Source organism: Achromobacter mucicolens (genome assembly GCF_902859725.1).
GTDB classification, from domain to species: Bacteria; Pseudomonadota; Gammaproteobacteria; order Burkholderiales; family Burkholderiaceae_B; genus Achromobacter; species Achromobacter mucicolens.
The window spans coordinates 57,196-169,467 of record NZ_CADIJP010000002.1; the positions used below are offsets into that span (position 1 = coordinate 57,196).

The following is a 112,272-nucleotide window of genomic DNA, read 5'->3' on the forward strand; positions in this document are numbered from 1 at the left end:
TGTCGGACACCCTTTGCTTCGTAGGTGTCTGACACCCTTTGAGACGCCGTGCCAAGTTGCCGGCTGTCTCCCCAGGGTGTCAGACACCGGGTTCTTCTGCTGCGTAGGTGTCTGACACCGCGTGATCCAGCGGTCAGCCGGCGCCCAGCTCCCGTTCCAGTCCCTTCGGGTTCTCAGCCAGCCGCGCCCGGAATTCCTGCGCGACGTCGCCCACGTACACGTCTTCGATGCCATCCTTCAGCGCGCGCACGATGGCGGCGGCGATGGCCGCTGGCGCAACTCGCGGGGGCGGGGTGCGTTGTTCCCATTCGTGGTCGACGGGGCCGGGAAACACGTTCACCACCCGCACGCCCGCGCCGCGCATTTCCGCGCGCAGGCATTGCGCCAGCGACAGCGCGGCGGCCTTGGATGCCGACCACATGCCGCGCGCCGGCAGGTTCATGTGCGCGTAGATCGACAGCACGTTGACCCACGCGGCGGCGCTGTTCACGCCGTCGGCGGCGCGGCCGCACAGCGCCGGGCCGAAGCTCTGCGCCAGCCGCATCAGCCCCAGCACATTGACGTCCATGGCATCGCGCGCGGTGTTCACGTCCTTGCGGCTCAGCAGCCCGCCCTCGCGTTCCAGGTCGGCCGTGTTGACCAGGATCTCGACCTTGCCGCCGATGGACGCGGCCACGCGCTCCACGGAATCGGTGTCGGTCACGTCCAGCGTCACGGCCTGCACGCGCGGATCCGCCGCCAGGGCGTCGAACGCGGCATCGCGCCGCCACGCCTGCGGATCGCCCAGGAAGACGAGCGGGCTGCCCGCATCGAGCAGCGCGCGCGCCACGGCCTGGCCCACGGCCGACTTGCCGTCGGTGACCAGCGCGCGGCGGAATTTCGGATCGCACGAGGTCTCGCGCAGTGTCTTGTCGTCTTCCATGTTCGGCGTATTCCTTTCGGGCAGGGCGATCATCACGGCCTGGCCGCTGCGGTCCAGCTTCAGGGCCAGGCGCACGCGCGCGCCGTCGGTGCAGTCCTGGTGGACGTGCGCCACGACGGAGGGACCGGCGTCCATCCGCACCGTGCCCACGCGCCACGGCAGGCGTTCGCGGAAGTACAGGTCGTTGCTGTGATGCAGCGTCGTGCTGACGAGCAGCACGCCGTTCGGGTCGGCGGGCCGCCAGGGCAGGTGCTCGGACAGGCAATGGCCGCAGACTTCGCGCGGCGGGTACTGCACCGTGCCGCAGTCGGCGCAGGTCTGCAGATCGAAGCGTCCCTCGGCGGCGGCGGCGGTCAGGCCCAGCGCGGCGCGGCTGCGCGAGCCGGGCGGCAGCGTGGGCTGCCGCGTCCGGGCGACGGGATTCTTGCGAGGCGGCTTGGCCAGCGGCTCGGTCATGCGTCGCTCCTTGCCAGGATGGCCGCGGCGGTGCACAGCCCGCGGTCGTAATTGATCATGCCAAAGCCGCTGACCAGCCCCATGCGCGCCTCGCGCACCTGCGTGCCGCCGGCCGTGCCCGTCAACTGGCGCAAGGCCTCGACCATGCCCAGGTAGCCGCCGGCCGCGCCGGCCTGGCCCACCGACAGCTGGCCGCCGTTGGTGTTGAACGGAAAGCTGCCGTCCACGGTGAAGGTGTTGTCCCGCACGAACTGCGGCGCGGCGCCCTTCTCGCAGAACCCCAGGTCTTCCATCTGCATCAGGTTGATGACGGGATAGTCGTCATAGGCCTGCAGGAAGTCCATGTCCGAGGGGCCAGCATTGGCCTGCCCATACAGTTCATCGATGTCCAGCGTCCAGCCGCCCCGGGTCTGGATGGGATCGTCGATCCACGCGTTGTGGCGCTCGATGGTGGACAGGATGCGCGCATAAGGCAGGTTCAGCGCGCGTGCCCGGTCCTCTCGCATGACCAGGAACGCGTCGGCGCCCGCGCACGGCATGACGCAATCGAACAGGTGGATCGGTTCGGTGATGACGCGCGCGTCCAGGTATTGGGCGAGCGTCAGCGGCTTTTTCATCAGCGCGTGCGGATAGCGCAGGGCGTTGTCGCGTTGCGCCACGCAAAGCTTGCCGAAGTCCTCGCGCGTGGCGCCGGTCTGGCGCATGTAGTTGGCGGTCAGCAGCGCAAAGCTCGCGTTCGGGCCGCCGGCGCCATACGGGTAGACGGCGTCCTGCGCAAAGCGCGAGAACTGGCTGACCGTGTTGCGAAACGAGTCCACGTGGTTGGTGTCGCCGGCCAGGCAGGCCACGACGTCGGCATCGCCCGCCTGCACGGCGCGCGCGGCGCGGCGCAGCGCGGCCACGCCGCTCGCCCCGCCCATCGGAATGTGATCGAGCCAGCGCGGCGTCATGCCCAGGTGCTGGACCAGGCCGACCGCCGTATCCGGCGCCAGCGTGAAGCTGGACACGCACAGGCCGTCGACGTCGGTCTTGGCCAGCCCGGATTGCCGGATCAACGCGCCCAGCGCGCGTCCCAGCCACCAATGCGCGGCGTGCGTGGAATAGCGTTCATAGGGAATGGTGACGGGCAGGGCCGCCACGACGCCGTCGTAGCCCAGGCGGGTCATGGGCGAGTCCCCTCGGGCGGGCGCTTCTTCATGTGGCACGTGTCCACGCAGCGCGCCGTGCCCGGCAGGGTGGGCGCCAGGGCCTTCATCTCGCCGCGCTGGATCTTGTTGGTGGTCGTGAGCGGCAGGCTGTCCACGAACGCGACATACCCGGGCGCCTTGTAATACGCCAACTGCGACAGCGACCATTGCACGATGCTGCGCGCGGCCTCGGCCATCGCGTCCGCGTCGGCGGGCAGCGTTTCCGGCACGACGCACGCCAGCACCTCATCGCCGCGCACGGCGTCCGGCACGGCGGCCACCGCCACGGCCTTCACCAGCGGATGCTGCATCAGCACGCTTTCCACTTCCACGGCCGAGATGTTCTCGCCGCTGCGGCGGATGACGTTCTTCTTGCGGTCGACAAAGCGCAGGGCGCCGTCGGCCTCGCGGCGCACGATGTCGCCCGTGTGGAACCAGCCGCCTTCCCAGGCTTCGTTGGTGGCCGCCTCGTCCTTCAGGTAGCCGGCAAAAAAGCCATAGCGCGGATCCTCCCCGGCATGGCGCACCAGCAGCTCGCCCGGTTCGCCAATGGCGGCCGGTTCGCCCGCGTCGGTCACGATGCGCACCTCTACGTCAGCTTCCTCGCTGCCGAAGCTGCTGGTGCCGACGTGGCGCGGTTCCTGGTTGGCGATTACGACGGCGCCCGCGCCGGTCTCGGTCATGGCCCAGGCCTCCAGCAGCGGAAAGCCGAAGCGCGCCTCGAAAGGCGCATGCAGCTTGCGGTCCACGCCCGCGCCGAAGCCGAAGCGGATGGCCGGCTGCAGGTCCTGCGGGGAAGGCTCGGCCTTCATCAGGATGGCGGGCATGACGCCCAGGTAGTGCAGCACCGTGGCGCGCGATTCGCGCACGCTGTCCCACCACGAGCGCGGGTGAAAGCGGTCCAGCGGGATCAGGCAGCCGCCCGTCAGCACCATCGCCATCGCGGAATAGGCCATGGCGTTCATGTGCACCAGCGGCAGCGGCGTCAGCATGCGTTCCTGGCCGGGCTGCAGCGCGGCCAGGCCGCCGATGCGGGCGTACCAGCCGCCCGCGTGCAGGAAATAACGGTTGGGCAGGATGCAGCCCTTGGGTCGGCCGGTGGTGCCGGACGTATAGAGCAGCGCGCACTCGGTCAGTTCGGAAGGCGGCGTGCCTTGCTGGGGCGCGGGGAAGGGCGCGGCGGGCGGCGCGTCGTCCGGACCCATCACGCGCAGTTCCCGGCCCGCGCGGGCCGCTGCCGCCAGCAGGTCCGCGTGGCGTCCCGGCAGCGCGACCGCCAGCGCGATCTCGGAATGGCCGGCCAGATACTCCAGTTCGGCGGCGCGCAGGTCCGGATTGATCGGCACGACGGACACGCCCAGCGCATTGAGCGCAAACCAGTGCAGGAAGAACGCGGGCCGGTTTTCCAGCAGCAGGCCTGCGCGGTGGCCGTGGCCATAGCCCGCCTTTTCATACGCGGCGCGCAGCGTCTCGATGGCGTCGGCCGCCTTGCCGTAGGTCAGTTCGCCGGCCTCGATGCCATAGGCATCCGCCGTTTCGGGCAGGATGCACAGGAACGGCTGGCCGCCGTGGCGGGATGCGGTGTCGGCAAAGGCCTGGTGGACGGTGGCGGTCACGGTCCGCTCCTACATGAACAGTTGGATGTTGCCGAAGGCCGCGTCACAGTTGACGAGGTCCACGCGTTTCAGGCGGATGCGCAGCGCGCCGTCCTGTTCCACCAGGTGATGCGTTGCCCAGCCCGCAAAAAGAGTCTGCGTGTCCTGCCGCGTTTCGACGTAATGGAAGGCGGTGCGCACCACGTGTCGCCCTTCGGCAGGCGCGGATTCGGGATGGCCATGTTCGACCGTGGGCGCCTGCAGCAGATGATGGCAGCGGCTCTTGGGCTGCTGCGAGAACGTGCGCTGGCCCGCCAGCCGCTCGACGCGCACGCGCAGCAGCAGCTTGTCCTCGTACATCAGCGAGGCGTGCAGCTTCGCATCGGTCTGGCCGTGCGCCAGCGGCATCCAGTAATAGCCGTCGTCCGTGTACAGGTTCAGCCAGTCCTCGAAGCGCAGTTCGTCCAGCATGCGCGCCTCGGCGTAGACAAAATCGATCAACTCGCGGTCGCTTGCGCTCATACCGACTCCGGTCCGGTCATGTAGCGGCCCCATGCGCGGTACTGGTTGCGCATCTGCCATTCGTTGGTGCCATTGGTGACGACGTTCTTCTGGTCGGCTTCGCCGGGCGCGTAGAGCCGTCCCACGTTGACCCAGTCGCGTGCGCGCGAGTGCAGGCCGTCCTGCGCGCGTTCGTACATTTCCAGGTCGTCGTGGCCCACCACCGAGGTCGGCGCGTTGATGAGCCGGTTGTACATCAGCGTGCGCTCCAGCAGCAGGTCCGGCGCGCCCACCAGGCGGAACGTCCAGGACTCGACCAGCGTGCGGTCGGCGGCGATCGGCTTGAAGATCCGAAGCGTCTGGATCGGCCCCTTGACCATGATGTTGGGGAAGTACACCGTGTTGTGGCGCACGTCGCCCAGGATCGCCTTGGCGCGGTCTTCGCCGTACGCCTGCACCATCGAATCCCAATAGCCCGGGACGCCCGAGTACGACGCGTGGATGGAGTCGGAAACCCCGGTGTGACCGTGCCCGTTTTCCCAGACGCGGATGCCCATGTTCTCGAAGAACTCGTAGGGCGAGATGAACGGCGCGAACAGCTCGACCGCCATCGGCTTGGGCGTGCCTTCGGGCGCCTGTTCCCAGACCTTGACCGCCGTGCCCGCCGAGGATTCGTGCGCGACCATCGGATGGCAGGTGTCGGTCTGGTTGTCGACCAGCATCTTCCAGTTGCAGCGGTGCATGTAGCGCAGCACGCCGCCGGCGACTTCAAGGCGGCCTTCGGGCGAGCGGTCGACCATGTTGTCCAGCGTCGATAGCGAATCGCCGAAGAATTCCTCGAACGACTGGCCCTCGGGGTTCAGGCGGCAGAAGACGAAGCCGCGATGGTTGCGCACATCTTTCACGGCGGCCATGCCCTGGCTGGCTTCGCAGTTTTCCAGGCCGGTGTTCTCGTAGCCTTTTTTCAGCGGGATCGACAGCAGGCTGCCGTCCGTCTTGAACGTCCAGGCGTGATAAGGGCAGCGAAAGAACTTGCCCGTGTTGCCGCAGGCCTCGCCCGCGACCATGGTGCCCTTGTGCGGGCAGCGGTTGTGCAGCACGCGCACGCTTTTGTCGCTGTGGCGGACCATCACCACGGGCTGGTTGCCGACGGTGGTGGTGATGTAGTCGCCCGGGTTGGGCACCTGGCTGTCATGGCCGACATAGACCCAGGTGTTGGCGTACAGGCGTTCCATTTCCAGGTCGAACAGTTCCTGGTCGATGAAAAGGTCCTTGTGCACCTCGGTGTCGCGGAGCAGCGCGCGGATGGCGTCGGGATTGTCGCGGTATTTGCCCATGGTCGCTTCCTTGTCGGGGACTACAGGTCCAGCACCAGGCGCGCGGACTTGGCGCGCGAGATGCAGATCTGGATGATCTTGCCGCTCGCCTTCTCGGTGTCGGAAAGGTAATAGTCGCGGTGGTCGGGCTCGCCTTCCAGCACGGTGGCCTGGCACACGCCGCATTCGCCGCGCTTGCAGTCGACCATCGGGTCGCAGCCTTCTTCCTCCATGACCTCGACGATGGTCTTGTCGGCGGGAATCGTCAGCACGCGGCCGGACTGGCGCAGTTCGACCTCGAAGGCCTGGTCGCCGGCCTGCGGCGCGGCCGTCGCAAAAAGCTCGAAATGGATGTGGGCGTCTGGCCAGTGGCGCGCGTGCGCGCCCTGGATGACGGCGTCGATCAGCCCCTTGGGTCCGCAGACGTAGAGGTGCTGGCGCGGGGTGGCCGACGCCAGCAGCGCCTGCAGGTCGAACCGGCTCGCGGGATCGTCGTCGGCGTGCAGCGTCAGGTCGTCGCCAGCCAGCGCCTGCAGCTCGGGCAGGAAGGCAAGCTGGTCCTTGCTGCGGCCGCAGTAATGCAGATGGAACGCGCGGCCGGCGGACTTGAGCGCGGCGGCCATGGACGCAATCGGCGTGATGCCGATGCCGCCCGCAATCAGAATGACCGGCTCGTCGCCGGCGGGCGATTCGTGCAGCGGAAAGTCGTTCTTCGGGCCTTCCACGGTCAGCACGTCGCCCGCCGACAGCGCGTGCATGTGGCGCGATCCGCCCTGGCTGGTTTCTTCCAGCCGCACGCCCAGGCGGTACTCGGCTGGTTCGGCAAAGCGTCCGGCCTCGGGCGCCAGCTGCACCAGCGAATAGCAGCGCGGATCGCGCAGGCTGGGGATCGTCACCTTCAGGTGCGCGCCGGGGCCGAAGGCGGGCAGCGCGCCGCCGTCTTCGCGCGCCAGCCGGAACGAGCGGATCAGCGGCGATTCCTGCCGGACTTCCCGGACGATCAGTTTGAGTGTCTGCACGATGTCTGTCTCTTTCTGTTGGCGGCCTCAGGCGGCCAGTTTTTCCGCAATCTGGCGTTCCATGGGCTCGCACTTCACGTTGGCAAGCGCCGTGTCGCGCAGCGCGCGCAGCGCGTCGGCGGCATCGGGACGGCCGGCCAGCTGGTCCGCCGCCGCGATGAGCTGCCGGTATTTGCCGCCGCCACGCACATGGGTATCGCTGTAGCCCTTGACCAGGCGGCGGCAGTTGATGGTCTCGACCGCCAGCGCGTAGTCGCGAGGCGCCAGCCGGGCCACCAGCGCCAGCCACGTTTCCAGTGATTCGGCTTCGATCTGGTGGCGCAGCGTGCCGCGCCGGAAGCGCCGCATGCCGGCCAGCGTGTACAGCATCAGGAATCCGCCCAGCGTGCCGCTGCGCAGGCGGCGGCCCTTGCCGAGCCGGCGCTCCACGAAACCGCCGAAGGCCTTGGAGCCCTCCAGCCAGCGGCCCAGCCGCGCCGGCAGCGTGCCGCAGATCTCTTCCAGCCGGGGGTGCATGAATTCGGTCGTGTCCACGAGCTGGCCGGGACGCGCGCCGACTTCCGAACGCACGCGGTCAAAGCGCGCGCCGCGGGTCTTCAGGTCCGCCACGCGGATCACGTCGTCGTACGCCATGGCCGTGGCCACGTAGCGCGCGGCGGCACAAGTCAACGCCCATTGGCGGGCGTCGCCGCCGTGCTGTGCGTCCAGGTCGCGGATCGCCTTCATCCGGCGCAGGTAGTCTTCGGCGTAGGCCAGGTCCTGGAACTCGATCTGGCGGCGCACGCCCGCGGTCAGCATGGGCTGCGCACAGGCCGGAAAGTCGCGGCGGATGGCGTCCAGCAAGGCCTGCGCGCGCGGACTGGCGGCGCGCTCGGGCACGGGCGGAACGGGACGCGCGAGGTCGATGGCGGCGGGCGCATCCGGCGCCTTGTCGGCCGACTCGAAGCCCAGCGCGAAGGCGCGCAGGCTGGCGTCCACGCCCAGACCCGCGCGCCGCACGGTGGCCTCGAAGTCGTCACGGGTAAAGGGCAGGGCGCCGCTGCCGGCCACCGCGCCAAAAAGGCTGGCGCTGATGACGCTGCCGGCGCGGTCGGCCAGATCCTGCAGATCGAAGCACAGGAAGCGGCGCGATGCGGCGCGTCCCGCTTCCAGCACCTTGTTCGGGTCCGCGATCCCGTTGCCGGGCGCGGACTTTTCGCTGACCGCAAAGCTGCGGTGCGAAGACGCGATCAGGACCGTGCGTTCGGGCGTCACGAGACCGCGCTGGATGGCGCGGCCGCCTTCCATCAGTTCGGCGGCAACCACCAGGTCCACGTCGCCCGGCGTGGGCATCAGCGCCAGCGCCGGCTGGCGGCCCGCGCGCTGCACGTCGGCCTCGGGCAGCAGCTCCAGGTAGTAGATCGTGGCGCCGGTGCGCTGCGCCACGCCCGGCACCGAGGTAGTCTGCGCCCACCAGCCCGCGTGCTCGGCCATGTCGACGATCCAGTCGGCCAGCACGCCGCCGCCCTGGCCGCCCATGGCCAGGATGGCGATCTTGATGGGGTTGCCTGGTTGCATCACCGCCGCGTTCATGGTGCTGGGTTCCTCAAAGGGCGTCGTGCGCCAGGCGCGCCGCGCGGCGCCGTTGCAGAAAGCCGATCACCGCGCCGCGCAGGCGCGCCACGAAGCGGTCGGCGCCGGTCGGGTTGTGGATGATGTCGGCGCGGTAGAACGACGGGCACAGCACGGCCGCATGCGCGACCTCGCCACAGTTGCCGCAGCCCACGCAGCTGCTTTCCACGTGCGCGACCGGATCTTCCTTGAGCGGGTCGCCGCTGTCCTTGACCGTCAGCGACGGGCAGCCGGACAGCCGGATACAGGCGTGGTCGCCCGTGCAGACATCCGGGTCCACGCCAAAGCGTTCCTTCACGACCCGCTTGCCCTCCTTGACCGCCTTGTTGAAGAGCGGCTTCACGCGCCGCTGCTTGTTCAGCATGCATTCGGACTGCGCGATGATGACCTTGGGACCCTTGATGTCGGTGGTCAGCGCCTCTTCGATGGTGGCGCGCACCTTGGCGACGTCGTAGGTCCTGTCCAGCGTGCGCACCCACTTCACGCCCACGCCGCGCACGGCCTGATCGATCGGGTTGTTGGTCGAGCGGTCTGGGTTGTCGGCGCGCGAGGACAGGATGTCCTGCCCGCCGGTGGCCGAAGCGTAGAAGTTGTCGACGATGACGATGACGCCGTCGTATTTGTTGAACACGGCGTTGCCGATGCCGGACGCCAGCCCGTTATGCCAGAAGCCGCCGTCGCCCATGATGGATATGGGCCGCTTGGCGGCCGGCACGTTGAACGCGGCCGCGCTGGAGGCGCCCAGGCCGTAGCCCATCGTCGTGGCGCCCAGGTTGAAGGGCGGCAGGATGGAAAACAGGTGGCAGCCGATGTCGCACGAGATATGGTGCTGGCCCAGCGTTTCCTGCGCCAGCGTCAGCGCCGAAAAGATCGGCCGCTCCGGACAGCCCGTACAGAAGCCAGCAGGCCGCGGCGGCACCACGGCCGCCAGGCCTTCGACGTGCTTGTGGAAGGTGATGGGCTGCTCGGCGGGGCGTGCGGGTTTGGGCCGCGATACTTCGGTGATCGTGAGCTGCGGTTCAGCCGGGGCTTGCGCCTGGTCATCCGCCGCCGCCGCCGGATGCGTCTGCAGCGATTCCGGCCGGTTGCGCTTGAGGAATTCGCGCAGGCCGTCGCGCATGACCTGCGTCGTGTATTCCCCGGCCATCGGCAAGACGTCCTTGCCGGACAAGCGTGTGTCCACCCCCGCGCGGCGCAGCACCGCGTGCAGGTTCTGCTCGATGTAGTCGGGCTGGCCTTCCTCTAGCAGCAGCACGGCGCGCTTGCCGCGGCAGAAGTCGATGACCTCATCCTCGATGACGGGGTAGGTCACATTCATGACGTACAGCGGGATGCGGCTGTTGCCGAAGTTGTCCGCCAGGCCCAGGAGCTGCAGCGCGCGAATCACGCCGTTGTACAGGCCGCCCTGCAGGATCAGTCCGATATCGTCCTGCTCGCCGTCGAAGTGTTCGTTGAGCCGGTGTTCCTTGATGTAGCGGATGGCCGCGGGCCAGCGCTCCTTGATCTTTTCCTGTTCGTGCAGGAACGACGCCGGCGGCAGCACGATACGGCTTGTGTCGCGCGCCGGGTTTTCCAGCGCCTCGGCCAGGCTGAAGGCCGGGCGCTTGTTTTCCTTGGCGATGAAGCGCCCGTGCACATGGCAGCCGCGAATGCGCAGTTGCAGCATCACGGGCGTCTTGCTGGCCTCGGACAGCGCAAAGCCGTCTTCCACCGCCTTGACCATGCTTTCCAGATTTGGACGCGGGTCCAGCAGCCAGATCTGCGACTTCATGGCGAATGCGTGCGACCGTTCCTGCATGATCGACGAGCCTTCACCGTAGTCTTCGCCCACGATGACCAGCGCGCCGCCCGTGACGCCGCCCGAGGCCAGGTTGGCCAGCGCGTCGGACGCGACGTTGGTGCCCACCGTGGATTTCCAGGTGACGGCGCCGCGGATAGGGTACATGACGGAGGCCGACAGCGTGGCCGCGGCCGTGGCTTCCGAGGCGCTGGCCTCGAAGTGCACACCCAGTTCCTGCAGGATGTCGTTGGCGTCGGCCAGCACGTCCATCAGATGCGAGATCGGCGACCCCTGATAGCCGGCCACGTAGCCCACGCCCGATTGCAGCAGCGCCTTCGTGACGGCAAGAATCCCTTCGCCGCGAAATTCCTCGCCCGCGCCGATGCGCAGCTGCTGGACTTCTTTCTTGAAAGATCTTTCCGCCATCTGGATCCCTTACGCGGACCCGGTCGGGTCCTTAATCCGTGCTGCCGTGCAGCATCGTCCTGCCACGAAAACATCGCCTGAAAAATACTTTAGGAGTCAACGTTTTAGCTGTCAATAAAAAAGATGAAATTTCATGGAAATCAAAAAATATCACGCTAAAACAAGGGTGTATATACTGGTTGTTCTCTAGGTTTTTGACGGATTCGGAGCGCTGTAATGGTGCAAAAACGGGTTGCGATTTGGGGTATACCCTGTGCTGCGCAACAGCATTGCGGTACATCATGGCGCGCGGCTGCGCCGTCGTGGTGCAATGCGCCTTTCGGTGAAGGGGCGGGTCTTGGAAACCGGTGCGTGGGAGCAAACCAACATGCGGCCAGATAATCCACGCGGGGCGCGCGCGGCAGCGGCGGGCCCGCGGTTCGTCGACGGCTACCTGGCCTACTTGCTCGCGCAGGCCAGCCAGCGCATCTCGGCGGAATTCCATCAACAGGTCAAGGCCGCCGGATTGTCCGTGACCGAATGGCGCGTGCTGGCCAGTCTTCAGGGCAGCGCCGGCGAAACCATCGGCAGCCTGGCGGTGCTGGCCATCACCAAGCAGCCCACGCTCAGCAAGGTCGTGCAGCGCATGGAAGCCGACGGGCTGGTGGCCCGCACCGGCGTTCGCGCCGACCGACGCCAGACGCGCGTCTGCATCACGGCCAAGGGTTCAAACCTCATCGGCGGGCTGTGCGAACAGGCCTTGCAGCATCAAAAGGCCGTGCTCGCGCCCTTCGGCGAAGCCAAGGCCGCGATGCTGATCGAAATGCTCGATGTCCTGATGACCGAGCACGTGCCGCTGGAACTGCCCATCGACACGGACGAATGACTCCTTCCGTTGCAAGCACGCACTCGAACATCGTTCGGTCCGATTATTTCGTTACATGCTTATGCGTCCCTGATTGCCCGCTCCCTCTGAAAACCCCCTCCGGTACGCACAAACCCTGAATTGACGCGGGTCTCGCCGGTAGGCACACTCGCGCCGGTATTCAGACTACTGTCAGGAGTTGACACTTATGCGCCGCACTTTGATTGCTATCGCGATCGCCGCCGCCGTGGCAGTGCCCTCGATCGGGCAAGCCAAGACCTTCCGTTGGGCCGCTCAGGGCGACATCCTCACGTTCGATCCGCACTCGCAAAACGAGGGCATGACGATCGCCGCCAACAGCTACATCTACGAGCCGCTGGTCGACTACGACAAGTCCTTCAAGGTGTCGCCGCGTCTGGCCACGGAATGGGAGCAGGTGTCGCCCACGCTGTATCGCTTCAAGCTGCGCCCCAACGTCAAGTTCCATGACGGCGCCGCGTTCACCGCCGACGACGTGGTGTTCTCGATTCACCGCGCCATGGCGCCCACGTCCAACTACAAGGCCTACACCACCGGCATCAAGGAAGCGCGCAAGATCGACGACCTGACGGTCGAGATCGAAACCTCTGCGCCCAACCCCGTGCTGCTGCGCCAGCTGACCAACGTGTTCATCATGAACAAGGCCTGGTCCGAAAAGAACAACATCGCCAAGCCGCAGGATTTCGTCAACAAGGAAGAAACCTACGGCGCGCGCAACACCAACGGCACCGGTCCCTACAAGCTCAAGAGCCGCGAAGTCGACGTGCGCACGGTCTTCGAGGAAAACAAGGACTGGTGGAACAAGGCCGGCAAGGTCGGCAACGTGACCGAAGTCGTCTTCACGCCGATCAAGCAGAACGCCACGCGCACCGCCGCGCTGTTGTCCGGCGAGATCGACTTCGTGCTGGATCCGGCCGCGCAAGACCTGGACCGCCTGCGCCAGTCGCAGAAGGTCGTCGAGGGCAACGAATACCGCACCATCTACCTGGGCCTGGACCAGAAGCGTCCGGAGCTGCAGTACTCCAACATCAAGGGCAAGAACCCGTTCCAGGACGTCCGCGTGCGCGAAGCGCTGTACCGCGCCATCGACGTCGACGCCATCAAGCGCGCCGTGATGCGCGGCCTGTCGGCGCCCACCGGCACGATGATCGCGCCGCAGGTGCATGGCTGGACCGAATCGCTGCACAAGCGCGTGCCTTACGATCCCGAAAAGGCCCGCGCCCTGCTGAAGGAGGCCGGCTACGACGGCACGCTGAATTTCACGCTGGACTGCCCGAACAACCGCTACATCAACGATGAAGCCATCTGTCAGGCCGTCGTCGGCATGTGGGCCAAGGTCGGCGTCAAGGCCACCATGAACGCCATGCCGCGGTCCACCTACTTCCCGAAGGTGCAGTCGTTCGACACCAGTGCCTACCTGTTCGGCTGGGGCGTGCCCACGTTCGACGCCATGTACACGCTGCAGAACCTGATCCGCACCAAGGGCGAGGGCGCGGACGGCATGTACAACCTGGGCAACTACAGCAACAAGGAACTGGACGTCATCATCGACCGGATCAAGACCGAGACCGATCCGAAGAAGCGCGACGCCGACATCATCACCGTGCTGGAAGGGCACGCCAAGGACTTCGGGCACATCCCGCTGCATGACCAGGTCATCCCCTGGGCCATGCGCAAGAACGTCACGGTCATCCACCGTGCCGACAACCGCCTCGTTGCCGATTGGGTCAAGGTTGACTGATCCAGGCTAACCAGACGGCGGGACCTACCCGGTTCCGCCGTCTTGCTTTTCTCCGCCTATGTTCGCTTTCATACTGCGTCGCCTGTTGCAGGCCGTAGCGGTGATGCTCACCGTCGCGCTACTGGCCTTCGTGCTTTTTCAATACGTCGGCGACCCTGTCACCATCATGCTGGGACAGGACGCCACCGATGCCGAGCGCATCGAACTGCGTGAACGCCTGGGCCTGAACGAGCCCGCCATCGTTCAATTCGGCCATTTCGTGGCCAATGCGGTGCAGGGCAATTTCGGCATCTCCCTGCGCCAGAGCGAACCCGTTTCCACCCTGCTCAAATCCCGCCTGCCCGCCACGCTTGAGCTGTCCATGGTGGCTGCCTTGCTGGCGCTGGTCGTGGGCGTGCCGCTGGGCGTGTATACCGCGCTCAAGCGCAACAGCCTGGTCTCGCAGATGCTGCTGGCCGGGTCGCTGCTGGGCGTGTCGCTGCCGACCTTCCTGATCGGCATCCTGCTGATCCTGGTGTTCTCGGTGCAACTGGGCTGGCTGCCCAGCTATGGGCGCGGCGATACCGTCAGCCTGGGCTGGTGGACCTCGGGCCTGTTCACCGCCACGGGCTGGAAGCATCTCATCCTGCCGTCCATCACGCTGTCGCTCTTCCAGATGACGCTGGTGCTGCGGCTGGTGCGCTCCGAAATGCTGGAGGTCCTGCGCTCGGACTACATCAAGTTCGCGCGCGCCCGGGGCCTGAAGCGCCGCGCCATCCACTTCGGCCACGCGCTCAAGAACACGATGGTGCCCGTCATCACCATCACCGGCCTGCAGCTGGGCGGCATCATCGCCTTCGCCATCGTGACCGAGACCGTGTTCCAGTGGCCGGGCATGGGCCTGCTCTTCATCCAGGCCGTCCAATTCGCCGACGTGCCGGTGATGGCCGCGTACCTGTGCCTGATCGCGCTGGTGTTCGTGGTCATCAACCTGATCGTCGATCTTCTGTATTTCGTCGTGGACCCGCGGCTGCGTTCCGGGCTGACCCGCGGCGGGGGGGCTCACTGATGCGCGCCGTACTCAAACGCTGGTGGGACAGCGACATTGCCTGGGCCTGGCGCCGGGCGCCCGTGGCGATCGTGGCCACCCTGTTGCTCGCGGCCCTCCTGATCGGTTCCTTCGGGGCCGGCTGGGTCGCGCCGCACAATCCGTTCGACCTGACCAAGGTCGAACTGCTGGACGCGCTGCTGCCGCCGGCCTGGGAACCCAACGGGCAGGCCACTTACCTGCTGGGCACCGACAGCCAGGGCCGCGACCTGTACTCGGCCATCCTGTACGGCACGCGCGTGTCGCTGCTGATCGGCCTGGCCTCGGTGCTGCTGTCCATGCTGATCGGCATCGTGCTCGGGCTGGTGTCGGGTTATGCCGGCGGCCGCATCGACGCCTTCATCATGCGTGTCGCCGACGTGCAGCTCTCGTTCCCTGCCATTCTGATCGCGCTCCTGATCGACGGCGTGGCGCGGGCGGCGGTGCCGCGCGAGATGCACGAGATCATCGCCTTCCCGGTGCTGATCGGCGCCATCGCGCTGGCCGGCTGGCCGCAGTACGCCCGCACGGTGCGTGGTTCGACGCTGGTCGAAAAGAACCGCGAATACGTGCAGGCCGCACGCGTGATCGGCGTGGCCTCGCCCGTCATCATGTTCCGCCACGTGCTGCCCAACGTGCTGGGTCCCGTGCTGGTGCTGGCCACGGTGCACCTGGCCACCGCCATCATCACCGAGGCGACGCTGTCGTTTCTGGGGGTGGGGGTGCCGCCGACCGCGCCGTCGCTGGGCACGCTGATCCGGATCGGCAACGATTTCCTGTTTTCCGGAGAGTGGTGGATCACCATTTTCCCGGGCGCGGCGCTGGTGCTGCTGGTGCTGTCGGTCAACCTGCTGGGTGACTGGCTGCGCGACGCACTCAACCCGCGTCTGAATTGAGGGTAACCATGAGCGCATTACTCGAAGTCCGCAACCTGCGCGTGGAATTTCCCACGCGCCGCGGCACGCTACGCGCCCTGGACGATGTGTCCTTTTCCATCCAGGCCGGCGAAGTCCTGGGCGTGGTGGGTGAATCCGGCGCCGGCAAATCGCTGACCGGCGCTTCCATCATCGGCCTGCTCGAACCGCCGGGCCGCATCGCCGCCGGCGAGATCCTGCTGGCGGGCCGGCGCATCGACAACCTGCCCGACGAACAGATGCGCCGCGTGCGCGGCCGCGAGATCGGCGCGGTATTCCAGGACCCGCTGACCTCCCTGAACCCGCTGTACACGGTGGGCAGGCAGTTGGCCGAAACCATCGTCACGCATCTGGACATGACGTGGTCGCAGGCGCGCAACCGCGCGGTGGAACTGCTGGCGTCCACCGGCATTCCCGCCGCGCGCGAGCGCATCGACCACTACCCGCACCAGTTTTCCGGCGGCATGCGCCAGCGCGTGGTGATCGCGCTGGCCCTGGCCGCCGAGCCCAAGCTGGTTGTGGCCGACGAACCCACCACCGCGCTGGACGTGTCGATCCAGGCGCAGATCATCGAACTGCTCAAGCGCCTTTGCCGCGAGCACGGCACGGCCGTCATGCTGATCACGCACGACATGGGCGTGATCGCCGAGACCGCCGACCGCGTGGCGGTGATGTACGCCGGCCGCGTGGCCGAGATCGGGCCGGTGGCCGACGTGATCCACAAGCCGCGCCACCCCTACACGGCGGGGCTGATGGGGTCCATTCCCACGCTCGAAGGCCACACCGAGCGGCTGGTGCAGATCGACGGCAGCATGCCGCGGCTGAACGCCATTCCGCCGGGCTGTGCGTTCAACCCGCGCTGCGGCCAGCGCCTGCCGCGCTGCGCGCACGACCGCCCCGAGCTGATGCCCGCAGGCACGTCGCGCGCGGCCTGTTGGCTGCATGACAAAGGCAATACGTTGGAGGTGGCCGCATGAGCACGCCCTTGGTTCAAGTAAAGGATGCGGCGCGCTGGTTCGACGTGTCGCCGCCCTGGCTGGAGCGCACGCTGGCGCGCAAGCCCAAAGTGATGCTGCGCGCGGTGGACGGGGTGTCGTTCGACATCGCCCGCGGCGAGACGCTCGCATTGGTGGGCGAATCCGGCTGCGGAAAATCGACGGTCGCGCGCATGCTGGTGGGGCTGTACGGGCTGACCCGCGGCGACATCCAGTTCGATGGCCAGCCGCTGTCGCGCATGTCCGAGTCGGGCGGCCGCGCCTTGCGCAAGCGTCTGCAGATGATCTTCCAGGATCCCTATGCCAGCCTGAATCCGCGCTGGCGCGTGGGCCGCATCATCGCCGAGCCGATGCTGACCCACACGCAGATGACGCAAGACGAGCGCGTCGCGCGCGTGGGCGATCTGCTCCGGCAGGTGGGGCTGGACCCGGCGGACCAGGGCCGCTATCCGCACCAGTTTTCGGGCGGCCAGCGCCAGCGCATCTCGATTGCGCGGGCGCTGGCGGTCAATCCGGAGTTCCTGGTCTGCGACGAGCCCACCTCGGCGCTGGACGTGTCGGTGCAAGCGCAGGTGCTGAACCTGATGAAGGACCTGCAACGCAAGCTGGGGCTGACGTACCTGTTCATTTCCCACAACCTGGCGGTCGTGCACCACGTGGCCGACCGCGTGGGGGTTATGTACCTGGGGCGCATGGTGGAAGTGGCGCCGCGCGACGAACTTTTTGCGCGGCCGCGGCATCCCTACACGCGGATGCTGCTCGAGGCGATTCCGGACATCAACGGCGCAGGCAAGCCGCGCACGGCGGTGGCGGGCGAGGTGCCCAATCCCCTGAATCCGCCGTCCGGCTGCACCTTCCATCCGCGCTGCCCGCACGCCAATGACCGATGCAAGGCCGAGGCGCCGGCCGCGAAGCTGGCGGGGGTGTCGATCGTGGCCTGCCATGCCGTCGAGGAAGGCAGGATCACCGTGTGATCCTGCCGCCGCCGCGGACCGGGCGCCAGCCCGGGCTGCGGCGCGCGGCATTCAATGGCGGTGGTTGTGGACGTCGTCGTAGGGCGTGTCGTCGTCCTCGTCGTCCGCGTCGTCGTCCTCTTCCTCGTCTTCTTCGTCCGGATCGGGCTGCGGTTCCTCGGTCAGCGCGAAAGGCAGCACTTCCTCAAGGTTGTCGGACCAGGCGGACTCTTCGCCGTCGTGGTCCAGCTTGATGAACCGCTCGCCGTCGTTCAGCGAGATCTGGATCGCCCACAGGTACAGGCAGTCGTAGGTGTCGTCATCGGACTGCGGCAGGCCGCCGCGGTTGCCGAGCAGGCGCGCGCCCGGCCCGCCCATCTGCACGTGCGTCTGTTCCTCGTCGGCCTCGGCTTTCTCGTCCATTGGGACGCCGTAGGTCACCCATTCGGTGCCTTCGTCGCCAAGCACCACTTCCGCCAGCACGGGCTTGCCCAGATAGGCGCTGAGGGCGTCCGCGGTCTTGGCCAGCATGTCCAGTTCGGGCGCACTGAAATGGGTCAAGGAAGCGGGTGGAGTGGCAGAGGCGGACATGTTGGTTCCTGGGCGCGATGAAGCCGCGACGGCACGGCAGATACGTCAGGCGCTATTGTCGCGCGAACGGCGCTGCGTTGCATCGGGCGCTTGGATTACGAAGAAACGTGTGTGGTATCCGGATGGCGTGCTGGGGCGGCGGCATATCCGTGACATATACATCAAGTCGGACGAGGCCTACACTGGCCAACTTTCGTCTTCCTGCCTTGCCGTTTCAAACATGCGCTCCGACGCCCCGCAGCTTCCCCTCCGCTTTTTCCTGTTTCCCCTGCTGGCCGCCTTGATCTGGTCGGTCAACATGATCGTGACCAAGATGGCCGCCGGCGTGATCGCGCCTGCCGCCATCGGCTTTTACCGCTGGGCGCTGGCGGGCATCGTGCTGACCCCCTTTGCGTTGCCTGGCGTCTGGGCGCAGCGACGCCAGGTGCTGGCGCATCTGCCGAAGTTCGCGGTGCTGGGCGGACTGGGCATGGCGCTGTACCAGGGCCTCGCGTACGTGGCGGCCGCCTCGACCACCGCCACCAACATGGGTTTCATCACCGCGATGATTCCGCTCATGACCATCGCCGTCATGGCGGTCATCATGCGTGAGCGGCCCTCGACGATGGCCGTGCTGGGCAGCCTGGTCTCGCTGGCCGGGCTGGCGCTGCTGATCGGCGAGGGCGATCCGGCCCGGCTGCTGTCGGTGGGCGCCAACCATGGCGACGTGCTGATGGGGCTGGGCGCGCTGGCCTATGCGCTGTACGGCGTGCTGCTGCGGCGCTGGGCGCTGCCGGTGGGGCCGTGGCAGTCGCTGTACGTGCAGGTTGCGTTCGGCATCCTGTTCCAGCTTCCCGCCTTCCTGATGGCCGCGCCGTCGCCGCTCAATGCCGCCAACGTGCCCCTTGTGCTGTATGCCGCGGTATTCCCGTCGCTGTTCGCGCCCTATCTGTGGATGCAGGGCGTGCGCCATCTGGGGCCCAACCGCGCCAGCATCTTCCTGAACGTCATGCCCGTGTTCACGGTGGCCATCGCGGCGCTGTTCCTTGATGAAAAGCCGCACCTCTTTCACATCGCCGGCGGCGCGCTGGCGCTGGCCGGCGTGATGCTGGCGCAGATGCGCACGCCGGGCATGCCGGGGCGCGCGGCGAAAACCAGCTGAGGCGGCACGGGGCCGGATCACGGCTGCCGCACGCCGGTCAGGGTTCCGGCCTACAATCAACGGTTTCTCAGCTATATCTCACCTACGAGCCCATGGCCCAATACGTCTACACCATGAACCGCGTCGGCAAGATCGTGCCGCCCAAGCGGCAGATCCTGCGCGATATCTCGCTTTCGTTTTTTCCTGGCGCCAAGATCGGCGTGCTGGGCCTGAACGGCTCGGGCAAGTCGACGCTGCTGAAGATCATGGCGGGCGTCGACCGCGAGATCGAAGGCGAAGCCGTGCCCATGCCCGGCCTGAACATCGGTTACCTGCCGCAGGAACCGCAGCTCAATCCCGAGCACACCGTCCGCCAGGCGGTCGAGGAAGGCCTGGGCGCTGTCGTCACCGCCAAGAAGCGCCTGGACGAGGTCTACGCCGCGTACGCGGAACCCGACGCCGACTTCGATGCGCTGGCCGCTGAACAGGCCGAACTCGAAGCCATCATCGCCGCCGCCGCTTCCAGCGGCGCTGACGACATCGAACACCAGATGGAAATCGCCGCCGACGCGCTGCGCCTGCCGCCCTGGGACGCCATCGTCGGCAAGCTGTCCGGCGGTGAAAAGCGCCGCGTGGCCCTGTGCCGCCTGCTGCTGTCCAAGCCCGACATGCTGCTGCTGGACGAGCCCACCAACCACTTGGACGCCGAGAGCGTGGAGTGGCTGGAGCAATTCCTGCACAAGTTCCCCGGCACCGTCGTGGGCGTGACCCACGATCGCTACTTCCTGGACAACGCGGCCGAATGGATCCTGGAACTGGACCGCGGCTACGGCATCCCCTGGAAGGGCAACTACAGCTCGTGGCTAGAACAGAAGGAAGACCGCCTCAAGCAGGAAGAGTCCTCCGAGTCCGCGCGCCAGAAGACCATCAAGAAGGAACTGGAGTGGGTGCGCCAGAACCCGAAGGGCCGCCAGGCCAAGGCCAAGGCGCGTCTGGCGCGTTTCGAGGAACTGTCTTCCTACGAATACCAGAAGCGCAACGAAACCCAGGAAATCTTCATTCCCGTGGGCGAGCGCCTGGGCAACGAGGTCATCGAGTTCAACAACGTCAGCAAGGCCTACGGCGACCGCCTGCTGATCGACAACCTCAGCTTCAAGGTGCCGCCGGGCGCCATCGTGGGCATCATCGGCGCGAACGGCGCCGGTAAGTCCACGCTGTTCCGCATGATCGCCGGCCGCGAGCAGCCGGATTCGGGCGAAGTGAAGATCGGCCAGACCGTCAAGCTGGCGTACGTCGACCAGTCGCGCGACGCGCTGGAAGACAAGAAGACGGTATTCGACGCGGTGGCTGACGGCGCCGACCTCTTGACCGTGGGCAAGTTCGAAATGTCGTCGCGCGCCTATCTGGGCCGCTTCAACTTCAAGGGCGGCGACCAGAACAAGGTCGTGGGCCAGCTCTCGGGCGGCGAACGCGGCCGCCTGCACATGGCCAAGACGCTGATCGCCGGCGGCAACGTCCTCTTGCTTGACGAACCGTCCAACGACCTCGACGTCGAAACGCTGCGCGCCCTGGAAGACGCGTTGCTCGAGTTCCCCGGCAGCGTCATGGTCATCAGCCACGATCGCTGGTTCCTGGACCGTATCGCCACGCACATCCTCGCGTTCGAAGGCGATTCGCAAGTCGTGTTCTTTGACGGCAACTACCAGGAATACGAAGCCGACAAGAAGCGCCGCCTGGGCGAAGAGGGCGCCAAGCCCAAGCGCCTGCGCTACAAGGCGCTGAAGTAAAAAGACGATTCCTCTGGTGACTGACACCCAGGTGGCACAGCCGTCAATTCGAGACGCTGCCGCGAGGGTGTCAGACACCAGCCAGTAGGAACACCCCGCCAAGCATCCCGGCCAAGCGCCGGGATTTTTTTCGGCCAGGCGTTATCCTGACAGCTTGTCCTGGGAGTCTTTCACCATGCTGCTGTCCGCCACCGATTCCACCCTGCTGATCGTCGACATGCAGGGCCGCCTGATGCCTGTCATCCACGACGGCGAGGCCGTGCTCAACGCCGCGCACAAGCTGGCCCAGGCGGCTCGGCTGCTCGACGTGCCCGTGGTGGCCACGGAGCATCACAGCAAGATGCTCGGGGTCACGGTCGACCCGTTGCGCGAACTAATCCAGGCCACCTTCCAGAAGATGCACTTTTCCTCGGCCCGAGAACCGGGTTTCGACGGCTGGCTGCCGGCCTCGCGCCGCACGGTGCTGGTGGCCGGCTGCGAGGCGCACATCTGCGTGCTGCAAACCGTCATCGGCCTCGTGGAGTTGGGCTACAAGGCCGTGCTGGTCGCGGACGCGGCTGGCTCGCGCAAGCCGTCGGACCATCATGCCGCGTTGCGCCGCGCCCGCGCGCACGGCGCGGAAATCGTCACGTCGGAAATGGCGATTTTCGAGTGGATGGAGACCTGCGAGCACCCGCGCTTTCGCGACGTGTTACGTCTGGTCAAATAGCGGCCCGCTCCTGCAACATCGTCCCCAGGAGAGCGCAACGATTTGCTCTCCCTTTGACACAATTCCTGGGCAAACCTAACACCATGTCCCCGGATATTTTGCGATCCTGAAGGCTCCTAACCCCAAAAAGGTCCGCGCGCTCGCGTTTGGGTTCACCGGTGCGGCCCCGGGTAAAAGAACAGGAGCTTCATCATGAAAATCGCATCGCTTTCCAAGATCTGTGCCGCCGTGGCGCTGGCTGCCACCATGGCGGGTTGTTCATCGTGGGATGGCATGAGCCATCGCCAGAAGAGTACCGTGGGCGGCGCCGCACTGGGCGGCGTGGCGGGCGCCGTCATCACCAACGGCGGCGTGCTCGGCACGGTCGGCGGCGCGGCGATCGGCGGTGTGATCGGCGACCAGGTGGGCAAGCGCTAAGCCTTCGTCGTCCCAAAAGCAACGCCCGGCAATGCCGGGCGTTTTTTTTTATGCGCAACGTGCGCCGGCAAGACCGGCGCACAGCAGAGACGTCAGGTCTCGTTTTGCGGCATTTCGATCTTCACTTCCAACACCTCGAGCGTGTCCTGGCGTTCCAGGTGCACCTTGATGTCTTCGGGATTGATCTTCACGTACTTGGAAATGACCGCGATCAGTTCCTGCTGGAGTTGCGGCAGGTAATCGGGGGAATCCCCGCGGCCACGCTCGTGGGCAAGGATGATCTGCAACCGTTCTTTGGCGACGGACGCGGAGGTCTTCTTTTGACCGAGCAGAAACGACAGGAAGGACATCGCTTACTTGCCTCCGAACAGGCGTTTCAGGAAACCCGGCTTTTCGTAGTCGGTAAAGCGCAGGGCCTTGTCTTCGCCAAGGTAACGGCTGACGACGTCCTTGTAGGCTTCCGAGACGTCGGTGTCTTTCAGGTGGATGGCCGGCAAGCCCTGGTTCGAGGCCTGCAGCACGGCTTCCGATTCGGGAATCACACCGATGAGCTTGATGCGCAGGATGTCTTCGATGTCGGTCAGCGACAGCATTTCGCCGTCGGACACGCGCTTGGGGTTGTAGCGCGTGAGCAGCAGGTATTCCTTGACCGGCTCGTCACCCTCGACGGCGCGCTTGGACTTGGCGGCCAGGATGCCCAGGATGCGGTCGGAGTCGCGCACCGACGAGACTTCGGGGTTGGTGACCACCAGCGCGTCGTCTGCGAAGTAGGCCGCCATCAGCGCGCCGGTCTCGATGCCCGCGGGGGAGTCGCAGACGATGTAGTCGAAACCCATTTCCTTCAGGTCGTTGATGACCTTTTCCACGCCTTCCTGCGTCAGCGCATCCTTGTCGCGCGTTTGCGAAGCCGGCAGGATGAAAAGGTTTTCGAGCTGCTTGTCCTTGATGAGCGCTTGCTTGAGGGTCGCCTCGCCCTGGATCACATTGACGAAGTCATACACCACGCGACGCTCGCAACCCATGATGAGGTCGAGGTTGCGCAGGCCGACGTCGAAGTCGATGACAGCGGTCTTGTGGCCCCGCATCGCGAGGCCCGCGGAAAAACTGGCGCTCGTCGTGGTTTTGCCCACGCCGCCTTTGCCGGAAGTCACCACAACAATGCGTGTCATGACGATCAAACCCTTATGTTCGAATAAATCGCGTTATCGTAAAGCAAAAAGCCCGTGTAAGGCTTCTTACAGGATGTGTTGAGATTTGAGCGGGCCGCTGCCGGGCCGCCGTCTCGCAAGATGCCGCACACAGCGCGCGGCATCAGGCCTTCAGCGCTTCGATGCGCAGCGTGTCGCCATCCAGCCGGACCAGCGCGGGCTGGTTCTGCAGCGTGCGGTCGAGCTTGTCCTCGACCACGCGATACACGCCCGCCACTGCCAGCAGTTCCGCATCCAGATGCGTCGTGAAGATGCGCGCCGACGTATCGCCGCGCGCGCCGGCCATGGCCTTGCCGCGCAGCGGACCGTAGACGTGCACGTTGCCGTCGGCGATGACCTCGGCGCCCTGGCTGACCATGCCGATCACCACCAGGTCCGTGTGGCGGGCATAGACGCGTTGCCCCGAACGCAGCGGGCGCGTGATCACCAGCGCCGAAGACGAGTGCGGCGCTGCGGCCGTCGGGCTGGGCGCGGACGTGGTGCTGCTGGCCGCGCGGGCGGGCAGGGGATCCGCATCGGGCGCCGCGGCGGGGGCGGCAGCCTGCGCATCGGCGGCTTCATCGGCCGCGGGCTTGTCTTGCGCGGTCGCATCGGACGCAGGCGCCGGCGCGGCCTGGGCCGAGGTGTCGGTGGGCGCGGGCGCGATTTCGACCGCGGCCGCGGGCACGGACGGCACCGGCGTGGCGACATCGTTGGGCGGTGCGGTGTCCACCACGGGGGCGGGGCGCGCTGCCGGCGTGGACAGTTCGACGGGCGTCAGGCCGGCCTCGCGCGCGGCCTGCAGGTTGGCGCCTTCGGCCACCACGCCGATCGGGGGCAGGTTGTGGCCGCGCAGCGCCGCCACCAATGCCGTCCAATCGATCTTTTCTTCGACGCGGCTGGCGTCGATGACGACGGGCTCGTTTTCAAAGAAGCTGCCGGCATCGGCCATGCGTTTGGCGAGCGCAGCGTTCAGGCGTTCGGGATCGGCACTATGCAAAACCACCCGGATGGCATAAAGGGTGGCGCTCTTGAAGTCCAGGGCTAGCGATTCAGTGTTCATCTTGATTTTGGCTGGCGGTCTGGACGCCGGAAAACGGCGTCCTCGACCGGCTGCGGGATGTCGGGGATGATAACCCGCCCGGGACGGCCTGCGCCGGGCGCACGGCGAAAGAAAAAGGCGCCGCAAGGCGCCTTTTCCCGGTATTGCGCGCGTGGGCGCGTCAACCCTGGGCCCAGGAATCGCGCAGGGTCACGATGCGGTTGAGCACCGGCGCGTCAGGCGTCGAATCCTTCAGGTCGGCCGTGAAATAGCCCAGGCGCTCGAATTGCCAGGTGGCGCCGGGCGTGGCCACGGTGCCGGGCTCCAGCCAGGCCGTGACGGTCTGCTTGGAGTTGGGGTTCAGGCAGGCCAGGAAGTCCTTGTCGCCGCCGTCCGGACGCGGATCGGCAAAGAGGCGGTCGTACAGGTGAATCTGGGCAGGCACCGCGTGCGCCGCGCTCACCCACGTGATGTTGCCCTTGACCTTGACGCTGTCCGCGCCCGGCGTGCCGCTCTTGGTGTCGGGCAGGTATTCGGCCTGCACTTCGACGACCTCGCCGGCTTCATTCTTGGTAAAGCCGGTGCAGCGCACGACGTAGCCGTATTTCAGGCGCACAGTATTGCCGGGGAACAGGCGGAAATACTTCTTGGGCGCTTCCTCGCGGAAGTCGTCGCGTTCGATCCACAGTTCGCGCGAAAGCGGGAATTCGCGCACACCGGCCTCGGGGTCGTGCGGATTACGCGGCGCGGTGCAGGTCTCGGTCTGGCCTTCCGGGTAGTTGGTGATGACCAGCTTGATCGGGTCCAGCACGGCGACCGAACGCGGGGCGATGGGGTCCAGGTCGTCGCGCACGGCCTGCTCCAGCAGGCTGTAGTCGATGCGCGAGTCGGACTTGGACACCGCGGTGCGGTCGCAGAACAGGCGGATCGACGCGGGCGTGTAGCCGCGGCGGCGCAGGCCGAAGATGGTGGGCATGCGCGGATCGTCCCAGCCGTCCACGTGGCCTTCCTTCACCAGTTGCAGCAGCTTGCGCTTGCTGGTGACCACGTAGCTCAGGTTCAGGCGGGCGAATTCGTATTGGTGCGGCAGCGGCTGGGCCAGCTTGCCCAGTTCGGCCAGGCGCGCCAGGATCCAGTCGTAGAACGGACGCTGGTCTTCGAATTCCAGCGTGCACACGCTGTGCGTGATGCCTTCCAGCGCGTCTTCCACCGGGTGCGCCCAGCTGTACATCGGGTAGATGCACCACTGGTCGCCGGTGCGGTGGTGCGTGGCGTGGCGCACGCGGTACATGACCGGGTCGCGCAGGTTGATGTTGGGCGAAGCCATGTTGATCTTCGCGCGCAGCACCAGGCTGCCGTCCGGATGCTTGCCGTCGCGCATCTCGCGCAACAGCGCGATGGACTCGGCGGCCGGGCGGTTGCGCCAGGGCGAATCCGTGCCGGGTTCGGTCAGGGTGCCGCGATTGGCGCGGATCTCGTCGGCGCTTTGCTCGTCGACGTAGGCATGGCCGGCTTCGACCAGGGCTTCGGCGAACTCATACATATAGCCGAAGTAATCGCTGGCGAAATACAGGTTCTCGCGGCCGTCGGCCTTCCAGTCGAAGCCCAGCCAGTGGACGGCCTCGATGATGGCGTCGACGTATTCCTGGTCTTCCTTCTCGGGGTTGGTGTCATCAAAGCGCAGGTGGCAGACACCGCCGAAGTCGCGCGCCAGGCCGAAGTTCACGCAGATGCTCTTGGCGTGGCCGATGTGCAGGTAGCCGTTGGGCTCCGGCGGAAAGCGCGTGCGGATGCGGGCCGGGTCCGCTTCCCCCTGCTGCTGCAAGGCCGCCGGGCCAGGCTTGCCCGCCCAGCGCTTGCCCTGGAAGCGGTTGGCTTCGAGGTCGTCTTGGACGATGTTGAGCAGGAAGTTTGATGCGGCGGGGGTCGGCGTCGTGGCGGAGGTCATTCTTGAAAGAATAGGAAAAAGCAGCGACAAAGCGTCAATTTTGCCACGTTCCGCACCGCGCCCCTTTTCGTCACGCCTGCAACCGGTTTCAATCCGCCCCCATAGTCGTGTAACTGGCTCTACACTACGGGCCATTATGGATATCTCGACCCTATCCCTGGCCCGGGCGCAGTTCGTGGCCAGTCTTAGCTTCCTGGCGCTGTTTCTCGCCGTCTCCCTGGCCCTGGCCTGGGTGCTGCTGTTCTTCAAGATCCGCGCGCGGTGGTCCAGCCATGGCGGCTGGACGGGGGCCTACCGCTTCTGGGTCCGCATCTTCGCCCTGTCCTTCGTGCTGACGCTGGCCGCCAGCGTGCCCGTCCTGATCCAGATCGGCAGCCTGTGGGCGGGGCTGATGGACAAGATCGGCAACGTGGCCGGTCCGCTGCTGGGCTACGGCATCCTGTCGGTCTTCATTCTCAAATCCTGTTTCCTGGGCGTCATGCTGTTCGGCCAGCGCCGCGTGTCCGATGGCGCGCACACGCTGGCCGTCCTGATGGTGGCGGTGGGGCAGGTCGTTGCCGTGTTCTGGGTGCTGGCCCTGCAATCCTGGATGCAGACGCCCGATGGCGCGCTGCTGGTCGATGGCCGCTATCAGGTCTACGACTGGATGAAAGTGGTGCTCAATCCCTCGGTCGGCTGGCGCATGGCCGTGGTGATGGTCGGCGCGGCGCTCGCCGCCTCGTTCCTGATGATGGGCGTGACCGCGCTGCAGGCGTTGCGCCGGCCGCTGGGCGAGGGCGAGCGCAGCGCGTTCAAGACGGCGCTGGTGGTGGCCGTCGTGGCCGCCTTCCTGCAAGTGCCGGTCGCGACCGGCGCGGGCCAGATGATGGCCAAGCTGCAGCCGGCCAAGGCCGCCGCTGCGGCGGGCTTCTGGCAGAGCGGTCCCGTGCCGCAGCTGGTGCTGTTCGGCTGGCCGGACGCCCGGGCGCACGTCAACGTCGGCGACCTTACCTTCAACAACGCGGGCGGCATGTGGCTGCACCGTAATGCGGACGGCACCTATCAGGGTCTGGACAAGTACTCGGGCATGCTGCCGCCGGTGGCCCTGACTTTCTGGTCGGTGCGCGTGGCCGTGGGCCTGGGCCTGCTGATGCTGGCCGTGGCTTGCGTGACTTTCCTGTGGACGTTTCGCCGCGGCATGGACCCGTCGGTCTTGCCGCCGTGGTGGCAGCGGGTCCTGTGCGGCATGATGTTTTCCGGCGGCATTGCCGTCGTGGCGGGCTGGTGGGTGTCCATCATCGGACTGCAACCCTTCGTCGTGAACGGCACGGTCACGCAATCCGAAGTCCTGGGCTCCATGCCGTCCAGCACCGTGCTGTATGGGCTGGCCGGCTACGGGGTGCTTTACACGCTGCTGCTCGCCGCGTTCGCCGGCATGCTGTTCCATGCCGCGCGCTACGGCGTCGTGCCCGTGCGCAAGCTGAGCGGAGGTGCGCCATGATCGCCATGCTGGCGGCCTCCCAGGGCCTGAGCCCCGACGATCCTTCTTTCTGGATGCCGCTCGCCTTCATGGCGCTGCTGTTCGTCGTGATTGCCGCGGGCATGGTCCTGGACGGCTTCGACCTCGGCGTGGGCATCCTGCTGCAGATCGCGCCGGAGCACGAGCGCGGCCGCATGATGAGCTTGCTCAGCCCGTGGCGCGACGCCAATGAATTCTGGCTGCTGCTGGGCATGGGATTGTTCGCGGCGGCGTTTCCATTTGCCTGGGGCGCCGTCCTGGGCAAACTCTACGGACCGCTGACGCTCATGGTGCTGGGGGTGGTGCTGCGCAGCGTTGCGTTCGAATTCCGCATCCGCGCCCGCAACGAAATGAAGCCGCGCTGGATCTTCGCTTTCTGGGCGGGCTCGCTCATCACCGCCTTTGGCCAGGGGGTACTGCTTGGCCGCATTGCCACGGGCTACCAGTCCGATGCGGGCTATGGCTGGTTCGCGATGTTCGTGGGCCTGTGCGCGGTGGCGGCCTACGTGCTGCTGGGCGCCGCGTGGCTGGTCATGCGCGTCGATGGCGACCTGCAGCGCCGCGCGGCCAACTGGGCGCGCCACGCGATCCGCTGGACCGCCGTGGGCATGGTGTCGATCGCGGTCACGCTGGGCCTGGCCAATGCCGGCATCTTCTACAAATGGAGCAACATCGCGCACCTGAGCCTCGCGGCGTCGGTGTGGGTGCTGATGCTGGCCGGGTTCGTGGCCGCGGAAATGCTGCTGGCGCGGCTGCCCGGCCGCGCCGACCGCTTCAGCTGGCTGCCGTTCGTGCTGACGGTCGCGCTGTTCCTGCTGATGCTGAGCGGACTGGCCTACAGCCTGTTCCCGTACCTGATCCTGGACGACATGACGCTGTGGGACGGTGCGGGCGCGCTGGGCTCGATGCGGCTCGTGATGGCCGGCGCCGTGGTGGGGATACCGGTGGTGCTGGTGTTCAACATCCTGGCGTACCGGTCCGTGTTCGGCAAGGAACGTCGCCGCGTGCCGCTGCTGCCGCCGCCGTCTTACTAAGTAAGGGTCTTGCGGGCCGGGCGCCATGCCGCAAAGGCGTGACGCCCGGGCCGGCGCTACAGCACCGGCCGCGCCACCCGCTGCAGGATTTCTTCGCCGTAGGCTTCCAGCTTGCGGGCCCCCACGCCGTTGATGTGGCTCAGGTCGTCCATGGACTCGGGCTGCGCCAGCGCGATCTCGCGAAGCGTGGCGTCGTGAAAGATCACGTAGGCGGGCACGCCGTGGCTCTTGGCGACTTCGCCGCGCCACGCGCGCAGGGCTTCGAACACGGGCTGCAATTCGGCCGGCAGGTCGATCGCCGCCGCCTTGGGCCGTCCGCTACCCGTCTTGCCGGACCGCGGTTTCTTTTCGGACTCGCGCCGCAGCATGAGCTGGCGTTCGCCCTTGAGCACGGCGCGGCTGCCTTCGGTCAGGGCCAGCGTGCCGAAGCCTTCGTTGTCCACCGTCAAGAGGCCCTGCGCCAATAGCTGGCGCAACACGCCGCGCCAGGCGGTGTCGGACAGGTCGGCGCCCACGCCGAATACGCTGAGCGTCTCGTGGCCATGCTGCTGGGTGCGGTCGGTGACCTTGCCGCGCAGGATGTCGATGATGTGGCCAGCGCCGTAGCGCTGGCCGCGTTCCTTCCAGAGCCGGTACACCGCCGACAGCACCTTCTGCGCCGCGACGGTGCCGTCCCACGCCTGCGGCGGGTCCAGGCAGACGTCGCAGTTGCCGCACGCGGTGATCTGCTGGCCAAAGTACGCCAGCAGGCGCACGCGCCGGCATTCCACGGTTTCGCACAGGCCCAGCATGGCGTCGAGCTGCTGGCCCAGGCGCCGGCGATAGGACTCGTCGCCAGGCGATTCGTCGATCATGCGGCGCTGCTGCACGACGTCCTGCAAGCCGTAGGCCAGCCATGCGGTGGCGGGCAGACCGTCGCGGCCGGCGCGGCCGGTTTCCTGGTAGTAGCCTTCGACCGACTTGGGCAGGTCGATGTGCGCCACGAAGCGCACGTCCGGCTTGTCGATGCCCATGCCGAACGCAATGGTGGCGACCATCACCACGCCGTCCTCGCGCAGGAAGCGCGACTGGTTGGCCGCCCGCACCTGGGCGCTCAGGCCCGCGTGGTACGGCATCGCATCGATGCCCTGGTTGCACAGGAATTCGGCGGTCTCTTCCACCCGGGCGCGCGACAGGCAGTACACCACGCCGGACTCGCCTTCGTGCTCGGTGCGGATCATGTCCAGCAGCTGCTTGCGCACCTCGTTTTTCTCGACGATGCGGTAGCGGATGTTGGGGCGGTCGAAGCTCGAGACGAAATGGCGCGCTTCGTCCAGCGACAGGCGCTGCGCGATCTCGGTACGGGTGACGGCGGTGGCGGTGGCCGTGAGCGCGATGCGCGGCACGTCCGGCCAGCGCTCGTGCAGCATGGACAGGCCCAGGTATTCGGGGCGGAAATCGTGACCCCATTGGGACACGCAATGCGCTTCGTCGATGGCGAACAGCGCGATGCGGCCGCGGTCGAGCAACTGCAGGCAGCGGTCGGTCAGGAGGCGTTCGGGCGCGACATACAGCAGGTCGAGCTCGCCATCCAGGAACGCCTGCTCCACGTCGCGGGCCACCCGCCATTCCTGCGTCGAATTCAGGAACGCCGCGCGCACGCCCAGTTCCGTCAGGGCGTCGACCTGGTCCTGCATCAGCGCGATCAGGGGCGACACGACAATGCCCGTGCCTTCGCGCACCAGCGAGGGAATCTGGTAACACAGCGACTTGCCGCCGCCGGTGGGCATGAGGACGAGCGCGTCGCCACCGCCGATCACTTGATCGACAATGGCTTGCTGGTCGCCGCGGAAGGATTCGTAACCGAAAACGCGCTGCAACACGCCGAGGGCGCGCGCGTCAGACATGGGGGTAGGCCGGAAGCATCATGGCAGGGATTTTAAGCCCCAATTCCGGCCGGTCCCACCCTAGGGGGATTTTTTGGTCCGCGTTGCCGGCGCCTACCAGCTGAGCCAGGTACCGCGCATGAAGGTGTCCACGGGCATGCTCAGGTTGGCGCGCCAGCCATAGTCGCCCGTCACGATGTCGCGGTCCGCGCCCACGGCCAGCTTGACCTTTGGGGCGACGAACATGCTGTGGGACAGGCCCACGCGCTGCTCGGCCAGCACCGACCCTTCGCGCAGGCCCGAATACGTGCCGCTCAACGTGCCCCAGCCCGACAGCGGCACGCCCGCAGAGACCGTATTACGGGTCTGCGGGGCGGACGCGACGCCGTCGGAATAGGTCGACAGGTCGCCATAGCCCGCGCCGATCTGTTCGTTGGTGTAGCCCAGCGTCACGGTGTCGGCCACATCGACGCTGTAGCCGAAGCGGTAGCGGTAGCCGCTGGCCGCGTCGAACGAACTTTGCGTGGCGCCTGCCCGGAAGGTGCCGAATTCGCCGGCGTTGTACGTGGTGCCCACGCCGCGCGTGGTGAGCGACGGCGCGCTCTGCATCTGGCCTTCCACCGTCAGCACCGGCGTGAGCCCGTAGCGCACGCTGCCGCTGCCGACCGACGCGCCGTAGTCCACGGCCCCGGACTGGGCGGCCGGGTCCATGAGGTTGAGCTTGCCCAACGACGACGAATAACCGAAGCTGCCTTCCGGCAACGTGGCGCCGCTGCCGCCCCAGTTGGCGATCTGCAGCCCGCCCACCGGTGCGCCGCTGCCCCAGGCGGGCGCATTGGGGTTGACGTTGCCCACCGTGAGCGACGGGCCCGAGGTATTGCGGTACACCCAGTTGCGGCTCCCGCCATAGCGCAGGCCATCCTGTCCGCTCACGGACGAAAACCAGGGGCGCGAGGGGCGGGAGACGCCGGAGATCACCACGACCGGCACGCTCGGCAGGTCGCCGTCTTCAAGCGCAAAGGAATAATCCGGCGGGATGTCCGCCGCGGACGCGGGCGCCGCCAGCGGATCGCACGTCAGCGGAACCGGCGGCGCGCTGCCGGTCAGGTCCAGGCCCGTGCCGGGGATGAACCCATCGGCCGTATCCGGGCCGCCGTCGCGCACCGAGGTGTCCATGCCGGGTTCGGTCGCGTGCAGGTCGCAGGGCGTGGGGTCCAGCGGCACGGCCCGGTCGTCGAGCGACGGGGCGGGGCGCACCGGCAGGGATTGAACCGGCGAGAGCACGCCAATGCCGCGCGCCACGCGCGTGACCTCGCCCGCCGGGGGCGGCGTCAAGGTAAACGGGGACACGTCGGGCTCGTCGCCAAACGCAGGCGCCATCGGCCAGGCAAGGCCCGCCGTCAATGCCGCGTGCAACAGCCCTCTGCGCCAGATGTTAGCTGTGGCGACCATGGGGACAGTGTAGAGAGCGCGCTGCCGCGCATCTGTAAACGATCTTTAGCAAAGTCCACGGGGGGCGGCAGGCGAAGCGCCATTCTAGGGCAGTCGCGGGCCCGGGGCACGTCCAATCGCGAAAAGCCCGAAACATCCGGCCAACATCGTGCAACGGGTATATTTCAGATGATTTCCCGCCCCTTGCGGGCGAGCGCGCCGCGCCGCACTATCACGCCCATGGACAATTCCCACACCAAGCTGCTGGTCGTCGACGATGATCCGGCGCTGCGCCAGCTGCTGGCCGACTACCTGAACCGGCATGGCTACGACACGCTGCTGGCCCCGGACGCGACCGACCTCTCCTCGCGCATCACCCGTTACGCGCCCGATCTGCTGGTGCTGGACCGCATGCTGCCGGGCGGCGACGGCGCCGATGCCTGCCGCCGCCTGCGCGAGCAGGGCGAGGACATCCCCGTCATCCTGCTGACCGCGCGTGACGAAGCCGTGGACCGCATCATCGGCCTGGAGGCCGGCGCCGACGATTACGTCGGCAAGCCCTTCGACCCCCGCGAACTGCTGGCCCGCATCGAGGCCGTGCTGCGCCGCAAGCGCGGCCCGTCCGCGCTCACCAAGGACGCGCCGGTCGCTTTCGGCCCGTTTGTTTTTGACCCCTCCACGCGTCAGCTCTCCCGCGAGGGCACCGTGGTCAAGCTGACCGGCGGCGAAATCAACCTGCTTGAAGCCCTGGTGCGCAACGCGGGCAAGCCGCTGTCGCGCGAACGCCTGCTGGCGCTGGCCCGCGACGACGACGCCGGCGAGCGCAACGACCGCGCCATCGACATCGCGATCCTGCGCCTGCGCCGCGTGATCGAGGACGATCCCAAGCAGCCGCGCTGGATCCAGACCGTCTGGGGCATCGGTTACCGGTTCTCTCCCTGATGCGCTTTTCCCCCGGCATTCTCGTGCCCCGCTCGCTGCGGGCGCGGCTGATCCTGCTGATCCTCGGATCGGTCCTGCTGACGCAGGCCGCCACGCTGGTGACGGTGTCGTACTTCCGGCACAAGTTCATGGAAGACGTGGCCATCGGCTATATCGTCACCACCATCCGCACGCTGCGCGCCGCCGTGTCCCAGGTGCCGGCCGAGGACCGCGCCGACTTCGTGCGCGCCGCATCGCAGAACCAGTGGCGGTTGTGGTCACGCGTGTTGCCCGCCGAAGCCAAGCTGCAGCGCTTCAATGGCCGCCGTCCGCCGCCGCGTGCCGCGCCGCGCCCGCCGCCTCCCGCACCCCCGCCCGCCCCGGATTCGCAATTGCACGGTCCGCCTCCGCCGCCCCCGCCCGAGGTGCACGTCGACGAGCGCGAAACCGACGCGGCGCAAGCAGACGCTCGCAGCGATGCCCAGCGCGAGGGCGACCGTGCCCGCGAGGAGCACGCGCGCCGGCACAAGTCCGAGCCCGAGCCCGACGATATTCGCCGCGACCTGCGCGTGCTGGTCCAGCAGCTCAACGAACGCCTGAACGACGGCACGCGCGTGGCGCTGTCGCGCGGCCCCACGCCGGAAATCTTCATTTCGCTGGCGCCCAACCCGGCCACCGAAGACGCGCCGAGGCTGCGCGAGTGGCTGGTCATTCCGCTGGACCGGCTGGATCCGCCCGTCGCCACGCCCTTCATCGCCGCCTGGCTGGGCGGGTTGGGATTGCTGCTGCTGTTGGCCGTGGGTTTTTCGTGGCACATCACGCGCCCGATTACGCGGCTGGCCGACGCCGCGGACCAGCTTGCCGCGGGCCAGCCCCAGCGCGTGGAACCCTCGGGTCCGCACGAAACCCGCGTGCTGGGCGAACGCTTCAATGCCATGCTGGACGCCTTGTCCGAGTCCGATTCCGTGCGGCGCACGCTGCTTTCCGGACTGCCGCACGACCTGAAAGGGCCGTTGTCGCGCATGTGGCTGCGCGTCGAGATGGCCGACGATTCGACGCTGAAGGAAGGGCTGCGCACCGACCTGCGCGACATGCAGCACATGGTGGACCAGTTCATCGGTTTCGTGCGCGGCACCGATCCGGCGGCCTACCGCTATGCGCCCATCGTGCTGTCCGAATGGCTGACCGAGCGCGTGGGCGCCTGGCAGGGCGCCGGCACCGCGATCGGCCTGAACACCGATGCCCAGGCCAGCGGCGCCGTGGTACAGGCCGACGCCGTGGCGTTGGGGCGCCTGCTGGACAACCTGATCGGCAACGCGCTGAACCACGGCGCGCCGCCGGTGGACGTCGCGCTGCGGCGCGAGGAAGGCTACGCGGTGCTGGATGTGGCCGATCACGGGCCGGGCATCGTGCCGGAACGCCGCCAGGAGGCCTTGCGGCCCTTCAGCCGGCTTGACGACGCGCGCACCCGCACCGGCAGCGTGGGCCTGGGCCTGGCGCTGGCCGAGGCCATTGCGCGGGCGCATGGCGGATCGCTCGAATTGCGCGAGGCCCCGTCCGGCGGGTTGTGCGTGCGCGTGCGGCTGCCGCTTTCCCAGGCCGCCTGACCGACCTGGCCCCGGGGACGGCCCCGGGGCAGCCCGCGCTACGGTACGATTCATCCTGCTTCGTCCTTTGCCCGTTCCCCGCACCATGGCCATCCAGTCCGATTCGCTTTCCTCCCGTCCCGACGCCCCCCGCATCGTGACGCCGCAGCCGGTGTCGCCCAACGAGGAGTCGATCGAACGCGCGTTGCGGCCCAAGGCGCTGGAAGAATATGTCGGGCAGCAGCGCGCCCGCGAACAGCTCGAGATCTTCATCGCCGCGGCCAGAAAGCGGGGCGAGGCGCTGGACCACGTCCTGCTGTTCGGCCCCCCGGGCCTGGGCAAGACCACGCTGGCGCACATCATTGCGCACGAAATGGGCGTGCAATTGCGTCAGACGTCCGGCCCCGTTCTCGAACGCCCGGGCGACCTGGCCGCGCTGCTGACCAACCTGGAAAAGAACGACGTCCTCTTCATCGACGAGATCCACCGCCTGTCGCCCGTGGTCGAGGAAATCCTTTACCCCGCGCTCGAAGACTTCCAGATCGACATCCTGATCGGCGAGGGGCCGGCCGCGCGCAGCGTGAAGCTGGACCTGCAGCCCTTCACGCTGGTCGGCGCCACGACCCGCGCGGGCATGCTGACCAATCCGCTGCGCGACCGCTTCGGCATCGTGTCGCGGCTCGAGTTCTACAACGCCGCGGATCTGGGCCGCATCGTGACGCGCAGCGCGGGCCTGCTCAATGCCGTCATCACGCCGGACGGCGCGGCCGAGGTGGCGCGCCGCGCCCGCGGCACGCCGCGTATCGCCAACCGCCTGCTGCGCCGCGTGCGCGACTACGCCGAAGTGAAGGCGGGGGGCACCATCGACGCCGACGTGGCGGGCCGTGCGCTCGCCATGCTGGAAGTCGATCCGCAGGGCCTGGACCTGATGGACCGCAAGCTGCTCGAAGCCATCGTCCACAAGTTCGATGGCGGTCCGGTCGGCGTGGACAGCCTGGCCGCGGCCATCGGCGAAGAGCGCGACACGATCGAGGACGTCATCGAGCCGTATCTGATCCAGCACGGTTATCTGCAACGCACGCCGCGCGGCCGCACGGCCACGCTGACCACGTGGCGCCACCTGGGTCTTGCGCCGCCCGCAGGCACCACGGGCGGCAGCGGCGACCTTTTCGGCAAATAGTCCTCCCTCGCGCCGTCATGCCTTCGGGCGGCGCGCAAATCGCGCCGGCGGGTTTATGATCCGAGGGTTTCGTTTCCCCCTCGCGATCTAAGGACCTCATTCCATGCAGCCCGAATTGCCCTCCTATGATGATGTCGCGCGCGCCAGCGAGCGCCTGGCCGGCAACGCACACCGCACGCCCGTCCTGACCTCGGCCACCGCCGACGCCATCGCCGGCGCGTCGCTGTTCTTCAAGTGCGAGAACTTCCAGCGCATGGGCGCCTTCAAGTTCCGGGGCGGCTACAACGCGATCGCGCGCCTCACGCCCGAGCAACGGGCCGCAGGCGTCGTGACCTTCTCGTCGGGCAATCACGCGCAGGCCATCGCGCTGGCCTCCCGGCTGCAAGGGGTCCAGGCCACCATCATCATGCCGCTGGACGCGCCCGCGGCCAAACGCGCGGCAACAGAAGGCTACGGCGGCAAGATCGTCACGTACGACCGCTACACCGAAGACCGCGAGACCATCGCCCGGCGCATCCAGGCCGAAACCGGCGCCACGCTGATCCCGCCGTACGACCACGAGGACGTGATCGCGGGGCAGGGCACGGCCGCCAAGGAATTGTTCGAGGAAGTCGGCGAGCTCGATTACCTTTTCGTGTGCCTGGGCGGCGGCGGCCTGCTGTCGGGCTCGGCCCTGTCCGCCTTCGCGCTCAGCCCGCGCTGCCTGGTTTATGGCGTGGAGCCCGAAGCCGGCAATGACGGGCAGCAGTCCTTGCGCAAGGGTGAAATCGTCCGAATCCCCGCGCCCAAGACCTTGGCGGACGGCGCCGCCACCACGCATCTGGGCAATATCACCTTCCCCCTCATTCAAAAGTACGTGCGCGACATCGTCACGGTGACGGATGAACAGCTCGTGACGACCATGAAGTTCTTCGCCGAACGCATGAAGATGGTCGTGGAACCCACGGGCTGCCTGGCGGCGGCGGCCGTCATGCAGAACGTGGTGCCGGTGCGCGGGGCCCGGGTAGGCGTCATCATCAGCGGCGGCAACGTCGATCTTCCGGCCTACGCAAAGCTGCTGGCCGGCTGACGCGCATCAAGCGGCGCGCGCGGCGCCCCGCTCGCGCGCGCTTGCGCATGCCGACCTTGCAGGGCAGAATCGAACCTCGATCCTGACGAACCGGAGGCTACGCCATGCGTATCCTTGTCATTGGCGGCACGGGCTTCATCGGCCGCCACTTGGTAGCACGGCTTTGCGCGGACCCGCATCAGATCGTCGTGCCCACGCGGCTCCTTGCCCGCGGACGCGACCTGCAATTACTTCCCACCGTCACGCTGCTTCAGGCTGACATCCACGACGACGCCGCGCTCGATGGCATGGTGCAAGGGTGCGATGCCGTCGTGAACCTGGTGGGCATCCTGCACGGCAACGTGGGCCGGCCGTATGGGTCTGATTTCGCGCGCGCTCACGTGCATCTGCCGCAGCGCATCGCGCAGGCCTGTGTGCGCCATGGCGTGCGGCGCCTGCTTCACGTCAGCGCGCTGGGCGCCGACTCCAGCGGCGACAGCATGTACCAGCGTTCCAAGGGCGACGGCGAGGCCGCCATCAAAGCGGCCTACCAGGACCGGCGCGACATCTGCTGGACCATCTTCCGCCCGTCGGTGCTTTTCGGACCCGACGACAACTTCACCAATATGTTCGCGTCCCTGGCGCGTTGGCTGCCGGTGCTGCCGCTGGCGGGCGCCGATGCGCGCATGCAGCCCATCTATGTGGGCGATGTGGTGACCGCCATGGTCAACGCGCTGGCCGACACCCACACCTGCGGCAAGACCTACGAACTGGGCGGGCCGCAGGTCTACACGCTGGGCGAGATCGCGCGGCTGTGCGCCGCCTGGAGCGGGCATCCGCGCCCCGTCATCAGCATGCCGATGGGGGTGGGGCGCATGCAGGCCCGGTTGTTCGAATGCATGCCGGGCACGCCGCTGATGTCGCGCGACAACCTGGACTCCCTGCGCCGCGACAACGTCTGCGGCGGGCCCATCGCCCCCGAGTTGCACGTGGTGCCCACGGGCCTGGAGGCCGTGGCGCCGCGCTACCTGCAGCACGGCAAGGCGGTCTAGCGCCAGTTAGCGCACCAGCGCCTTCAGCGCCTGTTTGATGCCGTCGGACACGCCCACGCCTTCGGGCAGCGTCTTCAGCGCCGACAGCGATTCCTTCTCGGAGTAACCCAGCGCCAGCAGGGCATTCAGGATGTCGGACTGGTTGTCGTGCGTGACGTGCGCCGCTGCGCCGATGTCCGCGCCCAGCTTGCCGCGCATCTCCAGCAGCAGCCGTTCCGCGGTCTTCTTGCCGATGCCGGGCACGCGGGTCAGGCGGCCGGACTCCTGCAGCGTGATGGCCTGCGCCAGGTCCGCGACCGACAGGCCGGACAGCACAGACAGCGCCGTGCGCGCGCCGATGCCGCTGACCTTGATGAGTTCACGGAACGCGCTGCGCTCGCCGGCCGAGGCAAAGCCATACAGGATGTGGGCGTCTTCACGCACGGTCAGGTGCGTGTAGAGCGTGACGCGCGCGCCCGTCTCGGGCAGCGAATACAGCGTGCTCATGGGCACGTCGATGTCATACCCGATTCCGCCCACATCCACGCAGATCGTGGGGGGCAGTTTTTCGATCAGGGTTCCGGTGATTCTTCCGATCATGGTGAGAGGCCTGCAATGGTGGCGGCCGCGGAACGCGCGGCGAATGCGGGGATTCTATACGGGAGGGCCTGGCAGCGGGTCGGGCCGCCCGGGGAGGGCCACCCAGGTTGTGGCTGCCCGGGCTGCGCTCAGCCGATCAGCCGGCCATTGCGGATGCGGGTCTTGCCGCCCATCCGCAGCGCGCTGCCCAGACGTTCCAGCTTGTCCTGCAGCGGTCCCACGTGCGCGTGGCAGATCGCGCAGGCCAGCGCGTCGGCCGAGTCGGGGGCCGGCATGCCATCCAGCGCCAGCAGGTGCTGCACCATCATCTGCACCTGCTCTTTCGCGGCGCGGCCAGTGCCGACCACGGCCTTCTTGATCTGCAGCGCGGTGTACTCGTGCACGTCCAGCGAACTGTCGGCCAGCGCGCAAAGCGCCGCGCCGCGGGCCTGGCCCAGCAGCAGGGTGGAAGCGGGATTGGTGTTCAGAAAGACGATTTCCAGCGCGGCCACGTCAGGTTGCGTGTCGCGGGCCACCTGGCGCAGGTTGTCCAGGATGACCTTCAGGCGTTCGGACAGCGTCAGCGCCGGCGGGACCACGATGGTCCCGCTGGCCACGTAACGCAGCCGCGAGCCTTCGGCATCGATCACACCGAAGCCGGTGCGGCGCAGGCCGGGATCGATGCCGAGGACGCGCATCAGTGGCGGAAGTGGCGGGTGCCGGTCAGCACCATGGCGATGCCGTGCTCGTCGGCGGCGGCGATGACTTCGTCATCGCGCACGCTGCCGCCGGGCTGGATCACGCAGGTTGCGCCCGCCGCCACCACCACGTCCAGGCCGTCACGGAACGGGAAGAACGCGTCGGATGCCACGGCCGAGCCCTTCAGGGTCAGGCCGGCGTTTTCCGCCTTGATGGACGCGATGCGCGCCGAATCGATGCGGCTCATCTGGCCCGCGCCCACGCCCAGCGTCATGCCGCCGCCCACGAACACGATGGCGTTGGACTTGACGTACTTGGCGACCTTCCAGGCGAACGACAGGTCGTTCATTTCCTGCTCGGTGGGTTGGCGCTTGGTGACGACCTTCAGGGCGTCGCGCGGCACGTTGTAGGCGTCCGGCGTCTGCACCAGCCAGCCACCGCCCACGCGCTTGATGTCGAAGGCGTTCTGGCCGGTGCCCATCGGCACTTCCAGCACGCGCACGTTCTTCTTGGCGGCCAGGATGGCCAGCGCGGCGCCGTCGTAGGCGGGGGCGAGCAGCACTTCCAGGAACTGCGCGCTCACAGCCTCGGCCGTCGCGGCGTCGACCGGACGGTTGAAGGCGATGATGCCGCCGAAGGCCGACGTCGGGTCGGTCTTGAAGGCCTGCTGGTACGCGCCCAGCGTGTCGGCCGCAACGGCCACGCCGCAGGGGTTGGCATGCTTGACGATGACGCAGGCGGGCGCTTCGAAGCTGCGCGCGCATTCCCACGCCGCGTCGGCGTCGGCGATGTTGTTGTAGGACAGTTCCTTGCCCTGCAGCTGGCGGTAGTTGCCCAGCAAGCCGGCCGGACGCTGCGCGTCCACGTAGAAGGCGGCGCTCTGGTGGGGGTTCTCGCCGTAGCGCAGCGCCTGCTCCTGCTTGACCTGCAGGGTCAGCGTGCCGGGCCATTCGTTACGGGCGGGCACGGCGTCCTGCTCGGGCTCGGCCGCGGTCAGGCTGGTCAGGTAGGCGGCGATGGCGCCGTCGTAGGCGGCCGTGTGCGCGTAGACCTTGGCGGCCAGGGCGAGGCGCAGGCCGTAGGAGGTGGCGCCGCCCTTGTCCATTTCGGCCAGGACGCGCGAATAGTCGACCGGGTCGATCACGACCGTGACGCCGCCGGCTTCGGTGCCGTGGTTCTTGGCGGCGGCGCGCAGCATGGCGGGCCCGCCGATGTCGATGTTCTCGACGGCGTCGGCAAACGTGCAATCGGGCTTGGCGACGGTCTCACGGAACGGATACAGGTTGACCACCAGCATGTCGATGCGATCGATGCCAGCCGCCTTGATGGTGTCCATGTGCTCGGCGCTGTCGCGGCGGGCCAGCAGGCCGCCGTGGATCTTGGGGTGCAGCGTCTTCACGCGGCCGTCCAGGATCTCGGGCGAACCGGTGTGAGCGGCCACTTCGGTGACGGTCAGGCCGGAGTCGGCGAGCAGCTTGGCGGTGCCGCCGGTCGAGAGCAGGCGCACGCCACGCGCGGCCAGGGCGCGGGCAAATTCAACGATGCCGGTCTTGTCGGACACCGAAAGCAGGGCGGTTTCGATTTTCATGATGGGACGGAGTGGGGCGGGAGCGCCTTTCTCGTTCTGGTCGGATGGGAAATCTGGAAGCGGCGGCGGCGCGACGCATGCGCCGCCCGCGCGAGGGAAATCTATACCTGGATATTGTGCGCCAGCAACTTCTTGCGCAGGGTGTTGCGGGTGATGCCCAGCATTTCGGACGCCCGGGACTGATTGCCGCCCGACCGCTCCAACGCTACTTCAAGCACCGGGCGCTCCACGCAGCGCATGACCATGTCCCACATATCGTGGGGCTCGGACTCGCCCAAGTCTTCGAAATAGCGCTCCAGGCTGGCGCGCACGCATTCTTCCAGGACATCTTTCTTGCTCATTTGAGTACAGATATTTTTATGTTGGTGTTGAGGCGGTCATGCCGCCAGCAGGGCTTGCGCGGCCGGCGCCGGGGTACAGCTGCCGTCGCTTGAGAGGGTGTCGAACCAGTCCGCCACCGCCCGCCATTGGTCGCGGGTGTTGTCGATCAGGTTCATGCGGGCGCAAAACGAATCCGCGCCCGGCAGGCCGTCCACATACCAGCCTATGTGCTTGCGCGCGGTACGTACGCCGGTGTGCTCGCCATAGAAACGGTAGTGGTCGTCGAGATGTTCGAGCAGCAGCTCGCGCATTTCCCCGTAAGAGGGAGGGGCCAGTGTTTCGCCCGTGCGCAGGTAGTGGTCGATTTCGCGGAAGATCCACGGGCGGCCCTGGGCCGCCCGGCCAATCATGACCGCATCGGCGCCAGTGTAATCCAGGACGTGCCTGGCTTTGGCGGGCGAGTCGATATCTCCGTTCGCGATCACGGGGATGCCGATTTCAGCCTTGACGGCGCGGATGGTGTCATATTCCGCCTCGCCCGTATAGAGGTCGGCCCGCGTGCGGCCGTGCAGGGTCAGGGCGGCGATGCCCGCGTTTTCGGCCAGCTTGGCCACGCGCAGCGCATTGCGGCTGCTGCGGTCCCAGCCGGTCCGGGTCTTCAGGGTGACGGGCACGCCAAGCGGTGCGCAGGCGGCCACCACGGCGTCCAGGATGCGGACGATCAGGTCTTCGTGGCGCAACAGCGCCGACCCGGACGCCACGTTGCACACTTTCTTGACCGGACAGCCCATGTTGATGTCGATGATCCGGGCGCCCTTGTTGGCGTTGAACGCCGCGGCCTCAGCCATCATGGCCGGATCCGCCCCCGCAATCTGCACGGAAATGGGGGCGATCTCGCCGTCGTGGTTCAGGCGGCGCGATGTCTTGACGCTATCCCACAGTTTGGGGTTGCTGGCGGCCATCTCGGACACCGCGTAACCCGCCCCCAGCTTCTTGCAAAGCTGGCGGAAAGGACGGTCCGTCACGCCCGCCATGGGCGCGACAAGAACGTTGTTGGGAAGGGTCCACTGGCCTATGCGCATGCTCACATTTTAACCGGCTCGATCGAACCCCCATTTTTGGAGGGACGATGGCCTGGTAACAGATGGGGGGGAACGAGGGGAAGCCGGCCCCTGAACGGGGCCGGAGCCGACGGGGATTTACGCCCGGAATCCTTGGAGCAGGTGCTGGGCGAGCGGGGCGCGCATGGGGGAGGCCAGATCCATCCCCAGCAGGGCGGCGCCGCAGGCGTGTTCCACGGGCGCCAGCCCCGTGGCGAAGATGCGCGGCATGAAATCGGTAAGTCCGGCCGTGATGAAGCGGTCGAGGTGGCGCGCGCTGGCGAACTCGGCCAGGGCCGGTCCGGGATTGGCGCCGGGACGGGCCAGCCAGCCGGTCAGCGTCTGAGCAAGGCGCGCCGCATCGCGCAGGCCGAGGTTCAATCCTTGGCCCGCCACCGGGTGCAGGGTCTGCGCGGCGTTGCCGATGGCCGCGACCCGGCCGTGCACCTGGGCGCGCCGGGCGGACAGGGCCAGCGGAAAGACATGGCGCGGCGCATGGCTGGTCAGTCGGCCCAGGCGGTCGCCAAAGGCCTGCGTCAGCGCATGCGAGAACGCGACGTTGTCCAGGGCAGCGAGTTCGGCCGCGCGGTCCGGCGCGCTGCACCAGACGACGGAATAGGCATCCGGGGTCTGCGGGTGCGGCAGCAGCGCCAGCGGACCTTCGGAGGTGAAGCGCTCCCAGGCCCAGCCGCGCCGCGGCAGGGTGGCGTGGGCGGTGGTCAGCACGGCGTGCTGGTCGTAATCGCGCCGCACATCCGTGGCGCCGGCGCCGTCGGACTGCACGGCGACGCCGCAAAGGATTTCCGTGTCGCCCTGCTGGATGCGCACGCCGTCGGCGTCCTGCATGCCGATCTGCGCCGGGGGGCCGGCCAGCACGGAGACGCCGCAAGCGGCCACGCATTCGTCCAGCTTGGCGTACAGGCCGGAATAGGCCACCACGCTGCCCAGCTGGGGCACGCCAAAATCGGTGTTCTGGATGAGCGTTCGGCCCAGCCGGCCGCGCTGCGACACGTGGATGTTGCGAATGTCGGCCGAGCGTTCAGGCCAGGCATGCAGCGACTCCAGCAGCACCCGGCTGCCGTGGTTCATGGCCAGCACGCGCGGATCGGCGGCGGGCACGGCCGCGGCCGGGGTGACGGGCGCCGGTGCGCTGCCCGCGAGCAGGGCGATGCGCGCCGGGTCCGGCGCCACGCGCGCCAGCATCAGGGCCAATACGCGGCCCACGGGGCCGGCGCCAAGAATCGCAATGTCGAAGGCGGAGGAAGTCATGCCCGGATTTTAACCGTCCACTACAATCGCGGCAGCCGCCGCCGCTTGGCGCCTACGCCCCTTTTCCGGTTGATTGACATGACGCAGGCTCAGGCTTCCTCTTCGCTATCCGCCGTCTCCGCGCGCCGCCCCCTCAGCAAGGTCGCGGTGGGACTCTTGGCCTGCCTGTTCGGCGCGTTTGGCGCGCACTGGTGGTATCTGGGCCGGCGCCACGCCTGGCTGGTGACCGTGTTCGCCGCCGTGTGCCTGTTCTGCGCCATGCGCTTCTACCCGGTCTGGTACGACAACCCCGCGTTCTTCCTGCTGTTCATTCCCATGATCGACGGGTTCATCGAAAGCGCGGTCTATTCCCTGATGCCCGACGAGAAGTTCGACCGGATCTGCAATCCGGGCCTGGGCAAGGTGTCTTCGACAGGCTGGGGGCCGGTGCTGGTCGCCATTCTGGCGTGCCTGGTCGGCGCCATCGTCACCATGTTCGCCATCGCGATGGTGGTGGTCTACGTCTGGGTGGCCATGGGCTGGCTGGACGGCTACGTGCTGTAGGCCGCCGGCCGCGTCATTCGCGCATCAGCGCCTCGATCTCGCTGGCCTGCACCGGCACGCCGCGGGTGATCAGTTCGCATCCTTCGTCCGTGACCAGCGCATCGTCTTCCGTGCGGATGCCGATGTTCCAGTAGGCCTCGGGCACATCGTCCGCGGGGCGCACGTAGATGCCCGGCTCGATGGTCAGCATCATCCCGGTTTGCAGCGTGCGCCACGGCCGATCGGTGCCGGGCGCGCCGGGCTGGCGGTAGTCGCCGACATCATGCACGTCCAGGCCCAGCCAGTGCCCGGTGCGGTGCATGTAGAAGCGGCTGTAGTCGCCCGATTCCAGCACGCCGTCCAGCGATCCCTTCAGCAGTTTCAGGTCCAGCATGCCTTGCGCCAGGACGCGCAGGGCGGCTTCGTGCGCATCGTTGAAGCTGCGGCCGGGCGCGGTGGCCTGGGCGGCCGCGTCCTGCGCCGCGACGGTCAGGTCATAAAGCGCGCGCTGCGGGCCGCTGTAGCGGCCGTTCGCCGGAAAGGTGCGGGTGATGTCGCTGGCGTAGCTGTCCACTTCGCAGCCCGCATCGACCAGCACCAGATCGCCGTCGCGCAGCACTGCCTCGCCCGCCGGGTAGTGCAGGACACAGGCGTTGGCCCCGGCCGCGACGATGCTGTTGTAGGCCACGGACTGGGCGCCGTGGCGGCGGAATTCATAAAGCAGCTCGGCCTCGATCTCGTACTCGCGCATGCCGGGCCGCGCCACGCGCATGGCGCGCGCGTGGGCGCCGGCCGAAATCTTGGCCGCGCGCCGCATGGCGGCGATTTCCGAGGCGTCCTTGATGAGCCGCATGTCGGCCAGCAGCGGCCGCACGTCCTGCTGCCGGCTGGGCGGCTGGCGCCCGCCGCGGCTTTTCTCGCGCGCCGCCGCCAGCCAGCGGTGCAGGCGGCCGTCCGTGCGCTTGTCCCCGGCCAGCGGGGCGTACAGGGTGGGGTGGTCCAGCATCAGCGCGGGCACCAGTTCGTCCAGCGCGTCGATGGGATGGGCGTCGTCGAATCCGAAATGGGCGGCCGCGGCCTCGGGGCCGAAGCGCTTGCCCTCCCACAATTCATGCTCCACGTGACGTGGCCGGCAGAACAGTACGGCGCGGTCGGTCGAACCCGCCACCAGCACCACCCAGGCGTCGGGTTCGGTAAAGCCCGTCAGGTAGAAGAAATCGCTGTCGTGCCGGTAAGGAAATTCCGCATCGCGGTTGCGGATGGCTTCCGTTGCGGTCGCCAGGATGGCGATGCCGCCGCCTTCCGCGCGCATGCGATCCATCAGGCGCTGGCGCCGCGCGGCGAAAGGGGCGAGGTCGTCGGGAGGCAGGCTCATGTCGGGCGGGCCGGGCGCGCAGCCCCGGCAAGGGCGGAAGATGGGGCTACTTTACCTGCCATCCCGCGAATGCAACACCCCGTGGCGTATCCGCGTTGGCCGTGCGGTGATGACTGGACAACGTGCCGGCCGCTGCTACAATCGCCGCTCTGTCATTGGGGAGTAGCCATCCTTTGTCCCCAAAGGAGTCAGCGTCAACAGACTTGGTGGTTCAGTGCTGCGGAGCAGCCGCTAGAACCCCATGGCGCTGACGGCACCCACGTCCGGCTTGCAGCCGCGTGGATCAGCCAGGCGAGACCTTTGGCCGCGTAGCGTTCACCCTTGGCCGGGCGAGCCGCTGCGTCGCGCCAATGGTATCCGCTCGTCCGGCCGCATTCCCATGTTGCTCACCCTTTTTCTGTTCTTCCTGTCCGCGGCAGTGATCTACTTCGCGTGCGAGTTCTTCGTCAATGGCGTCGAATGGGTCGGTCACCGCTTCCAGCTGGGCGCCACCGCCACCGGCACCGTACTCGCCGCCTTCGGCACCGCGCTGCCGGAAAGCGCCGTCACCTTCATGGCCGTGGTCTTCGGCGATACCCCCGAACAAAAGGACATCGGCGTCGGCGCCGCGATGGGCGGTCCCCTGGTGCTTGCCACGCTGGCCTATGCGGTCGTCGGCCTGGCTCTGTGGCGCGCCCGCCGCGGCAAGCCCACGCAGGCGAACTGTATCAACGCGGACCAGCGCCGGCTGGCCCGCGACCAGGCCTGGTTCATGGGCATCTTCATCTTCAAGGTGGGCCTGGGCCTGCTGGCCTTTGCCTGGAAGCCCTGGCTGGGCTTCGTGTTCCTGGTCACCTATGCGCTCTACATCAAGCGTGAACTCAGCAACGACGAGGCATCCCTGGACAGCGATGACCTCGAACCCCTGAAGCTGCGGCCGCGCGACGAGGACCCCTCCATGTTCTGGGCCGTCACGCAGACCGTCATGGCGCTGGTCGTGATCGCCGGCGCCTCGCACGTGTTCGTGAACCAGATCGAACTGCTGGGCATCGCCATGGGAGCCTCGCCCCACGTGGCAGCGCTGCTGCTGGCCCCGGTGGCCACCGAGCTGCCGGAGATCATGAATGCGCTGATCTGGGTGCGCCAGGGCAAGGAGCGCCTGGCGCTGGCCAACATTTCGGGCGCCATGATGATCCAGGCGACGATCCCCAGCGCGCTTGGCATCTTCATGACGCCGTGGCTGCTGGATGAGCCGCTGCTGGCGGCGGGCTGTTTCACGATGCTGTCCATTGGGCTGCTGTGGCTGCGTTTCCGCCGGTCGGCCATGAGCGTGCCGGCGCTGTCGGCGGTGGGCGGGCTGTACGCGATTTTCGCGGGCTACCTGGGCTGGCACTTCTACGGGTAACGACGGGCAGGCCGGGCAGGCGTGCGCACCTGTCCGGCTTTGGCGCTTTTCTGCGTCAAAAATGCACCCAACCCTTGTCCATCAGTACAAACCCGCGTAAAATTTCGCTGTTTTCCATCCCAGGAGCAGTCTTCGTGAATACCGATTCCGGCGAAAGTTGTCGATCTTGCATCGACGTCGCTGTCTGACAGGATCCACGCAGAACTCCGTCTGCCGCATCCTGTCATTCAGCAGGTTGCGGTGTATCCCAGGCGCCAGGCTTCAGCCCGGCCAGTAACGCAGGCCCTCGGCCTGCCGGGACCCTCCCCAACGTAAACCGCCAGAACCGCCGCTAGTCGCAGCGCCAGCGTTCGTGCACGTTCGTCGTGTCCGCCGCCAGGGCGCTGTCCGGCTGCGCACGTGTTCGCGATCACGCTCCGCCTTCTTGTCATGGAGGTCGTTATGCGTTTCTTCGACTTGTTCCTGCGCCGTGCCGGCGTGGACCGCGCCACCGCCCTGGGCCGCCGCCGCGGCACTTCCCGGCTGACGGTGATCTGTCCGCGTGGCGAGCTCGGCGCACTGCGCAAGCAGATCTGCCTGGACTTCAGCGCCGCTGGCCTGGATGTCGCCCAAGTGCAGGTCGACCAAGGCCAAGATCCCGATCTCGCGTCGGCTTGCATCACGATCAATTGCCCGCCCGAACTGCGGGCTGAATTGATGACGCAAGCGCGCCGTTTGAGCGCCAATCCCGCTGTGCGCCACGTGCATTTCGGCGCGCAGGCCGCGATGGCCTGATCCCCCCAAACATTTCCTTCCCCCGGAGAAATCATGCCTAGCGCCTTAGACCCAGAGCCTCGATTGCGCCCTGTGCGCGGCTCCGGCATGCCTATCTGACCCGTCACTCACTGCGAGCCGACTGGCCGGATAGACATCCCGGTCCGTACGGAACCCGCAGCCTGGAATCCCCGGCCCCGCCCGCGTCCTGCGAGCATCGGCGTCCGGTCCCGGTTCCACAGCCCGCTTCCCTTCCGTTTTTCGCACCCGGCGCGCCATAGACGCGATCCGGACACCGGCAACATTGCTCCGGCGCCTTCGCACGCCCGTCACCGGCGGCCTCACGGCATTTCCCAGGAAACGCCGCGGTCCGCTGCTGCCTGCGCGCGGCCGCCACCGGCAGGGTCGTCCGTGTCTCCCGCAACAACACCAATAAATGCGGAGCACTCCCATGTTTGCTTTCCTGAAATCCTTTTTTTCTTCCGCTGCGCGTCTGCGCCGCACCGGCCGGCACTTTCGCCGCGCCCCCATCCTTGAACAAGGCGCGGACAACGCCGCGGTTTCCTCCGAAGCCGCCCGCCGCGCCAGCCAGCGCATGGTCGAGACCTCCCGGCTCGGCTTCGATTCCCTGTTCGAGCGGTTCGGCAGCGGCTGGGGCGGACTGTCCGACGCCCAGGCGCAGGCCGCCCGCGAACGGCATGGCGCCAATGAAGTCGACCACGAGAAGCCGCTTTCCTGGCCGCATCACCTGTGGCTGTCCTATCGCAATCCGTTCAACCTGCTGCTGACCGCGCTGGCGGTCCTGTCATGGCTGACCGACGTGCGCATGGCGGCGCCCGAGGACCAGTCGTGGACGGCCGTTGCGATCATCGGCTCGATGGTGCTGATCTCGACCGTGCTGCGCTTTGTGCAGGAGCAGCGTTCGAACCGCGCCGCCGAAGCCCTGAAGGCGATGGTGCGTAACACCGCGACGGTTCTGCGCAGCGATGCCGGATCGCCCGACGCGGACAATGGCCGGCGCTTCTTCGGCGCAGCCTTGCACGCCACCGGGTCGCAACAGCGCGAAGTGCCGCTGGCCGATCTGGTGCCCGGCGACGTCGTGCTGCTCTCCGCCGGCGACATGGTCCCCGCCGACTGCCGCATTCTGAACGCCAAGGACCTCTTCGTGGCGCAGGCCGCGCTGACGGGTGAATCGCTGCCTGTTGAAAAGCACATGTCCCCGCGCGTGCAGTCGGCCAACCCGCTCGAACTGGAGAACATGGCCTTCATGGGCACCAACGTGGTCAGCGGCGCGGGCAGCGCACTGGTGGTGGCGACCGGCTCGGACACGTACTTCGGCCAGTTGGCGGGCCGCGTCACGCAGACCTCGCGCGCGCCCACGCAATTCCAGCAAGGCATCAACCGCGTGAGCTGGATCCTGATCCGCTTCATGCTGGTGATGGCGCCGGTGGTGATGCTGATCAACGGCTTCACCAAGGGCGACTGGCTGGAGGCGCTACTGTTCGCGCTGGCCATCGCCGTGGGTCTGACGCCCGAAATGCTGCCCATGATCGTAACGGCCACGCTTGCCAAGGGAGCCGTGCGCATGTCCCGCCGCAAGGTCGTCGTCAAGCGTCTGGACGCGATCCAGAATCTGGGCGCCATGAACGTGCTGTGCACCGACAAGACCGGCACGCTGACGCAGGACCGCATCGTGCTCGAGCGCCACACCGACGTCTATGGCGCGGCCAGCGACGACGTGCTGGCCTATGCCTACCTGAACAGCTACTACCAGACGGGACTGAAGAACCTGCTGGACGTGGCCGTGCTGGAGCATGCGGAAGTGGCGCGCAGCCTGGACCTGGCGGGCCGCTACCGCAAGATCGACGAGATTCCGTTCGACTTCTCGCGCCGCCGCATGTCCGTCGTGGTGAACGAGACCGAAAACGGCCGCGACCACCACGAACTGATCTGCAAGGGAGCGCTGGAGGAAATGCTGGAAGCCTGCACGCGGCTGCGCGTGGGCAGCGAAGTGCATCCGCTGACCGACACGCGCCGCGCCGACATCCGTCACGTGACGGCTGGTCTGAACCGGGAAGGCCTGCGCGTCATTGCGGTCGCCGTGAAGGAATTGCCGCCCACGCAGCAGGCCTACGGCGTGGCGGACGAATCCGACCTGGTGCTGGTGGGATACATCGCGTTCCTGGATCCGCCCAAGGAATCGACGGGGCCCGCGCTGGCCGCGTTGAAGGACTCGGGCATCGAGGTCAAGGTGCTGACCGGCGACGTCGAACTCGTCACGCGCAAGGTCTGCCGCGAGGTGGGACTGGACGTGCGCAAGGTGTACCTGGGCGCCGAGATCGAGGCGATGGACGACGCCGAGCTGGCGGTCGCCGTGCGCGAGGCCAACGTGTTTGCCCGGCTGGCGCCGATTCACAAGGAACGCATCGTTCGCAGCCTGCGCGCGCAGGGCGACACGGTGGGCTTCATGGGAGACGGCATCAACGATGCCCCGGCGCTGCGCGCGGCGGACGTGGGTATTTCGGTGGATTCCGCGGTGGATATCTCGAAGGAGGCCGCCGACATCATCCTGCTGGAGAAGAGCCTGATGGTACTGGAGGACGGCGTGATCGAAGGCCGCAAGACCTTCTGCAACATGCTCAAGTACTTGAAGATGACGGCCAGCTCGAATTTCGGCAACGTGTTTTCGGTGCTGGTCGCCAGCGCCTTCCTGCCCTTTCTGCCGATGCTGCCCATCCATCTGCTGCTGCAGAACCTGATGTACGACATCTCGCAGACGGCAATTCCGTTTGACAATGTCGACGAAGAATTGCTGAAGCAGCCGCAGCGCTGGGATCCGGAAGGCCTGGGCCGCTTCATGGTGTTCTTCGGCCCGATCAGCTCGATCTTCGATATCGCGATGTACGCCGTCATGTGGTTCGTGTTCCAGGCCAATTCGCCCGAGCATCAGACGCTGTTCCAGTCCGGCTGGTTTGTCGAGGGCCTGTTGTCGCAGACGCTGATCGTGCATATGATCCGCACTCGCCGGATTCCTTTCCTGCAAAGCCGCGCGTCCTGGCCCCTGATGGGAATGACGCTGATGGTGATCACGTTGGGGCTGGTGCTGCCGTTCTCGCCGCTGGCGGAGTACTTCCAGTTGCAGGCGCTGCCCTGGAGCTACTTCCCCTGGCTCGTCGGCATCCTCCTGGGATATTGCGTGCTGACGCAGACGCTCAAGCATTTCTGGGTCCGCCGCTACGGCTGGCAGTAGGCTGATGCAACCGGCGGCGGGCTCCGCGCCCGCCGCCAACGCAAGGAAAGATCATGAGAATTGCATTTTTCGCCGCCTTGACGGCGGCCGGCCTGATGCCTTCCTGCGCGGCGGTGGCCGCGGATGGCGGCACCAGCGTGCAGCTGTACGGCATTGTGGACGCCGGCGTTGCCGTGACCCGGGTGTCGGGGCAGGGCAGCCAAAGCGGCCTGCTGAACGGCGGCCTGACGGACTCGCTGTGGGGCCTGCAGGGGACGGAAGACCTGGGCTCCGGGTGGGCCGCCAGCTTCCAGCTTGAAAGCGGCTTTGACCCGTCCAGCGGCACCGCGGCCGACAGCAGCCGGCTCTTCAATTATGGCGCCTGGGTAGGCTTGGCCCATGCCAGCTACGGCGACCTGCGCCTTGGCCGCCAGTACACGGTCGGCCAGACCTATGGCAACGCGCTTGAAATCGCCTCATGGAAAGACATGGGCATGGGTGCGACCTTCAAGGCGTCCGACAATTACCAATTCAGCAACATGGTGAACTGGTATTCCCCGCAATGGCAGGGGTTCCAGGCCGGGGTCGGCTATGCCTTCGACGCGGATGGACAGGACCAATTTCGCGCCAACCAGAACACTCGTGCGATCAGTCTCGGCCTGAAGTATGAGGACGGGCCGCTCCTGGCCGTGGCCACCTGGGAACAATTGCGGCTGGCCACCCCGCCCGCGCAGGCGGGCGGGCGTCCGCAGGCATTCCAGGTGGGCGCCTCGTATGACTTCGAGGTGGTCAAGGTGTCGCTTGCCTGGTCGCGCCAGCGCAACGGATATGTGGGGCTGGACGGCGGCGACCCCGACGGACTGGGCCTCGGGCTGGGACCCGCGGCCTTCGTGCAGGGCGGCACGGTCGACGCCTGGCTGGTCGGGGTCAGTGTTCCGGCCGGACCGGGCGCCGTCCTGGTGCAATGGTCGCTGGCCCGGCCCGACTGGCGTTGGGACAACGGCATGACGGCGCGCAATGCGCAGGTTGCGACGCTGGGCTATACCTACGACCTGTCCCCGCGCACGACGCTCTACGCCTTCGCCGGCTACGCGTCGAACTACACGCTGGATAACCAGTTCGACCCCGGCAACGCCCACACCACGCGCATCGGCACGGGCGTGTCACACCGTTTCTGACACGTTCCAGCCCGGGCCGGCGCCCGGCAGCGCGCGATGGCGGGGTCTACTACAATCGCCGAAAGACGGCGCCGGGCGCCGGCCCTTGTCTTCGCGTCGTTTCTCGGATGGCACGCATGGATAGTCTCGAATGGCTCGTACCCTGGGAGTTCTCTCCCACGCTGGTGGCTTCCTTCCTGGTGGCCATCGTGCTGTTCGTACGCGGCCAGCGGGTCCACCACGTCACGCGCGCGCGTCAGATCCTTTTCTGGACGGGGATGGTCCTCCTGTACCTGTCCCTGCACACCCGGCTCGACTATTACGCCGAGCGCATGTTCTTCATCCATCGCATCCAGCATCTGGTGCTGCACCATCTTGGGCCGCTGCTCGTCATGGCGGCCTTCCCGGGGCAGGTGATGCGGGCGGGATTGCCGATGCGGTGGCGCGTGCGGCTGCGTGATTTCCTGCGCACCGGCACGGGCCGGGCCACGGTGGCGGTGCTGACCCACAAGATCTTCGTGCCGGCGCTTTTCGTGTTCCTGGTGCTGATCTGGCTGATTCCGTCGGTGCAGTTCTACTCGATGCTCGACTGGCGTCTTTACCGTCTCATGAACTGGTCGGTCGTGATCAGCGGGTTCATGTACTGGAACCTGATCCTGGACCGCCGTCCCGCGCCCCCCGCGGCCATGTCGCCCGGCGGGCGCGTCATTTCGCCGGTGGCGACCATGCTGCCGCAAATGGTGGCGGGCGCCGTCATCGCTTTCACGGAAAGCGACATCTATCCGCTCTTTGAGCTATGCGGGCGGGCGATCGCGATGTCGGCGCAGACCGATCAGACGATCGGCGGCCTGACGATGTGGATTCCTGCCGCGCTCGTTGAGGTGATCGGGCTGATGGTGGCGTTGGGCACGCTGATGCGCCTGTCGGCCAAGGGGCGGCTGCGTAAGGCGGACCGCGATGCGCGCGCGCGCGCCAAGTCGGGCGCGGCGCTGTCTTCCTGAACCCGGCGGTGAACGCGGCACTGATGTGCCCATTCCCGCCAAGCCGCGCCGGTCATTCCGGCAGCAGGCCGTGATACTTCCTGCCCAGCGCCACGGTGGCCTGGAACATCCCCGCCTTGTTGCCGCAGTCGTAGCGCACGCCATCGAAGCGGTGCGCATAGACCTCGCGCTCGCGCATCAGCGAGGCGATGCCGTCGGTCAACTGGATTTCATTGCCCGCGCCCATCTTGGTCGAGCGCAGATGGTCGAAGATCGCCGCTTCCAGCACATAGCGGCCCACCACGGCCAGCGTCGACGGCGCGGCTTCGGGATCCGGCTTTTCAACGATGTGCGTGACGCGTTCGGTGCGGCCATCCGCCTGCGTGTCGCCCGTATGCGTGGCCACGATGCCGTACTTGCGGGTGTCGGCACGCGGCACGTCCTGCACACCCAGCACGCTGGCGTTGCGCGCCACGGCGACGTCCACCAGCTGCTTCATCGCGGGCGTATCGGCGTCGATCAGGTCGTCGGCCAGCAGCACCGCAAAGGGCTCGTCGCCCACGGCGGGGGCGGCCGACAGCACGGCATGGCCCAGGCCCAGCGGGGCCGATTGACGAATATAGAGGCAATTGACGTGCGCGGGTAGAATGCCCCGCACCATCGCCAGCAGTTCATGCTTGCCCTTGCTTTCCAGGTCGGATTCCAGCTCGGGCGCGGAGTCGAAATGATCTTCGATGGCGCGCTTGTTTCGGCCAGTCACGAATATGAGATCGGTAATCCCCGCGGCGACGGCTTCTTCCACCGCGTACTGAATGAGGGGCTTGTCGACCACGGGCAGCATTTCCTTGGGCATCGCCTTGGTGGCGGGCAGGAAGCGGGTGCCCATGCCGGCGACAGGGAAAACGGCTTTACGGACGGGACGCATTGAGACCTCGTTGAGGATTCGATGAAACATTTTAAGCTCATCGCTATCATAGGCTTATGAACCGCAGGAAAATGCCATCCATTTGCTCGATTGCGAAACGGGGCGCGATCGCGAGCCTATGCGCGGCGCTCGCCATGCCCGTTGCTCCCGTCACCGCATGGGCGCAGCCGGTCGGGCTGCCTTCCATGGGCGCCGCCTCGTCGTCCGACCTGTCGCCCATGCTGGAGCGCACGCTGGGCGAAGCGATCATGGCGCAGGGCCGCCGCGACCCTTCCTATATCGACGATTCCGAACTTAGCCAATACCTCACGACGATGGGGCGCAAGCTTGCGGCGTTTGCGCCGGGCGGCGTGCCCGAGGTCGAGATGTTCGGCGTGCGGGATCCCGAGATCAACGCATTCGCGATGCCGGGCGGCTTCATCGGGATCAATACGGGCCTGATCGTGTCGTCGGCCAGCGAATCCGAGCTGGCCGCCGTGGTGGCCCACGAAATCGGACACGTCGTGCAGCGCCACATTGCGCGTGGCATGACCCAGCAGAACCAGAACGGCATGCTGATGCTGGCCAGCCTTGCGGGCGCGCTGCTGGCGGCTTTGGCGGGCGGGGGCGGCAACCTGTCGATGGGCGTGGCCGCCTTCGGGCAGGCGGCGGCCATCAATCGCCAGTTGGGATTCTCGCGCGACGCGGAACGCGAGGCCGACCGCGCGGGCTTGCAGATGCTGACGAAGGCTGGCTACGACGCCGACGGCATGTCTCAGATGTTCGCGCGCCTGATGAACGCATCGCGCCTGAACGAAGGCGCGGGCGGCGGCTCGTGGGCCAGCACTCACCCGCTGTCGATCGAGCGTATGTCGGACGTGCAGAACCGCGCCCGCGCGCTGCCGGCCTCGCGGCACCTGGATAGCGACGACTTCTGGTACATCCGCGCCAAGATGCGCGTGGTGCAGGGCCGCGACACGGTCGGCCTGCGCACGGCCGGGCAGCAGTTGCAGGACGAGGCCCAGGCCCTTTCGGGCGTGCGGCAGTCCGCCGCGTATTACGGGCTGGCCCTGCAGAACTTTCAGCGCAATAACCTTCCGGAAGCGGAACGCTACTGGAACCTGGCTTCCGCCAATGGACGCAGTTCGCCGCAGCTGGCAAAGCTTGCCGTGGATATCGCGCTGGCGCGCAAGGATTATCCGCAGGCGATGTCGCTTGCCCAGGCGGGCACCAAGCGCTATCCCGATCATCGCGCGCTGGGCATCGCCTACGCCCAGGCGCTGCAGGCCAACGGCCGGCATGCCGAGGCGCAGGATTACCTGCGCGAGAAGATCAAGCAGTGGGGCAGCGACGAACCGAGCCTTTATCAAATGCTGGCGCAAAGCGAAGAGCGCAACGGCAAGCCGGTGCAGGCGCGCCGCGACCTGGCCCGCTACTACGTCATGACGGGTGCGTACGCCGCCGCGGAGTCGCAGCTGCAACAGGCGCGCGGCCTGTCCAACGACTTCTACGAGCAGTCGCAGATCGACGTGCAGATCAAGGAAGTCAAGGACAAGCTGGCCGAAGAGCGCCGGCTGCTCGAGCGCTTCAAGTCAGGTTGATACAAGGTGTCTGACACCCTTGAGGCAGCGTCGCAAGCCGCGGTTGACTCTCGCGGGTGTCAGACACTTTCTGAGCTGGCCGCGCCTTTACAGCCCGGTTTCGAAGAACCGTCCCAGGCGCTGGGGCAGCCAGTTCAGGTGCCCCGGAAAGCTGCCCGTGGGAAAGCCCGCGTGCCCGCCATCGGAAGGTTGATGCAGCAGGATGCCCGGCGCGCAGTCTTCTGGCTTGGGCAGCGAGGCGGCCGGGATGAACGGGTCGTTGCGCGCATTGAGCACCAGCGTCGGCACGGCGATCTTCGGCAGCCACGGCTTGCTGGACGCGCGCGTCCAGTAATCCAGCGCATTGCGAAAGCCGTGCATCGGCGCGGTGTAGGTGTCGTCGAACTCGCGCAGGTCGTGTGCGTGCGCGATCCGCATGACATCGATGGAACCGGGAAAACGATGCGCCTTTTCCAGCACCTTGTGCTTGAGCGTCTTCAGGAAGTGCGCCGTGTACACGCGCCGGTTGAAGATGCCGGTCGACAGCGTCTTGCCGCAGGCAACCAGATCCATCGGCGCCGACACGCCGGCGCAGGCGGTCAGCCAGGTGGTGTCTTCCTGGTGTTCTCCCAGATACTTCAGGAGCGCATTGCCGCCCAATGACACGCCGACGGCGTGCCAGCGCGCGTGCGGAATGCGCTGGCGCACGGTGTTCAGCAGGAAGCCGACCTCGGCCGAGTCGCCGGAGTAATACGCGCGGGCCAGGCGGTTGGGCACGCCCGAGCAACCCCGAAAGTGCGCGATCACCACGATCCAGCCGCGTGCCCGGAAGTAATGCGCGATGGACTGCGCATAGCGGCTGTTGCTGCCGCCTTCCAGGCCGTGGAACAGGATCAGGGCAGGGGTGTCGGGGGTTTGCGGCAGCGACTTCCAGTCGGCGTCCGTCATCCAGCGTGCCGCGGCGGTCTTGCCGTTGCCGACCGGGCGTTGCCCGCTTACCGGCGCGCCGTCGGCGGCCTTGTGCGGAAACAGCCCAGGGCCGGTCCAGTCGAAATCGACGAAGTCTGTGTCCGGCGTGTCGACGCGGTCGCGCACGAACGCGATGCGGTGATACTGCGCGAACAGGGCGGCGTAGACCGTCTGGCTGTCGCCCCCGGGAAGCCAGGGCGGGACGGGGCAGGGCGTTGTATCAAGACGAGCAGGGGCCAACTGGGAATCCACCCGGGTCAATGAAGCATGTCGGGCACGTCGTGCAGGTCGAGCACCCCGGCTTCCGAGGGCGCCTGCGAGGCATGGTGCATGACCATGCGCCAGCCGGTGGGGCCCTTGTGGTAGATGTTGGTGGCGTAGCAGTTGGCGAACTGCGTGCCCTCACGCGTGCGCACCGCCACCTGTTCGACCAGGACGTGCACCGCGCACATCATGCTGAGCATGACGAGCGGGCGCAGCGGACGCACATGCAGCGGACCGTTGGACAGCACCTGTTGCCAGGACTCGTGCACCGCGGAATGACCGACGACGCGCAGGCCCCCCGGATGGATGCATACGACTTCCTCGTCGTCGGCCCAGACCTGCATCAGGCGGACGGCGTCCGCCTGCTCAAGGGCTTCGTAGAACGCGTGTTCTGCTTCTTCGGGCGTGGCGAACATGGCTGCTGAAACGGTTAAGCGTGTTGTGGGGCGGCGAGGTCAGTGGTGGCCGTGCAGCACCGTGCCCGCCTTCAGGCGGTACTCGGCGCCACAGTAGGCGCAGCTTGCGGAACCCGTGCGGGCCACATCCAGGAAGACGCGGGGGTGCATGCTCCAGAGCGGGGCCTTGGGGCCGGGACAGAACACGGGCAGGTCTTCAGCGCCGACCTCGATGACTTCGTGAGCGCGGGAGACGGCGGCCGGGGCAGCAGCGGTCATGAATATTCCTGAAAAAAGAACCGATGAACGGCAGGTTGAAACAATGATGCGGTCTTGCTGGGCAAAAGCGCGCCAATCAGAATTGAAAATCAGACTTTACTTAGCCAGTGATGGTACTTCGGGTTGCGGCCATTCACCACGTCAAAAAACGCGTTCTGCAATTGTTCGGTGACGGGACCGCGCCGGCCCGAGCCGATTCGGCGGTTGTCGACTTCGCGGATGGGCGTGACTTCGGCGGCCGTGCCGGTGAAGAAGGCCTCGTCCGCGATGTACACGTCGTCGCGCGTCAGGCGCTTGGTCAACACGCGCAGGCCCAGGTCGGCCGCCAGGGCGTGGATGGTCGAACGCGTGATGCCCGTCAGCGCCGAGGCGATCTCGGGCTCGCAGAGCACTCCGTCCTTGACGATGAACAGGTTCTCGCCGGAGCCTTCGGCGACAAAGCCGTCGGTGTCCAGCAGCAAGGCCTCGTCGTAGCCGTCCTGCAGGGCTTCGGTGTTGGCCAGGATGGAATTGGCGTACGTGGTGGCGACCTTGGCGCGCGGCATGGTGACATTCACATGCTGGCGTGCAAACGACGACACCTTCACGCGGATACCGTTGGACAGCGCCTCTTCGCCCAGATAGGCGCCCCACGGCCAGGCTGCGATGGCCACGTGCACCCGCGCGCCCTTGGGCGACACGCCCATCTTTTCGGGACCGTAGAACACGATGGGACGCAGGTAGCCGGATTCCAGCTGGTTTTCTCGCACGACCATCCGTTGGGCTTCGTTGATCGTGTCGCGATCGAACGGCATGGGTATCTGGTAGATGTGCGCCGAATTGAAGAGCCGGTTGGTGTGGTCTTCGAGGCGGAAGATGGCGGTGCCGAGCGTGGAGCGATAGGCGCGCACGCCTTCGAACACGGACAGCCCATAGTGCAGCGAATGCGTCAGGACATGCGTGGTCGCGTCTCGCCATGGAACGAGCTTGCCGTCATACCAGATGAAACCGTCGCGGTCAGCCATCGACATGGTCTTCTCCACACAGTGCGCGCCAGACCTGCCGCCGCGCGCCAGGCCCCAAGGGGTCAAGAATCTTGAGGGCGTTATTGTATCAAGCAGCGAGGTTACAATACGCGCCTATTCGCGCACCGGTCTGGGGCCAACGCCCCTGCAGCATGATGCCGGCGGGCGAACGGGCCGTCGCGTGTTCATTCCATAGAGTTTCCATGTCGTCCTGTCTGCATCGCCAGGGGCCAGCCGTTGTCCTCTGAATCCGCGCTTCCTGAATCCGAAGACCCAGGCCTGGTTCGCCAGGAACGCCTGACCGCCTTTCGCGCCGGCGTCCACGCCATCGTGCCCGCCCTCATCGCCACCGCGACCTGGGGCCTGGTGACCGGCGTGGCCATGGTCAAGTCCGGATTGACCGAATCCATGGCGCTCGCCATGACGCTGCTGCTGTACGCCGGCTCGGCCCAGCTCACCTCGTTGCCCCTGATCGCGGCGGGCGCGCCGCTGTGGCTGATTTTTGCCGCCGGCTGCGTCGTGAATCTGCGGTTCATCATCTTCGGCGCGGCGTTGCAGCCGTACTTCCGCCATCTGTCCTGGCCCAAGCGCCTGGGACTCGGCTATTTCACAACCGACATGGGCTTCGTGCTCTTCATGCCGCGCTTTGGCGACTCGGTCGAGCGCGGCACGCGTGAGCAGCTCTGGTTCTTCCTGGGCTCCATCGTGCCGGGCTGGCTGGTCTGGCAGTCCTCGTCGATCATCGGGATTTATCTGGGCGCCCAGGTGCCGACCAATTGGTCCCTGGATTTCGCCGCCGTGCTGGCGTTGCTGGCCATCACGGTACCGCTGGCCAGCTCCAAGCCCATGCTGGTGTCCATGCTGGCGGCCGGCGTCGTCGCCTGGGTGGGGCAAGCCATGCCTTTGCGCCTCGGACTGGCCGCGGCGGTCATCTCCGGCGTCATCGCCGGCATGTGGGCCGAACGCTTCTTCAAGGCGCGTGCATGACGAATTGGTCCTGGGAACTCTACGTCTATTCCGCCATTCTGCTGCTCGCGCTGTGCAGCGTCCTGACGCGGGCCGGCTTCATGCTGTTTGGCGACTACATTCCGTTGTCCGACAATGTTCGGCGCGCCTTGCGCTATGCGCCCGCCGCCGCGCTCACCGCCATCGTGGTTCCGGATCTGCTGCCCTGGAAAGCCGGACTCGGCCCCGTGTTCGATTACAAACTGGTCGCCGGTCTGGTCGCCATTCTGGTCTTTCTGCGCACGCGCAGTGCCGTATTGGTCATCGTGGTTGGCATGCTGGTGCTCTGGGGTTTGCGCTGGCTGGCCGGCTGACTGCCACGACTTCCCCGCCGATATGTCCACCTGATGGACGCTCGCAGTGCCTTTTTCACCTCGGCGGACGCTTCGAACGCGCGGCCAACCGGCTCTTGAAGGGACGGTTTGACCGTGTGGTAAGGCGGCTGCGCTAAAATTCATCAATCCACAGCAATCCGGGCCTGGTACTGCCCACATAAGTATCGACTCCAGCATGGTTGCCCCGATGCTTATGTAGTGCAGTGCATGCAGCACTCTCGTTTTGTTCTTTTTCACTGGTCCCGGTACTTGCCTAACCCTGATGACTGAATCCACTCAAACCGTAGCACCCACCGCTGACGCGCCCGCGCCGACGTTCGACGATTTCGGGTTGCACCCCCTGTTGTTGCAGTCCATCGCCGAAACCGGCTACACCACCCCGACGCCCATCCAGGCGCAAGCCATTCCCGTGGTGGTGTCGGGCCGCGACGTCATGGGCGCCGCCCAGACCGGCACCGGCAAGACGGCGGCGTTCACGGTCCCGATCCTGCATCGCCTCATGCCGCTGGCCAACACCAGCGCCTCGCCCGCCCGGCATCCGGTGCGCGCGCTGATCCTGGCCCCTACGCGCGAACTCGCGGACCAGGTCTTCGAGAGCGTCAAGCGCTACAGCAAGAAGACGCCGCTGCGCTCGGCCGTGGTGTTCGGCGGCGTGGATATCGGTCCGCAAAAAGAAGCGCTGCGCCGCGGCTGCGAAGTGCTGGTCGCCACGCCGGGCCGTCTGCTCGATCACGTTGAACAGAAGAACGTGAACCTCAGCCAGGTCGGCATCCTGGTGCTGGACGAAGCGGACCGCATGCTCGACATGGGCTTCCTGCCCGATCTGGAACGCATCATCCGCCTGCTGCCCGCGCAGCGTCAGGGCCTCCTGTTCTCGGCCACGTTCAGCAACGAAATCCGCAAGCTCGGCCGGTCGTACCTGAACCACCCCGTCGAAATCGAAGTGGCGGCGCGCAATGCCACCGCCACGACCATCACGCAGATCGCCTACAAGATGACCAGCGACGCCAAGCGCGCCGCCGTCGTGCATCTGGTGAAGTCGCGCGGCCTCAATCAGGTCATCGTCTTCTCGAACACCAAGATCGGCACCGCACGTCTGGCGCGCGACCTGGAACGTGATGGCGTCAAGGCCGAATCGATCCACGGCGACAAGACCCAGGCCGACCGCATGAAGGCCCTCGAGGCCTTCAAGGCCGGTGAACTCGAAGTGCTGGTCGCCACCGACGTGGCCGCGCGCGGCCTGGACGTGGCGGGCGTGCCCTGCGTCATCAACTACGACCTGCCGTACAACGCCGAAGACTACGTGCACCGCATCGGCCGTACCGGCCGCGCGGGCGCATCGGGCGAAGCCATTGCGCTATTTACCGCCGACGAAGAGCGTTTCTTGCTCGACATCGAAAAGCTCATCAAGCGCGAAGTGCCGCGCGGCACGCTCGACGTGCCGGCCGACCTGATCGCGCGCAGCCATCGCCGCAGCGACAGCAGCTCACATTCGCGCGAAGGGCGCGATGGCGGCCGCGAAAGCCGCGGCGACCGGGGCCGTTCTTCCGAGCGCCGTTCCAGCCATCATTCCGGCGGCTCGCGCCAGCCCGTGGATGACTTCTTCTTCAAGCCCTACGAGCCCTCGGCGCCCGTCTCGCCGGCCGAAGAACAGGAATCGCGCAGCAACGCCGCGCCGTCGTCCGCGCCCAAGCGCCAACTGGCCGTTCTGCTTGGCGGCAGCCGCAAGCCCTGATCGCAATAATCGGGTTCCGGCCCATGAAAAAACCCGCAAGGCCAGCCGGCGTTGCGGGTTTTTTGTTGGGCGCGACGCGCGTCAGGCGGCCAGCATCCGGGGCAGATCGGGCAGGGCGGTGTTCACAGCCGCGCTCTCTGCGTTCAGGCTTGCCAGAAGACGCTCCAGATGGCCGATGTGCGGCAGCATGGGGCCGTAGAACACGACGCGATCGCCGATCTGCACCATGAGCGTCGGGAAGTTCTCGACGTCCACGTCGCCCAGCAGTTCGGCGTGGTCCTCGATGTCGATCCACGCAAAGACATGCTGCGGCAATGCGTCGGCCAAGGCTTGCAGCTTGGGCTTGTATTCTTCGCAGGTGTCGCACCAGGCGGCGCAGAAGCAGGCGATGAGCCAGGCGCCGGGCGTGGCAACCAGCCGCGCGCGCAGCGGCGCAAGATCGGTACCGGGGGTGAGCAGTGACATGTGAGCGGATCGGAGCGGGTTTGACTATGATACCCGGGTTGTTCACCCCTCACTTCGACTGCCATGACCGCTCTGCGTACTGATCCTCCCACCCCCGGGAACGGCCGCCTGTCCGGCGCCGGCGCGGGCGCGGTAAGCGTGGGCCAGGCTTTCAAGCGCGCGCTCGTGTCGCAGTGCCACCCAACCATGCTGTTCGCGGTGTTGCTGCCCTTTCTGATCGCGCTGGTTGGCGCGATCCTGCTGCTCTGGTTTTTCTGGACGCCCCTGACCGACTGGCTGCGCGCCGAGGTCTCGCACTGGGATGTCGTCAATCGCGTTGACGAATGGCTGGTCGCGGTGGGCCTGTTCTCGCTCAAGATCTGGCTGATTCCCGTCATCGCCGCAGCCATCCTGCTGCCGGTGTCCGGCATCCTGGGGTTGGCCATCGCTGCCGTGTTCGTCATGCCGCTGGTGCTGCGCCACGTCGGCCAGCGTGAATATTCCACTGTCGCCCGCCGCGGCAAGTATTCGACGGCGGTCAGCGTGTGGAACGCGGTGTGGGTGTCCGCCGCCTTTGCTGCCGGCTGGGTGTTGACGCTGCCCCTCTGGCTGGTGCCGCCCATGGCCGTGGTGCTGTCGATCTTCTGGTGGGCCTTCGCGTTCTCGCGCATGATGCGCGTGGACGCCATCGTCGAACACGCCAGCCCGGAGGAACGCAAGCTGATCCTGGAACGGAACAACGGCGGCTTCTGGAGCATCGGCCTGATTTGCTCGCTCTTGAACCTGCTGCCGCCCGCGTGGATTATCCTGCCGGTGTTTTCCGCCCTGGTCTATGCGCATTACGGCCTGGAAGCTCTGAAGCGCCTGCGGCAGGACCGCGTCATCGACGTCTGACCGGCGTCATTTCTCACCTTTGGAATTGGACATGGCTGCAGAATCCACCGCCCGCCGTATCGGTCTCATCATCGTCGGCGATGAAATCCTGTCGGGACGACGTCAGGACAAGCATTTTTCCAAGATCGTCGAGATGCTGGGCGCGCGCGGCATGCACCTGAGCTGGGCCGAATTCCTGCCTGACGAGCGCGACCGCCTGGTGGACGCCTACAAGCGCAGCTTTGCCAGCGGCGATGTCGTGTTTTCGTGCGGCGGCATCGGCGGCACGCCGGACGACCATACCCGCCAGGCCGCGGCCGCCGCGCTGGGCCTGCCGCTGGCGCTGCACCCGGAAGCCGAAGCCGCCATCGCGCTGCGCACCCGGGAAATGGCCGAGAAAGGCCAAGGCACCGCCGACATGAGCGCGCCCGAAAATCAGCAGCGCCTGCAGATGGGCATGTTCCCCGAGGGCTGCGAGATCGTTCCCAACCCTTACAACCGGATCCCCGGCTTTTTCATCAAGGACCACACCTTCGTGCCGGGCTTTCCCGTCATGGCGTGGCCGATGCTGGAATGGACCCTGGACACGCGCTATCGTGCGCTGCAGCATGTGCGCGTTCACGCCGAACACTCGTTCCTGGTTTTCAGCATGCCTGAATCACGCATCACGCCGTCCATGGTCAGCGTGGAATCCCGTTGGCCGGGCGTGCGCGCGTTCAGCCTGCCCAGCGTCGGCGAGGCGGGCGGAATGCCCCACATCGAACTCGGCGTGAAGGGCGATCCCGAGGCAGCGGCCGAGGCACTGGAGTTTTTGCGGGCGGAAGTGCTGCGCCTGGGCGGTAAGCTGGCGCCGCCGGCGGCCGCCTGACCGGGGTGCCGGCGGGACACCGCCGGTTGCACTGCCCGATCAAATTCTGATTGCAAAACCGGCTCGTAAATTTCACAATACGGGAAAGAACCGCTTGCTGCAGTGCCGCAACGCACCCCCGTGCGCGGCGGCGCCAGCCCAAATCTTCCATGGCCCGTCTTCCAACGCCCCGCAATCCCCTGGACGCCGAAACAGAAGGCGCGTCCCCCCATCCGATCGCCATCCAGGTCATCGAACGCGCCATGCGGCTGCTCGACGCCCTGGCCGCGCAGCCCGATCCGGTCACGCTCAAAGAGCTGTCGGCGACCACGGGCCTGCACGCGTCCACCGCGCACCGCATCCTGAATGACCTCGTGGTGGGCCGCTACGTCGAGCGGGTCGACAACGGCCTGTACCAGCTCGGCATGCGCCTCCTGGAGCTGGGCTCGTTGGTGAAGGGACGCCTGAACGTGCGCGAGGCCGCCATTCCCGCCATGCGGTCGCTTCACAAGCTGACGGGGCAGACCATCAATCTTTCCGTCCAGCAGGGCGACGAGATCGTCTATATCGACCGTGCCTGGAGCGAACGGTCCGGCATGCAGGTGGTGCGGGCCATCGGCGGCCGCGCGCCGCTGCACCTGACGTCCACCGGCAAGCTGTTCCTGTCCACGGGCGACACGCGCCAGGTGCGGGCCTATGCGCTGCGCACGGGGCTTGCCGGCCACACGCGCAACAGCCTGACCGATCTGGACAAGCTCGAACGCGAACTCGCCCTGGTGCGCCGCCATGGCTATGCGCGCGACAACGAAGAACTCGAACTCGGGGTGCGCTGCATCGCCGCGGGCATCTTCGATGACACCGGCAAACTGGTGGCGGGGCTGTCCATTTCCGCGCCGGCCGAACGCTTGCAGGACGACTGGATCAAGGCGCTGGTCGATACGGCTGCCAGCATTTCCGAGGCCTTGGGCTACGAGCCCTCGGTTTCCACCGGCTTCAACGGCCTGGGCATGGCGGCCGAAGCAATGCGCCCGTAGCGTTGTAGTGCCTGGCCTGAAAAACAAAAGCCCCCGCGAGGGGGCTTTTGTTTTTCAGGCGTTGCCGCCCAAGGCCGCCACGGACGTGGACGACCCCTTGGGCTGCGCTTATTGCTTTTCGATGCCGGCCTTCTTGAACAGCTCGGCCCATTGCGGGACTTGCTGCTTGACCTTGGCGGTCAGGGCGTCGGGGTTGGCTTCCGAAGTCAGCACGGTGGCGCCGAGCTGCTTCATGCGCTCCTGGAACTTGGGATCGGCCAGGCCTGCCTGCAGGCTCTTGACCAGCTTGTCCACGACGGGCTTGGGCGTGCCCTTCGGCACCCACATGCCATGCCAGATGCCCACTTCGAAGCCCTTGTAGCCGGATTCGTCCATGGTCGGCAGCTTGGGCAGGGTGGGAACGCGCTTCAGGCTGGTCACGGCGTAGGCCTTCACCTTGCCGCCCTCGATCTGTTGCGTCGTGTTGGTGGTCTGGTCGCACATCAGGTCGACCTGCTTGCCCAGCAGGTCGTTCATGGCGGGCGCGGTGCCCTTGTACGGGATCGTCAGCAGTTGAACGCCAAGCGCTTCCACCAGCATGGTGCCGCACAGGTGGCTGGCGGCGCCGATGCCCGCGTTGGCCAGCGACACCTTGTCCTTGTTCTTTTTGACGTAGTCCGCCAGCTCGGCGATGTTGTTGGGCGGGAAGTCCGAGCGCGCGACGATCGTCATCGGCACGTCGACCACCAGGCCGATAGGCTCGAAGCTGGTGAAGGGGTCGTACCCCGGATTCTTGTAGAGCGAAGGCGCGGTCGAGAAGCCGGCGTGCATCAACAGGATGGAATAGCCGTCCGGCTGCGCGCGGGCGACCTGGGTGGTGCCGATGGTGCCGCCGGCGCCGCCCTTGTTTTCGACCACGACCGTCTGGCCCAGGCTGGTGCGCATGGCTTCCGCGAGAGAGCGGGCGACGTTGTCGGTCGGGCCGCCTGCAGCGAACGGCACCACCATGTTGATGGGGCGTTCCGGGTATTCCGCGTGCGCGGCGCCGGCCGCGAACAGGGCACCGGCCGCGAGCAGGGCCGAAAGCGTGCGGGGGATCAGGGTCATGAGGTCTCCGATTGCAGGGTTTTGCTTGCTGCGATTTAGTTATCAACCGCTGACATGTATTTGGTATTTGTCTGTCATCAGCGTGAAAGCAGTGTAGAAAAGAATTGATACCGCGTCATGTCCGGTATTTCCCGAGTTCTGGGAAATCATTGAGCGCAATCAAGCCGGGCAGAGCGCCGCACCGATAAAGTGCAAACACTTGTTGCGCCGCACAAAAAGCGCTTGACAAGTTTTTTACCGAGTCTAGAATGGCAATTGTGCAGTGCATCAAACGGGCCGGCGGTAGCTTGTAGTACCAGTTTCCGCGCACGTTTCTTATTTCGTCGCAGACAACCATCCTTATTGCCGGACAGCCTCCGGCTACCCTTAGAGGAGCATTCTATGAGCGCAATCCCGCAACAAGTCCTGGACCGCCAGAAGGCCAGCATCAACACCATCGTGGCTGCCCAGTCCGCCGTTTTCGCCGGCTTTGAAAAGCTGGTCGAACTGAACCTGAAGGTCGTGAAGGCCACGCTGGACGAAGTCGCCCAGAAGTCGCAGCAAGCTTCCGAAGTGAAGGATCCGCAGGAAGCCGCCGCGTTTGCCACCGGCCTGCTGCAACCGGGCGCCGAAAAGGCCCTGGCCTACACCAAGCACGTGTATGACATCGTTGCCGGCGTGCAAGGCAGCCTGGTCAAGCTGACCGAAGAACAGATCGCCGAAAGCCAGCAGCAGCTGAGCGAAGCCGTCGACCAGTTCTCCAAGAACGCGCCGACCGGTTCCGAAAGCGCCGTTGCCCTGATCAAGTCCTCGCTGGCCACCGCGACCAGCGCCTACGATTCGATGACCAAGGCCGCCAAGCAGGCCGCCGAAGTCGCCGAGTCGAACCTGAATGCCGCCGCCAACGCGACCTTCAAGGCTGCCACGGACGCTGCCGATGCCGCCACCAAGGTCGCCAGCCGCAGCCGCCGCAGCGCTTAAGTATTTGGCGCACGGTGCTGCGCGAATCGCAGTAATGTAGTACTGTTGAGTGACAGAGCAGAGCTGGAATTAGGGCCACCCACAGGGTGGCCCCTTTTTTTGCCTGCGTTTTGTGAGGCCGGTTTGTCGGGCAGGTTCCGCGGTCAGCGGCGCGCCACGGCGCGCACGCATTCGCCGACCAGCCCCGGGCCGCGGTAGATCAGGCCCGTGTAGAGCTGCACCGCATCGGCGCCGGCGTCCATCTTTTCGCGGGCTTGCCGGCCAGACAGCACGCCGCCCACGCCGATGATGGCAAGGCTATTGCCCAGCCGCTCCTTCAGGCGGCGGATCACCGCCAGCGACAATTCATGCACGGGCGCGCCGGACAGGCCGCCTGCCTCTTGCGCGTGGGCCTGGCCTTGCACCGCGTCGCGCGACAGCGTGGTGTTGGTGGCAATGACGCCATCGATGCCGTGGCGCGGCAGGATCTCGGCGATGGCGTCGATCTGCTCCTGCGTCAGGTCCGGCGCAATTTTCACGGCCATCGGCACACGACGCTGGTGCCGGTCCTCCAACGCGCGGCGCTTGTCGGCCAACTGCCCGAGCAAGGCAGAGAGCTCGTCGCCGCTTTGCAGGGCGCGCAGGTTCTTGGTATTGGGCGACGAGATGTTCACGGTGACGTAGTCGGCATGGGGGTACACCCCGTCCAGTCCGATCAGGTAGTCGTCCGCCGCGCGTTCGATGGGGGTATCCGCGTTCTTGCCGATGTTCAGGCCCAGGATCCCGCCCTGCTTGCGCCACGAGCTGCGTTGCACGTTGGCCAGGAACGCTTCCAGTCCCTGGTTGTTGAAGCCCAGCCGGTTGATCAGCGCATTGGCGCGCGGCAGGCGGAACATGCGGGGCTTGGGGTTGCCGGGCTGCGCGCGCGGCGTGACCGTGCCGACCTCGATGAAGCCGAAGCCCAGGTTGCCCAGCGCGTCGATATAGGCGCCGTTCTTGTCCAGGCCGGCGGCCAGCCCGATCGGGTTGGCCAGCTGCATCCCCATCAGCGTGCAGGGCGCCTTGGGCTGCGCGTGCATGAGCTTGCGCGTGGCGCCGCACTCATAGGCGCGCTGCAGGCCCGACAAGGTGACTTCGTGGGCGGTTTCCGCGTCCATGGCGAACAGCGCCGGGCGGGCCAGGGGGTAGGCGTGAAAGAGGATAGACATGGGGCGGAATTGTAGAGCGATTTTATGTGTCCCCGCCGCTCATGGACCCAACCGGAAGGTCTATTCAGACGGGCGGCCGCTCGGGCGTGTCGCGCCATTGCCCATCGACCAGGAACTGCGCCGGACGGAAGGCCGATTTATAGGACATTTTCCGGCTGTCCGCGATCCAGTACCCCAGATAGAGCCAGGGCAGGTTCAGCGCGCGGCACTGTTCGACCTGCCAGAGGATGCTGTAGGTGCCCAGGCCGTCGGCAATGTCCGGGTCATAGAACGTGTAGACCGAGGACAGGCCGTCGTCCAGCACGTCGATGATGGACACCATCACCAGCACCCCTTCGGCGCTCCGGAACTCGACCAGCCGGGTGTTGACGCGGCTGGTGAGCAGGAACTGCGCGTACTGGGTGCGGCTGTCTTCGTCCATGCCGCCGCCCGGGTGCCGGCCCTGCTGGTACCGCGTATAGAGCCGGTAGTGCTCGGGCGACCATGCAAGTTCGGCCACGAACGACTGCAGATGCTGATGATTGCGCCACGCGCGGCGCTGGCTGCGATTGGGGGCGAAGGCGGCCGCGTCCACGCGCACGGGGACACAGGCCTGGCAGTTGTCGCAATGGGGACGATAGGTAAAGAGTCCGCTGCGGCGAAAGCCCTGTTCCACCAGTTGCGAATACGTGCCCGCGTTGATCAGATGACCGGGCGCGGCAACCTGCGACCGGGCCTGGCGACCCGGCAGATAACTGCACGGGTAGGGAGCGGTTGCATAGAACTGCAGCGTGGAGAAGGGAAGTTCTTTCAGCTGGCTCATGGGAGCTGGCTCATTGGCGCTGTCGCATGGTATATCCCTTGACGGCGGCGGGCCCGGGACAGGAATCGCTCCATATTAACGCTTAACTCGGGCGGCAATCCGTCCCCTCGGGTGTGTCCGGATGCAGCGTTCCCTGCGTATCCAGCCTGCCGCGGGACCACGCGATGCCGGGTTGCATCGTGGCCTGGCGGACATGCCGCAGAAAGCGTTCGCGCGGCAGGGGGCGTGCGCCCATGCTGGCCAGGTGGCGCGTCTGCTGCTGGCAGTCGATCCACTCGACGCCCTGCGCCTCCAGGTAGCGAACCAGATGCGCCAGCGCGATCTTGGAGGCGTTCGGGACACGGGTGAACATGGATTCGCCAAAGAACATGCGACCCAGGCTGATGCCGTACAGTCCGCCCGCCAACTCGCCGTCGATCCAGGTTTCGATACTGTGCACGACCCCGGCCTCATGCCATTGCCGGTAAGCCTCTTGCATGGCCGCCGTGATCCAGGTGCCCGGCTGTCCGTCGCGCGGCGCGGCGCAGGCCGCCATGACCTGCGCAAACACGGTGTCGACCCGCACCTGCACCCTCGGCACCGGGTCTTGCTCGCGCGCGGCGATCTGCCGCAGCAGCTTGCGCAGCGAGTGCGACGGCGCGAAATCCTTCACGCGCAGCACCATCCGCGGATCCGGGCTCCACCACAGGACGGGTTCGCCTTCCGAGTACCACGGAAAGATGCCGTTGGAATACGCCTGGGTAAGCCGTTCCGGGGACAGATCCGCGCCTGCGGCCAGCAGGCCATCCGGATCCGTCAGCGCGAATTCCGCAGGGGGAAACGGGGTGTCGGCGGCCAGCCAGGGCAGTTTCAACGGTGAGATTCGAGGGTGTAGTGATGAGGACCGAACGTGCCGCGTTTGCGGTCCTCGAAAAACAGGCGCAGGGTGCTTGCCACGGTGCGAAACGCCAAATCGTCCCAGGGGATCTCGGCTTCGTCGTACCATCGGGCTTCAAGGCTCTCCGGGCCGGGGTCCAGTTCGGGACCCACCGCCTGCGCCAGATAGAACACGTGCACCTGCTCGATCTGCGGCACGTCGATGATGGTGTAGATGTCGCCCAGCTGGATCTTGGCGCCGGATTCTTCCAGCGTTTCGCGCGCGGCGCCCTGCGCGGTGCTCTCGCCCAGCTCCATGAAGCCGGCGGGCAGCGTCCACGTGTTGTAGCGCGGCTCGATCGCGCGCAGGCAGAGCAGCACGCGGTTTTCCCAGACGGGCACGGTGCCGACCACCAGCCGAGGATTCTGGTAATGGATCGCCCCGCAGTGATCGCAGATGTCGCGCTCGCGGTTGTCGCCTTCCGGCACGCGGCGGTTTACCGGCGTGCCGCATTGGCTGCAAAAGAGGGAACGGCGCGGGGCGGGAAAGTATACGAGGGGCGATTTGGCGGTCATGGGTACGATTCTAACGGCTGCGGCGGGTCGTGGCGCGCCGTCCCGGCGGCGTGGGCGCGGGGCTGCCGAAACGGGCTTCCAGGTGTTCCACGAACGACCGCACCTTGGGCGACAGGAAGCGGCGGTGCGGGTAGACGGCGACCATGGAGATTGGGGTGTGCGCGTAGCCGGTCAGCAAGGCGGTAAGGCGGCCGGCGCGAATGTCGTCGCCCACCAGGAATTCCGGTTGCAGGATGATCCCGTGGCCGGCCAGCGCGGCGGTGCGCAGCACGTCGCCATTATTGGCCCGCAGCGCCGCATTCACGCGCACCAGGTGCGTCACGCCATCCTTTTCGAAATGCCATTCGTTGCCTGTGCTTGCGTAGGCGTAGTGCAGGCAGCGATGCTGCTTCAGGTCTTCAGGCACGGCAGGGGCGCCGTGGCGTTGCAGGTACGAGGGCGCCGCGCACACCAGCAGTTGCTGCGGGGCCAGCGGCCGGGCCACCAGCGATGAATCCACCAGCGGGCCGATGCGCACCGCGACGTCGTAGCCGTCCTCGACCAGATCCACCACGCGATCGTTCAGGTCCAGGTCGATCACCACATCCGGATAGCGCTGCAGATACTCGGCAATCGCCGGTCCCAGATGCAGGATGCCGAAGGATACGGGGGCGCTGACCCGCAACCGCCCGCTGGGCCGCTGGCCTTCCGCCTGCAGCGACAGTTCCAGGTCGGCGACCTCGGCCAGGATGGGCCGCACCCGCTCGTAGAAGGCGCGCCCGGCATCGGTCATGCTCAGCTTGCGGGTGGTGCGGTTGAGCAGGCGGACCCCATACTTCTGCTCCAGATAGGCAATCTGCCGCGTGACCACGGAGCGCGCCTGGCCCATTTTGTCGGCGGCCGCCGCGAATGAACCTAGTTCAACGACCTTGGCGTAGGTCTGCATGGCGGTGTGGGTGTCCAAGATTGTTTCCTATCGAGGAACAATAATTTGCAATTCTGCATGTTTATCTTTGTTTTTGGAATCGCAAGAATACGGCTTCATGAAGGTTCGCCCCGTTTTGAGCGATCCGTTTCTGCACAAGGATGACTGCAATGATTGATTCCCGTACCGCGCCGTATGCGGCACTGCTCCTGCGCGTGGCGCTGGGCGTGATGTTCCTGGCCCACGGCCTGACCAAGCTGCTGGTCTTCACTCTGCCCGGCACGGCGCAGTTTTTCACGAAGATCGGCTTTGCCGGCTGGCTGGCCTATCCCGTGACGTTCTTTGAGGTGGCGGGCGGCATTCTGCTGATCCTGGGCGTGGTGCCGCGCTGGGTGGCTGCCATTGCCGTTGTGCAGCTCTTCGCTGCGTCGACGGTCCACTTTGGCAACGGCTGGGGATTCGGCAACCCGGGCGGCGGCTGGGAATATCCCATCTTCCTGACCGTCGCAGCTGCCGTGCTGGCGCTGCTGGGCGACGGCAAGTTCGCTCTGGTCAAGAGCGGCCGGCGCTGAACGCGCCTTTTCAGCCCGCGCCGGCGTGCGGCGCGGGGTCGAATGCCAGGCGATCGGCAATGTCCCCCTGCGCAATCGAATGCAGCGGCGCGTCCACATAAACGTCTGGCCACGCCACGCTGATCGACTGGCCGGGCGTCAAGCCCGCCAGCGCGTCCATCAGGGGCGCGCCCGCAGCCGTCTGCATGGTTTCGAGCAGCGGCTGCAGATCGCGGTCCAGCACGATGCCGGCGCCCAGGGGCGTCGATGCGAAGAGCCGGCCTTCGTCATCCAGCCACCACCCGCTGACTGCGCCGACGGCCGCATCGGTATGCGTGATGAGGCCGCGATTGTCATCGGCCAGGCGCAACACATAAGGCGCCGCGTCCAACCGCACAAACACGCGTTGCGGCCCGTTCTGGAAAAACCAGCGGCCCACATCGTCATGGTCGTAATTGCGGCCGATGAATTCCAGGATCTGCGTGTTGGAGATCGGCTCGCCCGGCCCGCCTTCATTGGCCTGACCTTGCGGATGAAGGCGCCAGCGCCCGCGCACATCGAGCGACAGCCAGCCGTAGACCGCCGGCACATTCGGCCAGCGGGCGAGGGCGTCTTTCACCGATTGATCCATGGTGTTATGGGCGGATGACGATGGTGGGCGAGATGACGATGCCGGGCTGAACAGGCATCACAGGCACGGCCACGGGCTGCGGCGCGTAGCCATACGCATAGTCGTCGCGGCATTTGCGCTTTTCGCTGTAGTCGCCATTGCGCTTCCACTTGCGCTCGACCTTACAGGCGCCATCCCAATACTTTTCCTTGTACTCGCCGCCCTTGTGGCGGTGGTGATGGTGCTTGTCGCCAGCCTCCGCGGCAAGGGGCGCAAATGCGATCAACGCGGCGGCGGACAGGCTCAGGAAAGCGGGGCGGGTAGCAAAGCGGCGCGGGTGCGATTCCGGGATGTTGTGCATGGACTCATCGTTCAAATGAAAACGGGGTCACCATAACAATCATCCGGCTAACCGGGCGTAGGGATGGGTAACGAGATGCAGGGGGGAGGGAAAAAGATGCTGGAGGCGCAAGCCGGAATCGAACCGACGTACACGGATTTGCAATCCGCTGCATAACCACTCTGCCATTGCGCCAGCACTTGCAAGAAAAAAGGAAGCGCGGTGTGTGCCGTTGCTTCCTCTTTGTATTTGGAGCGGGAGACGAGTCTCGAACTCGCGACCTCAACCTTGGCAAGGTTGCGCTCTACCAACTGAGCTACTCCCGCTTGGGGTACTGCTTTGCCGTACTGCTTTGCGGTACAGCTTTACTACTGCTTTATTTGCTTTTAGTGAAAGCCTGTATTGGTATCAGGGCTGTTCAGCAAAGAAAGCGATTGTACATGCTTTTAAGGGTCTTTGCACTGCAGACCGAAATCTGGAGCGGGAGACGAGTCTCGAACTCGCGACCTCAACCTTGGCAAGGTTGCGCTCTACCAACTGAGCTACTCCCGCATTTGCACACTGACCGCAACGCTGAGGGTCCGTTTGAATCTTGAGAATTCTGGCGGCTGGCCGATCAGCGAGGCGAGAGTATACATTAATTTTTTCATCCATCAAGCCGATGCGCCTGCGTTGGCGAACCCGGTGCTTCAGGCATGAAAAAAGGGCCTTTCGGCCCTTGCTTCAACGGTCTGCAGCGATTTGAAAAAGCGCTGCAGATCAAAATCTGGAGCGGGAGACGAGTCTCGAACTCGCGACCTCAACCTTGGCAAGGTTGCGCTCTACCAACTGAGCTACTCCCGCATTGGTTCCGTAAACTGCCCAGAACCGCTTTTCTTATTCACTCTGATCAACTTGGTTATCGATCAGAAGGCGCGCAGTCTAGCACGATTTTTTGAGCTTGTCCTGAGCCGGTCTGGCTGGCTGCGATTTACGCTGTAAATCGGGTCAAGCACTCAATCAAGTAAACTGAGCGAAGACAGAAACTATAGCATACCTCGTAGCACTCATGTCAAATTCCTTCGCGGGATCCGCGCCCGATTCCTTGTCTCCGTCCGAGCATGACCTCACTGGTCTGAATACGTTGGGACTGGCATCCCGGGCCGATGCGTTCGTCGCGCTGCACGAGCCCGCGCAATTGCCCGCCTTGTCCGCCCTGGCGCAAACGGCGCCGTCGTTGCTCGTGCTGGGCGGCGGCAGCAACGTGGTGCTGCCCGAGCGCGTGCCCGGCCTGGTTGCGCGCGTTGCCTTCGAAGGTGTGCGGCTGCTGGAGTCGCGGCCGGACGCGTGGATCGTTGAAGCGGCAGGCGGCGAGAGCTGGCATGGATTCGTGTCGGCCTGCGTCGCGCAGGGATGGGATGGCCTGGAAAATCTGGCGTTGATCCCCGGCACCGTGGGGGCGGCGCCCGTGCAGAACATCGGTGCCTATGGCGTCGAGCTGCAGGAACGCCTTCACAGCCTGACGGCCTGGGATGTGCGCGAGGCGCGCTTTGTGGAAATGCAGGCCGCCGATTGCCGGTTCTCGTACCGCGACAGCGTGTTCAAGCATGATGCGCCCGGGCGGTGGATCATCGTGAGCGTGCGCTTTGCCTTGCCGCGGCCGTGGCGGCCGGTGCTGGCGTATCCCGATCTGCAACGCCATCCGCGGCTGTCGGGCGCATCGCCCAGCGCGCGCGATGTCTTCGATGCGGTGTGCGAGATCCGGCGCGCCAAGCTGCCCGATCCCGCGGTCACGGGCAATGCCGGCAGCTTCTTCAAGAATCCCATCGTGCCGGCCGCGCAGCGTGACGCGTTGGCGCAGCGCTTTCCTGGCCTGGTGTCGTACGCGCAGGCTGACGGCCGCTTCAAGCTGGCCGCAGGCTGGCTGATCGATCAGTGCGGCTGGAAGGGAAGGGCGCTGGGGGCGGCGGGCGTGCATGACCGCCAGGCGCTCGTGCTCGTCAATCGCGGCGGCGCCACCGCCGCGGACATCATGGGATTGGCGCGCGCGGTGCAGGATGCTGTGGCCGATCGCTATGGCGTGCGCCTGGAGCCCGAGCCGGTCGTGGTGTGACCGGGCAGGCTTGCAGGCATGAAAAAAGGACCCCGCGGGGTCCTTAGCTTTTGGCGCCGGAAATCACAGCCCCAGCACGGACTGCATGTCGTAAAGTCCGTTGGTCTTGTCATCGAGGAAGCGCGCAGCGCGCAGCGCGCCTTCGGCGTAAGTGGCCCGGCTGGACGAGCGGTGCGTGATCTCGATGCGCTCGCCGATGCCGCAGAACGACACCGTGTGATCGCCAACGATATCGCCGCCGCGCAGCACCGAAAAACCGATGGTGCCGGGCTTGCGCACGCCGGTGTCGCCGTGGCGGCTCCAGGTGGCAACGTCGGGCAGCGCGACGTCCCAGGCCGACGCGATGGTCTCGCCCATCTTCAGCGCCGTGCCGGAAGGCGCATCGACCTTGTTGCGGTGATGGGCTTCGAACACTTCGACGTCGTAGCCGGCGTTCAGGATGCGGGCCGCCATGTCCAGCAGCTTGAGCGTTGCGTTGACGCCCACGCTCATGTTGGGTGCGAACACGATGGCGGTCTTTTGCGCGGCAACTTCGATCGCGGCGCGGCCATTATCGTCAAAGCCGGTGGTGCCGATGACGGCCTTCACGCCGTGCTTCACGCAAGCCTGCAGATGCTTGAGCGTGCCTTCCGGACGGGTGAAATCGATGAGGCAGTCAGCGCCCGCAAGCGCGTCCAGGTCGTCGGTGAGGGCAACCCCGGTCTGCTTGCCCAGCGTGGCGCCGGCATCGCGGCCCAGCGCGGCCGAGCCCGGCACGTCCAGCGCAACGGCCAGTTTCAGGCCGTCGGCCTTCAGGATGGCCTCGATCAACATCTGGCCCATGCGGCCGTTTGCGCCGGCGATAGCAATACGCATAAAAAAATCCTTGGAGTTAACGCAGCGGCTCGGGTGCGATGCCGGGCTGGCCCGGGTACTGGTTGAGCGGGCTGGCGGGTGCATCGGCGTCGCGCTTCTGTTCGTCCTGCTCTTGCCCGACGCGGGCTTCGTCCCGGGCCAGGCGCTCGTCGGCCTTTTCGTCGGCAACGGCGTCCGGCGTGTTGATCTGGTAAGGCTGCAGATCGGGCTGCTTATCGCCTTCCCAGCGCGTGAGACGGTCGTTTTCGAACCAGACGGTGAACTTGCGCTCTTGCGGGTTGCCGTAGCCCGGCTTGAAGTAGTACGGGTAGTCCCAGCGATTGGCGTGCAGCACGCTGGTGAGCGTGGGGCTGCCGAGCGCGAAGCGGACTTGTTCACGGGTCATGCCGGGCTGGAGCAGCGCAACCTGTTCCTGCGTGATCCAGTTACCCTGCTGGACCGGCGCCTTGTACGGGAAGCCCCATTTGTTCGAGGTGCAGCCCGCCAAGGCAACGGCCAGGGCGGCAACGGCCAAACCGGTCTTCAGAGAGCGGGAGGGAATACGTGCAAACATGGACACTACGCGCCCCTATTATTTGGAAGCAAGCAAAACCGTTATCATAAAGGTTTCATAAGGATAGTTCCGCGAGGCGGCATGAATTCGGCGAGCCGGCTTGCGGTGACCCCAGTCCTTGCCCATGCCAACGCGGACGGAGAGCGATTACACCATGAGCGACCAAAGCGAACTGAAAAACATGGGTTTGAAGGCGACTTTCCCGCGCCTGAAGATTCTTGATATTTTCCGCAAATCGGGTGAACGGCACCTGAGCGCCGAAGACGTCTACCGCGCCCTGATCGGCGAAAACGTCGAAATCGGCCTGGCTACCGTCTACCGGGTGCTGACGCAGTTCGAGCAGGCCGGCATCCTGGCGCGCAGCCAATTCGACAGCGGCAAGGCCGTTTTCGAGCTCAACGACGGCGACCACCACGACCACCTGATCTGCACCAACTGCGGAAAGGTCGTCGAGTTCTCGGATCCCGAGATCGAAAAGCGCCAGCAAAAGATCGCCAAGGACAACGCCTTCGCGCTGGAAAGCCACGCGATGGTGCTGTACGGCATCTGCGGCAGCTGCCTCAAAGGCCGCTAAGCCTGGGCGGGCAGCCGTGAGGCCGGTACATCCGGCTGCGTAGCCAAAAACAAAAGCCCCTTCTGAATGAAGGGGCTTTTTGCATGCTGGGGCCAGTGGCGCCGGCAGGCCGCAGACTCAAGGCGTCGTCTGGCCGAACCCTTCCAGCATTTCGCGCGCGTGTTCGCGCGTGGTGGCCGTGAGCTTCATGCCGCCCAGCATCCGCGCGATTTCCTCGACGCGGGCCGGGGCGTCCAGCGGTTCGATGCTGGACCGGGTGGTGCCTCGGGACTCGGCCTTGCTGACCAGAAACTGGTTGTTGGCGCACGCGGCCACCTGGGGCAAGTGGGTGACGCACAGCACCTGATGGCGTTCGCCCAGTTCGCGCAGCAGCTTGCCGACGGATTCGGCCACCGCGCCGCCCACGCCGCTGTCCACTTCGTCGAAGATCAGCGTGGGCACACGCGCCGCGCGGCTGGCGATGACCGACAGCGCGAGCGAGATACGCGACAGTTCGCCGCCCGAGGCGACCTTGGCCAGCGGACGCGGCGTGGTGCCGGCGTGGCCGGCCACCAGGAATTCGACCTGTTCGTTGCCGTGCGCGGACGGCGCGGACGGGGCGAGCGCCGGTTCAAAGCGGCCACCCTGCATCGCGAGCGTCTGCATCGCCTGGGTGACCTGCTTGCCCAGATCCTTGGCGACCTTGCGCCGGGCGGTGGTCAGCTTGGCGGCGGCCGTGTCGTATTGCGCCTGCGCCGAGGCTGCTTGGGCGCGCAGCGCGTCGATGTCGCCGGCGGCCTGCAAGGCTGCAAGCTCCGAATGCAGCGATTCGCGCAGCTCGCACAGGGCATCGGGGTCGGTGCGGAATTTGCGGGCGGTCTCGAACACCAGCCCCAGCCGCGCTTCCACGTCGGCGAGTCGCTTGGGGTCCAGGTCGACCCGGCTGACATAGTTGTTCAGGTCGGACACGGCTTCGCTGATGGCGATGCGTGCCGATTCCAGTTCGTCATGGACGCCCTTGAGGCCAGGATCATGCCGCAGCATCTGCTGCAGGCGCTGGTTCGCGGCCGTCAGGCGGTGATGCGCCGAATCGCCTTCGCCGTCCAGCGTTTCAAGGATTTGTGAGGCGCCATCCAGCAGCGATTGCGCATGCGACAGGCGCGTGTGCTCGGATTGCAGGGCGTCCCATTCGTCCGGCCCGAGGTTCAGCCGGTCCAGTTCGTCGACCTGCCATTGCAGGCGTTCACGCTCAGAGGCCAGGCTTTCGGCGTCTTTTTCGGCCGATTCCAGCTGACGGGCCAAGGCGCGCCACTGCTTCCACGCCTGGCCAACCGCGTGGCGGAGGTCGCCGTGGCCGCCGTGCGCGTCCAGCAGGTCGCGTTGGGCGTCGGGACGCATCAGGCTCTGGTGCGCGTGCTGGCCGTGGATGTCGACCAGGCTGTTGCCCAGTTCGCGCAGTTGCGCCACGGTGGCCGGGGTGCCGTTGATGTAGGCGCGGCTGCGGCCTTGCGCATCGATGACGCGGCGCAGCGAGAGTTCGTCGTCGGCGTCGATTTCGCGTTCGGCCAGCCACGCTTGCAGCGCCGCCGGGGTGTCGAACACCGCGGTGATGTCGGCACGGGCCGCGCCTTCGCGCAACATGCTGGCATCGCCGCGCTCTCCGAGGGTGAGCGCCAGCGCATCGACCAGGATGGATTTGCCGGCGCCGGTTTCTCCCGAAAAGACGGTGAAGCCGGGGCCAAAGTGGATCTCGGTCTGTTCGACGATGACGAAGTCGCGGATGTGCAGGGTGCGCAGCATAAGGGGCGCTAACTACTCTACGTTGTCGGAGGCTTCGGGCATCAGGTTCCAGTGCAGCTTGCGGCGCAGGGTGGAAAAGAAGCTATAGCCTTCGGGATGCACGAATCGGATGGTGTAGGGCGCGCGCTGCACGACGATGCGGTCGCCCGGTTGCAGGTCGGACCAGGTCTGCATGTCGAAGTGCACGCTGGCGCCGACTTCGACGCGGCCCATGGCCGTGAGCGTCATGTTGAGCACGCCGGTGTCCGGGATGACGATGGGCCGGTTCGAGAGCGTTTGCGGCGCCACCGGCACCAGCACCATGGCGTTCATGCCCGGGTGCAGGATGGGGCCATTGGCCGACAGCGCATAGGCGGTGGAGCCGGTAGGCGTGGCGATGATCAGGCCGTCGGCGCGCTGCGTATACATGAAGGCGCCGTCCAGTTCGACCCGGACCTCGATCATGCCGCCGCGGCCCGCGCGGTTCAGGACCACGTCGTTCAGGGCCGACGCGGAATACATCTTCTGGTCGCCGCGCCACACGCTGCCTTCGAGCAGCATGCGGTCTTCGATCTGGAAGCTGCCTTCGAGCACCCGGGCGAGCGCGGCGTGCGCGTCCTGCAGGGCGATGTCGGTGATGAAGCCCAGGCGCCCGTGGTTGATGCCGATCAGCGGCATGCCATAAGGCGCGAGATGGCGGCTGGCGCCCAGCACGGTGCCGTCGCCGCCCATGACCACGGTGAGCGAGGCGGTCTTGCCGATTTCCTCGAGCGTGGCGATGGGGTATTCGGTCAGCCCGGTATTGCGCGCCGTGTCCGCATCGATCAGCACATGGCGGCCCGCCTGCGTCAGCGCGTGCGCAAGTGCTCTCAGCGGTGTGTCCAGGCCGGTGTCCTGGTATCTGCCGATCAGGGCGACTATAGGAAAATGCATGGCTGCGTAAGAATGAAAAGGGCGAAACCGCAAAGCTGAACGTGCCCAGAATGGGCCAATTAGCCGATTATATGGGGCCGTATATTGTGTTGCGGGACAAAAATCGCCTCAACCTGAAAAGATTCCCTAAAATAGCCGCTATGGATGACCGCGCACGCGCTTTACTGAAAGCGTTGATAGAACGCTACATCGCCGATGGGCAGCCAGTCGGCTCGCGGACGCTATCTAAAGTCTTTGACTTGTCTCCGGCCACCATCCGCAACGTCATGGCGGACCTGGAAGAGCTGGGACTGATCCACAGTCCGCACACCTCCGCCGGCCGAGTTCCCACGCCGCGCGGATACCGCATGTTCGTCGATTCGCTGCTGTCGGTGCAGTCGTACCAGCTGCAGCCGCACAACATGGGTGAAATGCTCTCGGCCGCCGAACCCACCCGCGCGGTCAATGCGGCCGCGGCGCTGCTGTCCAACCTGACGCAGTTCGCCGGCGTGGTCCTCACGCCCAAGCGGGCGCAGGTGTTCCGGCAGATCGAATTCATCCGCCTGTCCGACAAGCGCGTCCTGCTCATCATCGTGACGCCCGATGGCGACGTGCAGAACCGCATCCTTTTCGTCCAGCGGGATTACGCCGAATCCGAACTCCTGGAAGCGGGCAACTTCTTCAACATGCACTTTGCCGGCAAGTCGTTCAATGCCGTGCGGCAGACCCTGTCGACCGAGCTGGCCCAGTTGCGCGAAGACATCTCGCGCCTGATGCAGGCCGCCGTCGAGGCCAGCGCCGAAGCGGCCGAGGACGGCGACGCCGTGGTCATCTCGGGCGAGCGCAAGCTGCTGGACGTCACTGACATCGCGTCCGACATGGACAGGCTGCGCAAGATGTTTTCGCTGTTCGAGAAAAAGACCGATCTGCTGCAGTTGCTGGACGTGTCGAGCCGCGCGCAGGGCGTGCAGATCTACATCGGCGGCGATTCGCAACTGGTGCCCCTCGAAGACGTCTCCGTCATCACGGCGCCTTACGGCGTGGACGGCAAGGTGGTCGGCACCCTGGGTGTCATCGGTCCGACCCGCATGGCCTACGAGCGGGTCATACCCATCGTGGACATCACGGCGCGCCTGCTGTCCAACGCCCTCAGCCACAACCAGTAGTCCCATTCAAAGCTACATCCTCCTTGCGGAGGAAGGGGAGTTTTTGTGTTTCTTCGCCTGTTCAAGTATCTCTGGCCTGAGCGCTACCTTCCTGAGCCCCACCAAGAAGACCCCTTCAACGAGGACCCGCCGCCGCGCGTGCCCGGCAAGGTCGGCGTGCTGCTGGTCAACCTGGGCACGCCCGACACGACGTCGCCCAAGGACATCCGCAAGTATCTCGGCGAATTCCTGTCCGACCCGCGCGTCATCGAAATCCCCCGCTACCTCTGGAAGCCCATCCTGCACGGCATCGTGCTCGTGCGCCGGCCCAAGCGGCTGGAGCCGCGCTACGCCGGCATCTGGATGAAGGACGGCTCGCCCCTGATGGTCTACAGCCAACGCCAGACCGATGGCGTTCGCGCCGCCCTGCAGGCGGCCGGCGTGGATGCCGTGGTCGAGCTGGGCATGCGCTATGGCAACCCCTCCATCCCCCAGGTGATCGCAAACATGCGCAAGCAGGGCTGCGAGCGCATCCTGACGGTGCCGCTATATCCCCAGTACGCCGCCAGCACCACCGCCACCGTGGTCGACGCGGTCACCCGCTACATGGGCAAGCTGCGCGATCAGCCGGAGATGCGCTTCATCAAGCGCTTTCACGACGAGCCCGCCTACCTGGACCCGCTCGCCGCGCGCATCGAGCGCTACTGGGCCGAACACGGCAAGCCGCAGAAGCTCGTCATGAGCTTTCATGGCCTGCCGCGCTACTCCATCGAACTGGGCGATCCCTACTACCGCGACTGCATGGAAACGGCCCGGCTCCTGGCGCAGCGGCTGTCCCTGCCCCGCGACCAGATCGAAGTGACCTTCCAGAGCCGGTTCGGCTCGGCCCGCTGGCTGGAGCCCTACACGGAGCCGACCCTGAAGGCCCTGGCCGCCTCCGGCGTCACCGAGGTCGATGTGGTGTGCCCGGGATTTGTGGCAGACTGTCTGGAAACCCTGGAAGAAATCAGCCTGGAATGCCGCGACGCCTTTCTCGAGGCGGGGGGCAGACAGTTCCGTTACATTCCTGCCATCAATGACGACCCGGCCTGGATCGCGGGGCTGTCCGGTCTGGTGGAACGAAACTTGCAGGGGTGGATACCAGCAGCCACGGACTTGAAGGAGAAGGCGCATGCACCATGATCCCAAGACTGGAAAGACGGTCAAGAAGGGCAAAGTCACCACTCCCGTCGACGAGGACCGCGTCGAACATGACCTGGACGAGGCCCTGGCCGATACCTTCCCGGCCAGCGACCCGGTCGCGATTCCGTCGGATCCGGATGCCGATGACAAGCGCGTGGACCGCGCGCTGAAGGAAAGTTTTCCGGCCAGCGACCCCGTGGCCCCCGCCCAGCCCAGCAAGAAGTAGCCGTTCGGTCAGCGGGCGGCCGGCCTTCGGGCCGCGCCCGGGGAATATTTCGCTTAACCGGGCTTGAATTAGGGGTATTGGCCCCCATTCATGTCTGCGAAAGCCATTCTTTTTGGAGGATTCCCCATGACGGCACCCCACGAGCCTGCTGACCAGGCGCCCGAAGTCGGCCAGAGCGCCGATGCGGCTCCCGCCGCCCAGGACGCCGCGCAGGCCGAGCTGAACGAGTTGCGCGCCCAATTGGACGCCGCCCAGGCTACCGTCAACGAGCAGCACGACCAGCTTCTGCGTGTGCAAGCTGAAGCCGAAAACGTGCGCCGCCGCGCCCAGGAAGAAGTGTCCAAGGCGCGCAAGTTCGGCATAGAGTCGTTCGCCGAAAGCCTGGTTCCGGTCAAGGACAGCCTGGAAGCTGCCCTGGCCCAGCCCGATCAGACGGTTGAAACCCTGCGCGAAGGCGTCGAAGTCACCCTCAAGCAGCTTGCCGCCGCGTTCGAGCGCAACCTGCTCAAGGAAATCGCGCCCGCCCAGGGCGACAAGTTCGATCCGCACCAGCACCAAGCCATTTCGTCCATTCCCAACGAGCAGCCCGCCAACACGGTGGTGCAACTGCTGCAGAAGGGCTATGTGATTGCCGACCGTACCTTGCGCCCCGCGCTGGTGGTCGTGTCGGCCGGGCAGGGCTGAACCGCGTCCCACCATGACCGACCCGCGCTTTGACCCGGCCCAGGTATTCCAGGTGTTCGGCATGCGCCATGTCGACACCGCGGGATTCGATGCGGCCGTGGTGCAAGCGCCCGGGGCGGACCTGCGCTGTGTCTTCCTGTGGGGCCAGGATTGCTACAACTGCAATCTGTTCAAACAGGCGGCGCTGCTGCACCAGGAAACGCTGGTGGGGCTTGGCCTGACGTGGTTCGAGGCCGATGTCTATGCGGATGAGCCGCTGGGACGCCGCTTTTCGTTGCATGGCGTCCCCACTTTTGTGCTGTACCGGTCCGGCAAGCGCCTGGGGCGCATCACCGGCTGGCCCGGATTGCCCCAGTTCACAGCGGCGATACACCGCCTGCAGGAATCGGGCGCCGAAAATTCCAGCCCGGCGTCTTGAAAAACCCTTTGGGCAGCCCCAGTTATGGGGGGACAAGCAGTTTTCCCCAATTTTTCATAGATTTAATAATCAAGGTAACCCACCATGAGCAAGATTATTGGCATTGACCTGGGAACGACCAACAGCTGCGTGGCTGTCATGGACGGCGGGCAGGTCAAGATCATCGAAAACGCCGAAGGTGCTCGCACCACCCCCTCCATCGTTGCCTACATGGATGACGGCGAGACTCTGGTCGGCGCGCCTGCCAAGCGCCAGGCCGTGACCAACCCGCGCAACACGCTCTACGCCGTGAAGCGCCTGATCGGCCGCAAGTTCGAAGAAAAGGCAGTGCAGAAGGACATCAACCTGATGCCCTACGCCATCGTCAAGGCCGACAACGGCGACGCCTGGGTTGAAGTGCGCGGCAAGAAGATGGCGCCTCCCCAAGTGTCGGCCGACGTGCTGCGCAAGATGAAGAAGACCGCCGAGGACTACCTGGGCGAAGAAGTGACCGAGGCCGTCATCACCGTGCCCGCCTACTTCAACGACAGCCAGCGCCAGGCCACCAAGGACGCCGGCCGTATCGCGGGCCTGGAAGTCAAGCGCATCATCAACGAACCCACCGCCGCGGCGCTGGCGTTCGGCCTGGACAAGACCGAAAAGGGCGATCGCAAGATCGCTGTCTATGACCTGGGCGGCGGCACGTTCGACGTGTCCATCATCGAGATCGCCGACGTGGACGGCGAAAAGCAGTTCGAAGTGCTGTCGACCAACGGCGACACCTTCCTGGGCGGCGAAGACTTCGACCAGCGCATCATCGACTACATCATTGCCGAGTTCAAGAAGGAACAAGGCGTTGACCTGTCCAAGGACGTGCTGGCGCTGCAACGCCTGAAGGAAGCCGCCGAAAAGGCCAAGATCGAACTGTCGTCCGCGCAGCAGACCGAAATCAACCTGCCGTACATCACGGCCGATGCCTCCGGTCCCAAGCACTTGAACCTGAAGATCACGCGCGCCAAGCTGGAAGCGCTGGTCGAAGAACTGATCGAACGCACGATCGAGCCGTGCCGCGTCGCCATCAAGGACGCCGGCGTGAAGGTCTCCGACATCGACGACGTGATCCTGGTCGGCGGCATGACCCGCATGCCCAAGGTTCAGGAAAAGGTGAAGGAATTCTTCGGCAAGGATCCGCGCAAGGACGTGAACCCCGATGAAGCCGTCGCCGCTGGCGCCGCCATTCAGGGCTCCGTGCTGTCGGGCGACCGCAAGGACGTGCTGCTGCTGGACGTCACGCCGTTGTCCCTGGGTATCGAAACCCTGGGCGGCGTCATGACCAAGATGATCCAGAAGAACACCACGATCCCGACCCGGTTCTCGCAGACGTTCTCGACCGCCGACGACAACCAGCCGGCCGTGACGATCAAGGTGTTCCAGGGCGAGCGCGAAATCGCTGCGGGCAACAAGGCCCTGGGCGAGTTCAACCTCGAAGGTATCCCGCCGTCGCCGCGCGGCATGCCGCAGATCGAAGTCACCTTCGACATCGACGCCAACGGCATCCTGCACGTGTCCGCCAAGGACAAGGGCACCGGCAAGGAAAACAAGATCACCATCAAGGCCAACTCGGGTCTGTCGGAAGACGAGATCCAGCGCATGGTCAAGGATGCCGAGGCCAACGCCGAGGAAGATCACCGCGTTGCCGAACTGGCCCAATCGCGTAACCAGGCCGATGCGCTGGTGCATGCCACCCGCAAGTCGTTGACCGAGTACGGCGACAAGCTCGAAGCTTCCGAAAAGGAAAGCATCGAAGCCGCCATCAAGGACCTGGAAGACACGCTGAAGGAAGGCGACAAGGCCGCGATCGACGCCAAGGTGGAAGCCCTGTCGACCGCATCGCAAAAGCTCGGCGAAAAGATGTACGCCGACATGCAGGCGCAGCAAGCCGCCGGCCAGCAGCAAGCGGCCGACAACGCGAAGCCGGTGGACGACAACGTCGTCGACGCCGACTTCAAGGAAGTCAAGCGCGACCAATAATGGCCGGGCGCTGACCTGCCTCTGCCGCCCGGTAGCCGGAGAAATCCGCCTACCGGGCGAACTCATTCTGTAGCACTGAAAAGAAGGCTCGGTTTCGAGCCCACGGATCATGGCAAAACGCGACTATTACGACGTCTTGGGCGTGGCGAAAAACGCCTCGGACGACGATCTCAAGAAGGCCTATCGAAAGCTGGCCATGAAATACCATCCGGACCGCAATCCGGACAGCAAAGAAGCCGAAGAGAAGTTCAAGGAAGCCAAGGAAGCCTACGAGGTCCTGGGCGATGAGCAAAAGCGCGCCGCGTACGACCGCTACGGTCACGCCGGCGTCGACCCCAACGCCGCCGGCATGGGCGGCGCGGGCATGGGCGGCGGTTTCGCCGACGCGTTCGGCGACATCTTTGGCGAAATCTTCGGCGGCGGCGGCGGCGGTGGCCGTCGTGGCGGCGGTCCCCAGGTGTACCGCGGCGCCGACCTCAAATACGCGCTGGAAATCACCCTCGAACAGGCAGCCGCCGGTTTCGACACGGAAATCCGCGTCCCCAGCTGGGAAAACTGCGACACCTGCCACGGCTCCGGCGCCAAGCCCGGCACCTCGCCCAAGACCTGCCGCACCTGCGGCGGCTCGGGCGCCGTGCGCATGCAGCAAGGTTTCTTCAGCGTCCAGCAAACCTGCCCGACCTGCCACGGCAACGGCAAGGAAATCACGGACCCGTGCCCGTCCTGCGACGGGGTCGGCCGCATCCGCCGCAACAAGACCCTCCAGGTCAAGATCCCGGCCGGCATCGACGACGGCATGCGCATCCGCTCCAGCGGCAATGGCGAACCCGGCATCAATGGCGGCCCTCCGGGCGACTTGTATGTGGAAATCCACATCAAGCAGCACAAGATCTTCCAGCGCGACGGCGACGACCTGCACTGCGAGCTGACCATCCCGTTCACCACCGCGGCATTGGGCGGCGAACTCCAGGTACCGACGCTGGGCGGCAAGGCCGAGATCTCCATCCCTGAAGGCACCCAGTCCGGCAAGACCTTCCGCCTGCGCGGCAAGGGTATCCGCGGCGTGCGCGGCAGCTACCCCGGCGACCTCTACTGCCACGTCGTGGTGGAAACGCCGGTGCGCTTGAGCGAAGACCAGAAGAACATCCTGCGCCAGTTCGAAGCGTCGTTGAACGACGGCGGCGACCGCCACTCGCCGCAAAGCAAATCCTGGACGGACCGCGTCAAGGAATTCTTCAGCTGATCACGCCAAGCTTCAGCAAAAAGCCGCGACGAGAGTCGCGGCTTTTTTTTCGGGCCTTTCAATATCGGCCCGCCCACATCCGGCTGCTTATCGAGCGACCGGCGGGTAATCCAGTTCGCCAAAGGTGTATTCGCCATTGGCCTTGGCTTGTTGAAGCTCGGCTTGCACTTCCTGTTCGGTCAGGCCGGAGGTGCGGGGCAAAGCGGCGGGATAGTCCATTTCGCCAAACGTGTACTGGCCGGTCAGCTTGGCTTCCTGCAACTCGGCCGCGACCTGAGAGCCGGACTTCCCGTGTTCAGCGCCCGCCGCATGCGCGCCGGTGCTGGCCAGGGCCAGGGAAAAGAACAGCGTGGTGGCCAGGATTTTCATGTGTGAGAGCTCCAGTTTGTTTTAAGAGAGATCGAGTCCCGCGTCCCTGCATCACGACCCAGTACATATCAGGTGGGCCGATGCGGCGTACCGTAAGAAACTCGAATAAACCCGCACGCATGAAACCACCTTCCAAATAGCCAAGAAATCGAAGGGTTTCTAAAAATTACGGATATGCGGAATGCGGATGCCGGAGCCACCCGCTGCCAACCCGCTGCGTTCACTTGCCACTACCACGAGATACAGCCACCCGTACTCAGATCCGGCTTCCCGCGGCTTGCCATCCGCGCGCAGCGAGCACCCGAAACCGAACCACATCGCGTAAGCGCTGCGAGGCCGCCCGCGCGGCCGACGCAGCGCGGGCCGGCAAGATCTTCCGAACCACCAAAACCGCGAAAAAAACGCCAAGCAAACCACCCGCCCCGAGGCCCGTCGTGTTCTCCACGGCGCGAGCCCGGTGTGGCTGCGGCGCCCGGTGCGTGGGGCGTCGATAAGCCCAACGGAATCCGAAGGAATCGCCGTAGGCGATGACGAGGATGAGGCAGGGGAAGTCCGGAGCGAAGGCTCCGGACCGCAATCGTGGCCCCACGCGCCGGGCGCCGTGGCCGCGCCGGGCGCCACAAGAACCCAGATCCTCGCCAGGCATGAACCGCCAAAGAAAAAGAGACCGTGACGCATCGCCACGGCCTCTTCGCTACTGCTACTGCAACTACTAATACAGCAACTTCAAACTTCAACTGCGAACTTCAACTGCGAACTTCAACTGCGAACTTCAACTGCTGACTGCAACTACATCACAGCAACTTCAACTACAACTGCTACCTCAACTGCAACTACTGCAACTTCAACTACAACAACTACTACTGCTACTTCCACCGCCGCTGTGTGCCGAAAATACCGGCCTCAGGCCATGATGCCACCCGAGGCCGGCCGGGCTACAGCAAGCAGCTCACCGGCTGATCGGCGGGTATTCGAGCTCGCCGAACGTGTATTGACCGCTGGCCTTCGCTTGCGCCAGTTCCTGCTGGACATCGGCACGCGACTTCGCGGCGCCCGTGGCGGCGACGACCGGCGGGTACTGCAATTCGCCGAACGTGTATTGGCCGCTGACCTTGGCTTGTTGCAGCTGGGCTTGCACTTCCTGCGAGCTCAGGCTGGTCTTTTGGGGCAGGGCGGGCGGATAGTCCAGCTCGCCGAAGGTGTACTGGCCGCTGACTTTCGCTTCATGCAGTTCAGTCGCCACCTGGGCGCTGCTCTTTGCTTGCTCGACGCCGGCGGCTTGTGCGCCGACACCGGCCAGGGCCAGGGATAGGAAAAGGGTAGTGGCTAGGGTTTTCATATTGAGACCTCCAATTCGTCGTAAATGGGGACCGAATCCGGCGGCGCTCCGTCGTGTTCGTTTGCTGTTCCCGATGAACTGAATTGTCCTCGTCATCCTACCTGGGATAAACCCTTATTCCTTGAAAACATCTTTCCAAATAACCGAGTAATAGATGCAGGGCTACGGATTATCCCCATCAATGGAATGGTTGAATCCGTTTCCCGCCTGCCCGCTCCACCGGAACAGATCGACTATGCAAAAAAAACCCCTGCCGAAGCAGGGGCTTTCCATGCGGCAATGCGTCAGGGCTTCTTGAAGTCACCCGCCAGCGCCGTGCTGAATCCGTCCGGACGCACGTACTTGCGCAGCGCGGCGTTCACCGCCTCTGGCGTCAAGGCCGAGATCTTCTTGTCCATCTCGGCTGACCACGCAAACGTGCGACCGCGCTCCAGATAGTCCAGCCAGGTGCTGGCCAACACATCGTCCTGCGCGCGCGCCAAATTGCGGTAGTTCAGCAGCGCCGTGATGCCCTCCGAGATTTCCTTGTCCGAGAAGCCATCCTTCAGGACCCGCGCCAGTTCCTCATTGATTGCCTTTTCGAGGCGCTCGCGATTCTGCGGTGCGTAGATCGCATAGATGCTCCAGCTTGCGGCAGGTTCGAACGACGATACCGACAGCGAGCTGCGCACGTTGTACGACAGACCTTCGGTCTCGCGCACCCGGTTCCACAGCCGAGACGTTTCCGACGCGCCGAACAGATAGTTGGCCAGATACAGCGCCGCATAATCCGCGTCCGTGTCCTGCAGCTTCAGCGGCATGCGCGACAGATAGAACGCGTTGGCCTTGTCCGGCGTATTGATGTCGAACTGCTTGGCCGGCACGTCGCGATACGGGTTCGGCACGCGGGTATAGGCCGGCGCCTTCTTCCAGCCGGCAAGTCCCGCGCGCAGCGATTTTTCCACCGCTTCCGGCTCGAAATCGCCCACCGCCGAGAACTCGATGTCGCCCGCGCCGTAGAACGTCGCGTGGAACTTGGCCAGCGCCTCTCGATTCAGCGCGCGCACGCTGGCCAGCGACTCTTCGAACGTCGGCACGTAACGCAGGTCATCGGCAGGCCACGGATTGTCGTGGCGGGCCAGCGTACGGCCGGCCAGGGCCGACGGCTCCGTCATCGCGTTCTGGATCGAGGTCTCGAGCTGACGCTGGTATTCCTCGACTTGTTCCTTCGGGAAGCTGGCGTTGCGGATGATCTCCAGCGCCAGCGCCGTCAGCTCGGGCAGATTTTCGCCCTTGGTCGACATCGCTACCTTCAGCGTCGTGCCGCCGCCGCTAAAGCCCAGCTCGGCCTGCAGCTTGTCCAGGCGGTCCTGGATGTCCTGGCGCGTCAGCTTGTCCGTGCCGCGCAGCAGCAGGTCGGCGGCTGCGCTGGAATTCACGCGTTGGCCCAGCAGGTCCTTTTCGTTGCCGAATTGAATCAGCATCTGCGCCTGCACGCGGCTGCCGCGCGTGGCCTTGGGCAACAGCGCCAGTTTCACCGGCCCATTGGGCAGGTCAAGCGTCGTGCGCTTCGTCAGCTTGTCGATGTTGGCTGGCGAGGGATCGAACGCCGAGGCGGCCTTGAAGTCCGGGTCGCCCTTGTAGTCCTTGAACACCGCCGTGAGGTCCACGCGCTGCGTCTGCGGCGCGCGCACCGGCTTTTCGGTCGGGATGTAGCGGCCTTCGATGCGATTGCTCTGCACCAGATAGGTCGTCGCGGCCTTTTGCACTTCGGCCAGCGTGGCCTGGCGCGCGCGGTCGCGCTGCAGGAAAAAGAGACGCCAGTCGCCCGCGGCGATCGCTTCGGACAGCGCCACGCCCACTTGTTCGGGGTCGCTGTAGGTCTGTTCCCACGAAGTCAGCCACTTGCTGCGCGCGCGGTCCAGCTCCTGCTGCGTGAACGGCTTTTTGTCGAGCGACTCCAGCGTACCCGTCAGCGCCGTCATGGCCGCGTCCAGGTCCTTGCCCGGCGTCAGTTGCGCGGCGAACATCGCCAGTCCCGGATCCAGATTTTCCATCGTGAAACCGAACACGCCCGAGGCCAGCTTGGTCGGAACCAGGGCATGGTACAGACGGCCCGACGGCGTGTCGGCCAGGATCGTGGTGGCCAGGTCGAACGGCACGAAGTCCGCGCTGGCGCCGGCGGGGATGTGATACATCGCCGCGACCAGCGGCGTGCCGCCCGTGCGGCGCAGCGTCACCGACCGCTCGCCGTCCTGCGCCGGCTCCACCGTGTATTCCGGCGGCAGCTTGCGGTCGGGCTTGGGCAGCTTGCCCAGCGTGGCCTCGATGTCCGCCAGCGTCGTCTGCGGGTCGAACTTGCCCGCCACGATCAGCACGGCGTTATCGGGCTGGTAGTACTCGTGGTAGAAGGCGCGCAGCTGCGCGATGTCCACGTTTTCAACGTCCGAGCGGGCGCCGATCGTGTTCTTGCCGTAGCTGTGCCACTGGTAGGCCGCCGACTGCATCTTCTGCATCAGGATGCGGAAAGGATTGTTCTCGCCGCTTTCCATTTCATTGCGGACCACGGTCATTTCCGAGTCCAGGTCTTCCTTTGCGATCAGCGAATTGACCATCGCATCGGCCTGCCAGCCGAGATACCACTTCAGCGTCTCGGGGTTGGCCGCGAAGCTGGCGAAATAATTGGTGCGGTCGCTGGAAGTCGACCCGTTGGCCTGCAGGCCGCGGCGCGAGAACTCGCCCATCGCGTTGCGCGTGGTGGACGTGCCCTTGAACAGCATGTGCTCCAAGAGGTGCGCCATGCCGGTCTGGCCGTAGTTTTCGTTGCGCGAGCCCACCAGGTAGGTCATGTTGACCGTGGTGGACGGCTTGGATTCGTCGGGTACCAGGAGCACCCGCAGACCATTGGCCAGGCGATATTCGGTGATGCCTTCGATCGAGGCGGCCTCCGTGACGCCGGCTGGCAGGCTGGCGGCTCCGGCCTGAAAGGCCAGGAAGGAGGAAAACAGCAGCACGCCCAGGGGGCGCGGCAGCTTCGACAGGGACAAGCGCATGGCGGATCATTCCTTTGGCATGGCAGAATCCGTTGGAGTGTATACGTTGGCAATGGTTCAGGCGCTGCGGCGGGCCCCCGGCCAAAGCCGCCGCATCGCTTCAGCGCCAGCCGCAATGCCGAGGAAATCCCTATGTCCCTGACCGTCGAAGTCCAAACGCCCCGCCTGGTGCTGCGGCAATGGCGGGCCGCCGATCGCAAGCCCTTTGCGGCCCTGAACGCGGATCCGAAAGTGACGCAGTTCCTGCTGCCGCTCACGTCACAGGAAAGCGATGCCCTGGCCGACAGGCTGGCTGCGGGCATCGACGAGCACGGTTGGGGCTTCTGGGCGGTGGAAGCGCCCGGCGTGGCGCCCTTCATCGGCTTCGTGGGCATCAAGCCGCTGGCGCCTGCCTTGCCTTTTGCGCCCGGCGTGGAAATCGGCTGGCGTCTCGCGCAGTCATTCTGGGGACGGGGCTATGCCAGCGAGGCGGCCGGCGCGGCCCTCGGCGTGGGCTTCGAGCAGGTCGCGCTGGACGAGATCGTCGCCTTCACCGCCACGGACAACCAGCGGTCCCGCGCGGTGATGGACCGCCTGGGCATGTCGGCCGACCCGCAGCCCTTCGACCACCCGGCCGTCCCGCCAGGCCATCCTTTGCGCGCCCATGTGCTGTATCGCATCGGGCGGGACGCCTGGCGCCGCCGGCGCGATGCGGGGGGCGCTCCAGACGCTGCGGTGTTTGCGGCGGCATAAGCGGCGCGAAGCCGCATCCGGGTTGATGCTGCGGTGCGGCAACGCTGATTTCCCTGGGGATTTGAATCGGTTCCGGTCGCGGGTGTAAGCTTTTAAGCACGCATTCGCTGTTGCCGACGGGATGCGCGACAGCCGTTTTACCGGCTTCCCGTCCAACGCCAGACGCCGCCGCAGCGCGGCGCCGGTGCTTGTCGTTCGCGCCTTCGCCGCCGGCATCCTGCTGGCGCATTCTACGGAGGAACGACCCATGCTGACCGAGATCGTCACGCGTGCCTTGTCCCAACTGACCGGCAATGCCTTGAACGGCGACGGCATCAAAGGACAGTTTCAGTACGCTTATGCCAGTGATGACGGCCAATACGTGGCCATATTGACCCATGACATGACCACCTACGTGGTGGACCTGAGTTCCCAGCGGTATTTCGCGGAGTGCGGCGGATCGCCTCGCGGATTTGCCGGCCATGTGCTTGAAATGGAGGGCGCCACCGCGCGCTCCCATCCGTGGCCCGCCGCGCAAGATTTGTTCGACCTGGACATGGACGCCGACGAATTGGCATGGCGGCAGTGCCCCGGTTTGCGCCATGCGGGAAACGGCGCGCATCGATCTGTGGAGAGCCGCGCCGCCTGAGAGTGGCCAGAAGCGGCAACGTTTCACTGAACCGGCGTCATCGCCGGTTTTTTTTCGCCCCGTGCCCTGTTCACGCCGGTAGGCGGCGCGCGGCCCGGTCGCTAAAATCCTGGCCATGACGACGCCCGCCGAACTCCGCGCCCCGCAAGGCTCCACCCTGGTCCAGTGCTCGCACGCGCGCCACGCCGACCAGATCCTGGCCATTTTCAATGACGCCATCGCGAACTCCACCGCGCTGTACGACTACAAGCCGCGGCCGCGCGAGGCCATGCAGGGCTGGTTCCAGGCCAAGGAGCAGGGCGGTTTTCCGGTCTTGGGACTGGAAAACGAAGACGGCGAATTGATGGCGTTCGCGAGCTACGGCACGTTCCGCGCGTTTCCGGCGTTCAAGTATTCGGTCGAGCATTCCGTCTACGTGGACGGACGTTTTCGCGGACGCGGCCTGGGCGAGGCGATGATGGGCCTCCTGATAGAACGGGCGCGCGCCGACGGCGTGCACGTCATGGTCGGCGGCATCGATGCTTCCAATCAGGGCAGCATCCGCCTGCATGAAAAGCTGGGGTTCGTGCATGCCGGCACCATCCGCGAGGCCGGCTTCAAATTCGGCCGCTGGCTCGACCTGGCCTTTTATCAGCTGACGCTGAACACGCCGGCAAACCCGGTCGACGGCTAACGCCCGCGGCCTCTACTTCGACAGCATCCGCATCGCCTGCTCCAGCCCGGCGACGGTCACGGGATACATGCGGTCCTGCATGATGTCGCGCATCAACGCAATGGACTGGCGGTACTGCCAGGAAGCCGTGGGCTCGGGGTTCAGCCACACCGACTTGGGCCAGGCGTCCAGCAGCCGGCGCATCCATTCTGCGCCGGGCTCCTTGTTGTAGTGTTCGACAGAGCCCCCGGGCTGCAGGATCTCGTAGGGACTCATGGTGGCGTCGCCGACGATGATCAGGCGCCAGTCCGGGTTGTACTTGCGCAGCACGTCCCAGGTGTCGAAGCGCTCGTTCTGGCGCCGGCGGTTGCTCTGCCACAGGCTTTCGTACGGGCAGTTGTGGAAGTAATAGACCTCGAGGTTGCGGAACTCGCTGCGGGCCGCCGAGAACAGTTCCTCGACGCGGCCGATGTGGTCGTCCATGCTGCCGCCCACGTCCAGCAGCATCAGCACTTTTACCGTGTTGTGGCGTTCCGGAACCATGCGCAGGTCCAGATGGCCGGCGTTGCGCGCGGTGCTGGCGATGGTGTCGTCCAGGTCCAGTTCCAGATCGGCGCCTTGGCGCGCGAAGCGGCGCAGGCGGCGCAGCGCCACCTTGAAGTTGCGCGTGCCCAGCTCGACCTGGTCGTCGTAGTCCTTGAACTGGCGCATGTCCCAGACTTTGACCGCCGTGCGGTTGCCGGCCGATGCGCCGCCCACGCGGATGCCTTCGGGGTGATAGCCGCCGTTGCCGAAGGGCGACGTGCCGCCGGTGCCGATCCATTTGCTGCCGCCTGCGTGGCGCTCCTTCTGCTCATCCATGCGCTCCTTGAAGAGCTCCATGAGCTTGTCCCAGCCGTGCTTTTCGATGGCGGCCTTTTCTTCGGGCGACAGGCTTTTTTCGAACTGCTTGATGAGCCAGTCGAGCGGGATCTCCTTGCCTGCGGGCAACGCGGCCTCGATGCCGCGGTAGTACGCGCCAAACGCCTTGTCGTAGCGGTCGTAGAGCGATTCGTCCTTGACCAGCGTGGCGCGCGCCAGGAAGTAGAACTCGTCCAGCGTGGGCGACATCAGGTCCTGGCGCAAGGCGTCCACCAGCGTCAGGTATTCCTTGACCGAGACCGGCAGCTTGTGCGCCCGGAGGTGATAGAAGAAGTCGATCAGCATGTGCGTGCCGCCCTTGGATGCGGGATCAGCGGCGCTGGCCGCCGCGCGTCATGGCCGCCAGGCGTTCAAGAAGATGCACGTCCTGCTCGTTCTTGAGCAGCGCGCCGGCCATCAGCGGCACGGCGGTGGCGGTGTGCGCGTCGATCTGCGCGGCCGAGACGTCCTCGGCCAGCAGCAGGCGCAGCCAATCCAGCAGTTCAGATGTGGACGGCTTTTTCTTCAGGCCGGGCGCATCGCGCAGCGCGAAGAACGTGTCCAGCGCGGCGCGCAGCACGTCCTGCTTCAGATCCGGATAGTGGACAGCCACGATGTCGCGCATCGTGTCGCGATCGGGAAAGCGGATGTAATGAAAGAAGCAGCGGCGCAGGAACGCGTCGGGCAGGTCCTTTTCATTGTTGGACGTGATGATGACGAGCGGACGGTGGCGCGCGGAGATGGTCTCGCGCGTCTCGTACACATGGAACTCCATGCGGTCCAGTTCGCGCAACAGGTCATTGGGGAACTCGATGTCGGCCTTGTCGATCTCGTCGATCAGCAGCACCACCGGCTCGTGCGACTGGAACGCCTGCCACAGCGTGCCCTGCACGATGTAGTTGCGGATATCGCGGACTTTCTCGTCGCCCAGCTGCGAATCGCGCAGCCGCGAGACGGCGTCGTATTCATACAGGCCCTGGTGCGCCTTGGTGGTGGACTTGATGTGCCACTGCAGCAGCGGCCGTCCCAGCGCGCGGGCCACTTCCTCGGCCAGCATCGTCTTGCCGGTGCCGGGTTCGCCCTTGATGAGAAGCGGGCGCTGCAGGGTGAGGGCGGCGTTCACGGCGAGCTTGAGATCGTCGGTGGCGACGTAGCTGTCGGTGCCATCGAAGCGGACTGGCTTGGCGGAGGAGGCGGTCTGGGCTGCGGGCATGATCTGATGGCTTCTGTGGTTTGATTGGGATCAACACTAACGCAAGGTATTAATCCTGAGCAATTATCGTACAATCAGGCGGTTTTGCTTTGGGTTCCACCCGCAACGTGTTTGCAGAGGGCCTTTTCGTGTGAGCAGGCCCTAGTCCTTAGCCATACCAAGAAGAGTCATTCCAATGAAGTTGCGAACCTCTCTGAAGTACACGGTTTCCGTGTTGGCCACGATGGCGTCCTGTGCGATCGCCGGCCAGGCTGTTGCTGCAGACGCAGCGCCGGTCGGTAATGTCCAGAATGCCCGCGACAAGGTTTCGATGTGCATCGGTTGCCATGGCATCCCAGGCTACAAGGCATCGTTTCCCGAGCTTTACCATGTTCCGATGATTGCTGGCCAAAACGCCAAGTACATCGAAACGGCCCTCAACGAGTACAAGAAAGGCGCGCGCAGCCATCCCACGATGGATGCCATCGCCGGCAGCTTGACCGACCAGGATATTGCCGACCTGGCCGCGTACTACTCGAATCTCAAGTAAGGGGGCAACACCATGAACCGCACCATGCTTGCCCTTGCGGGCGCGACCCTGGCCATTTCGGGCGCAGCCGCCCAGGCGCAGGACCTGGCGGCCGGCAAGGCCGTCTTCGACAAATTCAACTGCGCCTCGTGCCACGGCGCCGACGCCAAGACGGCGGTGGATCCCGCCTATCCGACGCTGGCCGGGCAGCACGCCGATTACCTGGTGCATGCCCTGAAGGCCTACAAGCGCGGCGCCTCCGGCAGCGCGGCCACGGCCAATGTGCGCAAGAACCCGATCATGGGCGCCTTTGCCACGCAGCTGTCCGACCAGGACATCTCCAACGTGTCGGCGTGGCTGGCGTCGTTGCCGAGCGACCTGGGCGTCCGGCGTTAAGACGCGCCCGCTGCGGCGGGTATGCAAGCAAAAAACCCTCGCGAGCGAGGGTTTTTTTGTTTGGGTCAGAGGCTGGCGCGGCGGCGGATCAGGTCGATGTAGGTGTCGCTGTCCAGCGGCGTGCCCAGGCGCTGCGCTTCCCAGACGACCTGGCCCAGGCATTCCATGATTTCATGGGCGGCGTGGTGCGCGTCCGAGCGCGCCGTCAGCTGCTGGTAGGCCTGGCGGATGCCGGGCGGATGGTCGATGGACAGTTGCTCCGCGATCGCCAGGTGCATGGACAGGTGCAGGAACGGATTGGTCCGGCCTTTTTCCACCGCGTATTCGGTCGTCATGGCCTCGGGGCTTTCGAGGTCTGCGTGGTATTCCGGGTGCTCGATGATCCAGTCCAGCGCGATCGCCTCCAGCGGGGTCAGGACCTCGTTGGCGCGGTGCTTGCGCCAGGTTTCGATAAAGAATTCGCGAACTTGGTCGCGGGAGGGATTGAACATCGGGAGGGGGCCAAAAGCAGGATGGAGTCGCTTTATTTTACCGCCCCACGACGCAGCTCAGGTTTCGCCCGGCGCTTTGCGATATAGAATGGGCTGCTATCCGCCATCCGGTGTGCGGTTCGCAGGAGGCGGTATGACCCGCGGAATCGGACGTTGTCCGATCCTGGCGCGTGCAGAAAAACCACCCGGAGCAAATGGAGCATTCATGTCCTACCAACATATCAAGGTTCCCGCCGGCGGCCAGAAAATCACGGTCAACGCCGATTTCTCGCTGAATGTGCCTGACCAGCCCGTCATCCCTTTCATCGAAGGCGACGGCACGGGCGCCGACATCACCCCCGTCATGATCAAGGTCGTCGACGCGGCAGTGCAGAAGGCGTATGGCGGCAAGCGCAAGATCCATTGGATGGAGGTCTACGCCGGCGAAAAGGCCACCAAGGTCTACGGCCCGGACGTGTGGCTGCCCGACGAAACCCTGGAAGTCGTCAAAGACTACGTGGTTTCCATCAAGGGCCCGCTGACCACGCCGGTCGGCGGCGGCATCCGGTCGCTGAACGTGGCCCTGCGCCAGCAGCTGGACCTGTACGTGTGCCTGCGCCCCGTGGCGTACTTCAAGGGCGTGCCGTCCCCGGTGCGCGAGCCCGAAAAGACCAACATGGTGATCTTCCGCGAGAACTCGGAAGACATCTACGCCGGCATCGAATACATGGCCGAAAGCGAGCAGGCCAAGGAACTGATCCAGTTCCTGCAGACCAAGCTCGGCGTCAAGAAGATCCGTTTCCCGAACACCTCGTCCATCGGCATCAAGCCGGTGTCGCGCGAAGGCACCGAGCGCCTGGTGCGCAAGGCCGCCCAGTACGTCATCGACAACGACCGCACGTCGCTGACGCTGGTGCACAAGGGCAACATCATGAAGTTCACCGAAGGCGGCTTCCGCGATTGGGGCTACGAGCTCCTGCAGAAGGAGTTCGGCGCGCAGCTGATCGACGGCGGCCCGTGGTGCAAGTTCAAGAATCCCAAGACGGGCCGCGAGATCATCGTCAAGGACGTGATTGCCGACGCGTTCCTGCAGCAGATCCTGCTGCGTCCCGCGGAATACGACGTCATCGCCACCCTGAACCTGAACGGCGACTACATTTCGGACGCGCTGGCCGCGCAAGTGGGCGGCATCGGCATTGCCCCGGGCGCCAACATGTCCGATTCCGTGGCCATGTTCGAGGCCACCCACGGCACGGCGCCCAAGTATGCCGGCAAGGACTACGTGAACCCTGGTTCCGAAATCCTGTCCGCCGAGATGATGCTGCGCCACATGGGCTGGACCGAAGCCGCGGACCTGATCATCTCCAGCATGGAAAAGTCGATCCAGTCCAAGAAGGTCACGTACGACTTTGCCCGTCTGCTTGAAGGCGCGACGCAGGTGTCGTGCTCCGGCTTTGGCCAGGTGATGATCGAAAACATGTAAGCCGCGAAAAGGGCCTGCCGCAAGGCTGTCTGCCGCGCATGGCCCGGCTCCCGCTCTTTCGCCAAACCCGCCCGCCTTCATGGCCGGCGGGTTTTCTCTAACCACCGACCGACACGACTGGCGTGCGCGGGTCTTTCTGAGTTGATTGTTGTGCCCCAAGTTTATGTATCTGTAGCCACCTGGCTGGTCCTTTTGGTTCCAGCCTTGGCGTTGACCAGTCCAGTGGGCGGGCCGGTGATTCTTTACCTGAGCGCTTTGATGGCGGTCGCCGCGATGGCGTTAAACGCAATCAAACGTTACGAGGCCATGAATCTGCGCGATCTGTCGCCAATATACTTGGCGTTGCTGTCGCCACTCGCCTGTATGTTCATCACCTACGCGGTGATCGGTGTAATGAGCGGCTCTGAACTGGAAAAGCTCTTGCGATTTTCCCTCGCGTTGCCGACGTTGTGGTTGCTTCTTCGCGCGCCCCGGCGCTGGCTCAAGCATATCCAATGGAGCGCTCTGGCTGGCGCGCTTGCCGGCGCGGTAGTGTTGATTGTGATCACGATGATGGCAGGGCGCAATGCCGTGGTTGAGGTCGGCGGGCGTTATAACGCGGTCGCATTTGCCAACATGACGCTGCTGTTTGGCTGCATGACCCTCCTGTCCCTCGGATGGGGGCCCAGCACGCGCTGGCCGCGTCTTGAAACTGGCATAAAGCTCTTAGCGGTGGCGCTAACGGTGTATGCGACCTGGAAGTCCGAGACACGCAGCAGCTGGATGGTGCTGCCCATTTTGGGCATCGTGTTTCTGCTGGGGCTGCGAAACTGGAAACGCCGCCAAAAGGTGTATTGTGCTCTGGCAATTAGTCTGGCGCTGGTCGCCAGCGCGGCCGCCCTCTGGACATTCAGCAGCCGCATGCAGGAAATTACTCATGACGTAAGGGGATTCGTCACGTCGTCCAACCGCGATACGTCGTTCGGCATTCGCCTCCAGTTGTGGCACGCTTCGATTCTGATGTTTGAAAAGAGCCCGATCGTGGGCATCGGCCCTAGCAGGTTCCGCGAGGAACTGCGCGAGCTGCAGAAGCAGGGCATCGTGACGCAGGAAGTGGTTGATGGTTTTGGCGAGCCGCACAACGACCTGCTGGCCGCCATGGCGGGATACGGCCTGCTGGGTCTGTTGAGCATGCTGGCGCTGTATCTGGTGCCGGCGGGCGTGTTCTTCCGGCGCCTGGCCAGCGACGACCGGGTGATCCGGGTGGGCGCGCAGATGGGGCTCTTGTTCTGCCTGAGCTACTGCGCCTTCAGCATGACCGAGATGATGTTCCGCAATATGCGCAGCGTGCCCACCTATGCCCTCATCATGGTGGCGCTGATTGCCCTGACGACGGCGCGGCCGCAACGCATTTCCCCGCCCGGGGCTTAGGGCACGGGCGGGCCTCGTCCCGCCGTCCGGTTTGAAGCAGAACGCAAGGCGCGAGTCGCCTTGCGTTTTTTTTATGGGAATTGAGCTAGATCAAAGTGACTAGTCAAATCGAATTCAAACGAAGTTTGAAACGGTATGCTCGTCGGCCAATCTATATAAAAAGTCACAATCCGCTGATTTTTGTTTCGAGTCCGCGGTCATGCAGAAGGAAGTCGATGAGTCATTCCAGCTTGCGCAGGGAACTGTTGTGGTTCGTGTTTGCCATTGGCGCCGCTGTCCTGGCGTTGGGAGTTTGGGACGCCTGGCAGCGGCGTGCCGAGATGATGGAGGACCGCAAGACGGAGCTTCGCCATGTGATCGACATGGCTGCGGGCGTCGTCAGCGGGGGCAAGCGGCGCGTGCAGGAAGGCGTGCCGCTGGCCGAGGCCAAGCGCGACGTGGCGCGCCAGCTGTCGGCAATGCGGTACGGTGCAGATGGTTATGTGGGCGCGTTTGGCGACGACTACGATCTATTGGTGCATCCTGACGCGAAGCGGGTGGGCACGAACGTGCGCGCCACGCGCGACAGCGACGGGCAGCCGCTATTTGAAAACCTTTACGCTCAGGGCAAGGCGGGGGGCGGCTACGTGCGCTACCTGTTCCCGCGGCCGGGCGCCGAGGATCCGCTGCCCAAGCTGACCTACGCAGCCTACGACCCGGAATGGGGCTGGCTGATGTTCACGGGCCTGTATGTCGACGACGTCGACGCGGCGTTCTACGGCACGCTGTGGCGGCAGGGCAGCGTGACGCTGGTCTTGCTGGCTCTGGTGCTGGCGGCGGCGCTGCGCTTTTTCAGCACGCACATCCTGCGGCCGCTCGATGAGGCGGTGGCCGTGTGCGAGCGGGTGGCCAACGGCGATCTGTCCAGCGCCATCTCGCACCATCATCGCGGCGAAATCGGCCGGCTGTTCGGCGCAATGGCGCGGATGCAGCAGCGGCTGGACGCGGCGGTGCGCACCATCGTGCATTCCACCGCGTCCATTGCGGCCGCCTCGCGCCAGATCGCCGCAGGCAGCGTGGACCTGTCGGACCGCACGGAACAGCAGGCGGCCGCCTTGGAACAGACCGCGGCCAGCGTGGAAGAGATCACCGCCACGGCCCGGCAAAGCGCCGAGCACGTGCGCGAGGTCAGCGCGTTGGCCGCCGAGGCCGCGCGCCTGGCCCGGCAGGGCAGCGACGAGACGCAGCACGCCATCGACGCCATGCGCGAGATCTCTCACAGTTCGCAGCGCATCGACGAGATCATCCGGCTGATCGACGAGATTGCGTTCCAGACCAATATCCTGGCACTGAACGCCGCCGTCGAAGCCGCGCGGGCCGGCGAGCAGGGCCGCGGCTTTGCCGTGGTGGCGGGCGAAGTCCGGGCGTTGGCCCAGCGCTCGGCCACCGCCGCCAAAGAGATCAAGACGCTGATCGAAGCCTCGTCCGCCTCCGTGGCGCGCGGCAGCCAACGCGTGGAGCAGGCCAGCGCCACGATGGGCAGCGTGCTGGAATCGGCGGCCACCAGCGCGCCGCTGATGGGCGAAATCGCCACGGCGTCCGGCGAGCAAAGCGCGGGCATCGAGCAGATCAATGTGACCGTGACGCATCTGGATGGCGCCACGCAGCAGAACGCGGCGCTGGTGCAGGAGTTCGCGGCCTTGGCCGCCACGCTGCACGCACAGGCGGGCGACCTGGCGCGCGCCGTGTCGATCTTCAGGCTGTCTGCAACCGGTCAGCCGATGCCGGGATGAGGTCCAGGGCTCGCCGCAGCCGCGCGCTCAGCTCGCGGCTGGCGGGCATCATGGGCAGGCGCAGCTCGTCGGCGATGAGGCCCTGCATGGCCAGCGCGCGCTTGACCGGCGCGGGATTGGGCTCGCTGAACAGCAGCCGGATCAGGGGGCGCAAGGGGTCGAAGCATTCGCGCGCGGCCTGCGTATCACCTGCTTGCGCCAGCGCCATCAGCGCGACAAAGCGCTCGGGAAAGAGATGCGCGGCCGCGGGAATGGCGCCGCGTCCGCCAGCCAGGAAGTGGTCCAGCAAGGCCAGGTCTTCGCCGCACAGGGCAGTCAGCCTGTCCCGCGCATTCAAGGCGGCCAGCACGGTCGGATTGCATTCCTTGACCGCGCCGAAGTTGGGCAGCACCGCCAGCGCCTCCATGGTTTCGACCGTCATGGCGACGCCCGCGCGCTTGGGGATGTTGTACAGGATGATGGGGCGCTCTGTCGCCCACGCGATCTGCCGGTAGTGCCACAGAATTCCGGCCTGCGACGGACCCAGGTAATACGGCGGCGGGACCAGGTAGCCGGCCGGCGCGTACCGGTCCAGCCGGCGCACCGCCGTGGCCACGCCCCGGGTGTCGACGCCGCCCACGCCCAGGACCATCGGCAGCGCGTGCGAGTCGCTGTTGATGGCCTCGATCATCTCGATCTTCTCCGGCATGCTCAAGAGGTTGCCCTCGCCGGTGGAGCCAAAGAGCACCAGGCCGGCGATGCCGGCGTTGCGATAGTAGCGGGCCAACGCCTGCGCGGCGTCCAGATCCACGTGGCCGCCCCGCATGGGCGTCACCATCGGCAGCCACAGGCCCTCGAACATGGGTTTGGCACTCGGGTGCATGGCTCAGCGCTCCGTGATGGCAGTTGCCGGGCGCGCCGGCCCGAATTCCGCACTGGGCAGACCGCGCATGACCGCGGACATCATGGCGTCCAGTTCGCCGCGTTCGCATTGCAGTTCCAGCGTGCTTTGGGCGTGCGCGTGGTCCACCGACAGCAGGTAGACGCCAATGCGGTCGCCCAATGCGCGGTGCAGGGCCAGCCGCACGTTCAGGGCGTCCAGCGTATCGATGCGCACGGTCAGCGAGATCAGGCGGCATTGCGGCTGCGGCGAGGGCGAGGCGGCAACGGGGGCGGCTATCGGAACCTGGCGAAGGCGCGGTCGGGGAATCATGGCGGTTTGAGGGGCGGGGGCCGTTGAGGGCGTCCCGCGTATCCGGTGGGTTGATGACGATTCCACTATAGGAATCGCGCCGTAAAACCTGCCGATAAATGCGCGTGTGCCGCGTAAAAACCGCGTCAACGGCAGGCGCCGTTCAGAACGTCTTGGTGACCGATAGGAGACCGGTGGCGCGTCCCATGTCGCGACCCCGGGTATTGGTGTAGACGGCGCGGTCGGCGTTGGTGTCCAGATAGGCCAGCGAGACGGACAGGCCCTGGCCGAAGTCCTTGGTCAGGCCCAGCTTCCAGTCGGTGTAGGACCCGTTGTCGACGTTGCGCACGATCTGGTGGCCCGCATGGGCGTTGATGACGAGGCCCCAGATGCCGGTGTCGAAGTTGCCCGACAGGTCGAAGTATTGGCTGTACTTGCTGTCGGCAAAGCCGAACAGGTTGGTCAGCGCAAGGGAATACTTGAACATTACCGGGCCGTAGCCGATGCCGGCGTAGAGTTCTGTGGTGTCGGGGCTGGTGTAGCCGGATGGATAGTCGCCCGGGTAGTAATACTGCAGCACGCCCAGGTCCACGGGCACATTGTCCGTAAGATTGCCCTTGTAGCCGCCGTAGAAGTCCATTTCCACAGGCGCGGAGACGTCGCTGTCGCTGTCGTTCAGCCAGCTGATGCTGGAGTTCCAGTTGCCCAGGTAAAAGCCGCTGGCGTGCACGAGGTCGAAGCCGCCTTGGATGGCGGGCTGGTTGTTGGTCTGCATGAGGCCGCGATAGCGGTACTGGCTGGCGAGCGTGACGTTGGCCGTCAGGGAATACGGCGACACGGCATCGGCGGCGACGGGGGCGTCGGCGGCTTGCGCCAGGGGAACGAGGGAAAGCAGCGCCACTGCGGCGAGGGTGTTGCGGGGCATGGGAAGCCTCCTGGTGTTGAGCGGACCGCAACAATAGGAGGACCGGCATAAAGCGCGAGACAAGACTCGCACCCTGCGCGTAAAGCGCGCGTCAAAATGGCTGCGCGCGCGAAAGCTCAGCCCGCAAAGCGGTAGCCCACGCCGATCTCGGTCAGCAGGAACACGGGCTGCGCCGGGTCGGCCTCGAGCTTCTGGCGCAGATGGCCCATGTAGATCCGCAAGTAGTGATTGCTCTCGACATGAGACGGCCCCCACACTTGCCGCAGCAATTCGCGGTGAGTCATGACCTTGCCCCGATGGGCCAGCAGCGCCGCCAGCAGGCGGTACTCCATCGCGGTCAGGTGCACGTGCTGGCCGGCGCGTTCGACGACGCGCCGCGAGAAGTCGACGCGCACGTCGCCAAACGCAATCTCGGCCGCATTGCCCGCGCCGCCCCGCCCATGCCTGCGCAGCAGCACGCGCAAACGCGCCAGCAGCTCACTGACGCCGAAAGGCTTGGCAAGGTAGTCGTCGGCGCCCGCGTCCAGCGCCGCGACCTTGTCGGCTTCTGCGCTGCGCGCGGACAGCACCAGCACGGGCACTTCGGTCCAGCCGCGCAGCTCGCGGATCAGCGTCATGCCGTCCTCGTCGGGCAGACCCAGGTCCAGCACGATCGCGTCGGGCTGGCGGGTGCCCGCCTCGATCAGTCCGCGTTTGACGGTGTCGGCCTCGTGCACCACGCAACCTTCGCTTTCCAGGGCCTGGCGCACGAACCGCCGGATGTTGGCGTCGTCTTCGATGATGAGGACTATGGGCTGGAAATCGAACATGGGGTACTCAGGCGGTTTCGGGTTGGATTTCGGGCGGGACGCCCAGCGGCAGGGTGAAGACGAACTGCGCGCCGCTGGCCTGGCCGGGCGCGTGTTCGACCCAGATGCGGCCGTGGTGGGCGGCGATGATGGCTTCGCACACCGCCAGTCCCAGGCCGACGCCAGGCGTGGCGGACTCGCGTTCGCCACGCGTGAATTTTTCGAAGATGCGGCGTTCGGCGCCGGGCGCCACGCCGGGGCCGTTGTCGGCGATGGCCACGCGCATTTCGCGCCCTTGCGTTGGGGCTCCCGGCGTTTCGGCCTCATGTACGAAGGCGTGAATGCGCAGCGTGCTGCCGGCAGGCGTGTACTTGGCCGCATTCTCCAGCAGGTTGCACAGCACGCGTTCGATCAGCACGCCGTCGCACTCCACCAGCGGCAGCGCCGACAGCGGCGCGACCAGGATCTCGTGGCCGGCCAGCGGTTCGCGCATGGCCGCCAGCGCGGCGCCGACCAGCTCTTCGATGGACTGCCACTCCAGGCGCAGCGGCGTGTCGCGGTTTTGCAGCCGCGCCATGTCCAGCAGGTTGACCACCAGCGCGTGCATGCGCTGCGCCTGATCGCGCATGGCGCGCACCGTGTCCTGCACGCCAGCGGGCAGCGCCTGCCGCTCGCGCATCAGTGTGTCGGTCATGCCCACCAGGCTGGTGAGCGGCGTGCGCAGGTCGTGCGAGACCGCGGCCAGCAGCGAGTTGCGCAGTTTTTCGGATTCCATGCTGACCACGGCCTGCTGCGCGACCTCGACGTAGTGCAGGCGTTCGAGCGCAATGGCGATCAGGGTGGCGTAGGCCTCGACCTGGCGGCGCGTGTCCGGATTGGCGTAGAGGCTGCGGCGGGGCGCGTCCAGCACCAGCACGCCGCGGGTGCGCATCGGCGCCTTCAATGGCAGGTACAGCAACGCGCTGTTGGACAGGGTGGCGGTGCCCGCGCCCGCAGGCTGGCCGTGGTCGTACACCCACTGCGCCAGCGCCGCTTCGGGCGCGGACATGTCGCTGTCGGCGGGCATGGCCAGTTTCAGGCGGTCGTCCAGGCCCAGGATGTAAAGCGCGCAACGCGCGCCAAAGGTGGCATGCACGAACGAGCCGGCCAGCGCGACGATCTGTTCGGGCAGCAGGGCGGACGATAGTTCGCGCGCGAATTCGTACAGGCTGCGCGCGTCGGCCTCGCGCTTGACCGACGCCTGCGCCTGCAAGCGCAGGCCGGCGGTAAGCTGGCCGATCAGCAAGCCCACGCCAAGCAGCACGCCGAAGGTCAGCAGATACTGCACGTCCGACACGGCGAACGAAGACAAGGGCTGCACGAAGAAGAAGTCGAACAGCCCGACGCTGACGACGGACGCGAGCGCGGCCGGCCCGCGTCCGTGGCGCAGCGCCACCGCGGCAACCGCCAGCAGGAACAGCATGACGATGTTGGTCTGGTGCAGCGCGGGGAAGACGAGTGAGGACAGCGCCGTGGCAACGGCGCAGTAGCACAGCGCCCAAAAGTACCCCACCAGTGGCCGGGCGGCGCGTTCGTCGTCGGCTGCGCGCGCGCGGCGGGCCAGCGTGAGCGGGTCGCGTTTGGCGGGCGCGTGCTGGGGCACGGGCGGCGCGCCCAGCCGGATGATGTCGATCTCCGGGCACCCGGCGGCCAGCTGGTCGGCGAAGCTGTGCCTGCGCCACAACCAACCGTGCGACATGCCGGCGGTCAGCAACGCCGTCAGCGACAGGCGCAGGCGCTGCCATCCGCCGGCGCGGGTGCGGCCCACGATCACCTTGGTGATGTTGTGGCGGCGGACATAGCGCACGACGGCGTCGACCATGTCGCCGCCGGCCAGCGTCTCGGTGCGCGCGCCCAGCGCGTCGGCGAGCGCCAGGCCGTGCTGCAGGCGCTCGGTTTCGGCGGCGGCGGGCGGCGCGGCGCGCGGCGTGTCGATGGTGACGACGTGCAGATCGCAATCGAGCTGCTGGCTCATGCGATGGGCGCTGCGGATCACGTATTCGGCGTCGGCATCGGACCCGATGCAGGCCACGATGGCTTCGCGCGTGCGCCAAACGGACTCGATGGCACGGTCGCGGCGGTAGGCCTGCACATCGTCGTCCACGTGCTCGGCCGTGCGCCGCAGCGCCAGCTCGCGCAGCGCGATCAGATTGCCCTTGCGAAAGAAATTGCGGGAGGCGTGCCGGGCCTGTTCGGGCAGGTAGACCTTGCCTTCCTTCAGGCGGCGCAGCAGTTCGTCGGCCGACAGGTCGACCAGCATGACCTCGTCGGCCGCGTCGAACACGTCGTCGGGCACCGTTTCCCAGACGCGCACGCCGGTGATGCTGCCCACGGCCTCGTTCAGGCTGTCCAGGTGCTGTACGTTCAGCGTGGTCCAGACGTCGATGCCGGCCGCGAGCAGCTCCTGGATGTCCTGCCACCGCTTGGCGTGGCGCGAGCCGGGCGCGTTGGAGTGGGCCAGTTCGTCGACCAGCACCAGCGCCGGACGGCGGCGCAACGCACCGTCCAGGTCGAATTCCTTGAGCACGTGGCCGCGGTAGGCAACGTCCCGAAGCGGCAAGACCGGCAGGCCATCGAGCAGCGTCGCGGTCTCGCGGCGGCCGTGGGTTTCGACGATGCCGGCAAGCACGTCCGTGCCCTGCGCAGCCTGCGCGCGCGCCGCCGCCAGCATGGCGTAGGTCTTGCCCACGCCGGCCGACGACCCGAAATACACGCGCAGCTTGCCGCGCACCGCCTGCCGCTCGGCGGCGTCCAGGGTCTTCAAGAGCGCGTCCGGATCGGGACGCTCGCCAGTGATGTCAGCCATGAACGCGCAAGGAAGGGAGGGAAACGGCTGGCAATACTATACGCCGCCCCATCAGCGCGGCCCGCGCAGCTTGTCCAGCGCCAGGTTCAGCGTCAGCACGTTGACCGCGGGGCTGCCCAGCACGCCTAGCCAGGGCGTGGCGGTGTGGGCCTGGATCAGCGCATCGACCTCGCTGCGCGGCAGATTGCGGGCCCGCGCCACCCGGTCCGCCTGATAGGCTGCGGCGGCCGGACTGATGTGCGGATCCAGCCCGCTGCCCGAGGCGGTGACAAGGTCGGCCGGAATCGGCGCGGCGTTGTCCGGATCGGCCGCCTTCAAGGCCGCGATGCGCGCCTGGACGGCCTCGGCCAGCGCCGGGTTGCGCGGGCCGAGATTGGAGCCGCCGGAGGCTGCCGCGTTGTAGGGCATGGGCGCCGTGGCCGACGGGCGGCCCCAGAAATATTGCGGCGAGGAGAACGATTGGCCGATCAATGCAGAGCCGACCACCTTGCCGTCCTGCTCGATCAGCGAGCCGGCGGCCTGGCTCGGGAACACGGCAGACGCGATGCCGGTGGTCAGAAAGGGGTAGGCCAGGCCGGTGATGAGCGACAGCGCGGCGAAGACGGTCAGCGCGGGGCGCAGGATGCCGCCTTGGCGCGGCGTGGAAGTTGCGGTGTTCATGAGGAATTCCTTTGCGTAATGGCTTGGGAGGCAGTAGCGGGGATGGCGGCCGTCACGCCCAGCCCAGCGCGGCCAGCACCATGTCGATGAGCTTGATGCCGGCAAAGGGCACGATGAGGCCGCCCAGGCCATAGATGAGAAGGTTGCGGCGCAGCAGCACCGAGGCGCCCAGCGGGCGGTAGCGCACGCCCTTCAAGGCCAGCGGAATCAGCACCACGATGATCAGCGCGTTGAAGATCACGGCCGACATGATGGCCGAGGACGGCGTCGCCAGGTCCATGATGTTCAGCACGCCAAGCTGCGGATAGACGGTGGCGAAGGCGGCCGGGATGATGGCGAAGTACTTGGCCACGTCGTTGGCCACGCTGAACGTGGTGAGCGCGCCGCGCGTCATCAGCATCTGCTTGCCGATCTCGACGATCTCGATGAGCTTGGTCGGGTTGGAATCCAGGTCCACCATGTTGCCCGCTTCCTTGGCGGCCTGCGTCCCCGAATTCATCGCCACCGCCACGTCGGCCTGCGCCAGCGCGGGCGCGTCGTTGGTGCCGTCGCCCGTCATGGCGACCAGGCGGCCCTGCGACTGGTAGTCGCGGATGAGCTTGAGCTTGGCCTCGGGCGTGGCTTCGGCCAGGAAGTCGTCGACGCCAGCCTCCGCCGCGATGGAGGCGGCCGTCAGCTTGTTGTCGCCGGTGATCATCACGGTCTTGATGCCCATGCGGCGCAGCTCGGCAAAGCGCGACTGGATGCCGGGCTTGACGATGTCCTTGAGCTCGACGACCCCCAATGCGCGATTGCCGTCGCTGACCATCAGCGGCGTGCTGCCGCGCCGCGCCACGTCTTCGGCCAGGCGCAGCGCCTCGGCGGGCACCGTGGCGTCCTGCGCGGCCAGCCAGGCCTGGATCGCGTCGACCGCGCCCTTGCGGATCTTGCGCTCGCCCAGGTCCGCGCCGCTCATGCGCGATTGCGCGGTGAACGGCACGAACTCGATGCCCGCGATGCGCGGCGCGGGCGCATGGATGGCCTTGTCCGCCAACGCCACGATGCTGCGGCCTTCCGGCGTTTCGTCGGCCAGCGAGGCCAGGCGCGCGGCATCCGCGAGTTCGCGCGCGGACACGCCGGGCGCCGGCAGGAAGGTGGACGCCTGGCGGTTGCCGAAGGTGATGGTGCCGGTCTTGTCCAACAGCAGCACGTCGACGTCGCCCGCGGCTTCGACCGCGCGGCCGGAGGTTGCGATTACGTTGGCGCTCATCATGCGGCTCATGCCCGCCACGCCGATGGCCGACAGCAGGCCGCCGATGGTGGTGGGTATCAGGCAGACCAGCAACGCCACCAGCACGGTCACCGTGACCGCCGCGCCGCCGCCCGCCGCCGCGACGGCGTAGAGCGAAAAGGGCATCAGCGTGACGACGACCAGCAGGAACACCACGGTCAGCCCCACCAGCAGGATGGTCAGCGCCAGCTCGTTGGGCGTCTTCTGGCGCCGGGCGCCTTCGACCATCGAGATCATGCGGTCCAGGAAGCTCTCGCCGGGATCGGCGGCGATGCGCACGAAGATCCAGTCGGACAGCACGCGCGTGCCGCCGGTGACGGACGAGAAATCGCCGCCCGACTCGCGGATGACGGGCGCGGACTCGCCCGTGATGGCGCTTTCGTCGACGGAGGCCACGCCGGCGATGACCTGGCCGTCGCCGGGCACCGTGGCGCCGGCTTCGACCAGCACGACGTCGCCGCGGCGCAGCAGGCCCGATGGCTGGTTGACGGCTTGGCCGCGCCAGTGCGCCGGGTCCGCATCCAACGCGTCCTCGTCACGAAAACCCTTGAGCAGGTGCGCGTCGATGGTGGTGCGCAGGCCGCGCAGCGTGGCCGCCTGCTGCTTGCCGCGGCCTTCGGCCAGCGCCTCGGCGAAGTTGGCGAACAGCACGGTGAACCACAGCCACACGGCAATGCCCAGGATGAATCCCGCCGGCGCTTCGGCCTGGCCGCCCAGGGCCATGATCCACAGGACGGTGGTGAGCAGGCTGCCCACATAGACCACGAACATCACAGGGTTCTTGATCTGCGCGGCGGGCGACAGCTTGCGCAGGCTGTCCAGAAGCGCGGGACCCACCAGCGCCCGCGTCCAGAGGCCAAAGGGTCGTGCCGCGTCAGGCCGGGCCGCGCTCTGCTTGCCCGCATTCAGTTGACCCGGTTCGCCGGGCGCGGACGCCTGGCCGGCGGTGCTGCCGTCCGAGCCGATGGTTTGCATTTCAATCTTGGCCATGTTCTTTCCTAGCCTTCTTGCATCAGGGTTGCAGGTGTTCCGCGACCGGGCCGAGAGCCAGCGCGGGCACATAGGTGAGGGCGCCGACCAGCAGCACGGCGCCGATCAGGAGCGTCACGAAAAGCGGGCCGGTGGTCGGCATGCTGCCGGGGCCGGCGGGCAGCCGGCGCTTGGCCGCCAGCGAGCCGGCCATGGCCAGCACCGCGACGATCACGGCGAACCGGCCGAACCACATCGCGATCCCCAACAGGACGTTGTAGAAGGGCGTGTTGGCTGACAGCCCCGCGAAGGCGCTGCCGTTGTTGTTGCCGGCCGACGAGAGCGCGTACAGGATTTCCGAGAAACCGTGAATGCCGGGATTGAGCACGCCGGCCTGGCCCGCCGTCACCGACACGGCCAGCGCCGTGCCGCCCAGCACCAGCAGCGGCGTGGTCAGGATGACGATGGAAACCATCTTCATGTCATAGGCCTCGATCTTCTTGCCCAGGTATTCGGGGGTGCGCCCGATCATCAGCCCGGCGATGAAGACGCCCAGGATGGCAAAGGCCAGCATGCCGTACAGGCCTGAGCCCACGCCGCCGAACACGACTTCGCCCAGCTGCATGAGCAGCATCGGCGACAAGCCGCCCATCGCGGAGAACGAATCGTGCATGCCGTTCACCGCGCCGCAGGACGCCGCCGTGGTGACCGTGGCAAACAGCGACGTGGCCGCGATGCCGAAGCGCGTTTCCTTGCCCTCCATGTTGCCGCCGAACGTCGCGGCGCCGGCTTGGACGGCCATGGGATTGGGCTGCTGCTCGAAATAGGCGGTGGACAGCGCAAAGACGGCGAATAGCGCCGTCATCGCGGCCAGGATGGCGATGCCCTGGCGCCGGCTGCCCACCATCTCGCCAAAGGAAAAGCACAGCGCGGCGGGTATCGCCAGGATGGCCAGCATCTGCAGGAAGTTCGACAGCGGCGTGGCGTTTTCGAAGGGGTGCGCCGAATTGGCGTTGAAGAAGCCGCCGCCGTTGGTGCCCAGCAGCTTGATCGCTTCCTGGGACGCGACCGGCCCCATGGCGATGGTCTGCGTGCGCGTGGCGGCCGGGTCGGTGACCGGCGCGCCGGCCGCGTCCAGCACGGGCTGGCCTTGCGCGTCCATGCGGGGCTGGTCGTAGTGCACGGTCTCGACCGTCTGCACGTCCTGGTAGGGGCTGATGTTCTGGATCACGCCCTGGCTGACCAGCGCGAGCGCCAGCACGAGCGACAGCGGCAACAGCACATACAGCGTGCAGCGGACCATGTCGGCCCAGAAATTGCCCACGGTGGCCGAGCAATGCCGAGCCAGTCCGCGGATCAGCGCAAACACCACGGTGATGCCGGTCGCCGCCGACATGAAGTTCTGCACCGTCAGCGCCAGCATCTGCGTCAGGTAGCTCATCGTGGACTCGCCCCCGTAACCCTGCCAGTTGGTGTTCGAGACGAAGCTGATGGCCGTATTGAGGGCGGAATCGGGCGACACGGCGCCCAGGCCGGCGGGGTTCAGCGGCAGCAGCCCCTGCACGCGCTGCAGGGCGTAGACGGCGGCGATGCCGACCAGGTTGAAGACCAGCACGGCGGCGGCATAGCGCTTCCAGCCCATTTCCGCCTGGGGGTCGATGCCCGCCAGCCGGTAGATGCCGCGTTCGAGCGGCCGTCCCCAGGCCGTCAGGCGGGACCGGCCGTCTTCCATGGCGACGCGGATGTAGCGGCCCAAGACGGGCGCGATCGCAAGGAGGACTGCGAGGTACAGGACCAGCAGCCCGACGAATTCGGGGGTCATCAGAATTTCTCCGGTTTGAACAGCGCGACCAGCAGGTACACGAACAGGAATGCGGCCGTCAGGCCGCTTAGCCAGTAGAGCCAGCTCATGACCGCCCTCCGGCCGACAAGGCGTCGCAGAACCGGACGAGAGCCCAGGTCAGCCCGGCCATCGCGGCAAAGAGCCCGATATAGACGAGATCCACGTTTTTTCTCCCCGGGAGGCTTGCTCCCTTCGAACAGGCCTGCGCGGCAAAAGGTGGATGCGTGCCGGGCAGGCGAGGTGACCATTGAAGACACCGGCAGGTTACGGAGCGGGGGGTAAAAACGGGGTATAGCTTGGCGTGCGGGGTGTAAACGCCGTGTAAAGAGCGGCTGGCAAGCTTGTGGCTGTCGTGCCCGGAATCGGGCATCCTGGCGTGCACGGGTTCGGACACCGGGCGCCATCGGTCATGCTCATGAACTGAGCAGTGCTCAAGAATTAGGCCGTGCGCGGGATGGTTTGGGCGAAAAAATCCCAATATTTAGAACGGCAGGGCCAAAATGCACTTATATGGTGCAGGGAATATGTAAATGAATGCTCCGTCTTAGGGCATTCCCCTAGTGTGGCAATCCCGCATCTGGTGCAGAATCTCTTCCCATGCAGGTGAGGAGACAAAGCCCTGCATGGGCAAATACCGGCGGCACCGGTAAATAAAAAAAGTAAAGCAGTACTCAAAAAAAGCAAACGCACAACGGCTGGCACCAGGAAGTGCCAGCCGTTGTCGCATAAAAAGCCGGCAAATCAAGCTTCAGGGCTTTTCAAGCGCTGCGTTTGGCGATATTTAGATGGGACCTGCTCATCCACGCTATGCCGCAAACGCGCCTTACTCCCTCACGGACATCCGTCACGCCTTACTGGCGCCGCAATCTGCGGCTGATCCTGCTGCTGCTCGCCATCTGGGCGGCGCTGACCTTCATTCCCTCGTTTTTCGCCCGCCGGCTCTCGTTCGACTTCATCGGCTGGCCCTTCGCCTTCTGGATGGCCGCCTAT

At 66.0% G+C, this 112,272-nt stretch carries 104 protein-coding genes, 4 tRNA genes, 1 pseudogene and 1 riboswitch (1 of these 110 only partly in view); of the genes and pseudogenes, 50 read left to right on the plus strand and 59 right to left on the minus strand.

The window, feature by feature from the left end:
• Positions 1–133 precede the first annotated feature (133 nt).
• From HV786_RS02025 to HV786_RS02060, 8 genes are read right to left on the minus strand one after another with little or no spacing between them, the layout of a single operon-like run.
• A complete protein-coding gene (locus HV786_RS02025; protein WP_175209892.1) occupies positions 134–1,378 on the minus strand; it encodes an SDR family NAD(P)-dependent oxidoreductase in 1,245 nt (414 codons plus the stop codon).
• Positions 1,375–2,544 (minus strand): thiolase family protein, encoded by a 1,170-nt coding sequence (locus HV786_RS02030; RefSeq protein ID WP_175209894.1) that lies wholly within the window; start codon positions 2,542–2,544, stop codon positions 1,375–1,377. Before HV786_RS02030 ends, HV786_RS02025 begins: the two co-directional genes overlap by 4 nt.
• Positions 2,541–4,181, minus strand: a complete 1,641-nt coding sequence (locus HV786_RS02035; RefSeq protein ID WP_175209896.1) for an AMP-binding protein — start codon at positions 4,179–4,181, stop codon at positions 2,541–2,543. Before HV786_RS02035 ends, HV786_RS02030 begins: the two co-directional genes overlap by 4 nt.
• A gap of 9 nt (positions 4,182–4,190) precedes the next feature.
• Positions 4,191–4,682: an aromatic-ring-hydroxylating dioxygenase subunit beta gene (locus HV786_RS02040; protein ID WP_128830040.1), complete on the minus strand. Its 492-nt coding sequence runs from the start codon at positions 4,680–4,682 to the stop codon at positions 4,191–4,193.
• Positions 4,679–5,998 (minus strand): aromatic ring-hydroxylating dioxygenase subunit alpha, encoded by a 1,320-nt coding sequence (locus tag HV786_RS02045; RefSeq protein WP_128830041.1) that lies wholly within the window; start codon positions 5,996–5,998, stop codon positions 4,679–4,681. Before HV786_RS02045 ends, HV786_RS02040 begins: the two co-directional genes overlap by 4 nt.
• Before the next feature lie 20 nt (positions 5,999–6,018).
• Positions 6,019–6,996, minus strand: coding sequence for a PDR/VanB family oxidoreductase (locus tag HV786_RS02050; RefSeq protein WP_128830042.1), 978 nt, complete (start codon positions 6,994–6,996; stop codon positions 6,019–6,021).
• A 27-nt stretch (positions 6,997–7,023) separates the two neighbouring features.
• Positions 7,024–8,568: an indolepyruvate oxidoreductase subunit beta family protein gene (locus HV786_RS02055; protein ID WP_175209898.1), complete on the minus strand. Its 1,545-nt coding sequence runs from the start codon at positions 8,566–8,568 to the stop codon at positions 7,024–7,026.
• Between the two features lie 13 nt (positions 8,569–8,581).
• Entirely contained in the window at positions 8,582–10,813 is a 2,232-nt protein-coding gene (locus HV786_RS02060; protein ID WP_128830044.1) for an indolepyruvate ferredoxin oxidoreductase subunit alpha, read from the minus strand.
• A gap of 367 nt (positions 10,814–11,180) precedes the next feature.
• Between HV786_RS02060 and HV786_RS02065 the strand changes: the two genes are divergently transcribed.
• The 6 genes from HV786_RS02065 to HV786_RS02090 all read left to right on the plus strand — a co-directional run bounded on the left by HV786_RS02065 (position 11,181) and on the right by HV786_RS02090 (position 17,386).
• Positions 11,181–11,678 (plus strand): MarR family winged helix-turn-helix transcriptional regulator, encoded by a 498-nt coding sequence (locus HV786_RS02065; RefSeq protein WP_128830045.1) that lies wholly within the window; start codon positions 11,181–11,183, stop codon positions 11,676–11,678.
• A 187-nt stretch (positions 11,679–11,865) separates the two neighbouring features.
• The gene (locus tag HV786_RS02070) at positions 11,866–13,437 is read left to right on the plus strand and encodes an ABC transporter substrate-binding protein (RefSeq protein WP_128830046.1); all 1,572 of its coding nucleotides are present in this window, start codon (positions 11,866–11,868) and stop codon (positions 13,435–13,437) included.
• Positions 13,438–13,495: 58 nt separating this feature from the next.
• Positions 13,496–14,485: an ABC transporter permease gene (locus HV786_RS02075; RefSeq protein WP_008158681.1), complete on the plus strand. Its 990-nt coding sequence runs from the start codon at positions 13,496–13,498 to the stop codon at positions 14,483–14,485.
• The gene (locus tag HV786_RS02080) at positions 14,485–15,399 is read left to right on the plus strand and encodes an ABC transporter permease (RefSeq protein ID WP_056321125.1); all 915 of its coding nucleotides are present in this window, start codon (positions 14,485–14,487) and stop codon (positions 15,397–15,399) included. Before HV786_RS02075 ends, HV786_RS02080 begins: the two co-directional genes overlap by 1 nt.
• Before the next feature lie 8 nt (positions 15,400–15,407).
• Positions 15,408–16,394, plus strand: coding sequence for an ABC transporter ATP-binding protein (locus HV786_RS02085; protein WP_063953252.1), 987 nt, complete (start codon positions 15,408–15,410; stop codon positions 16,392–16,394).
• The gene (locus HV786_RS02090) at positions 16,391–17,386 is read left to right on the plus strand and encodes an ABC transporter ATP-binding protein (RefSeq protein WP_062840340.1); all 996 of its coding nucleotides are present in this window, start codon (positions 16,391–16,393) and stop codon (positions 17,384–17,386) included. Before HV786_RS02085 ends, HV786_RS02090 begins: the two co-directional genes overlap by 4 nt.
• 51 nt (positions 17,387–17,437) lie before the next feature.
• On the opposite strand, the gene HV786_RS02095 is transcribed toward HV786_RS02090, so the two are convergent.
• Positions 17,438–17,956, minus strand: coding sequence for a hypothetical protein (locus tag HV786_RS02095; protein WP_056321133.1), 519 nt, complete (start codon positions 17,954–17,956; stop codon positions 17,438–17,440).
• 220 nt (positions 17,957–18,176) lie between these two features.
• Here HV786_RS02095 and HV786_RS02100 point away from each other — a divergent pair, with 220 nt between their 5' ends.
• From HV786_RS02100 to HV786_RS02115, 4 genes are all read left to right on the plus strand, one after another.
• On the plus strand, positions 18,177–19,097 hold the full coding sequence (locus HV786_RS02100; protein ID WP_128830047.1) for a DMT family transporter: 921 nt from the start codon (positions 18,177–18,179) through the stop codon (positions 19,095–19,097).
• Positions 19,098–19,189: 92 nt separating this feature from the next.
• A complete protein-coding gene (gene ettA, locus HV786_RS02105) occupies positions 19,190–20,863 on the plus strand; it encodes an energy-dependent translational throttle protein EttA (protein WP_056321139.1) in 1,674 nt (557 codons plus the stop codon).
• Positions 20,864–21,038: 175 nt separating this feature from the next.
• Entirely contained in the window at positions 21,039–21,572 is a 534-nt protein-coding gene (locus HV786_RS02110; protein ID WP_128830048.1) for an isochorismatase family protein, read from the plus strand.
• A gap of 192 nt (positions 21,573–21,764) precedes the next feature.
• Positions 21,765–21,989 carry a glycine zipper 2TM domain-containing protein gene (locus tag HV786_RS02115; RefSeq protein WP_056321146.1) on the plus strand — a complete coding sequence of 75 codons (225 nt, stop codon included), beginning with the start codon at positions 21,765–21,767 and terminating at the stop codon, positions 21,987–21,989.
• A 92-nt stretch (positions 21,990–22,081) separates the two neighbouring features.
• On the opposite strand, the gene minE is transcribed toward HV786_RS02115, so the two are convergent.
• The 4 genes from minE to HV786_RS02135 form a co-directional block, all read right to left on the minus strand.
• On the minus strand, positions 22,082–22,339 hold the full coding sequence (gene minE, locus HV786_RS02120; protein WP_006217654.1) for a cell division topological specificity factor MinE: 258 nt from the start codon (positions 22,337–22,339) through the stop codon (positions 22,082–22,084).
• A 3-nt stretch (positions 22,340–22,342) separates the two neighbouring features.
• Positions 22,343–23,158, minus strand: a complete 816-nt coding sequence (minD, locus tag HV786_RS02125; protein WP_008158705.1) for a septum site-determining protein MinD — start codon at positions 23,156–23,158, stop codon at positions 22,343–22,345.
• Between the two features lie 142 nt (positions 23,159–23,300).
• Positions 23,301–24,239 (minus strand): septum site-determining protein MinC, encoded by a 939-nt coding sequence (gene minC, locus HV786_RS02130; protein WP_175209900.1) that lies wholly within the window; start codon positions 24,237–24,239, stop codon positions 23,301–23,303.
• Positions 24,240–24,399: 160 nt separating this feature from the next.
• Positions 24,400–26,166 carry a glutamine--tRNA ligase/YqeY domain fusion protein gene (locus HV786_RS02135; protein ID WP_128830049.1) on the minus strand — a complete coding sequence of 589 codons (1,767 nt, stop codon included), beginning with the start codon at positions 26,164–26,166 and terminating at the stop codon, positions 24,400–24,402.
• 136 nt (positions 26,167–26,302) lie between these two features.
• Between HV786_RS02135 and HV786_RS02140 the strand changes: the two genes are divergently transcribed.
• On the plus strand, positions 26,303–27,646 hold the full coding sequence (locus tag HV786_RS02140; RefSeq protein ID WP_128830050.1) for a cytochrome ubiquinol oxidase subunit I: 1,344 nt from the start codon (positions 26,303–26,305) through the stop codon (positions 27,644–27,646).
• The gene (locus HV786_RS02145; RefSeq protein WP_128830051.1) at positions 27,643–28,698 is read left to right on the plus strand and encodes a cytochrome d ubiquinol oxidase subunit II; all 1,056 of its coding nucleotides are present in this window, start codon (positions 27,643–27,645) and stop codon (positions 28,696–28,698) included. The genes HV786_RS02140 and HV786_RS02145 overlap by 4 nt, the downstream gene beginning before the upstream one ends.
• Positions 28,699–28,754: 56 nt before the next feature.
• On the opposite strand, the gene recQ is transcribed toward HV786_RS02145, so the two are convergent.
• Positions 28,755–30,584: a DNA helicase RecQ gene (recQ, locus tag HV786_RS02150; RefSeq protein WP_056321158.1), complete on the minus strand. Its 1,830-nt coding sequence runs from the start codon at positions 30,582–30,584 to the stop codon at positions 28,755–28,757.
• 93 nt (positions 30,585–30,677) lie between these two features.
• A complete protein-coding gene (locus HV786_RS02155) occupies positions 30,678–32,015 on the minus strand; it encodes a fimbria/pilus outer membrane usher protein (RefSeq protein WP_254599433.1) in 1,338 nt (445 codons plus the stop codon).
• Between the two features lie 219 nt (positions 32,016–32,234).
• Here HV786_RS02155 and HV786_RS02160 point away from each other — a divergent pair, with 219 nt between their 5' ends.
• The 5 genes from HV786_RS02160 (at position 32,235) to HV786_RS02180 (ending at position 37,781) form a co-directional block, all read left to right on the plus strand.
• The gene (locus HV786_RS02160; RefSeq protein WP_056321163.1) at positions 32,235–32,936 is read left to right on the plus strand and encodes a response regulator; all 702 of its coding nucleotides are present in this window, start codon (positions 32,235–32,237) and stop codon (positions 32,934–32,936) included.
• Entirely contained in the window at positions 32,936–34,522 is a 1,587-nt protein-coding gene (locus HV786_RS02165) for a sensor histidine kinase (protein WP_175209902.1), read from the plus strand. The genes HV786_RS02160 and HV786_RS02165 overlap by 1 nt, the downstream gene beginning before the upstream one ends.
• Before the next feature lie 85 nt (positions 34,523–34,607).
• Complete coding sequence (gene ruvB, locus HV786_RS02170) at positions 34,608–35,681, plus strand: Holliday junction branch migration DNA helicase RuvB (RefSeq protein ID WP_056321167.1); 1,074 nt, start codon at positions 34,608–34,610, stop codon at positions 35,679–35,681.
• Positions 35,682–35,784: 103 nt separating this feature from the next.
• Positions 35,785–36,750: a threo-3-hydroxy-L-aspartate ammonia-lyase gene (locus HV786_RS02175; RefSeq protein ID WP_128830053.1), complete on the plus strand. Its 966-nt coding sequence runs from the start codon at positions 35,785–35,787 to the stop codon at positions 36,748–36,750.
• Positions 36,751–36,854: 104 nt separating this feature from the next.
• The gene (locus tag HV786_RS02180) at positions 36,855–37,781 is read left to right on the plus strand and encodes a complex I NDUFA9 subunit family protein (RefSeq protein WP_175209904.1); all 927 of its coding nucleotides are present in this window, start codon (positions 36,855–36,857) and stop codon (positions 37,779–37,781) included.
• 6 nt (positions 37,782–37,787) lie between these two features.
• Here HV786_RS02180 and ruvA read toward each other — a convergent pair whose 3' ends face one another.
• The 6 genes from ruvA to HV786_RS02210 form a co-directional block, all read right to left on the minus strand.
• Positions 37,788–38,360: a Holliday junction branch migration protein RuvA gene (gene ruvA / locus HV786_RS02185; RefSeq protein WP_128830056.1), complete on the minus strand. Its 573-nt coding sequence runs from the start codon at positions 38,358–38,360 to the stop codon at positions 37,788–37,790.
• Positions 38,361–38,488: 128 nt separating this feature from the next.
• Positions 38,489–39,037, minus strand: a complete 549-nt coding sequence (gene ruvC, locus HV786_RS02190; RefSeq protein ID WP_056321180.1) for a crossover junction endodeoxyribonuclease RuvC — start codon at positions 39,035–39,037, stop codon at positions 38,489–38,491.
• Positions 39,037–40,626: a bifunctional phosphoribosylaminoimidazolecarboxamide formyltransferase/IMP cyclohydrolase gene (gene purH / locus HV786_RS02195; RefSeq protein WP_063953103.1), complete on the minus strand. Its 1,590-nt coding sequence runs from the start codon at positions 40,624–40,626 to the stop codon at positions 39,037–39,039. The genes ruvC and purH overlap by 1 nt, the downstream gene beginning before the upstream one ends.
• Positions 40,627–40,727: 101 nt before the next feature.
• Positions 40,728–40,967 carry a helix-turn-helix domain-containing protein gene (locus HV786_RS02200; RefSeq protein WP_006217670.1) on the minus strand — a complete coding sequence of 80 codons (240 nt, stop codon included), beginning with the start codon at positions 40,965–40,967 and terminating at the stop codon, positions 40,728–40,730.
• Between the two features lie 36 nt (positions 40,968–41,003).
• Positions 41,004–42,029 (minus strand): tRNA dihydrouridine synthase DusB, encoded by a 1,026-nt coding sequence (dusB, locus tag HV786_RS02205; RefSeq protein WP_175209996.1) that lies wholly within the window; start codon positions 42,027–42,029, stop codon positions 41,004–41,006.
• 117 nt (positions 42,030–42,146) lie between these two features.
• Positions 42,147–43,316: a UbiH/UbiF/VisC/COQ6 family ubiquinone biosynthesis hydroxylase gene (locus HV786_RS02210; protein ID WP_175209906.1), complete on the minus strand. Its 1,170-nt coding sequence runs from the start codon at positions 43,314–43,316 to the stop codon at positions 42,147–42,149.
• Positions 43,317–43,394: 78 nt separating this feature from the next.
• Here HV786_RS02210 and HV786_RS02215 point away from each other — a divergent pair, with 78 nt between their 5' ends.
• Positions 43,395–43,859, plus strand: coding sequence for a TM2 domain-containing protein (locus HV786_RS02215; RefSeq protein WP_128830060.1), 465 nt, complete (start codon positions 43,395–43,397; stop codon positions 43,857–43,859).
• Positions 43,860–43,872: 13 nt separating this feature from the next.
• Here the strand turns inward: HV786_RS02215 and HV786_RS02220 are convergent, their stop codons facing one another.
• The gene (locus HV786_RS02220) at positions 43,873–45,213 is read right to left on the minus strand and encodes an aminopeptidase P N-terminal domain-containing protein (RefSeq protein WP_175209908.1); all 1,341 of its coding nucleotides are present in this window, start codon (positions 45,211–45,213) and stop codon (positions 43,873–43,875) included.
• A 144-nt stretch (positions 45,214–45,357) separates the two neighbouring features.
• Positions 45,358–45,549: riboswitch (yybP-ykoY riboswitch) on the plus strand.
• 43 nt (positions 45,550–45,592) lie between these two features.
• Here HV786_RS02220 and HV786_RS02225 point away from each other — a divergent pair.
• The 5 genes from HV786_RS02225 (at position 45,593) to HV786_RS02245 (ending at position 52,737) form a co-directional block, all read left to right on the plus strand.
• Positions 45,593–46,597: a sodium:calcium antiporter gene (locus HV786_RS02225; protein ID WP_128830061.1), complete on the plus strand. Its 1,005-nt coding sequence runs from the start codon at positions 45,593–45,595 to the stop codon at positions 46,595–46,597.
• 441 nt (positions 46,598–47,038) lie between these two features.
• A complete protein-coding gene (locus HV786_RS02230; RefSeq protein ID WP_062840354.1) occupies positions 47,039–47,371 on the plus strand; it encodes a hypothetical protein in 333 nt (110 codons plus the stop codon).
• 430 nt (positions 47,372–47,801) lie between these two features.
• A complete protein-coding gene (gene mgtA / locus HV786_RS02235; RefSeq protein WP_128830062.1) occupies positions 47,802–50,600 on the plus strand; it encodes a magnesium-translocating P-type ATPase in 2,799 nt (932 codons plus the stop codon).
• 53 nt (positions 50,601–50,653) lie between these two features.
• A complete protein-coding gene (locus HV786_RS02240; RefSeq protein ID WP_128830063.1) occupies positions 50,654–51,757 on the plus strand; it encodes a porin in 1,104 nt (367 codons plus the stop codon).
• Between the two features lie 107 nt (positions 51,758–51,864).
• A complete protein-coding gene (locus tag HV786_RS02245) occupies positions 51,865–52,737 on the plus strand; it encodes a cytochrome c oxidase assembly protein (protein ID WP_108006619.1) in 873 nt (290 codons plus the stop codon).
• Between the two features lie 52 nt (positions 52,738–52,789).
• Here HV786_RS02245 and galU read toward each other — a convergent pair whose 3' ends face one another.
• Positions 52,790–53,641, minus strand: a complete 852-nt coding sequence (gene galU / locus HV786_RS02250) for a UTP--glucose-1-phosphate uridylyltransferase GalU (protein ID WP_128830064.1) — start codon at positions 53,639–53,641, stop codon at positions 52,790–52,792.
• A gap of 56 nt (positions 53,642–53,697) precedes the next feature.
• Here galU and HV786_RS02255 point away from each other — a divergent pair, with 56 nt between their 5' ends.
• Positions 53,698–55,221, plus strand: coding sequence for a M48 family metalloprotease (locus tag HV786_RS02255; RefSeq protein ID WP_128830065.1), 1,524 nt, complete (start codon positions 53,698–53,700; stop codon positions 55,219–55,221).
• Between the two features lie 87 nt (positions 55,222–55,308).
• Here HV786_RS02255 and HV786_RS02260 read toward each other — a convergent pair whose 3' ends face one another.
• From HV786_RS02260 to HV786_RS02275, 4 genes are all read right to left on the minus strand, one after another.
• Positions 55,309–56,409 (minus strand): YheT family hydrolase, encoded by a 1,101-nt coding sequence (locus HV786_RS02260; protein ID WP_062840359.1) that lies wholly within the window; start codon positions 56,407–56,409, stop codon positions 55,309–55,311.
• 17 nt (positions 56,410–56,426) lie between these two features.
• Positions 56,427–56,849, minus strand: a complete 423-nt coding sequence (locus HV786_RS02265) for a YybH family protein (protein WP_056321209.1) — start codon at positions 56,847–56,849, stop codon at positions 56,427–56,429.
• A 39-nt stretch (positions 56,850–56,888) separates the two neighbouring features.
• Positions 56,889–57,107, minus strand: a complete 219-nt coding sequence (locus tag HV786_RS02270; RefSeq protein ID WP_056321210.1) for a zinc-finger domain-containing protein — start codon at positions 57,105–57,107, stop codon at positions 56,889–56,891.
• 89 nt (positions 57,108–57,196) lie between these two features.
• Entirely contained in the window at positions 57,197–58,117 is a 921-nt protein-coding gene (locus tag HV786_RS02275) for a branched-chain amino acid transaminase (RefSeq protein WP_128830066.1), read from the minus strand.
• 231 nt (positions 58,118–58,348) lie between these two features.
• Here HV786_RS02275 and HV786_RS02280 point away from each other — a divergent pair, with 231 nt between their 5' ends.
• From HV786_RS02280 to HV786_RS02290, 3 genes are all read left to right on the plus strand, one after another.
• Complete coding sequence (locus HV786_RS02280) at positions 58,349–59,098, plus strand: AzlC family ABC transporter permease (RefSeq protein WP_056321216.1); 750 nt, start codon at positions 58,349–58,351, stop codon at positions 59,096–59,098.
• Complete coding sequence (locus HV786_RS02285) at positions 59,095–59,430, plus strand: AzlD domain-containing protein (protein ID WP_056321218.1); 336 nt, start codon at positions 59,095–59,097, stop codon at positions 59,428–59,430. Before HV786_RS02280 ends, HV786_RS02285 begins: the two co-directional genes overlap by 4 nt.
• A 283-nt stretch (positions 59,431–59,713) precedes the next feature.
• The gene (locus HV786_RS02290; protein WP_175209910.1) at positions 59,714–61,186 is read left to right on the plus strand and encodes a DEAD/DEAH box helicase; all 1,473 of its coding nucleotides are present in this window, start codon (positions 59,714–59,716) and stop codon (positions 61,184–61,186) included.
• Between the two features lie 81 nt (positions 61,187–61,267).
• Here the strand turns inward: HV786_RS02290 and HV786_RS02295 are convergent, their stop codons facing one another.
• Positions 61,268–61,651 carry a thioredoxin family protein gene (locus HV786_RS02295; RefSeq protein WP_128830067.1) on the minus strand — a complete coding sequence of 128 codons (384 nt, stop codon included), beginning with the start codon at positions 61,649–61,651 and terminating at the stop codon, positions 61,268–61,270.
• Positions 61,652–61,714: 63 nt separating this feature from the next.
• On the opposite strand from HV786_RS02295, the gene HV786_RS02300 reads away from it, so the two are divergent.
• The 3 genes from HV786_RS02300 (at position 61,715) to HV786_RS02310 (ending at position 64,384) form a co-directional block, all read left to right on the plus strand.
• Positions 61,715–62,524: an EI24 domain-containing protein gene (locus tag HV786_RS02300; protein ID WP_056321226.1), complete on the plus strand. Its 810-nt coding sequence runs from the start codon at positions 61,715–61,717 to the stop codon at positions 62,522–62,524.
• A 31-nt stretch (positions 62,525–62,555) separates the two neighbouring features.
• The gene (locus tag HV786_RS02305; protein WP_128830068.1) at positions 62,556–63,371 is read left to right on the plus strand and encodes a competence/damage-inducible protein A; all 816 of its coding nucleotides are present in this window, start codon (positions 62,556–62,558) and stop codon (positions 63,369–63,371) included.
• 149 nt (positions 63,372–63,520) lie between these two features.
• On the plus strand, positions 63,521–64,384 hold the full coding sequence (locus tag HV786_RS02310; protein ID WP_128830069.1) for an IclR family transcriptional regulator: 864 nt from the start codon (positions 63,521–63,523) through the stop codon (positions 64,382–64,384).
• Between the two features lie 108 nt (positions 64,385–64,492).
• Here HV786_RS02310 and HV786_RS02315 read toward each other — a convergent pair whose 3' ends face one another.
• The gene (locus tag HV786_RS02315; protein WP_062840366.1) at positions 64,493–65,470 is read right to left on the minus strand and encodes a tripartite tricarboxylate transporter substrate binding protein BugD; all 978 of its coding nucleotides are present in this window, start codon (positions 65,468–65,470) and stop codon (positions 64,493–64,495) included.
• Positions 65,471–65,851: 381 nt separating this feature from the next.
• Between HV786_RS02315 and phaP the strand changes: the two genes are divergently transcribed.
• The gene (phaP, locus tag HV786_RS02320; protein ID WP_056321236.1) at positions 65,852–66,430 is read left to right on the plus strand and encodes a TIGR01841 family phasin; all 579 of its coding nucleotides are present in this window, start codon (positions 65,852–65,854) and stop codon (positions 66,428–66,430) included.
• Positions 66,431–66,573: 143 nt separating this feature from the next.
• Here phaP and HV786_RS02325 read toward each other — a convergent pair whose 3' ends face one another.
• From HV786_RS02325 to HV786_RS02345, 5 genes are all read right to left on the minus strand, one after another.
• Positions 66,574–67,617: a quinone-dependent dihydroorotate dehydrogenase gene (locus tag HV786_RS02325; protein WP_128830070.1), complete on the minus strand. Its 1,044-nt coding sequence runs from the start codon at positions 67,615–67,617 to the stop codon at positions 66,574–66,576.
• A gap of 64 nt (positions 67,618–67,681) precedes the next feature.
• Positions 67,682–68,419 carry an arginyltransferase gene (locus HV786_RS02330; RefSeq protein WP_128830071.1) on the minus strand — a complete coding sequence of 246 codons (738 nt, stop codon included), beginning with the start codon at positions 68,417–68,419 and terminating at the stop codon, positions 67,682–67,684.
• Positions 68,420–68,501: 82 nt separating this feature from the next.
• Positions 68,502–69,272, minus strand: a complete 771-nt coding sequence (aat, locus tag HV786_RS02335; RefSeq protein WP_128830072.1) for a leucyl/phenylalanyl-tRNA--protein transferase — start codon at positions 69,270–69,272, stop codon at positions 68,502–68,504.
• Positions 69,269–69,850, minus strand: a complete 582-nt coding sequence (locus HV786_RS02340) for an NUDIX hydrolase (RefSeq protein ID WP_056321247.1) — start codon at positions 69,848–69,850, stop codon at positions 69,269–69,271. The genes aat and HV786_RS02340 overlap by 4 nt, the downstream gene beginning before the upstream one ends.
• Before the next feature lie 10 nt (positions 69,851–69,860).
• Positions 69,861–70,793, minus strand: a complete 933-nt coding sequence (locus tag HV786_RS02345) for a LysR family transcriptional regulator (RefSeq protein ID WP_056321249.1) — start codon at positions 70,791–70,793, stop codon at positions 69,861–69,863.
• 131 nt (positions 70,794–70,924) lie between these two features.
• On the opposite strand from HV786_RS02345, the gene HV786_RS02350 reads away from it, so the two are divergent.
• A complete protein-coding gene (locus HV786_RS02350; RefSeq protein WP_062840371.1) occupies positions 70,925–71,326 on the plus strand; it encodes a DoxX family protein in 402 nt (133 codons plus the stop codon).
• Between the two features lie 10 nt (positions 71,327–71,336).
• Here HV786_RS02350 and HV786_RS02355 read toward each other — a convergent pair whose 3' ends face one another.
• The 6 genes from HV786_RS02355 to HV786_RS02380 form a co-directional block, all read right to left on the minus strand.
• Complete coding sequence (locus HV786_RS02355; RefSeq protein WP_128830073.1) at positions 71,337–71,936, minus strand: DUF2946 family protein; 600 nt, start codon at positions 71,934–71,936, stop codon at positions 71,337–71,339.
• Between the two features lie 4 nt (positions 71,937–71,940).
• Positions 71,941–72,276 (minus strand): hypothetical protein, encoded by a 336-nt coding sequence (locus tag HV786_RS02360; protein WP_175209912.1) that lies wholly within the window; start codon positions 72,274–72,276, stop codon positions 71,941–71,943.
• Between the two features lie 100 nt (positions 72,277–72,376).
• A tRNA-Cys gene (locus HV786_RS02365) sits at positions 72,377–72,450 on the minus strand.
• Between the two features lie 55 nt (positions 72,451–72,505).
• Positions 72,506–72,581 (minus strand) — tRNA-Gly (locus HV786_RS02370).
• Positions 72,582–72,731: 150 nt separating this feature from the next.
• Positions 72,732–72,807, minus strand: a tRNA-Gly gene (locus HV786_RS02375).
• 215 nt (positions 72,808–73,022) lie between these two features.
• Positions 73,023–73,098: transfer RNA gene (locus HV786_RS02380), tRNA-Gly, on the minus strand.
• Positions 73,099–73,303: 205 nt separating this feature from the next.
• Between HV786_RS02380 and murB the strand changes: the two genes are divergently transcribed.
• Positions 73,304–74,347 carry a UDP-N-acetylmuramate dehydrogenase gene (murB, locus tag HV786_RS02385; RefSeq protein WP_128830074.1) on the plus strand — a complete coding sequence of 348 codons (1,044 nt, stop codon included), beginning with the start codon at positions 73,304–73,306 and terminating at the stop codon, positions 74,345–74,347.
• Positions 74,348–74,410: 63 nt separating this feature from the next.
• Here murB and dapB read toward each other — a convergent pair whose 3' ends face one another.
• Both dapB and HV786_RS02395 read right to left on the minus strand, forming a co-directional pair.
• Positions 74,411–75,202 (minus strand): 4-hydroxy-tetrahydrodipicolinate reductase, encoded by a 792-nt coding sequence (gene dapB / locus HV786_RS02390; protein WP_128830075.1) that lies wholly within the window; start codon positions 75,200–75,202, stop codon positions 74,411–74,413.
• 16 nt (positions 75,203–75,218) lie between these two features.
• The gene (locus HV786_RS02395) at positions 75,219–75,755 is read right to left on the minus strand and encodes an outer membrane protein assembly factor BamE (RefSeq protein ID WP_128830076.1); all 537 of its coding nucleotides are present in this window, start codon (positions 75,753–75,755) and stop codon (positions 75,219–75,221) included.
• A 154-nt stretch (positions 75,756–75,909) separates the two neighbouring features.
• Between HV786_RS02395 and fur the strand changes: the two genes are divergently transcribed.
• Positions 75,910–76,329, plus strand: coding sequence for a ferric iron uptake transcriptional regulator (fur, locus tag HV786_RS02400; RefSeq protein ID WP_056321269.1), 420 nt, complete (start codon positions 75,910–75,912; stop codon positions 76,327–76,329).
• A 117-nt stretch (positions 76,330–76,446) separates the two neighbouring features.
• On the opposite strand, the gene recN is transcribed toward fur, so the two are convergent.
• Positions 76,447–78,108: a DNA repair protein RecN gene (gene recN / locus HV786_RS02405; protein WP_128830077.1), complete on the minus strand. Its 1,662-nt coding sequence runs from the start codon at positions 78,106–78,108 to the stop codon at positions 76,447–76,449.
• A 12-nt stretch (positions 78,109–78,120) separates the two neighbouring features.
• The gene (locus tag HV786_RS02410) at positions 78,121–79,020 is read right to left on the minus strand and encodes an NAD kinase (RefSeq protein WP_056321271.1); all 900 of its coding nucleotides are present in this window, start codon (positions 79,018–79,020) and stop codon (positions 78,121–78,123) included.
• A gap of 140 nt (positions 79,021–79,160) precedes the next feature.
• Here HV786_RS02410 and hrcA point away from each other — a divergent pair, with 140 nt between their 5' ends.
• The 7 genes from hrcA (at position 79,161) to dnaJ (ending at position 85,907) form a co-directional block, all read left to right on the plus strand.
• Positions 79,161–80,165, plus strand: coding sequence for a heat-inducible transcriptional repressor HrcA (gene hrcA, locus HV786_RS02415; protein WP_062840377.1), 1,005 nt, complete (start codon positions 79,161–79,163; stop codon positions 80,163–80,165).
• A 45-nt stretch (positions 80,166–80,210) separates the two neighbouring features.
• The gene (gene hemH, locus HV786_RS02420) at positions 80,211–81,326 is read left to right on the plus strand and encodes a ferrochelatase (RefSeq protein WP_128830078.1); all 1,116 of its coding nucleotides are present in this window, start codon (positions 80,211–80,213) and stop codon (positions 81,324–81,326) included.
• Positions 81,316–81,552 (plus strand): hypothetical protein, encoded by a 237-nt coding sequence (locus HV786_RS02425; RefSeq protein WP_056321277.1) that lies wholly within the window; start codon positions 81,316–81,318, stop codon positions 81,550–81,552. Before hemH ends, HV786_RS02425 begins: the two co-directional genes overlap by 11 nt.
• Before the next feature lie 126 nt (positions 81,553–81,678).
• The gene (gene grpE / locus HV786_RS02430) at positions 81,679–82,236 is read left to right on the plus strand and encodes a nucleotide exchange factor GrpE (RefSeq protein WP_056321280.1); all 558 of its coding nucleotides are present in this window, start codon (positions 81,679–81,681) and stop codon (positions 82,234–82,236) included.
• Positions 82,237–82,249: 13 nt separating this feature from the next.
• Positions 82,250–82,654: a thioredoxin family protein gene (locus tag HV786_RS02435; protein WP_062840379.1), complete on the plus strand. Its 405-nt coding sequence runs from the start codon at positions 82,250–82,252 to the stop codon at positions 82,652–82,654.
• Between the two features lie 84 nt (positions 82,655–82,738).
• Positions 82,739–84,664 carry a molecular chaperone DnaK gene (gene dnaK / locus HV786_RS02440; RefSeq protein WP_056321286.1) on the plus strand — a complete coding sequence of 642 codons (1,926 nt, stop codon included), beginning with the start codon at positions 82,739–82,741 and terminating at the stop codon, positions 84,662–84,664.
• Positions 84,665–84,773: 109 nt separating this feature from the next.
• Complete coding sequence (dnaJ, locus tag HV786_RS02445) at positions 84,774–85,907, plus strand: molecular chaperone DnaJ (RefSeq protein ID WP_128830079.1); 1,134 nt, start codon at positions 84,774–84,776, stop codon at positions 85,905–85,907.
• A gap of 102 nt (positions 85,908–86,009) precedes the next feature.
• On the opposite strand, the pseudogene HV786_RS02450 reads toward dnaJ, so the two are convergent.
• The 3 genes and pseudogenes from HV786_RS02450 to HV786_RS02460 form a co-directional block, all read right to left on the minus strand.
• Positions 86,010–86,276, minus strand: a pseudogene (locus HV786_RS02450) (DUF4148 domain-containing protein); the annotation flags it as partial.
• 949 nt (positions 86,277–87,225) lie between these two features.
• Positions 87,226–87,615, minus strand: a complete 390-nt coding sequence (locus tag HV786_RS02455; protein ID WP_128830081.1) for a DUF4148 domain-containing protein — start codon at positions 87,613–87,615, stop codon at positions 87,226–87,228.
• 284 nt (positions 87,616–87,899) lie between these two features.
• Complete coding sequence (locus HV786_RS02460) at positions 87,900–90,647, minus strand: M16 family metallopeptidase (protein WP_128830082.1); 2,748 nt, start codon at positions 90,645–90,647, stop codon at positions 87,900–87,902.
• A 132-nt stretch (positions 90,648–90,779) separates the two neighbouring features.
• Here HV786_RS02460 and HV786_RS02465 point away from each other — a divergent pair, with 132 nt between their 5' ends.
• From HV786_RS02465 to HV786_RS02475, 3 genes are all read left to right on the plus strand, one after another.
• Entirely contained in the window at positions 90,780–91,379 is a 600-nt protein-coding gene (locus HV786_RS02465; RefSeq protein WP_128830083.1) for a GNAT family N-acetyltransferase, read from the plus strand.
• Positions 91,380–91,626: 247 nt separating this feature from the next.
• Positions 91,627–92,007 (plus strand): hypothetical protein, encoded by a 381-nt coding sequence (locus HV786_RS02470; RefSeq protein WP_056322693.1) that lies wholly within the window; start codon positions 91,627–91,629, stop codon positions 92,005–92,007.
• Positions 92,008–92,122: 115 nt separating this feature from the next.
• Positions 92,123–92,680 carry a GNAT family N-acetyltransferase gene (locus tag HV786_RS02475; RefSeq protein ID WP_128830084.1) on the plus strand — a complete coding sequence of 186 codons (558 nt, stop codon included), beginning with the start codon at positions 92,123–92,125 and terminating at the stop codon, positions 92,678–92,680.
• Positions 92,681–92,692: 12 nt separating this feature from the next.
• Here HV786_RS02475 and HV786_RS02480 read toward each other — a convergent pair whose 3' ends face one another.
• Together HV786_RS02480 and HV786_RS02485 are read right to left on the minus strand one after the other, a co-directional pair.
• Complete coding sequence (locus tag HV786_RS02480) at positions 92,693–93,865, minus strand: vWA domain-containing protein (protein ID WP_056321305.1); 1,173 nt, start codon at positions 93,863–93,865, stop codon at positions 92,693–92,695.
• A gap of 25 nt (positions 93,866–93,890) precedes the next feature.
• A complete protein-coding gene (locus HV786_RS02485; protein ID WP_062840388.1) occupies positions 93,891–94,772 on the minus strand; it encodes an AAA family ATPase in 882 nt (293 codons plus the stop codon).
• A gap of 175 nt (positions 94,773–94,947) precedes the next feature.
• On the opposite strand from HV786_RS02485, the gene HV786_RS02490 reads away from it, so the two are divergent.
• Positions 94,948–95,301 (plus strand): c-type cytochrome, encoded by a 354-nt coding sequence (locus HV786_RS02490; RefSeq protein WP_056321309.1) that lies wholly within the window; start codon positions 94,948–94,950, stop codon positions 95,299–95,301.
• A gap of 12 nt (positions 95,302–95,313) precedes the next feature.
• Positions 95,314–95,676, plus strand: coding sequence for a c-type cytochrome (locus tag HV786_RS02495; protein ID WP_062840389.1), 363 nt, complete (start codon positions 95,314–95,316; stop codon positions 95,674–95,676).
• 65 nt (positions 95,677–95,741) lie between these two features.
• On the opposite strand, the gene HV786_RS02500 is transcribed toward HV786_RS02495, so the two are convergent.
• The gene (locus tag HV786_RS02500; RefSeq protein WP_128830085.1) at positions 95,742–96,167 is read right to left on the minus strand and encodes a DUF1841 family protein; all 426 of its coding nucleotides are present in this window, start codon (positions 96,165–96,167) and stop codon (positions 95,742–95,744) included.
• 205 nt (positions 96,168–96,372) lie between these two features.
• Here HV786_RS02500 and icd point away from each other — a divergent pair, with 205 nt between their 5' ends.
• The 3 genes from icd to HV786_RS02515 all read left to right on the plus strand — a co-directional run bounded on the left by icd (position 96,373) and on the right by HV786_RS02515 (position 100,811).
• Positions 96,373–97,629 carry an NADP-dependent isocitrate dehydrogenase gene (gene icd / locus HV786_RS02505; RefSeq protein WP_056321319.1) on the plus strand — a complete coding sequence of 419 codons (1,257 nt, stop codon included), beginning with the start codon at positions 96,373–96,375 and terminating at the stop codon, positions 97,627–97,629.
• A gap of 150 nt (positions 97,630–97,779) precedes the next feature.
• A complete protein-coding gene (locus HV786_RS02510; protein WP_128830086.1) occupies positions 97,780–99,039 on the plus strand; it encodes an O-antigen ligase family protein in 1,260 nt (419 codons plus the stop codon).
• Positions 99,040–99,254: 215 nt separating this feature from the next.
• Positions 99,255–100,811: a methyl-accepting chemotaxis protein gene (locus HV786_RS02515; RefSeq protein ID WP_128830087.1), complete on the plus strand. Its 1,557-nt coding sequence runs from the start codon at positions 99,255–99,257 to the stop codon at positions 100,809–100,811.
• On the opposite strand, the gene dapA is transcribed toward HV786_RS02515, so the two are convergent.
• The 9 genes from dapA to kdpF form a co-directional block, all read right to left on the minus strand.
• Positions 100,774–101,673: a 4-hydroxy-tetrahydrodipicolinate synthase gene (gene dapA, locus HV786_RS02520; RefSeq protein WP_128830088.1), complete on the minus strand. Its 900-nt coding sequence runs from the start codon at positions 101,671–101,673 to the stop codon at positions 100,774–100,776. The two genes, HV786_RS02515 and dapA, sit on opposite strands and share 38 nt — an antisense overlap.
• A 3-nt stretch (positions 101,674–101,676) precedes the next feature.
• A complete protein-coding gene (locus HV786_RS02525; protein WP_252870412.1) occupies positions 101,677–102,003 on the minus strand; it encodes a hypothetical protein in 327 nt (108 codons plus the stop codon).
• Between the two features lie 142 nt (positions 102,004–102,145).
• Positions 102,146–102,907 carry a TorF family putative porin gene (locus HV786_RS02530; RefSeq protein ID WP_128830089.1) on the minus strand — a complete coding sequence of 254 codons (762 nt, stop codon included), beginning with the start codon at positions 102,905–102,907 and terminating at the stop codon, positions 102,146–102,148.
• A 116-nt stretch (positions 102,908–103,023) separates the two neighbouring features.
• Positions 103,024–103,716 carry a two-component system response regulator KdpE gene (kdpE, locus tag HV786_RS02535; protein WP_128830090.1) on the minus strand — a complete coding sequence of 231 codons (693 nt, stop codon included), beginning with the start codon at positions 103,714–103,716 and terminating at the stop codon, positions 103,024–103,026.
• A 7-nt stretch (positions 103,717–103,723) separates the two neighbouring features.
• Positions 103,724–106,540, minus strand: coding sequence for a sensor histidine kinase (locus HV786_RS02540; RefSeq protein ID WP_175209914.1), 2,817 nt, complete (start codon positions 106,538–106,540; stop codon positions 103,724–103,726).
• Positions 106,541–106,591: 51 nt separating this feature from the next.
• Positions 106,592–107,200 carry a potassium-transporting ATPase subunit KdpC gene (gene kdpC, locus HV786_RS02545; protein WP_175209916.1) on the minus strand — a complete coding sequence of 203 codons (609 nt, stop codon included), beginning with the start codon at positions 107,198–107,200 and terminating at the stop codon, positions 106,592–106,594.
• A gap of 52 nt (positions 107,201–107,252) precedes the next feature.
• The gene (gene kdpB / locus HV786_RS02550; protein WP_175209918.1) at positions 107,253–109,460 is read right to left on the minus strand and encodes a potassium-transporting ATPase subunit KdpB; all 2,208 of its coding nucleotides are present in this window, start codon (positions 109,458–109,460) and stop codon (positions 107,253–107,255) included.
• A gap of 22 nt (positions 109,461–109,482) precedes the next feature.
• Positions 109,483–111,261 carry a potassium-transporting ATPase subunit KdpA gene (gene kdpA / locus HV786_RS02555; protein WP_175209920.1) on the minus strand — a complete coding sequence of 593 codons (1,779 nt, stop codon included), beginning with the start codon at positions 111,259–111,261 and terminating at the stop codon, positions 109,483–109,485.
• The gene (kdpF, locus tag HV786_RS02560) at positions 111,261–111,350 is read right to left on the minus strand and encodes a K(+)-transporting ATPase subunit F (RefSeq protein WP_056321339.1); all 90 of its coding nucleotides are present in this window, start codon (positions 111,348–111,350) and stop codon (positions 111,261–111,263) included. The genes kdpA and kdpF overlap by 1 nt, the downstream gene beginning before the upstream one ends.
• A gap of 739 nt (positions 111,351–112,089) precedes the next feature.
• Here kdpF and HV786_RS02565 point away from each other — a divergent pair.
• Positions 112,090–112,272, plus strand: partial view of a DUF4212 domain-containing protein gene (locus HV786_RS02565; protein WP_056321343.1) — the 5' portion only. The gene runs 96 nt beyond the window's last position; the window shows 183 of its 279 coding nt (coding positions 1–183); it begins with the start codon at positions 112,090–112,092; its stop codon lies off the right edge, out of view.

Bases quoted from the DNA above. Each gene is read 5' to 3' on its own strand.
- HV786_RS02295 (WP_128830067.1), bottom strand. From the start codon at position 61,651: ATGTCACTGCTCACCCCCGGTACCGATCTTGCGCCGCTGCGCGCGCGG.
- HV786_RS02340 (WP_056321247.1), bottom strand. From the start codon at position 69,850: ATGACCGCCAAATCGCCCCTCGTATACTTTCCCGCCCCGCGCCGTTCC.
- HV786_RS02095 (WP_056321133.1), bottom strand. From the start codon at position 17,956: ATGTCCGCCTCTGCCACTCCACCCGCTTCCTTGACCCATTTCAGTGCG.
- dnaK (WP_056321286.1), top strand. From the start codon at position 82,739: ATGAGCAAGATTATTGGCATTGACCTGGGAACGACCAACAGCTGCGTG.
- HV786_RS02455 (WP_128830081.1), bottom strand. From the start codon at position 87,615: ATGAAAACCCTAGCCACTACCCTTTTCCTATCCCTGGCCCTGGCCGGT.
- HV786_RS02410 (WP_056321271.1), bottom strand. From the start codon at position 79,020: ATGCATTTTCCTATAGTCGCCCTGATCGGCAGATACCAGGACACCGGC.
- HV786_RS02180 (WP_175209904.1), top strand. From the start codon at position 36,855: ATGCGTATCCTTGTCATTGGCGGCACGGGCTTCATCGGCCGCCACTTG.
- HV786_RS02055 (WP_175209898.1), bottom strand. From the start codon at position 8,568: ATGAACGCGGCGGTGATGCAACCAGGCAACCCCATCAAGATCGCCATC.
- HV786_RS02100 (WP_128830047.1), top strand. From the start codon at position 18,177: ATGCGCTCCGACGCCCCGCAGCTTCCCCTCCGCTTTTTCCTGTTTCCC.
- HV786_RS02245 (WP_108006619.1), top strand. From the start codon at position 51,865: ATGGCACGCATGGATAGTCTCGAATGGCTCGTACCCTGGGAGTTCTCT.
- HV786_RS02360 (WP_175209912.1), bottom strand. From the start codon at position 72,276: ATGCACAACATCCCGGAATCGCACCCGCGCCGCTTTGCTACCCGCCCC.
- dapB (WP_128830075.1), bottom strand. From the start codon at position 75,202: ATGCGTATTGCTATCGCCGGCGCAAACGGCCGCATGGGCCAGATGTTG.
- phaP (WP_056321236.1), top strand. From the start codon at position 65,852: ATGAGCGCAATCCCGCAACAAGTCCTGGACCGCCAGAAGGCCAGCATC.
- dapA (WP_128830088.1), bottom strand. From the start codon at position 101,673: ATGCACCCGAGTGCCAAACCCATGTTCGAGGGCCTGTGGCTGCCGATG.
- HV786_RS02230 (WP_062840354.1), top strand. From the start codon at position 47,039: ATGCGTTTCTTCGACTTGTTCCTGCGCCGTGCCGGCGTGGACCGCGCC.
- galU (WP_128830064.1), bottom strand. From the start codon at position 53,641: ATGCGTCCCGTCCGTAAAGCCGTTTTCCCTGTCGCCGGCATGGGCACC.
- HV786_RS02310 (WP_128830069.1), top strand. From the start codon at position 63,521: ATGGCCCGTCTTCCAACGCCCCGCAATCCCCTGGACGCCGAAACAGAA.
- HV786_RS02350 (WP_062840371.1), top strand. From the start codon at position 70,925: ATGATTGATTCCCGTACCGCGCCGTATGCGGCACTGCTCCTGCGCGTG.
- fur (WP_056321269.1), top strand. From the start codon at position 75,910: ATGAGCGACCAAAGCGAACTGAAAAACATGGGTTTGAAGGCGACTTTC.
- HV786_RS02165 (WP_175209902.1), top strand. From the start codon at position 32,936: ATGCGCTTTTCCCCCGGCATTCTCGTGCCCCGCTCGCTGCGGGCGCGG.
- HV786_RS02090 (WP_062840340.1), top strand. From the start codon at position 16,391: ATGAGCACGCCCTTGGTTCAAGTAAAGGATGCGGCGCGCTGGTTCGAC.
- HV786_RS02220 (WP_175209908.1), bottom strand. From the start codon at position 45,213: ATGAGCCTGCCTCCCGACGACCTCGCCCCTTTCGCCGCGCGGCGCCAG.
- HV786_RS02075 (WP_008158681.1), top strand. From the start codon at position 13,496: ATGTTCGCTTTCATACTGCGTCGCCTGTTGCAGGCCGTAGCGGTGATG.
- HV786_RS02275 (WP_128830066.1), bottom strand. From the start codon at position 58,117: ATGTCGATGGCTGACCGCGACGGTTTCATCTGGTATGACGGCAAGCTC.
- HV786_RS02355 (WP_128830073.1), bottom strand. From the start codon at position 71,936: ATGGATCAATCGGTGAAAGACGCCCTCGCCCGCTGGCCGAATGTGCCG.
- HV786_RS02070 (WP_128830046.1), top strand. From the start codon at position 11,866: ATGCGCCGCACTTTGATTGCTATCGCGATCGCCGCCGCCGTGGCAGTG.
- HV786_RS02060 (WP_128830044.1), bottom strand. From the start codon at position 10,813: ATGGCGGAAAGATCTTTCAAGAAAGAAGTCCAGCAGCTGCGCATCGGC.
- ruvC (WP_056321180.1), bottom strand. From the start codon at position 39,037: ATGCGCGTCCTCGGCATCGATCCCGGCCTGCGCCGCACCGGCTTCGGT.
- HV786_RS02255 (WP_128830065.1), top strand. From the start codon at position 53,698: ATGAACCGCAGGAAAATGCCATCCATTTGCTCGATTGCGAAACGGGGC.
- murB (WP_128830074.1), top strand. From the start codon at position 73,304: ATGTCAAATTCCTTCGCGGGATCCGCGCCCGATTCCTTGTCTCCGTCC.
- mgtA (WP_128830062.1), top strand. From the start codon at position 47,802: ATGTTTGCTTTCCTGAAATCCTTTTTTTCTTCCGCTGCGCGTCTGCGC.
- kdpC (WP_175209916.1), bottom strand. From the start codon at position 107,200: ATGAACACCGCAACTTCCACGCCGCGCCAAGGCGGCATCCTGCGCCCC.
- HV786_RS02460 (WP_128830082.1), bottom strand. From the start codon at position 90,647: ATGCGCTTGTCCCTGTCGAAGCTGCCGCGCCCCCTGGGCGTGCTGCTG.
- HV786_RS02265 (WP_056321209.1), bottom strand. From the start codon at position 56,849: ATGTTCGCCACGCCCGAAGAAGCAGAACACGCGTTCTACGAAGCCCTT.
- HV786_RS02480 (WP_056321305.1), bottom strand. From the start codon at position 93,865: ATGCTGATCGACTTCTTCTATCACCTCCGGGCGCACAAGCTGCCGGTC.
- ruvA (WP_128830056.1), bottom strand. From the start codon at position 38,360: ATGATCGGAAGAATCACCGGAACCCTGATCGAAAAACTGCCCCCCACG.
- HV786_RS02225 (WP_128830061.1), top strand. From the start codon at position 45,593: ATGTTGCTCACCCTTTTTCTGTTCTTCCTGTCCGCGGCAGTGATCTAC.
- HV786_RS02045 (WP_128830041.1), bottom strand. From the start codon at position 5,998: ATGGGCAAATACCGCGACAATCCCGACGCCATCCGCGCGCTGCTCCGC.
- HV786_RS02270 (WP_056321210.1), bottom strand. From the start codon at position 57,107: ATGACCGCTGCTGCCCCGGCCGCCGTCTCCCGCGCTCACGAAGTCATC.
- kdpB (WP_175209918.1), bottom strand. From the start codon at position 109,460: ATGGCCAAGATTGAAATGCAAACCATCGGCTCGGACGGCAGCACCGCC.
- minE (WP_006217654.1), bottom strand. From the start codon at position 22,339: ATGTCCTTCCTGTCGTTTCTGCTCGGTCAAAAGAAGACCTCCGCGTCC.
- HV786_RS02305 (WP_128830068.1), top strand. From the start codon at position 62,556: ATGGCTGCAGAATCCACCGCCCGCCGTATCGGTCTCATCATCGTCGGC.
- HV786_RS02285 (WP_056321218.1), top strand. From the start codon at position 59,095: ATGACGAATTGGTCCTGGGAACTCTACGTCTATTCCGCCATTCTGCTG.
- HV786_RS02525 (WP_252870412.1), bottom strand. From the start codon at position 102,003: ATGATTCCCCGACCGCGCCTTCGCCAGGTTCCGATAGCCGCCCCCGTT.
- HV786_RS02485 (WP_062840388.1), bottom strand. From the start codon at position 94,772: ATGCCCGCAGCCCAGACCGCCTCCTCCGCCAAGCCAGTCCGCTTCGAT.
- HV786_RS02210 (WP_175209906.1), bottom strand. From the start codon at position 43,316: ATGACTTCCTCCGCCTTCGACATTGCGATTCTTGGCGCCGGCCCCGTG.
- kdpE (WP_128830090.1), bottom strand. From the start codon at position 103,716: ATGTTCGATTTCCAGCCCATAGTCCTCATCATCGAAGACGACGCCAAC.
- ruvB (WP_056321167.1), top strand. From the start codon at position 34,608: ATGGCCATCCAGTCCGATTCGCTTTCCTCCCGTCCCGACGCCCCCCGC.
- HV786_RS02025 (WP_175209892.1), bottom strand. From the start codon at position 1,378: ATGACCGAGCCGCTGGCCAAGCCGCCTCGCAAGAATCCCGTCGCCCGG.
- HV786_RS02435 (WP_062840379.1), top strand. From the start codon at position 82,250: ATGACCGACCCGCGCTTTGACCCGGCCCAGGTATTCCAGGTGTTCGGC.
- hrcA (WP_062840377.1), top strand. From the start codon at position 79,161: ATGGATGACCGCGCACGCGCTTTACTGAAAGCGTTGATAGAACGCTAC.
- HV786_RS02110 (WP_128830048.1), top strand. From the start codon at position 21,039: ATGCTGCTGTCCGCCACCGATTCCACCCTGCTGATCGTCGACATGCAG.
- dusB (WP_175209996.1), bottom strand. From the start codon at position 42,029: ATGCGCATAGGCCAGTGGACCCTTCCCAACAACGTTCTTGTCGCGCCC.
- ettA (WP_056321139.1), top strand. From the start codon at position 19,190: ATGGCCCAATACGTCTACACCATGAACCGCGTCGGCAAGATCGTGCCG.
- purH (WP_063953103.1), bottom strand. From the start codon at position 40,626: ATGAAAATCGAAACCGCCCTGCTTTCGGTGTCCGACAAGACCGGCATC.
- HV786_RS02290 (WP_175209910.1), top strand. From the start codon at position 59,714: ATGACTGAATCCACTCAAACCGTAGCACCCACCGCTGACGCGCCCGCG.
- HV786_RS02515 (WP_128830087.1), top strand. From the start codon at position 99,255: ATGAGTCATTCCAGCTTGCGCAGGGAACTGTTGTGGTTCGTGTTTGCC.
- HV786_RS02475 (WP_128830084.1), top strand. From the start codon at position 92,123: ATGACGACGCCCGCCGAACTCCGCGCCCCGCAAGGCTCCACCCTGGTC.
- HV786_RS02160 (WP_056321163.1), top strand. From the start codon at position 32,235: ATGGACAATTCCCACACCAAGCTGCTGGTCGTCGACGATGATCCGGCG.
- HV786_RS02155 (WP_254599433.1), bottom strand. From the start codon at position 32,015: ATGGTCGCCACAGCTAACATCTGGCGCAGAGGGCTGTTGCACGCGGCA.
- recQ (WP_056321158.1), bottom strand. From the start codon at position 30,584: ATGTCTGACGCGCGCGCCCTCGGCGTGTTGCAGCGCGTTTTCGGTTAC.
- HV786_RS02115 (WP_056321146.1), top strand. From the start codon at position 21,765: ATGAAAATCGCATCGCTTTCCAAGATCTGTGCCGCCGTGGCGCTGGCT.
- HV786_RS02530 (WP_128830089.1), bottom strand. From the start codon at position 102,907: ATGCCCCGCAACACCCTCGCCGCAGTGGCGCTGCTTTCCCTCGTTCCC.
- HV786_RS02135 (WP_128830049.1), bottom strand. From the start codon at position 26,166: ATGACCTCCGCCACGACGCCGACCCCCGCCGCATCAAACTTCCTGCTC.
- kdpF (WP_056321339.1), bottom strand. From the start codon at position 111,350: ATGAGCTGGCTCTACTGGCTAAGCGGCCTGACGGCCGCATTCCTGTTC.
- dnaJ (WP_128830079.1), top strand. From the start codon at position 84,774: ATGGCAAAACGCGACTATTACGACGTCTTGGGCGTGGCGAAAAACGCC.
- HV786_RS02495 (WP_062840389.1), top strand. From the start codon at position 95,314: ATGAACCGCACCATGCTTGCCCTTGCGGGCGCGACCCTGGCCATTTCG.
- HV786_RS02425 (WP_056321277.1), top strand. From the start codon at position 81,316: ATGCACCATGATCCCAAGACTGGAAAGACGGTCAAGAAGGGCAAAGTC.
- HV786_RS02395 (WP_128830076.1), bottom strand. From the start codon at position 75,755: ATGTTTGCACGTATTCCCTCCCGCTCTCTGAAGACCGGTTTGGCCGTT.
- HV786_RS02030 (WP_175209894.1), bottom strand. From the start codon at position 2,544: ATGACCCGCCTGGGCTACGACGGCGTCGTGGCGGCCCTGCCCGTCACC.
- HV786_RS02080 (WP_056321125.1), top strand. From the start codon at position 14,485: ATGCGCGCCGTACTCAAACGCTGGTGGGACAGCGACATTGCCTGGGCC.
- HV786_RS02200 (WP_006217670.1), bottom strand. From the start codon at position 40,967: ATGAGCAAGAAAGATGTCCTGGAAGAATGCGTGCGCGCCAGCCTGGAG.
- recN (WP_128830077.1), bottom strand. From the start codon at position 78,108: ATGCTGCGCACCCTGCACATCCGCGACTTCGTCATCGTCGAACAGACC.
- icd (WP_056321319.1), top strand. From the start codon at position 96,373: ATGTCCTACCAACATATCAAGGTTCCCGCCGGCGGCCAGAAAATCACG.
- HV786_RS02490 (WP_056321309.1), top strand. From the start codon at position 94,948: ATGAAGTTGCGAACCTCTCTGAAGTACACGGTTTCCGTGTTGGCCACG.
- HV786_RS02465 (WP_128830083.1), top strand. From the start codon at position 90,780: ATGTCCCTGACCGTCGAAGTCCAAACGCCCCGCCTGGTGCTGCGGCAA.
- HV786_RS02215 (WP_128830060.1), top strand. From the start codon at position 43,395: ATGACGCAGGCTCAGGCTTCCTCTTCGCTATCCGCCGTCTCCGCGCGC.
- grpE (WP_056321280.1), top strand. From the start codon at position 81,679: ATGACGGCACCCCACGAGCCTGCTGACCAGGCGCCCGAAGTCGGCCAG.
- HV786_RS02240 (WP_128830063.1), top strand. From the start codon at position 50,654: ATGAGAATTGCATTTTTCGCCGCCTTGACGGCGGCCGGCCTGATGCCT.
- HV786_RS02175 (WP_128830053.1), top strand. From the start codon at position 35,785: ATGCAGCCCGAATTGCCCTCCTATGATGATGTCGCGCGCGCCAGCGAG.
- HV786_RS02145 (WP_128830051.1), top strand. From the start codon at position 27,643: ATGATCGCCATGCTGGCGGCCTCCCAGGGCCTGAGCCCCGACGATCCT.
- HV786_RS02140 (WP_128830050.1), top strand. From the start codon at position 26,303: ATGGATATCTCGACCCTATCCCTGGCCCGGGCGCAGTTCGTGGCCAGT.
- HV786_RS02500 (WP_128830085.1), bottom strand. From the start codon at position 96,167: ATGTTCAATCCCTCCCGCGACCAAGTTCGCGAATTCTTTATCGAAACC.
- HV786_RS02540 (WP_175209914.1), bottom strand. From the start codon at position 106,540: ATGGCTGACATCACTGGCGAGCGTCCCGATCCGGACGCGCTCTTGAAG.
- HV786_RS02315 (WP_062840366.1), bottom strand. From the start codon at position 65,470: ATGACCCTGATCCCCCGCACGCTTTCGGCCCTGCTCGCGGCCGGTGCC.
- HV786_RS02085 (WP_063953252.1), top strand. From the start codon at position 15,408: ATGAGCGCATTACTCGAAGTCCGCAACCTGCGCGTGGAATTTCCCACG.
- HV786_RS02065 (WP_128830045.1), top strand. From the start codon at position 11,181: ATGCGGCCAGATAATCCACGCGGGGCGCGCGCGGCAGCGGCGGGCCCG.
- minC (WP_175209900.1), bottom strand. From the start codon at position 24,239: ATGAACACTGAATCGCTAGCCCTGGACTTCAAGAGCGCCACCCTTTAT.
- HV786_RS02330 (WP_128830071.1), bottom strand. From the start codon at position 68,419: ATGAGCCAGCTGAAAGAACTTCCCTTCTCCACGCTGCAGTTCTATGCA.
- HV786_RS02040 (WP_128830040.1), bottom strand. From the start codon at position 4,682: ATGAGCGCAAGCGACCGCGAGTTGATCGATTTTGTCTACGCCGAGGCG.
- HV786_RS02325 (WP_128830070.1), bottom strand. From the start codon at position 67,617: ATGTCTATCCTCTTTCACGCCTACCCCCTGGCCCGCCCGGCGCTGTTC.
- minD (WP_008158705.1), bottom strand. From the start codon at position 23,158: ATGACACGCATTGTTGTGGTGACTTCCGGCAAAGGCGGCGTGGGCAAA.
- HV786_RS02300 (WP_056321226.1), top strand. From the start codon at position 61,715: ATGACCGCTCTGCGTACTGATCCTCCCACCCCCGGGAACGGCCGCCTG.
- HV786_RS02470 (WP_056322693.1), top strand. From the start codon at position 91,627: ATGCTGACCGAGATCGTCACGCGTGCCTTGTCCCAACTGACCGGCAAT.
- kdpA (WP_175209920.1), bottom strand. From the start codon at position 111,261: ATGACCCCCGAATTCGTCGGGCTGCTGGTCCTGTACCTCGCAGTCCTC.